General features: G+C 46.9%; 107 protein-coding genes, 3 tRNA genes, 6 rRNA genes, 2 pseudogenes, 1 riboswitch and 1 other annotated feature (2 of these 120 running past the window's edge). Of the genes and pseudogenes, 115 read left to right on the top strand and 3 right to left on the bottom strand.

Annotation, left to right across the window (positions count from 1 at the left end; all coding sequences use genetic code 11):
- The 3 genes from QMA13_RS34565 to QMA13_RS34555 all read left to right on the top strand — a co-directional run.
- Positions 1 to 2,156: ribosomal RNA gene (locus QMA13_RS34565) — 23S ribosomal RNA — on the top strand (it extends 767 nt beyond the left edge of the window).
- A 141-nt stretch (positions 2,157 to 2,297) separates the two neighbouring features.
- Positions 2,298 to 2,414 (top strand): 5S ribosomal RNA (gene rrf / locus QMA13_RS34560).
- A gap of 158 nt (positions 2,415 to 2,572) precedes the next feature.
- The gene (locus tag QMA13_RS34555) at positions 2,573 to 3,052 is read left to right on the top strand and encodes a hypothetical protein (RefSeq protein WP_282938220.1); all 480 of its coding nucleotides are present in this window, start codon (positions 2,573 to 2,575) and stop codon (positions 3,050 to 3,052) included.
- A 12-nt stretch (positions 3,053 to 3,064) separates the two neighbouring features.
- Here the strand turns inward: QMA13_RS34555 and QMA13_RS34550 are convergent, their stop codons facing one another.
- Entirely contained in the window at positions 3,065 to 3,583 is a 519-nt protein-coding gene (locus QMA13_RS34550) for a hypothetical protein (RefSeq protein WP_282938219.1), read from the bottom strand.
- A 178-nt stretch (positions 3,584 to 3,761) separates the two neighbouring features.
- Here QMA13_RS34550 and QMA13_RS34545 point away from each other — a divergent pair, with 178 nt between their 5' ends.
- From QMA13_RS34545 to rsmI, 10 genes are all read left to right on the top strand, one after another.
- Complete coding sequence (locus tag QMA13_RS34545; RefSeq protein ID WP_282938218.1) at positions 3,762 to 3,962, top strand: sigma factor G inhibitor Gin; 201 nt, start codon at positions 3,762 to 3,764, stop codon at positions 3,960 to 3,962.
- Between the two features lie 117 nt (positions 3,963 to 4,079).
- Entirely contained in the window at positions 4,080 to 5,540 is a 1,461-nt protein-coding gene (locus tag QMA13_RS34540; protein ID WP_282938217.1) for an aminotransferase class I/II-fold pyridoxal phosphate-dependent enzyme, read from the top strand.
- Between the two features lie 203 nt (positions 5,541 to 5,743).
- Entirely contained in the window at positions 5,744 to 6,382 is a 639-nt protein-coding gene (gene tmk / locus QMA13_RS34535) for a dTMP kinase (RefSeq protein WP_282938216.1), read from the top strand.
- A gap of 283 nt (positions 6,383 to 6,665) precedes the next feature.
- Complete coding sequence (locus QMA13_RS34530; RefSeq protein ID WP_282938215.1) at positions 6,666 to 6,995, top strand: cyclic-di-AMP receptor; 330 nt, start codon at positions 6,666 to 6,668, stop codon at positions 6,993 to 6,995.
- A 21-nt stretch (positions 6,996 to 7,016) separates the two neighbouring features.
- A complete protein-coding gene (locus QMA13_RS34525) occupies positions 7,017 to 7,463 on the top strand; it encodes a YaaR family protein (protein ID WP_282938214.1) in 447 nt (148 codons plus the stop codon).
- Positions 7,464 to 7,531: 68 nt separating this feature from the next.
- A complete protein-coding gene (gene holB / locus QMA13_RS34520; RefSeq protein WP_282938213.1) occupies positions 7,532 to 8,509 on the top strand; it encodes a DNA polymerase III subunit delta' in 978 nt (325 codons plus the stop codon).
- A gap of 2 nt (positions 8,510 to 8,511) precedes the next feature.
- Positions 8,512 to 9,318 (top strand): PSP1 domain-containing protein, encoded by an 807-nt coding sequence (locus tag QMA13_RS34515; protein WP_028551889.1) that lies wholly within the window; start codon positions 8,512 to 8,514, stop codon positions 9,316 to 9,318.
- Between the two features lie 28 nt (positions 9,319 to 9,346).
- A complete protein-coding gene (gene yabA / locus QMA13_RS34510; protein ID WP_282938212.1) occupies positions 9,347 to 9,697 on the top strand; it encodes a DNA replication initiation control protein YabA in 351 nt (116 codons plus the stop codon).
- 64 nt (positions 9,698 to 9,761) lie between these two features.
- Entirely contained in the window at positions 9,762 to 10,517 is a 756-nt protein-coding gene (locus QMA13_RS34505) for a tRNA1(Val) (adenine(37)-N6)-methyltransferase (protein WP_282938211.1), read from the top strand.
- A gap of 29 nt (positions 10,518 to 10,546) precedes the next feature.
- Complete coding sequence (gene rsmI / locus QMA13_RS34500) at positions 10,547 to 11,422, top strand: 16S rRNA (cytidine(1402)-2'-O)-methyltransferase (RefSeq protein ID WP_282938210.1); 876 nt, start codon at positions 10,547 to 10,549, stop codon at positions 11,420 to 11,422.
- A gap of 317 nt (positions 11,423 to 11,739) precedes the next feature.
- Here the strand turns inward: rsmI and QMA13_RS34495 are convergent, their stop codons facing one another.
- Complete coding sequence (locus tag QMA13_RS34495; RefSeq protein ID WP_010501678.1) at positions 11,740 to 11,994, bottom strand: AbrB/MazE/SpoVT family DNA-binding domain-containing protein; 255 nt, start codon at positions 11,992 to 11,994, stop codon at positions 11,740 to 11,742.
- 359 nt (positions 11,995 to 12,353) lie between these two features.
- On the opposite strand from QMA13_RS34495, the gene QMA13_RS34490 reads away from it, so the two are divergent.
- The 68 genes and pseudogenes from QMA13_RS34490 to gltX all read left to right on the top strand — a co-directional run bounded on the left by QMA13_RS34490 (position 12,354) and on the right by gltX (position 81,419).
- Positions 12,354 to 13,640, top strand: coding sequence for an HD domain-containing protein (locus QMA13_RS34490; protein ID WP_282938205.1), 1,287 nt, complete (start codon positions 12,354 to 12,356; stop codon positions 13,638 to 13,640).
- Between the two features lie 65 nt (positions 13,641 to 13,705).
- Entirely contained in the window at positions 13,706 to 14,473 is a 768-nt protein-coding gene (locus tag QMA13_RS34485; protein WP_282938203.1) for a TatD family hydrolase, read from the top strand.
- 224 nt (positions 14,474 to 14,697) lie between these two features.
- A riboswitch (cyclic di-AMP (ydaO/yuaA leader) is annotated at positions 14,698 to 14,895 on the top strand.
- Between the two features lie 411 nt (positions 14,896 to 15,306).
- Positions 15,307 to 16,446 carry a resuscitation-promoting factor gene (locus QMA13_RS34480; RefSeq protein ID WP_282938201.1) on the top strand — a complete coding sequence of 380 codons (1,140 nt, stop codon included), beginning with the start codon at positions 15,307 to 15,309 and terminating at the stop codon, positions 16,444 to 16,446.
- Positions 16,447 to 16,603: 157 nt separating this feature from the next.
- Complete coding sequence (gene rnmV, locus QMA13_RS34475; RefSeq protein WP_282943684.1) at positions 16,604 to 17,149, top strand: ribonuclease M5; 546 nt, start codon at positions 16,604 to 16,606, stop codon at positions 17,147 to 17,149.
- Between the two features lie 2 nt (positions 17,150 to 17,151).
- A complete protein-coding gene (rsmA, locus tag QMA13_RS34470) occupies positions 17,152 to 18,054 on the top strand; it encodes a 16S rRNA (adenine(1518)-N(6)/adenine(1519)-N(6))-dimethyltransferase RsmA (protein ID WP_282938199.1) in 903 nt (300 codons plus the stop codon).
- Positions 18,055 to 18,144: 90 nt separating this feature from the next.
- Complete coding sequence (gene yabG / locus QMA13_RS34465; RefSeq protein ID WP_282938198.1) at positions 18,145 to 19,020, top strand: sporulation peptidase YabG; 876 nt, start codon at positions 18,145 to 18,147, stop codon at positions 19,018 to 19,020.
- Between the two features lie 186 nt (positions 19,021 to 19,206).
- On the top strand, positions 19,207 to 19,479 hold the full coding sequence (gene veg / locus QMA13_RS34460; RefSeq protein ID WP_028551901.1) for a biofilm formation stimulator Veg: 273 nt from the start codon (positions 19,207 to 19,209) through the stop codon (positions 19,477 to 19,479).
- 146 nt (positions 19,480 to 19,625) lie between these two features.
- Positions 19,626 to 19,814, top strand: a complete 189-nt coding sequence (locus QMA13_RS34455) for a small, acid-soluble spore protein, alpha/beta type (protein WP_028551902.1) — start codon at positions 19,626 to 19,628, stop codon at positions 19,812 to 19,814.
- A gap of 109 nt (positions 19,815 to 19,923) precedes the next feature.
- Positions 19,924 to 20,778 (top strand): 4-(cytidine 5'-diphospho)-2-C-methyl-D-erythritol kinase, encoded by an 855-nt coding sequence (ispE, locus tag QMA13_RS34450; protein ID WP_282938194.1) that lies wholly within the window; start codon positions 19,924 to 19,926, stop codon positions 20,776 to 20,778.
- A 252-nt stretch (positions 20,779 to 21,030) separates the two neighbouring features.
- On the top strand, positions 21,031 to 21,858 hold the full coding sequence (purR, locus tag QMA13_RS34445) for a pur operon repressor (protein ID WP_282938193.1): 828 nt from the start codon (positions 21,031 to 21,033) through the stop codon (positions 21,856 to 21,858).
- Between the two features lie 6 nt (positions 21,859 to 21,864).
- Positions 21,865 to 22,254: a RidA family protein gene (locus tag QMA13_RS34440; RefSeq protein ID WP_282938192.1), complete on the top strand. Its 390-nt coding sequence runs from the start codon at positions 21,865 to 21,867 to the stop codon at positions 22,252 to 22,254.
- 118 nt (positions 22,255 to 22,372) lie between these two features.
- The gene (gene spoVG, locus QMA13_RS34435; protein ID WP_028551906.1) at positions 22,373 to 22,657 is read left to right on the top strand and encodes a septation regulator SpoVG; all 285 of its coding nucleotides are present in this window, start codon (positions 22,373 to 22,375) and stop codon (positions 22,655 to 22,657) included.
- Between the two features lie 257 nt (positions 22,658 to 22,914).
- Positions 22,915 to 24,318, top strand: a complete 1,404-nt coding sequence (glmU, locus tag QMA13_RS34430; RefSeq protein WP_282938191.1) for a bifunctional UDP-N-acetylglucosamine diphosphorylase/glucosamine-1-phosphate N-acetyltransferase GlmU — start codon at positions 22,915 to 22,917, stop codon at positions 24,316 to 24,318.
- An 80-nt stretch (positions 24,319 to 24,398) separates the two neighbouring features.
- Positions 24,399 to 25,040: a 50S ribosomal protein L25/general stress protein Ctc gene (locus QMA13_RS34425; protein ID WP_282938190.1), complete on the top strand. Its 642-nt coding sequence runs from the start codon at positions 24,399 to 24,401 to the stop codon at positions 25,038 to 25,040.
- Between the two features lie 150 nt (positions 25,041 to 25,190).
- The gene (pth, locus tag QMA13_RS34420; RefSeq protein ID WP_282938189.1) at positions 25,191 to 25,751 is read left to right on the top strand and encodes an aminoacyl-tRNA hydrolase; all 561 of its coding nucleotides are present in this window, start codon (positions 25,191 to 25,193) and stop codon (positions 25,749 to 25,751) included.
- Positions 25,752 to 25,861: 110 nt separating this feature from the next.
- Complete coding sequence (fin, locus tag QMA13_RS34415; protein ID WP_282938188.1) at positions 25,862 to 26,092, top strand: anti-sigma-F factor Fin; 231 nt, start codon at positions 25,862 to 25,864, stop codon at positions 26,090 to 26,092.
- Positions 26,093 to 26,499: 407 nt separating this feature from the next.
- Positions 26,500 to 30,021 carry a transcription-repair coupling factor gene (gene mfd / locus QMA13_RS34410; RefSeq protein ID WP_282938186.1) on the top strand — a complete coding sequence of 1,174 codons (3,522 nt, stop codon included), beginning with the start codon at positions 26,500 to 26,502 and terminating at the stop codon, positions 30,019 to 30,021.
- Entirely contained in the window at positions 30,008 to 31,072 is a 1,065-nt protein-coding gene (locus tag QMA13_RS34405) for a peptidylprolyl isomerase (protein ID WP_282938185.1), read from the top strand. Before mfd ends, QMA13_RS34405 begins: the two co-directional genes overlap by 14 nt.
- A 238-nt stretch (positions 31,073 to 31,310) precedes the next feature.
- Positions 31,311 to 31,853, top strand: coding sequence for a stage V sporulation protein T (gene spoVT, locus QMA13_RS34400; protein ID WP_282938184.1), 543 nt, complete (start codon positions 31,311 to 31,313; stop codon positions 31,851 to 31,853).
- Positions 31,854 to 32,079: 226 nt separating this feature from the next.
- The gene (locus QMA13_RS34395) at positions 32,080 to 33,756 is read left to right on the top strand and encodes a putative polysaccharide biosynthesis protein (RefSeq protein WP_282938183.1); all 1,677 of its coding nucleotides are present in this window, start codon (positions 32,080 to 32,082) and stop codon (positions 33,754 to 33,756) included.
- A 97-nt stretch (positions 33,757 to 33,853) separates the two neighbouring features.
- Positions 33,854 to 35,335, top strand: a complete 1,482-nt coding sequence (gene yabN, locus QMA13_RS34390; protein ID WP_282943683.1) for a bifunctional methyltransferase/pyrophosphohydrolase YabN — start codon at positions 33,854 to 33,856, stop codon at positions 35,333 to 35,335.
- A 79-nt stretch (positions 35,336 to 35,414) separates the two neighbouring features.
- Positions 35,415 to 35,687 (top strand): HU family DNA-binding protein, encoded by a 273-nt coding sequence (locus tag QMA13_RS34385; protein WP_028551916.1) that lies wholly within the window; start codon positions 35,415 to 35,417, stop codon positions 35,685 to 35,687.
- Positions 35,687 to 35,962 carry an RNA-binding S4 domain-containing protein gene (locus QMA13_RS34380; protein ID WP_282938182.1) on the top strand — a complete coding sequence of 92 codons (276 nt, stop codon included), beginning with the start codon at positions 35,687 to 35,689 and terminating at the stop codon, positions 35,960 to 35,962. The genes QMA13_RS34385 and QMA13_RS34380 overlap by 1 nt, the downstream gene beginning before the upstream one ends.
- A 297-nt stretch (positions 35,963 to 36,259) precedes the next feature.
- A complete protein-coding gene (yabP, locus tag QMA13_RS34375; RefSeq protein ID WP_079914925.1) occupies positions 36,260 to 36,544 on the top strand; it encodes a sporulation protein YabP in 285 nt (94 codons plus the stop codon).
- A complete protein-coding gene (yabQ, locus tag QMA13_RS34370; RefSeq protein WP_282938180.1) occupies positions 36,541 to 37,110 on the top strand; it encodes a spore cortex biosynthesis protein YabQ in 570 nt (189 codons plus the stop codon). The genes yabP and yabQ overlap by 4 nt, the downstream gene beginning before the upstream one ends.
- Before the next feature lie 25 nt (positions 37,111 to 37,135).
- Positions 37,136 to 37,471, top strand: a complete 336-nt coding sequence (locus QMA13_RS34365) for an FtsB family cell division protein (RefSeq protein ID WP_282938178.1) — start codon at positions 37,136 to 37,138, stop codon at positions 37,469 to 37,471.
- A gap of 214 nt (positions 37,472 to 37,685) precedes the next feature.
- Complete coding sequence (locus QMA13_RS34360) at positions 37,686 to 38,225, top strand: S1 domain-containing RNA-binding protein (protein WP_282938177.1); 540 nt, start codon at positions 37,686 to 37,688, stop codon at positions 38,223 to 38,225.
- 114 nt (positions 38,226 to 38,339) lie between these two features.
- Positions 38,340 to 38,413 (top strand) — tRNA-Met (locus tag QMA13_RS34355).
- A 653-nt stretch (positions 38,414 to 39,066) separates the two neighbouring features.
- Complete coding sequence (spoIIE, locus tag QMA13_RS34350; protein ID WP_282943682.1) at positions 39,067 to 41,511, top strand: stage II sporulation protein E; 2,445 nt, start codon at positions 39,067 to 39,069, stop codon at positions 41,509 to 41,511.
- Between the two features lie 142 nt (positions 41,512 to 41,653).
- Positions 41,654 to 42,430: a vWA domain-containing protein gene (locus QMA13_RS34345; RefSeq protein ID WP_282938176.1), complete on the top strand. Its 777-nt coding sequence runs from the start codon at positions 41,654 to 41,656 to the stop codon at positions 42,428 to 42,430.
- Entirely contained in the window at positions 42,414 to 43,325 is a 912-nt protein-coding gene (locus QMA13_RS34340) for a serine/threonine protein kinase (RefSeq protein WP_282938175.1), read from the top strand. Before QMA13_RS34345 ends, QMA13_RS34340 begins: the two co-directional genes overlap by 17 nt.
- Positions 43,326 to 43,361: 36 nt before the next feature.
- Positions 43,362 to 44,801: a tRNA lysidine(34) synthetase TilS gene (tilS, locus tag QMA13_RS34335; RefSeq protein WP_282938174.1), complete on the top strand. Its 1,440-nt coding sequence runs from the start codon at positions 43,362 to 43,364 to the stop codon at positions 44,799 to 44,801.
- Positions 44,802 to 44,840: 39 nt separating this feature from the next.
- Positions 44,841 to 45,380, top strand: a complete 540-nt coding sequence (gene hpt / locus QMA13_RS34330; protein ID WP_028551926.1) for a hypoxanthine phosphoribosyltransferase — start codon at positions 44,841 to 44,843, stop codon at positions 45,378 to 45,380.
- Between the two features lie 70 nt (positions 45,381 to 45,450).
- The gene (gene ftsH / locus QMA13_RS34325; protein ID WP_282938173.1) at positions 45,451 to 47,400 is read left to right on the top strand and encodes an ATP-dependent zinc metalloprotease FtsH; all 1,950 of its coding nucleotides are present in this window, start codon (positions 45,451 to 45,453) and stop codon (positions 47,398 to 47,400) included.
- 281 nt (positions 47,401 to 47,681) lie between these two features.
- Positions 47,682 to 48,620 carry a quinolinate synthase NadA gene (gene nadA / locus QMA13_RS34320; RefSeq protein ID WP_282938172.1) on the top strand — a complete coding sequence of 313 codons (939 nt, stop codon included), beginning with the start codon at positions 47,682 to 47,684 and terminating at the stop codon, positions 48,618 to 48,620.
- Positions 48,621 to 48,720: 100 nt separating this feature from the next.
- Entirely contained in the window at positions 48,721 to 50,334 is a 1,614-nt protein-coding gene (gene nadB / locus QMA13_RS34315; protein WP_282938171.1) for an L-aspartate oxidase, read from the top strand.
- Positions 50,327 to 51,196, top strand: coding sequence for a carboxylating nicotinate-nucleotide diphosphorylase (nadC, locus tag QMA13_RS34310; RefSeq protein WP_282943681.1), 870 nt, complete (start codon positions 50,327 to 50,329; stop codon positions 51,194 to 51,196). The genes nadB and nadC overlap by 8 nt, the downstream gene beginning before the upstream one ends.
- Complete coding sequence (locus QMA13_RS34305; protein WP_282938170.1) at positions 51,193 to 51,957, top strand: type III pantothenate kinase; 765 nt, start codon at positions 51,193 to 51,195, stop codon at positions 51,955 to 51,957. Before nadC ends, QMA13_RS34305 begins: the two co-directional genes overlap by 4 nt.
- A gap of 50 nt (positions 51,958 to 52,007) precedes the next feature.
- On the top strand, positions 52,008 to 52,877 hold the full coding sequence (hslO, locus tag QMA13_RS34300; RefSeq protein ID WP_282938169.1) for an Hsp33 family molecular chaperone HslO: 870 nt from the start codon (positions 52,008 to 52,010) through the stop codon (positions 52,875 to 52,877).
- Between the two features lie 74 nt (positions 52,878 to 52,951).
- Positions 52,952 to 53,884, top strand: a complete 933-nt coding sequence (locus QMA13_RS34295) for a peptidyl-prolyl cis-trans isomerase (RefSeq protein ID WP_282938168.1) — start codon at positions 52,952 to 52,954, stop codon at positions 53,882 to 53,884.
- A 138-nt stretch (positions 53,885 to 54,022) separates the two neighbouring features.
- Complete coding sequence (gene cysK / locus QMA13_RS34290; RefSeq protein ID WP_282938166.1) at positions 54,023 to 54,961, top strand: cysteine synthase A; 939 nt, start codon at positions 54,023 to 54,025, stop codon at positions 54,959 to 54,961.
- A gap of 113 nt (positions 54,962 to 55,074) precedes the next feature.
- Positions 55,075 to 56,613: an anthranilate synthase component I family protein gene (locus tag QMA13_RS34285; RefSeq protein ID WP_282938165.1), complete on the top strand. Its 1,539-nt coding sequence runs from the start codon at positions 55,075 to 55,077 to the stop codon at positions 56,611 to 56,613.
- A gap of 12 nt (positions 56,614 to 56,625) precedes the next feature.
- Positions 56,626 to 57,204, top strand: a complete 579-nt coding sequence (pabA, locus tag QMA13_RS34280) for an aminodeoxychorismate/anthranilate synthase component II (protein WP_282938163.1) — start codon at positions 56,626 to 56,628, stop codon at positions 57,202 to 57,204.
- The gene (pabC, locus tag QMA13_RS34275) at positions 57,204 to 58,082 is read left to right on the top strand and encodes an aminodeoxychorismate lyase (protein ID WP_282938161.1); all 879 of its coding nucleotides are present in this window, start codon (positions 57,204 to 57,206) and stop codon (positions 58,080 to 58,082) included. Before pabA ends, pabC begins: the two co-directional genes overlap by 1 nt.
- A 93-nt stretch (positions 58,083 to 58,175) precedes the next feature.
- Positions 58,176 to 58,959, top strand: a pseudogene (gene folP / locus QMA13_RS34270) (dihydropteroate synthase).
- A gap of 19 nt (positions 58,960 to 58,978) precedes the next feature.
- Positions 58,979 to 59,341, top strand: coding sequence for a dihydroneopterin aldolase (folB, locus tag QMA13_RS34265; protein WP_282938159.1), 363 nt, complete (start codon positions 58,979 to 58,981; stop codon positions 59,339 to 59,341).
- 4 nt (positions 59,342 to 59,345) lie between these two features.
- On the top strand, positions 59,346 to 59,852 hold the full coding sequence (gene folK / locus QMA13_RS34260; RefSeq protein WP_282943680.1) for a 2-amino-4-hydroxy-6-hydroxymethyldihydropteridine diphosphokinase: 507 nt from the start codon (positions 59,346 to 59,348) through the stop codon (positions 59,850 to 59,852).
- Positions 59,834 to 60,043 carry a helix-turn-helix domain-containing protein gene (locus QMA13_RS34255; RefSeq protein ID WP_028551941.1) on the top strand — a complete coding sequence of 70 codons (210 nt, stop codon included), beginning with the start codon at positions 59,834 to 59,836 and terminating at the stop codon, positions 60,041 to 60,043. The genes folK and QMA13_RS34255 overlap by 19 nt, the downstream gene beginning before the upstream one ends.
- Positions 60,044 to 60,072: 29 nt before the next feature.
- Complete coding sequence (gene dusB, locus QMA13_RS34250) at positions 60,073 to 61,092, top strand: tRNA dihydrouridine synthase DusB (protein WP_282938157.1); 1,020 nt, start codon at positions 60,073 to 60,075, stop codon at positions 61,090 to 61,092.
- Positions 61,093 to 61,282: 190 nt separating this feature from the next.
- Positions 61,283 to 61,759, top strand: coding sequence for a transcription elongation factor GreA (gene greA / locus QMA13_RS34245; RefSeq protein WP_282938156.1), 477 nt, complete (start codon positions 61,283 to 61,285; stop codon positions 61,757 to 61,759).
- A gap of 100 nt (positions 61,760 to 61,859) precedes the next feature.
- Positions 61,860 to 63,356 (top strand): lysine--tRNA ligase, encoded by a 1,497-nt coding sequence (gene lysS, locus QMA13_RS34240; protein WP_282938155.1) that lies wholly within the window; start codon positions 61,860 to 61,862, stop codon positions 63,354 to 63,356.
- A 394-nt stretch (positions 63,357 to 63,750) separates the two neighbouring features.
- Positions 63,751 to 65,285, top strand: a 16S ribosomal RNA gene (locus QMA13_RS34235).
- 109 nt (positions 65,286 to 65,394) lie between these two features.
- Positions 65,395 to 65,511 (top strand): 5S ribosomal RNA (gene rrf / locus QMA13_RS34230).
- A gap of 31 nt (positions 65,512 to 65,542) precedes the next feature.
- Positions 65,543 to 65,619 (top strand) — tRNA-Ile (locus tag QMA13_RS34225).
- A gap of 21 nt (positions 65,620 to 65,640) precedes the next feature.
- Positions 65,641 to 65,716, top strand: a tRNA-Ala gene (locus tag QMA13_RS34220).
- A gap of 134 nt (positions 65,717 to 65,850) precedes the next feature.
- A 23S ribosomal RNA gene (locus QMA13_RS34215) occupies positions 65,851 to 68,773 on the top strand.
- Positions 68,774 to 68,915: 142 nt separating this feature from the next.
- Positions 68,916 to 69,032 (top strand): 5S ribosomal RNA (gene rrf, locus QMA13_RS34210).
- Together the 16S, 23S and 5S rRNA genes with 2 tRNA genes alongside form the textbook arrangement of a ribosomal RNA operon.
- Before the next feature lie 221 nt (positions 69,033 to 69,253).
- A complete protein-coding gene (locus QMA13_RS34205) occupies positions 69,254 to 69,715 on the top strand; it encodes a CtsR family transcriptional regulator (RefSeq protein WP_282938153.1) in 462 nt (153 codons plus the stop codon).
- Positions 69,716 to 69,727: 12 nt separating this feature from the next.
- Positions 69,728 to 70,246 carry a protein-arginine kinase activator protein McsA gene (gene mcsA, locus QMA13_RS34200; protein ID WP_282938151.1) on the top strand — a complete coding sequence of 173 codons (519 nt, stop codon included), beginning with the start codon at positions 69,728 to 69,730 and terminating at the stop codon, positions 70,244 to 70,246.
- A gap of 28 nt (positions 70,247 to 70,274) precedes the next feature.
- Positions 70,275 to 71,348 (top strand): protein-arginine kinase McsB, encoded by a 1,074-nt coding sequence (mcsB, locus tag QMA13_RS34195; protein WP_282938149.1) that lies wholly within the window; start codon positions 70,275 to 70,277, stop codon positions 71,346 to 71,348.
- Positions 71,349 to 71,404: 56 nt separating this feature from the next.
- A complete protein-coding gene (gene clpC / locus QMA13_RS34190) occupies positions 71,405 to 73,846 on the top strand; it encodes an ATP-dependent protease ATP-binding subunit ClpC (protein WP_282938147.1) in 2,442 nt (813 codons plus the stop codon).
- Between the two features lie 153 nt (positions 73,847 to 73,999).
- Positions 74,000 to 75,367, top strand: coding sequence for a DNA repair protein RadA (gene radA, locus QMA13_RS34185; RefSeq protein WP_282938145.1), 1,368 nt, complete (start codon positions 74,000 to 74,002; stop codon positions 75,365 to 75,367).
- Positions 75,368 to 75,545: 178 nt separating this feature from the next.
- Positions 75,546 to 76,625 (top strand): DNA integrity scanning diadenylate cyclase DisA, encoded by a 1,080-nt coding sequence (gene disA / locus QMA13_RS34180; protein WP_282938143.1) that lies wholly within the window; start codon positions 75,546 to 75,548, stop codon positions 76,623 to 76,625.
- 74 nt (positions 76,626 to 76,699) lie between these two features.
- Positions 76,700 to 77,434: a CDP-diacylglycerol--serine O-phosphatidyltransferase gene (gene pssA, locus QMA13_RS34175; protein ID WP_282938142.1), complete on the top strand. Its 735-nt coding sequence runs from the start codon at positions 76,700 to 76,702 to the stop codon at positions 77,432 to 77,434.
- 148 nt (positions 77,435 to 77,582) lie between these two features.
- Positions 77,583 to 78,680 (top strand): PIN/TRAM domain-containing protein, encoded by a 1,098-nt coding sequence (locus QMA13_RS34170; protein WP_282938141.1) that lies wholly within the window; start codon positions 77,583 to 77,585, stop codon positions 78,678 to 78,680.
- Positions 78,681 to 78,733: 53 nt separating this feature from the next.
- Complete coding sequence (gene ispD / locus QMA13_RS34165) at positions 78,734 to 79,438, top strand: 2-C-methyl-D-erythritol 4-phosphate cytidylyltransferase (RefSeq protein WP_282938139.1); 705 nt, start codon at positions 78,734 to 78,736, stop codon at positions 79,436 to 79,438.
- A complete protein-coding gene (ispF, locus tag QMA13_RS34160; RefSeq protein WP_282938137.1) occupies positions 79,435 to 79,920 on the top strand; it encodes a 2-C-methyl-D-erythritol 2,4-cyclodiphosphate synthase in 486 nt (161 codons plus the stop codon). Before ispD ends, ispF begins: the two co-directional genes overlap by 4 nt.
- Before the next feature lie 47 nt (positions 79,921 to 79,967).
- Entirely contained in the window at positions 79,968 to 81,419 is a 1,452-nt protein-coding gene (gene gltX / locus QMA13_RS34155; protein ID WP_282938136.1) for a glutamate--tRNA ligase, read from the top strand.
- 205 nt (positions 81,420 to 81,624) lie between these two features.
- Here gltX and QMA13_RS34150 read toward each other — a convergent pair whose 3' ends face one another.
- A complete protein-coding gene (locus QMA13_RS34150) occupies positions 81,625 to 81,750 on the bottom strand; it encodes a hypothetical protein (protein ID WP_282938135.1) in 126 nt (41 codons plus the stop codon).
- 47 nt (positions 81,751 to 81,797) lie between these two features.
- On the opposite strand from QMA13_RS34150, the gene cysE reads away from it, so the two are divergent.
- From cysE to rplX, 34 genes and pseudogenes are all read left to right on the top strand, one after another.
- Positions 81,798 to 82,469: a serine O-acetyltransferase gene (gene cysE / locus QMA13_RS34145; RefSeq protein WP_282938134.1), complete on the top strand. Its 672-nt coding sequence runs from the start codon at positions 81,798 to 81,800 to the stop codon at positions 82,467 to 82,469.
- A complete protein-coding gene (cysS, locus tag QMA13_RS34140; RefSeq protein ID WP_282938133.1) occupies positions 82,450 to 83,847 on the top strand; it encodes a cysteine--tRNA ligase in 1,398 nt (465 codons plus the stop codon). The genes cysE and cysS overlap by 20 nt, the downstream gene beginning before the upstream one ends.
- A complete protein-coding gene (locus QMA13_RS34135; protein ID WP_282938131.1) occupies positions 83,844 to 84,284 on the top strand; it encodes a Mini-ribonuclease 3 in 441 nt (146 codons plus the stop codon). Before cysS ends, QMA13_RS34135 begins: the two co-directional genes overlap by 4 nt.
- 37 nt (positions 84,285 to 84,321) lie before the next feature.
- Positions 84,322 to 85,062 carry a 23S rRNA (guanosine(2251)-2'-O)-methyltransferase RlmB gene (gene rlmB, locus QMA13_RS34130; RefSeq protein WP_282938129.1) on the top strand — a complete coding sequence of 247 codons (741 nt, stop codon included), beginning with the start codon at positions 84,322 to 84,324 and terminating at the stop codon, positions 85,060 to 85,062.
- A gap of 13 nt (positions 85,063 to 85,075) precedes the next feature.
- The gene (locus QMA13_RS34125) at positions 85,076 to 85,591 is read left to right on the top strand and encodes an NYN domain-containing protein (protein WP_282938127.1); all 516 of its coding nucleotides are present in this window, start codon (positions 85,076 to 85,078) and stop codon (positions 85,589 to 85,591) included.
- Positions 85,592 to 85,720: 129 nt separating this feature from the next.
- Positions 85,721 to 86,365, top strand: coding sequence for an RNA polymerase sporulation sigma factor SigH (gene sigH / locus QMA13_RS34120; RefSeq protein WP_028552032.1), 645 nt, complete (start codon positions 85,721 to 85,723; stop codon positions 86,363 to 86,365).
- A 273-nt stretch (positions 86,366 to 86,638) separates the two neighbouring features.
- Positions 86,639 to 86,788 (top strand): 50S ribosomal protein L33, encoded by a 150-nt coding sequence (gene rpmG, locus QMA13_RS34115; protein ID WP_028552031.1) that lies wholly within the window; start codon positions 86,639 to 86,641, stop codon positions 86,786 to 86,788.
- A gap of 18 nt (positions 86,789 to 86,806) precedes the next feature.
- Positions 86,807 to 87,030 (top strand): annotated as a pseudogene (gene secE, locus QMA13_RS34110) (preprotein translocase subunit SecE).
- Positions 87,031 to 87,045: 15 nt separating this feature from the next.
- Positions 87,046 to 87,579 carry a transcription termination/antitermination protein NusG gene (gene nusG / locus QMA13_RS34105; RefSeq protein ID WP_282938123.1) on the top strand — a complete coding sequence of 178 codons (534 nt, stop codon included), beginning with the start codon at positions 87,046 to 87,048 and terminating at the stop codon, positions 87,577 to 87,579.
- A 43-nt stretch (positions 87,580 to 87,622) separates the two neighbouring features.
- Positions 87,623 to 88,048 (top strand): 50S ribosomal protein L11, encoded by a 426-nt coding sequence (gene rplK / locus QMA13_RS34100; RefSeq protein WP_028552028.1) that lies wholly within the window; start codon positions 87,623 to 87,625, stop codon positions 88,046 to 88,048.
- A 205-nt stretch (positions 88,049 to 88,253) separates the two neighbouring features.
- A complete protein-coding gene (rplA, locus tag QMA13_RS34095; protein WP_282938122.1) occupies positions 88,254 to 88,946 on the top strand; it encodes a 50S ribosomal protein L1 in 693 nt (230 codons plus the stop codon).
- A gap of 54 nt (positions 88,947 to 89,000) precedes the next feature.
- Positions 89,001 to 89,158 (top strand) — a sequence feature (ribosomal protein L10 leader region).
- A gap of 166 nt (positions 89,159 to 89,324) precedes the next feature.
- Positions 89,325 to 89,834, top strand: coding sequence for a 50S ribosomal protein L10 (rplJ, locus tag QMA13_RS34090; protein ID WP_282938121.1), 510 nt, complete (start codon positions 89,325 to 89,327; stop codon positions 89,832 to 89,834).
- Between the two features lie 55 nt (positions 89,835 to 89,889).
- On the top strand, positions 89,890 to 90,252 hold the full coding sequence (gene rplL, locus QMA13_RS34085; RefSeq protein WP_282938119.1) for a 50S ribosomal protein L7/L12: 363 nt from the start codon (positions 89,890 to 89,892) through the stop codon (positions 90,250 to 90,252).
- Positions 90,253 to 90,368: 116 nt separating this feature from the next.
- Complete coding sequence (locus QMA13_RS34080) at positions 90,369 to 90,965, top strand: class I SAM-dependent methyltransferase (protein WP_282943679.1); 597 nt, start codon at positions 90,369 to 90,371, stop codon at positions 90,963 to 90,965.
- Positions 90,966 to 91,275: 310 nt separating this feature from the next.
- The gene (rpoB, locus tag QMA13_RS34075; RefSeq protein ID WP_282938118.1) at positions 91,276 to 94,830 is read left to right on the top strand and encodes a DNA-directed RNA polymerase subunit beta; all 3,555 of its coding nucleotides are present in this window, start codon (positions 91,276 to 91,278) and stop codon (positions 94,828 to 94,830) included.
- Positions 94,831 to 94,938: 108 nt separating this feature from the next.
- A complete protein-coding gene (gene rpoC, locus QMA13_RS34070) occupies positions 94,939 to 98,562 on the top strand; it encodes a DNA-directed RNA polymerase subunit beta' (RefSeq protein WP_282938116.1) in 3,624 nt (1,207 codons plus the stop codon).
- Between the two features lie 196 nt (positions 98,563 to 98,758).
- Positions 98,759 to 99,010, top strand: coding sequence for a ribosomal L7Ae/L30e/S12e/Gadd45 family protein (locus QMA13_RS34065; RefSeq protein WP_282938114.1), 252 nt, complete (start codon positions 98,759 to 98,761; stop codon positions 99,008 to 99,010).
- A 126-nt stretch (positions 99,011 to 99,136) separates the two neighbouring features.
- Complete coding sequence (rpsL, locus tag QMA13_RS34060) at positions 99,137 to 99,556, top strand: 30S ribosomal protein S12 (RefSeq protein WP_028552020.1); 420 nt, start codon at positions 99,137 to 99,139, stop codon at positions 99,554 to 99,556.
- Between the two features lie 45 nt (positions 99,557 to 99,601).
- Entirely contained in the window at positions 99,602 to 100,072 is a 471-nt protein-coding gene (rpsG, locus tag QMA13_RS34055) for a 30S ribosomal protein S7 (protein WP_028552019.1), read from the top strand.
- A gap of 35 nt (positions 100,073 to 100,107) precedes the next feature.
- On the top strand, positions 100,108 to 102,183 hold the full coding sequence (fusA, locus tag QMA13_RS34050; RefSeq protein WP_282938112.1) for an elongation factor G: 2,076 nt from the start codon (positions 100,108 to 100,110) through the stop codon (positions 102,181 to 102,183).
- A 33-nt stretch (positions 102,184 to 102,216) separates the two neighbouring features.
- Positions 102,217 to 103,407: an elongation factor Tu gene (tuf, locus tag QMA13_RS34045; RefSeq protein ID WP_282938110.1), complete on the top strand. Its 1,191-nt coding sequence runs from the start codon at positions 102,217 to 102,219 to the stop codon at positions 103,405 to 103,407.
- Positions 103,408 to 103,649: 242 nt separating this feature from the next.
- Positions 103,650 to 103,958, top strand: coding sequence for a 30S ribosomal protein S10 (rpsJ, locus tag QMA13_RS34040; RefSeq protein ID WP_005544556.1), 309 nt, complete (start codon positions 103,650 to 103,652; stop codon positions 103,956 to 103,958).
- 51 nt (positions 103,959 to 104,009) lie between these two features.
- Positions 104,010 to 104,627: a 50S ribosomal protein L3 gene (gene rplC / locus QMA13_RS34035; protein ID WP_282938090.1), complete on the top strand. Its 618-nt coding sequence runs from the start codon at positions 104,010 to 104,012 to the stop codon at positions 104,625 to 104,627.
- 26 nt (positions 104,628 to 104,653) lie between these two features.
- Complete coding sequence (gene rplD / locus QMA13_RS34030; RefSeq protein ID WP_282938088.1) at positions 104,654 to 105,277, top strand: 50S ribosomal protein L4; 624 nt, start codon at positions 104,654 to 104,656, stop codon at positions 105,275 to 105,277.
- Positions 105,277 to 105,567 (top strand): 50S ribosomal protein L23, encoded by a 291-nt coding sequence (gene rplW / locus QMA13_RS34025; protein ID WP_028552014.1) that lies wholly within the window; start codon positions 105,277 to 105,279, stop codon positions 105,565 to 105,567. Before rplD ends, rplW begins: the two co-directional genes overlap by 1 nt.
- Before the next feature lie 31 nt (positions 105,568 to 105,598).
- Positions 105,599 to 106,429: a 50S ribosomal protein L2 gene (gene rplB / locus QMA13_RS34020; protein ID WP_282938086.1), complete on the top strand. Its 831-nt coding sequence runs from the start codon at positions 105,599 to 105,601 to the stop codon at positions 106,427 to 106,429.
- Between the two features lie 39 nt (positions 106,430 to 106,468).
- Positions 106,469 to 106,747 carry a 30S ribosomal protein S19 gene (gene rpsS, locus QMA13_RS34015; RefSeq protein ID WP_028552012.1) on the top strand — a complete coding sequence of 93 codons (279 nt, stop codon included), beginning with the start codon at positions 106,469 to 106,471 and terminating at the stop codon, positions 106,745 to 106,747.
- 46 nt (positions 106,748 to 106,793) lie between these two features.
- Positions 106,794 to 107,129, top strand: a complete 336-nt coding sequence (gene rplV, locus QMA13_RS34010; protein WP_282938084.1) for a 50S ribosomal protein L22 — start codon at positions 106,794 to 106,796, stop codon at positions 107,127 to 107,129.
- A 13-nt stretch (positions 107,130 to 107,142) separates the two neighbouring features.
- The gene (gene rpsC / locus QMA13_RS34005; protein ID WP_282938083.1) at positions 107,143 to 107,808 is read left to right on the top strand and encodes a 30S ribosomal protein S3; all 666 of its coding nucleotides are present in this window, start codon (positions 107,143 to 107,145) and stop codon (positions 107,806 to 107,808) included.
- Positions 107,809 to 107,810: 2 nt separating this feature from the next.
- Positions 107,811 to 108,245, top strand: a complete 435-nt coding sequence (gene rplP, locus QMA13_RS34000) for a 50S ribosomal protein L16 (RefSeq protein WP_282938081.1) — start codon at positions 107,811 to 107,813, stop codon at positions 108,243 to 108,245.
- The gene (gene rpmC / locus QMA13_RS33995) at positions 108,235 to 108,435 is read left to right on the top strand and encodes a 50S ribosomal protein L29 (RefSeq protein WP_282938079.1); all 201 of its coding nucleotides are present in this window, start codon (positions 108,235 to 108,237) and stop codon (positions 108,433 to 108,435) included. The genes rplP and rpmC overlap by 11 nt, the downstream gene beginning before the upstream one ends.
- A 24-nt stretch (positions 108,436 to 108,459) precedes the next feature.
- The gene (gene rpsQ, locus QMA13_RS33990; RefSeq protein WP_028552007.1) at positions 108,460 to 108,723 is read left to right on the top strand and encodes a 30S ribosomal protein S17; all 264 of its coding nucleotides are present in this window, start codon (positions 108,460 to 108,462) and stop codon (positions 108,721 to 108,723) included.
- A 41-nt stretch (positions 108,724 to 108,764) separates the two neighbouring features.
- A complete protein-coding gene (rplN, locus tag QMA13_RS33985; RefSeq protein ID WP_076237453.1) occupies positions 108,765 to 109,133 on the top strand; it encodes a 50S ribosomal protein L14 in 369 nt (122 codons plus the stop codon).
- Positions 109,134 to 109,252: 119 nt separating this feature from the next.
- Positions 109,253 to 109,314: the start of a 50S ribosomal protein L24 gene (gene rplX / locus QMA13_RS33980; protein WP_081824385.1), read on the top strand. It continues 292 nt past the right edge of the window; only the first 62 of its 354 coding nucleotides appear in the window; it begins with the start codon at positions 109,253 to 109,255; its stop codon lies off the right edge, out of view.

Below are 109,314 nucleotides of genomic sequence, written 5' to 3'. Positions count from 1 at the left end.
GGCCCGAACCCACGAATGTTGAAAAATTCGGGGATGAGGTGGGGGTAGCGGAGAAATTCCAATCGAACTTGGAGATAGCTGGTTCTCCCCGAAATAGCTTTAGGGCTAGCCTCGGGAGATGAGTAGTGGAGGTAAAGCACTGATTGGGTGCGGGGCCCGCCAAGGGTTACCAAGTCCAGTCAAACTCTGAATGCCACATACTTTCATCCCGGGAGTCAGACAGTGAGTGCTAAGATCCATTGTCAAGAGGGAAACAGCCCAGACCATCAGCTAAGGTCCCCCAGTGTGTGTTAAGTGGGAAAGGATGTGGAGTTGCACAGACAACCAGGATGTTGGCTTAGAAGCAGCCACCATTGAAAGAGTGCGTAATAGCTCACTGGTCGAGTGACTCTGCGCCGAAAATGTAACGGGGCTAAACACGCCACCGAAGCTATGGCTAGGACAGTAATGTTCTTGGGTAGGGGAGCGTTGTGTATAGGTTGAAGGTGTACCGTAAGGAGCGCTGGACAGTACACAAGTGAGAATGCCGGTATGAGTAACGAAAAGACAAGTGAGAATCTTGTCCGCCGAAAGCCTAAGGGTTCCTGAGGAAGGCTCGTCCACTCAGGGTAAGTCGGGACCTAAGGCGAGGCCGAAAGGCGTAGTCGAAGGACAACAGGTTGAAATTCCTGTACCACCGTGAACCGTTATGAGCAATGGGGTGACGCAGAAGGATAGTGACGCGGGCTGATGGATGCCCGTCCAAGCAGAGAGGCTGATGTGTAGGCAAATCCGCACATCGTTAAGGCTGGTCTGTGATGGGGAGCGAAAATTGCAGTAGCGAAGGTCATGAGTTCAGGCTGCCAAGAAAAGCCTCTAGCCAGGGAGAAGGTGCCCGTACCGCAAACCGACACAGGTAGGCGAGCAGAGCATGCTAAGGCGCGCGGAAGAACTCTCGTTAAGGAACTCGGCAAAATGACCCCGTAACTTCGGGAGAAGGGGTGCCTCGGTAGGGTGAATAGCCCGAGGGGGCCGCAGTGAAAAGGCCCAAGCGACTGTTTAGCAAAAACACAGGTCTGTGCGAAGCCGCAAGGCGAAGTATACGGGCTGACGCCTGCCCGGTGCTGGAAGGTTAAGGGGAGTGGTTAGGGAGCAATCCCGAAGCTATGAACCGAAGCCCCAGTAAACGGCGGCCGTAACTATAACGGTCCTAAGGTAGCGAAATTCCTTGTCAGGTAAATTCTGACCCGCACGAATGGCGTAACGACTTGGGCGCTGTCTCAACGAGAGATCCGGTGAAATTTTAATACCTGTGAAGATGCAGGTTACCCGCGACAAGACGGAAAGACCCCATGGAGCTTTACTGCAGCTTGATATTGGACTTTGGTACGATCTGTACAGGATAGGTGGGAGCCTGAGAAGCATGAGCGCCAGCTTGTGTGGAGGCGACGTTGGGATACCACCCTGATCGTATCGGAGTTCTAACCCGCGGCCATGAACTGGTCGGGGAACAGTGTCAGGTGGGCAGTTTGACTGGGGCGGTCGCCTCCTAAAAAGTAACGGAGGCGCCCCAAGGTTCCCTCAGAATGGTTGGAAATCATTCGAAGAGTGCAAAGGCATAAGGGAGCTTGACTGCGAGACATACAGGTCGAGCAGGGACGAAAGTCGGGCTTAGTGATCCGGTGGTACCGAATGGAAGGGCCATCGCTCAACGGATAAAAGCTACCCTGGGGATAACAGGCTTATCTCCCCCAAGAGTCCACATCGACGGGGAGGTTTGGCACCTCGATGTCGGCTCATCGCATCCTGGGGCTGAAGTAGGTCCCAAGGGTTGGGCTGTTCGCCCATTAAAGCGGTACGCGAGCTGGGTTCAGAACGTCGTGAGACAGTTCGGTCCCTATCTGTCGTGGGCGTAGGAAATTTGAGAGGAGCTGTCCTTAGTACGAGAGGACCGGGATGGACGTACCGCTGGTGTACCAGTTGTTCCGCCAGGAGCACGGCTGGATAGCTACGTACGGACGGGATAAGCGCTGAAAGCATCTAAGCGTGAAGCCCCCCTCAAGATGAGATTTCCCAGTATGTAAGACCCCTTGAAGACGACGAGGTTGATAGGTTCGGGGTGGAAGCACGGCAACGTGTGGAGCTGACGAATACTAATCGGTCGAGGGCTTATCCATGATTCTGTGATGTGTACAACATGCAGAAGTATAGCTCAACCAACGCGCATTTATTTCGTATCTAGTTTTCAGGGAATAAGCCTTGAATGCTTCGAGAAGCTTTGATGCTTACGAAGTAAGCTTTCAAAAGAAAGCTCTTAGTTTGGTGATGATGGCGGAAGGGAACCACGCGTACCCATACCGAACACGAACGTTAAGCCTTCCAGCGTCGATGGTACTTGGACCGCAGGGTCCTGGGAGAGTAGAACGTCGCCAAGCAAAATGTAAAAAGTCTTTCCGGATATTCCGGGAAGGCTTTTTTTGTTTTACAACGAAACAGTTGGAGGCTTATGGCTCGAATAGAAATAGCATAAGCGAATGATAATAATTTGTGAAGATGACGGTGATTTTTATTAGCATGGAGCGGAGGAATAGATATGAAACGATATGCAGCTGTCTTGATTACTTGCCTGCTCTTCATGATGATGTATCTGCCGATATCGGCTGAAGAGACGGGAGAAGTTCAACCTCTAACGCTCAGGGAAGATTTGAGGGAGGCTCCTTCAACAGAAGGAGAGATAACTCCACAAGCCTATCGTTCAGGGCGAGGATCCTATTCGGGTGTGAGGAATCCCGGCGGAGGCACTACAACTAGCCCGAACCGAAATCCGTCGAACGTTACCAACAACCCTCGAACAACTCCGAGTACGGGGACTGCCACCCGCGGTGGATGGGGAGGGGTTTTTGGCGGCTTTGCAGCAGGAGCATTGATCGGCAGCTTGTTTAATCCTTTTGGATTTATGGGATTCGGCCCTGGGGCTGGAACGCCGTTTTCATTTATTGGTCTGATTTTTTGGGCCGTAATCATTTACTTGGTGTACCGCTTTTTCACAAGATCGAGAAGAAATCAATCCTGATTACTTCATCCATTACTGTTCGTAGCATGATGTGTCCGTATCATTGATTTTCAGGTAGCCGTCCTCCATGTAATGACGGAATTGAAATAGAAGAACGAATCTCGGTAACAGGATCCACAGATGAATGAACAGGGCATGGAGGATTAAATCCAAGGACACCCAGGGAAAGAAACAGCCACAAATCACTGCAGTTACCCACAAAAGATGAAGATTCAGGTTGCGCATTCGGTAAAGGGCAAAATAATTGATAGGAATAAAACCTACCCAAGGAAAGCGATATTGAAGCACCCAATGATTCAAAGGTCGTTTTTCCTTAAGGGTAAAATACAGATAAATGATGCTGGTATGTAAAAGTGGAATCAGTACTACACTAATGAGCATAGGCAGCGGGTGCCAGCGAATTAAGTCCCAAACATAAGCGATACATGGCAAAATCCAAAAGGCGATAATGAATGCCTGTTTGTAACGAATCCTTTGCAGCAGCCGGTAATGATAAACAGAAGCTTCTTTTGATATTTGTTTTTCCTTCACTTGATCTCACTCGTCCGTTTTCATAGATTTCTTTTTGCAATATTATATCGGCAATTTAGGCTTGAAAAATAAGTGTTTTGGAACCATGTACTAGCTAATTTCATAAAAATAGATCATCAGCGTTTACTTTAAGAGAAAGAGGACATACTGATAGAAAAGAAGAATAGAGGTGAGTTGTGTGGGAGACGCTATACATGAATCTACGGTGGCCCATAACTGCATCATCTGCGGACAAATGAAGGAAAATGGCATTATGATTATATCAGAATTCATCTGTGAAGATTGCGAACATGAAATGATCTCAACTGACGTTATGGATGCCAAATATCCTTTCTTTATCCATCAAATGAGGCAAATCTTTTATAGAAAAAATGCATAGATTGTCTATCAAAATAGTGGTGCTCTTATTGACGGAATATTCCCCGTTGGTGAGAGCCTTTTTGTTTGTTACAATAAGAGAGATATTATTTTTAAAGCAAATAGGGAGATCCACAACATGGACAAACAGAGCGCTCCTTTATATGAGCGATTGGTACAGCATTCTGAAGGGAAGCACGTGAGCTTGCACGTTCCTGGCCATAAATCAGGGCAAGGCTTGGATGAAGATGCTAGAGCTTATTACGAGTCTATCATGCGTCTGGATGTAACGGAAATAACCGGTTTGGATGATCTTCATCATCCGGAAGAGGCGATACAACAAGCGCAGCAGCTTGCCGCTGATTGTTTTGGCGCGGAGGAAACCTTTTTTCTGGTGAACGGAAGTACGGTTGGTAATTTAACGATGATCTTAAGTGTTTGTCGAAGAGGAGATCTCCTGCTCGTACAGCGGGATGCTCATAAATCCGTTATACATGGCCTTATGCTTGCGGGGGCGAAGGCAGTATTTCTCAATCCGGAGATTGATCCGGCAACCGGTCTAACGCTTGGTATTCGACCGGAAGATGTGAGGGTGGCTCTGCAAAAGTATCCGGATGCCAAAGGTCTTTTAATAACGAGGCCGAGCTATTACGGAACCGCTATCCCGCTAGAGGGGATTGTACAAATGCTGCATCAATATGATAAGCCGCTTCTTGTAGATGAGGCGCATGGAGCACATTTTGGCTTCCATCCGGCACTTCCGAAGTCAGCCCTGTCCTGTGGTGCCGATGTGGTCGTGCAGTCTACGCATAAGCTGCTTACAGCAATGACTATGGGGGCCATGCTTCACGTTCAAGGGGATCGGGTAGACCGTAAGGAATTGAAGCGGTATTTGACCATGCTGCAGAGCTCGAGTCCATCCTACCCGCTAATGGGAAGCTTGGATCTCAGCCGAAGACAAATGCATATGCAGGGTATGGAGCTGTTGGAGCAGGGAATCCGTATTGTCGATCGGCTAATGGAGCAGATGAAGGATAATCATCGGTTTGAGTTATTGATGCCAGAACAAAATAACGAGATTGGCCGGGACCCCTTTAAAATTATTGTAAAAGAAGCCACGGGCGCCTTGACCGGATTTGAACTGAAGGATGCGCTGGAAGAACGAGGCTGCTTTGTCGAATTGGCAGATCCCCAGGCAGTGCTTCTAGTTCTGAGCCTCGCCTCCACAGAAGAGGATGCTAGGAGATTGTCAAATGCTTTAAAGGAAATCGGAGAAATACACCCTTCTGTCAACCGCTCGGAGGGGATCGCACCTACTTTATCCTCTTATTCCGCGATGACAGGTCTATCTGAGCCTGTATCCTTCGATGAATCGGTCTATCGGCAAAAAGGGACTGCCCAGGTACCGCTGAAGGATGCTGTAGGTTTAAAATCTGCAGAAATGATTGTTCCTTACCCACCTGGTATTCCTGTATTGTGCCCGGGGGAACAGATTTCCTCCGATGTGGTTCGCTATTTGAAGCAGTTGGTTCAAATGGGTGCACGCATCCATGGATTAATCGAAGGGGATGAGCCCTTGCTATCCGTATTGATATCTTAATAGAGAGCACGTATGCCCGGAATCAAGACTATAAATTGTTTTGATTTCGGGCTTTTTTTGTCCTTCAAGTCTTTTATTTTTTAAAGTAAGAGAAACGAGCTAGGTATTGCAAGACAAACAGTATATAATCATAATATCCTTAAGGGTATGCTGAAACGATAAACGGGTAATAGCTACCTATAACATGATTGGAGAAATTGATAATGCGTAAAGGGTATTTCTTAACGGTGGAAGGCTGTGAAGGAGCAGGCAAAACCTCCGTTATCGAACGTATGACCGAATATTTGTCCTCTCTGGGGCATGATACCATTTCATCAAGGGAGCCAGGCGGAATTGATATAGCCGAACAAATAAGGGCAACCATATTAGATAAAAGAAATACGAAGATGGAAGGCAGAACAGAAGCACTCCTGTATGCTGCTTCCAGAAGACAGCATTTAGTCGAAAAAATACTGCCTTCTTTAGCGGAAGGAAAAGTGTTCATCTGCGACAGATTTATTGATAGCAGCCTAGCTTATCAAGGCTATGCCAGAGGCTTAGGAATAGATGAAGTGCTTACCATTAATCAATTTGCTATAGATAATGTATTTCCCGATTTGACGATCTATTTGGATGTTGCGCCTGAAGAAGGACTAAGACGTATTCATGCCCGCAGTGACCGGGAAATCAACAGACTGGACCTGGAGTCGTTGGCTTTCCATCAAAAGGTTCGGGAAGGATACTTGATATTAGCGGAGCGGTTCGAAGACCGTATTGTGAGTGTAGATGCTAACGGCAACATGGACGAAGTATTTGAAAGTGTAAAGGAACATCTAGACCGATGTATCAAGCCGAAGAACTGACAGACCAATCTTCCATGGCGCGATATTGCAGTCATCTTCGCACCCAGCAAGTCATGGCAACATATACTATTGGTATGACGGACAGAAAGGCTGCTTTGGGAATGGCGATGCACGTTGATTACGGTTCCCAAAACAGCTTTCCTAAAGACCAAAGCAGGAATTGAATGGACCGATGTCAAATTATTAGAGTATGAAATAATGTATTATTCGACATCATTCTAAGTCATCCATTGCTGCAAGGGTCAACCGAGTCATTTGTAAAAATGTAAAGGAGGGCAATGCCATGAAATTAGTTGTTGCCGTTGTACAGGATAAAGATAGCAATCGTCTCTCGAATGCTTTAATAAAAGAAGGCTTCCGCGCTACCAAGCTCGCTAGTACGGGTGGCTTTTTACGGGCTGGCAATACGACCTTTATGATCGGTATCGAAGATGACCGTGTACATGAAGTGATGCAGGTTATTAAGGCCAACTGCAAAATTCGTGAACAAATCGTCACCCCTGTATCTCCTATGGGAGGAACGACTGATTCCTACATTCCGTTTCCTGTTGAAGTTCAGGTTGGCGGAGCGGCGGTGTTCGTGCTTCCGGTTGAACGGTTCGAGCATTTTTAAATGTGAGGGGCAGGTTGCATCTTGAAGATAAATCCGGGCTGGCGCCCTTTCGGTAAAGAAATTCAACGCAGCGAAGCCTCAACCCCCCAGCAGCTGCAGCATAAATCATTCTCGGATATGATGCAGCAGCAGGACGGAAGGGCATCGCAGGAGCAGCTTCAGCGCATTTTACAGCAAATCCATCTGCAAGGGGACCGTTTATCGAAATCGATGACCGTACGGGAACTGCGTCAATATAAGCTGCTTGTGAAGCAGTATTTGGAGGAGACGGCACGCCGGGGGGTGCAGCTGCGCGATACGCGCGGCTGGGACCGCAGGGGTCGCTCCAAAAGGTATAAGCTGCTTGAGGAAATTGATGAGAAGCTGCTTACGATGGCGGACGATATGCTGGAAAGTGAGCAGGGACGCATTGATCTGCTGTATAAAGTAGGAGAGATTCGCGGTATGCTGATCAATCTTACATTTTAATTGCATCATGACGAAACAAAGTGCAAAAATAATGTATATATAATAGGAAAGGATTTTACAGGACGACAATGTCTTTTCAATCCATACCGGGACAAGAACGTGTGAAACGTATATTGCAGAACAGTTTGAGAATGGATAAAGTTTCTCATGCCTATATTTTTACCGGTCCTTCTGGAACGGGACGCAAGCAGATGGCGCTTGCCTTTGCGCAGGCATTATACTGTCAAGTGCTGCTTGACGATGCTTGCGGAGAATGCCTGGATTGCCGTAAGGTAGAGCATGGCAACCATCCGGATCTTCACTGGGTACGCCCTGATGGCGCTTCCATCAAGATTGAGCAGATTCGGGAGCTTCAGAAGCAATTCTCTTACCGTGCCTCCGCTTCTGGGCTGAAGATGTATATTCTGGAAGATGCTGATCGAATGACGGTTCAGGCAGCGAATAGCTTGCTAAAGTTCCTTGAAGAGCCTACATCCAGAGTCGTTGCGATCCTGATTACGGACAATGGACAAGCCCTGCTGCCGACAATTCGATCGAGAGCCCAGTGGGTCCCATTTGCACCTATGAGTCGAGATCGTATGGTCGCCGTCCTTCAAGAGGAGGGACATGCCTCCGTTCTGATTCAGGCTGCGGTCCGTCTAGCAGCAGGGCCTGATGCCGCCAGAGAGCTTATTCAAGGAAATGGGTTTGCAGAAATCAGAAATCTAGTGATACAATTGACTAAGGAAAGTATGTCCCGACTGCCCACGGCGCTGCTGACGGCTCAGCAAAAGCTGGCCAAGTCGGAGCTGACGGAGCAGCTTCCCTTATTTATGGATCTAATGATTTTATGGCTTAAAGATATGGTGCAGTTAAACCTCGGCAATCGGTCTGAGCTGGTGTATGCGGATCAAACGGATTGGATGGCGGGACTGGCCTTATCTTACGATATGAAGCATTGGGTGCGGTGTTTGGAGCAAGCAGTCGAACAGCAGAAAAGACTCCGCTTTCACGCTAACCCGCAGCTGGTGCTAGAAAAATTGTTAATGCAGCTGAAGGGGGTGTAAATTTGTACTCGGTTGTTGGTGTCCGCTTCAAGAAAGCGGGAAAAATATATTATTTCGACCCGATCGATTTACCGGTCGATAAAGAGAGCGCTGTAATAGTCGAGACTGCTCGTGGTATTGAGTATGGAAAAGTGGTGATCGGCAAGCGGATTGTTCAGGAATCCGACGTCGTTCTTCCATTAAAGAAAGTCATTCGGATTGCGGATCATACCGACGCACAGCTTGTGGAGGACAATAAATCCGCAGCGAAAAATGCGTTCGCGCTTTGCCAAGACAAGATTAAAGATCATCAGCTTAAAATGAAGCTGGTTGACGTTGAATATACATTTGATCGAAACAAAATCATTTTTTATTTTACCGCTGAGGGAAGAGTCGATTTTCGTGAGCTGGTTAAAGATTTGGCCGGGGTATTCCGTACTCGTATCGAGCTAAGGCAAATAGGTGTTCGAGACGAAGCCAAAATGTTGGGCGGTATCGGTCCTTGCGGAAGAATTCTGTGCTGTTCCTCTTTCTTAGGGGATTTTGAACCGGTATCCATCAAGATGGCAAAAGACCAAAATTTATCGTTAAATCCAACGAAAATATCCGGGCTATGCGGCCGGTTAATGTGTTGTTTGAAATATGAGCACGATAATTATGAAAGTGTGAAAGAGGACGTGCCGCGCGTAGGAAGCGAAGTTATTTCTTCTCTAGGAACTGGGCGCGTTGTATCGCTAAATATTAACGAGCGTACCGTAAAAGTGCAGATTTATGAGCTCGGTAAAGTCATGGAGCTATCCTTTGACGATGTAGTGGAGCAGCAGCATTAACGGTTGTTAGCTTTCTTGAGGTGAATGTGTGGATAAAAGAGACGTTTTTGTTCAAATTGAGCAAATGGAGGAACAAATGGGAGCTATTTATTCCGAGTTGGGGCAGATGAAAAAGCAAATAATCGAGCTCCTGGAGGAAAACAAACGGCTAAGCATCGAAAATCAGCAGCTTCGCAAGCTGCTTAAGAAGGATGCGGAGCCGCCTGTTGAAGTACCCCATATTCATGTTACCGCCGCACTGGCCAAGGAGCTTACAGGGGAAGGCTATGACAATTTGGCCCGCCTGTACCACGAAGGCTTCCACATCTGTAATGTCTACTACGGTCATTTGCGAACGGAAGGCGATTGTTTGTTTTGCTTATCGTTTTTAAATAAATAAAGAAACCACCGTAGGGAGCAAGCTTCTCTACGGTTTTTTTCAAGAAAGAGGAAGGCGTGCATGAATGGAAAAGGTATCTTTGCAACCGAGTGAAAGAATTGACGATCTGTTAACGAATGATTTGAAAATTATTCAGAGCGACGAGGTGTTCAGCTTCTCCATGGACGCCGTCCTGTTAGGCAGATTCAGTTATGTCCCTCCAAGAGGGCGGATGGTAGATCTATGTACAGGCAATGGAGTGATCCCTCTGCTGTTATCGACACGTACGAAGGCTTCCATTGTTGGAGTAGAGATCCAAGAGCGGTTAGCCGATATGGCTGATCGTAACGTCAAAATTAATGAATTGGACAATCAGATCCAAATTGTTCATGGGGATTTGCGAACTATTCATAATCAGCTCGGCAGCGGTAATTTTGACGTTGTAACGGTTAATCCGCCTTATTTGCCTGTACCGAACGGGGAACAAAACATAAATGAGCATGTAGCGGCAGCTCGACATGAAGTTTTCTGTACGTTGGAGGATGTTGTTAAAACATGCAGCAGACTGGTGAGAAGCGGAGGCCGTGTAGCGATGGTGCACAGACCAAGCCGTCTGGTTGAAATCTTTTGCACGATGCGTCAGTATAAGCTGGAGCCAAAACGAATCCGCTATGTGCATCCGCGTGCTGGTGAAGAAGCGAATATGGTGCTGGTTGAAGCACTGAGAGACGGGAAACCGGAGCTGAGGACGCTTCCGCCTCTGATTGTTTACAAAAATAAAACAGAATACTGTGATGAGCTGATGGAGATCTATTATGGCAAGCGCGATGCGCTCATCTAACCTACCATAACATAACGAGGGAATCTAACGTGAACATTCAAAAAAGCTATCAGCAGGACAATGGAATGGGGAAGCTGTACTTGGTGGGGACACCTATCGGCAATCTGGAGGATATGACCTTCCGGGCTGTGCGTACATTAAATGAAGTAAAGTGGATCGCTGCAGAGGATACGAGGCAGACGCGCAAGCTGCTGACCCATTTCGATATTTCGACCCGTCTGGTCAGTTACCATGAGCATAATAAAAATGCGAGCGGGCCTGAGTTGGTCCGTCTCTTGCAATCCGGTGACGACATTGCACTGGTTAGCGATGCGGGGCTGCCGGCCATTTGCGACCCGGGAGCTGATCTCGTTCGTCAGGCAATCGATGCCGGCATTGCCGTTATTCCCATCCCTGGGGCCAATGCTGCGCTATCGGCCTTGATTGTATCGGGAATATCCACAGAACGGTTCACCTTTCTTGGTTTTCTGCCGAGGGATAAGAAGCCGCTTCATCAAGAGCTTGAAGCACTCAAACCAATGAAAGAGACGCTGCTGTTCTATGAATCTCCTCATCGCGTTGTAAAGACGCTTGAAGCGATGATGGAGGTGTGGGATCCCGAGCGGCAGATGTGCCTGATGCGGGAGTTGACCAAGAAGTACGAGGAAGCTGCTCGAGGGACGATAAGCGAATGCTATAAGCTGCTGCAAGAGCAGCCGCCGCAAGGGGAGTACTGCATTGTCGTTCAAGGCAGCACCGATTCGGAGAATGAAGCTTCGGCCATCTGGTGGGAAGCATTCAGCCTTGAAGAGCATGTGGAGCATTATGCTGAGCAGGGGCTTGACCGCAAGGAAGCGATCAAACGTGCTGCGGCGGACCGTCAGATACCGAAGAGAGAGCTTTACAATTACTTGCATCAGAAATAAGCAATGAACACATGTGAAGCATCATTGGCTTATCTTCTACAAACCAATCAGCCGATCGGCTGATTTTTTGCTTCCTGATAAACTAAGCGCAGCAATGTCTATGGATAATCAGGGGCATCCGAAAGTTATCGGAAGAAGCTTCAGACAAATCACTTCACTTGTTGGGTGGATGGTTCTTTCTACTATATTAGATGGGTGTTAATAATAAAAAAAATCCCCAATCTCATGAAAATTCACGGATTGGGGAATAGAGGAGATATGAAAAAGGTTAGAATTACCTTAGTAAGAAGTGCTATCCTTATTATAACCTATTTTTCTTATTTTGTCACAGGTATTGGCATTTCAGATAAACATTCGTGACAAACAATTTTTCCTTTGAAATAAGAAACGTTTTCTGCATTACCGCAGAAAATACATGCTGGCTCATATTTCTTCAGCATGATACGTTCACCGTCTACATAAATTTCCAGAGCGTCTTTTTCACCGATACCTAATGTTCTGCGGAGTTCGATAGGAATAACAACGCGTCCCAATTCGTCAACCTTTCTTACAATACCAGTAGATTTCATCATATATAAAAGTCCCCTCTCGAAATAGATAAATCGTCATTATTCGACAATATTCTTAAGATTTATGATACCAACCATTCCCAAAATAGTCAACTAGAAAATTGCAATTTTCTACGTTAAAATATGGTAGATTACCCTTCTATTTCAATGAATTTTAGAGGCAATGCTGAAAAGCCTTGTGAATAAGCAGCTTTTCTGCGGACGTTAAACATAGTATTATGAATATATTCCTTACTAAAGAAAAATTTGCAAGACATATTCTGTTCACATTTGGAAGTTTCATACGACAAAGTTCGACAAAAGATCGTTTTTAATGCTCAATTCATGTCGAAAATACGAGAAAACTTAGGGAGGTACGCACCATGTCCAATCCTTTACAGGAAGAGAAGGTATTTAAAGATCCCGTACATAAATATATCTACGTGCAGGATCAAACGATTTGGGATTTGATTAACACCAAGGAATTTCAACGCCTCCGTCGTATACGACAGCTGGGCACATGTTTTTTGACGTTTCATGGCGCAGAGCACAGCCGTTTCTCACATTCGTTAGGCGTATATGAAATCACTCGCAAAATCATTTCACAATTCGAGCGTAACGGCTATGAGGATTGGCCTCGGGAAGAGCGGTTGCTCTCCTTATGCGCGGCCCTTTTGCACGATGTCGGGCATGGTCCTTTTTCCCACTCGATTGAGAAAACGTTCGGTACTCACCATGAGGAGTGGTCCTGCCGTATCGTCCTTGGAGATACCGAGATCAATCGGGTCCTTAAGGAAGTATCTCCTACGTTCCCTCAGAAAGTGGCCGGCGTTATCGCTAAAACCTATAACCAAGAGATTGTCGTCAGCCTCGTCTCGAGCCAGCTGGATGCAGATCGAATGGACTATTTACTTCGCGACGCGTATTTCACAGGCGTAAATTACGGGACGTTCGACCTGGAACGGATTTTACGGGTTATGAGACCTTTTCAAGGCCACATCGTTGTCAAAGAAAGCGGCATGCATGCCGTCGAAGACTACTTGATGTCCCGCTACCAAATGTACTGGCAGGTCTATTTCCACCCTGTGACCCGAAGCGCAGAGGTGTTATTGCATAAAATTTTTCAAAGAGCCAAACAGTTATATGAAGAAAACTATTCATTTTCATTCATGCTGCCGCCGCTGCTGAGCTTATTCCGGCAAACACTTACAATTCAAGAATTTCATTTGCTGGATGAAGCTTTTATGCAGACGGTGCTGATGCAATGGTCCAATGAAGATGATGCGATCCTGGTCGATCTGTGCTTGCGCTTCCTTAATCGTCGACTATTCAAGTATGTTTTGTTGGAGAGGATCGATGCTCTGCAAATAGAGCGTTTACGTGACACCATGCGTGCCTTGAATTTGGATCCTTCCTATTACCTTGAAATTGATTTCCCGTCCGATCTTTCGTATGATGTGTATCGACCGGGAGTTCATGACGAAAAACTGCCGATTTTGCTGCTTGATCAAAAAGATGCGTTAACGGAAATATCCCGCAAGTCGGAAATTGTCCGATCCATTAGCGGTATACATATGGGGAAATACCACTTATATTTCCCGGAGGAGCTGTTGAACGCCGATCCGAGCTCCATCCATCCGGAGCATCGCAAGCTGCTTGGCATGGAATAAACGGCCGCCCATCAAGCCACAACGACGAAACTGAACTATACCATATGAAGGAGATGGTTGCTGTCATGCTGACAGATACGCATACACACTTAAACGCTCCTCAATTCGATGAAGATCGACATGAGGTCATCCAACGAGCATTAGAGAGCGGAATCAGTCGAATCATCAATGTCGGATTTAATCGTGAGACGATTCCTAGCTCGATTGCACTTGCAGAGCAATACGATTTCATCTACTCCACAGTCGGATGGCATCCTCAGGATGCCAAAGACATGACACCTGAAGATCTGGAATGGATCGAGCAGCTGTGCAAGCACGAGAAGGTGGTTGCCATAGGTGAGATCGGTTTGGATTATTACTGGGATACTTCACCTAAGGATGTACAGGATCGCGTATTTCGCGAGCAAATTCGTTTGGCTCGTAAACTGGGCATGCCGATAGTTATTCATAACCGCGATGCGCACCATGATATAATCCAAGTTCTCCGCGAAGAGAAAGCGGCTGAAGTCGGGGGCGTCATGCACTGCTATTCCGGCAGCTGGGAAACGGCCAAAATGTGTCTGGATATGAACTTCTACATCTCCTTCGGCGGGCCTGTCACATTTAAAAATGCAAAGCAGCCCAAAGAGGTGCTGGAGAAAGTTCCGTTGGACCGTCTGTTGGTTGAAACGGACGCACCTTATTTGACTCCGCACCCTTTCCGAGGCAAAAGAAATGAAACTGCATATGTGAAATTAGTCGCAGAAACCGCTGCACAAATCAAGGGGTTAACCCTGGAGGAGCTGGCTCACGCGACTACGAAAAATGCAGTTACATTATTCGGTTTGCGATGAAAGAAAAGGGGGGGTGAGACAGCCCTATTTTCGTCGAAAACGTGAAAACGGAAGAAAAATGACCAAAATAATAAGACAAGACAAGAAAAACAAGGGTTTCGTTCGAGAAATCGGATAAAAATTTCCGAATTGAACGAAAATGGACCTTTTTTGCCGAGTTTGTATACTTTACAACTTTGTATCCGACAGCGTAAACTCAATATTAACTTAATACGATTACCAATTTTCCATTATCGCTGAGTTTCCGTAAGGGAAACGGGGGAACCGCAATATGACCTGTCTTTATTTGAAAATAAGGCTAAGGTCACAATTTCTGGGGTGAGTCTTGGAAGGATACATAAGCTTTTATATCCGACTCCAAGTAGGGCGACTCTCAAGTCCGAATCCGTCAGCTAACCTCGTAAGCGTAAGAGAGAGGTAACGATTGTCGTGTGCTTTATTTCATTCTGATGAAATAACCTAAAGTCACGGGAAGAGTCCTCTTTCCGATGACTTTTTTTGTTCTCCCGTCATTGTGACAACTATCCGACAACATAATCTTACCTAGAACAATGAGGAGGTGCTGGCCGCACGCAGGACAAACGATATGGAATCTATTGCAGCCCTTAGTTGACCGTACAGGAGAAGCTTTTCTAAGCATGAACGATGCTGTAGAAATCTTCATTGCTTCCGGAACGTGAATCACTCATCGATCATGGAGGTTGTTCCTATGTGAAGGAGCGTCGTTAGACGTTATTCTTTATTAACCAACAGATTGCAAAACTTAACCATAGTCGCGTCAGATCAATCATGCGTAACACTCGACGGCGGGGCTTTGAAGGAGGACCGAACTAGTGGGAGCTATTCAACATGAGCAAACCCATGTAAGACGATCATCCAGCATGTCCTTCGCATTGCGATGGAGGCATGAAAACTTGCGTTTGATATCGATCATAGCCATTATTTCATTCGCTTTGACTTTCATGTTTTTAATGATGTTATACGGTACGGCTACCAAGAAGGTGACCGTAGTTGTGAACGGACAAGAAACCGTTGTTTATACTAAACAATGGGATTTGAAACGTTTACTGGATGAGCAGGGGGTTTCTGTAGGAGAGCATGATCGTCTCTCTGCAGCGCTGGATTCGAAAGTAAAGTCGGGGGACAAAATTACGATCGAACATGCGAAGCCGATTCAGCTGACGGCTGACGGTGAAACCAAGACGATGTACACTGTGCAAAAAACAGTGGGCAGCGCATTGAACGATTTAAATGTGCAGGTAGGAGAACTTGATAAGGTGACTCCTGTCATTGAGGCCGATCTGCCTGATAATGGCGAGGTTCAAATTGTACGTGTAACCAAAGAGCTTGAAGAAGTTCAAGAGAAGATAGCCTATGACGTAGTGAAGAAGAATGACCCGCAATTGGTAAAAGGCAAGGAACAAGTGGTACAAGAAGGCCAGGAAGGTCTGCTTGTGAAGAAAAAGGAAAAACGGTTTGAAGACGGAAAACTTGTAGCAGAAGAAGTCGTGGATCAGAAGGTTCAATCGGAGAGCGTCAATAAAATTGTCGCTATAGGTACGAAAAATCCAGTTGTTGTGTTATCGGCATCATCGCCGAATCTTCAGGAAGTCACTAAAAGCGGAGTGTCTTTTGGCGTCAAGCAGGTCATTAATAATGTGACTTTGACCGCTTATTCAGCGGGGGCTGCTTCGACAGGAAAAGGCAGCGAACATCCACAATATGGAGTTACGTCTACAGGTACGAGAGTAACGGAAGGTCGCACAATTGCAGTGGATCCAAAAGTGGTTCCGCTGGGCTGGTGGGTTTATATCGACGGGCTAGGTTTCCGCAGAGCGGAGGATACCGGAAGTGCAGTCAAAGGAAACATTATCGATGTGTTTTATGACAGCAACGATTATGCGAACCGATTTGGCATGAAGCGCGGGTACACCGTTTATGTGATTGGGCCTAAGAAACCAACCGCGGACTAAGGACTTGCAATTGGGGAAGACTCATTATATATACGATTGAACGAAGAGAAGAGGGAAGCCTCTTCTCTTTTCTGTGACTTGAAACTCAGTGGAAGTCAGGCTAGTATTAAGAAAGCTATATGGATTATCCTGGTATTGGATGAAGGAAGGTAGTAAGATGATTAAGGAAATCATCGTCGTTGAAGGCAAGGACGATACAACAGCCATTAAAAGGGCGGTAGAAGCCGAGACTATAGAGACAGGTGGCTCCGCCATTAATAAAGACGTAATCAAACGCATCAAGCTGGCTCAGCAGCGCCGTGGCGTCATTATATTAACGGATCCTGACCATGCGGGGGAACGCATTCGTAAAATCATTACAGCCCAAGTGAAAGGCTGCAAGCACGCATTTATTACGCAGGAAGAGGCAACGGCAAAAGGCGACATTGGTGTTGAGAATGCCTCGGTTGAGGTCATACGCAAGGCGCTAGCCAACGTACATACCGATTACGAGGTCGTAGAGTCAGATATCACCTGGGAGGACTTGATCAACGCTGGTCTGATCGTACATCAGCATGCCGCTGCTCGACGCATGGAAATGGGCAAGTATCTGGGTATCGGTTATTGTAACGGGAAGCAATTCTATAATCGCTGCCGGATGTTCCGAATATCCCGTGAAGAATTCGCAGAGGCATGGAAGCAACTTGAGAAAAAAGAGGGTTAACGATGAATAATATCAATTTCAGCATGCAGGAGGATATTGCCTCCCCGAAAAAAACGAAAGAGCTGCTTCAAAGACATGGATTTACTCTGAAGAAAAGCTTGGGTCAGAATTTTTTGATAGATCCCAATATATTGAATAAAATTGTAACTGCCGCAGGACTGGATTCTTCCAAGGGAGCACTTGAAATCGGTCCGGGCATCGGTGCCTTGACGCAGCAGTTGGCCAAAATGGCAGGTCGTGTCGTTGCCGTCGAAATTGATCAGCGTTTGCTGCCGCTGCTGGAAGAGACGCTCTCCCCGTATCCCCAAGCTAGCGTAGTTCACGGTGACGTATTGAAGGTAGACTTGAAGGAATTGTTCCACCAGCATTTTGCTGAATTCTCTCAAGTCAGTGTAGTGGCTAATTTGCCGTACTATATCACGACACCTATTATTATGAAGCTGCTGGAGGAGAAACTGCCTTTAGAGAACATTGTGGTCATGATCCAGAAAGAAGTGGCTGAGCGAATGTGGGCTAAGCCAGGTGGCAAGGAATATGGCAGCTTAAGCATCGCTGTGCAATATTACTGTGAGCCTGAGATCGTCACCATCGTTCCCCGTACGGTGTTCATTCCTCAGCCGAATGTTGACTCGGCCGTCATCAAGCTGAAGGTTCGGAGTAACCCGCCTGTAGAATTAAAGGATGAAGCCTTTTTCTTCGATGTCGTACATGCCTCCTTCGTACAGCGGCGAAAAACGATTTATAATAACTTGGCTTCACGATTCTTCACTAAGGAGACGAAAGGGCAGCTAGAACCGATTTTGCAGGAAGCGGGTATTGAACCCTCCCGTAGAGGGGAAACGCTGTCGATCGAGGAGTATGCCCGTCTGAGCCACTGTCTGCTTCGAGCACTGGGGCGTGAGTAGAAAGCAAGGGGTGGCCTTTGCTAAATGATAGGCATCATAATCACCAAATGCCTATTGACGCCATAGGATACACGAGGAGGCGATTTGGCCATGAAACAGGGAGACCTCGTCATACGTAGATCCTATGGTGGTGATATCATATTTAAAATTCAGGATATTTTGCAACAGCAGGCGATACTGCGTGGTGTTGATTACCGGCTGCTGGCCGATGCGCCGCTCTTTGACTTGGTCAAGGCGCCGCTGGATCCGTATCAATATACAATAAGAACGACACGGCCGTCCTGGATGGAATCGATGCGACGAGCAAGAGAGAATCAAACGGATGTATCTCAAGCCTATGGAGATATAGGTACAACGGATAAGCCGGTTCCGGCTTATTTTGAAATGCCAGGTAAAGTATTGCATTTGGACGGAGATCCTATCTACTTGCGTAAATGCATGAGTTTGTACGGAGAATTAAGGGTACCGGCGGAGGGATATTATGTCCCGGAGTCTCAGATGGCGGACGCGATGTATCGTCTGCTCCCTCAAGTCAAGCCGGATATTGTAGTTGTAACGGGTCACGACGGCATTCTAAAAACTCGGAGAAGCGGCGATATTGCTCATCTGGGCAACTACAAGAATTCGTACCATTTTGTCAATGCGGTTAAGGTAGCAAGACAATATGAGAAAAATAAAGATACGTTGACGGTCGTCGCCGGAGCGTGTCAGTCTCATTTTGAAGCGATTATGCAGGCTGGCGCCAACTATGCAAGCTCACCCGCGCGTGTACTGATTCATGCTCTGGACCCGTTATGCGTGGCGGTCAAGGTGGCCTATACACCTATACGGGATACAGTTAACATTGTGGATGTAATTGGACTGACGCACAGCGGACTGGAAGGTCTGGGTGGCGTTGAATCTAGGGGCAGCTACCGTAGAGGTGTGCCCATTGTTCAGAAAATCATGCCTAAAGAAGCACCTTAGGGTGCTTTTTTGCTTTAAATTTGACAATTTGGTGAACGAAAAAGGTAGGGGGTTGAACGGGAAGTGTTTAAAATAAGGAAAAATGCCGTTGACAACCGCTTTATGTGACTGATATAATATTTGTTCCAATTTGACATACTACCTCTATTGGGTTATAATTTACAAGGAAAGAGGTGGTAGTGGTCAATGGCAAAAAATGCGCTGTTGGAGATCAAACGCAGTTTGGAACCTCATGTCGGACAGAAAATCATGTTAAGAGCAAACGGCGGTCGCCGTAAAACGATCGAACGCTCCGGTGTATTGGAGGAAACCTACCCTTCCGTTTTCATTGTGAAGCTGGATCAGGAGCAAAACGCTTTTAAGCGTGTTTCATACAGCTACGCAGATATACTGACTGAGTCAGTTGAGGTAATGGTTTGTAATGATGATGGACAAGTACGTATCACTATACAGCAATAAATGGGTTACATAAGCGGCATGCTCCTGATTTTATGGAGTGTGCCGTTTTGGGGTGAAGATAGCGGTGATGGTAATCCGGTTTACCTGCATGAAACGGAAGGTGTCGGGCATACTACGTTTATCTTACCTTAAAGGAGTGTTCGCGTATGGCACGCAGAAGAAATGGAGTCATGTCGGAACAATTCAAATATGAGCTTGCCAAAGACCTTGGATTCCACGAAACGGTACAACGGGAAGGCTGGGGAGGTATACGTACCAAAGATGCGGGCAATATGGTAAAGAGAGCGATTCAAATTGCCGAGCAATCGATTCAGAAGCAGCCGCCGAGGTATTAAATAACGGTTCTAACGGAGCTGAAGCACGCGAAGCGCTGCTTTAGCTTTTTTTTGTTTCTTTTTTGTTATAGTATTAGGGAATAGACTAGAGCTGCAAAGAAGGTGTCCTATGAAAGTATTTGAAAAAGCGCCGGCCAAAATCAATTTATCGTTGGACGTCCTGCGAAAGCGGGAGGACGGTTACCATGAGGTTGAGATGGTTATGACGATGGTAGACCTTGCAGACCGGATTGAGATGCAGGAGCTCCCCCGTGATACCATCATCATCTCCAGTCAAGCGGGGTATATCCCTTTGGATGAAAAGAACTTGGCCTTCCAGGCGGCCAAGCTCATCAAGGACCGCTATGATGTGAAGCAAGGTGTTTACATACATTTGGATAAAAAAATACCGGTAGCGGCAGGTCTTGCAGGAGGTAGCAGTGACGCAGCTGCGACACTTCGAGGACTGAACCGTCTTTGGAGGCTTAATATTCCTGCCGATGAGCTGCAGCGCTTAGGAGCGGAGCTGGGCTCGGACGTACCGTTCTGTGTGACAGGCGGAACTGCAATTGCGCGCGGTCGCGGTGAGAAGCTGGAGCCGATTGAATCTCCTCCGCAGTGTTGGGTCATATTGGCCAAGCCTCCTATCAATGTGTCCACCTCAGAGATTTATGGTAAATTAAGAGCCAATGCGATTCAATCGCATCCTTCCACAGATAGGATAGTCCAATCCATTCGGGATAAACGGTTTGATCTGCTGTGCGATAATCTCGGCAATGTGCTCGAGGAAGTAACGCTCGATCTTTATCCGGAGGTTCGTCAGCTGAAAGATTGTATGATACGTCTCGGTGCAGACGGAGTGCTGATGTCAGGAAGTGGACCGACAGTTTTTGGATTAGTATCCAAAGAAGCTAAAGTGCCTAGAATTTACAACGGTTTACGCGGTTTTTGCAAAGATGTTTATGCTGTCCGGATTTTGACATGATCGGTTTGTGTTAGCTACATGTTAGAATAATTTTCATGGATCTCTTGAAAAAATACGGATAAAAATGATATATTCACTATATATTATTCGGATTTTTGTGTATTTTTAAAGAATGGTTCAGTCTGTGCGTATTCTTGATAAAGAATTAGAACCAAGAACCGCATGCTGAAGGCGAAACATTTACCTCTATACGTGGTCCCTCATTTTTTTGGGGTGGCCTCGACGGAGGTCTATCTCAAAGGGGGCAATCAGATGAAAAAGTTAAAAAGAAGCGCAAGGTTGGTCGAGATGACCCAATACTTGCTTTTTCGCCCCCATACCCTAATTCCTTTAACGACATTCGCGGACAGATATAATTCAGCTAAGTCTTCGATAAGCGAAGATTTGGCTATCATTAAAGAAGTGTTTGAGGAAGAGGGGCTTGGCGAGCTGTTGACGCTGGCTGGTGCAGCCGGAGGCGTCAAGTTTATCCCGAAGGTGAGCAAAGCGGCGTCCTTGCAGTTTATTCAAGGCATTTGCCGCCAGCTAGAGCTGCCAGAACGGATATTACCGGGCGGTTATATGTACATGTCCGATATTATGGGGCAACCCATGATATTGAACGAAGTAGGCAAAATGTTTGCGACCGCTTTTGCCGGAAAAGATATTGATGTAGTGATGACAGTAGAGACCAAAGGGATTCCCCTTGCTTATGCTACGGCTTCATTTTTGAATTTGCCGGTTGTCATTGTACGTCGCGATAACAAAGTGACCGAAGGCTCTGCCGTTAGCATCAATTACGTTTCTGGCTCCAATAAGCGGATTCAGACGATGTCGCTTTCCCGTAGAGCTTTAAAGGAAGAGTCCAAGGTATTAATCATTGACGACTTCATGCGAGTGGGCGGGACCGTTCACGGGATGATGGATTTGTTAAAGGAATTCAATGCTACGGTCAAAGGTGTAGGCGTTTTCGTGGAATCCGGAGAAGTTGAGGAGCATTTGGTGGAGGACTACATATCCCTGGCCAAGCTTTCTGCTGTTGATTCAAAGACGAAGCAGATTACTGTGGAGCCGGGAAACTATTTTACTGACGGAGAGTGAATGAGCATGACATTGAAAACAATCGCAACGACTGAAGCGCCAGCGGCTATCGGACCTTATTCCCAAGCTATTCAATTCGGGAATTTATTGTTTACATCGGGTCAGATTCCTTTAGGCTTGGACGGTCAAGTAGTAAGTCAGGAAATCGAAGAGCAAACGCATCAAGTGTTCCGAAATTTGGAGGCGGTCTTATCTGCAGCCGGATCTTCCTTTAGCCAGGTTATCAAAGCGACGGTGTTTATTAAGGATATGAATCAGTTTGCAAAGGTCAATGAGATCTACGCATCGTATTTTGGAGATCATAAACCGGCCCGTTCTACAGTGGAAGTAGCGCGTTTGCCAAAGGATGTCCTTGTCGAAATTGAACTGATAGCGGCGACAGGTGTCGAAATATAATAAATTAATCAAATATTTATAAAATTATACATTTTTGATTAAAAAAAGAAGGATTTTGCCCTAAAATGTGGAATTTTATATCCCAAGTCTCCCAGATGGAAAAAGGTGGTGAACACTAATGCAGATTACAGACGTTAGACTCCGTCGGGTTAATTCCGAGGGAAGAATGAAAGCCATTGCTTCCATTACCATCGACAACGAATTTGTGGTTCACGACATTCGTGTGATTGACGGTAACAACGGCATGTTCGTCGCGATGCCAAGTAAGCGCACACCAGACGGAGAGTTCAGGGATATTGCACATCCGATCTCTTCCACAACTCGTGAGAAAATTCAAGCTGCTGTTTTGGCTGAATACGATCGAGCAGCAACGGAGGAAGAAGTAATCGTTGAAGGGGCATAATTCAGCTGAGAGAGAGCCAAGAGCGGCTCTCTTTTCTTTTTGCATGAATTCAGATATATTGAGTTGAGGGAATATGTAATAGATACGTTTTGTTGAGATGAGTCCCAAGTCGTAAGGATCTTTCGAAGGTTTTTCTTGTAGAGAAATCGCAGCCTACACTTGCAGGAGCTTCTCTTTGACTTGTTTTCGGAGAGATTGTTGGTTAGCATGGTATCAGGAGACTTAATAGACATAATAGTCAAAAGGAGTGGACTGGATTGAACGTGATGGGGATTGTCCTGGCGGCAGGACAAGGAAAACGTATGAAATCGAAGCTGTACAAGGTGCTTCACCCGGTATGCGGCAAGCCGATGGTTGGCCATGTAGTTACAGTGCTTGAACAAATAGAGACTGCAAGAACCGTCGTCGTGGTTGGCCATGGAGCAGAAACCGTGAAGGCTTATCTCGGAGATCGGGCTGAATATGCGCTGCAGGAGCAGCAATTGGGTACGGGACATGCCGTACTGCAAGCCAAAGATTTGTTAGGGAATGAAGACGGATTAACCGTCGTATTATATGGCGATACGCCACTTGTAACCGCTGAGTCTGTACAGGAAATGATTCGCGTGCATCAGGAAAAGGGCGCATCAGCAACGGTGATGACAGCGTTATTTGATAATCCGTTCGGTCTTGGGCGTATCATCCGCGATTCTCAGGGCCGTGTGTCCCGTATTGTAGAGCAGAAGGATTGCGATGCAGAGGAGCGCGAAATCAAAGAGATTAACTCTGGGATGTACTGCTTCACGAACCGCAAGCTTTTCGAGGCGCTTAGCAAGGTAACGAACCAAAATGCACAGCAGGAATACTATTTAACGGATGTTATTGGGATTTTGGTTAATGAAGGCGATATCGTGGAGGCGTACTGTACGCCTGATGCGATGGAAACCCTTGGCGTAAACGATCGTGTGGCACTGTCGGAAGCAGAGCAACTGATGCGAGCCCGCATTAATCGGAACCATATGCTCAATGGCGTTACGCTTATTGACGCTGCCAGCACTTATATTGAGGCCGATGTTCAAATCGGTTCGGACACGGTGGTTCTGCCTGGAAGTGTATTGAAGGGGAGTACGGTAATTGGTGAAGACTGTGTAATCGGGCCACAAGCTGATATTACGGATAGTACACTCGGCAAGCAAATTCAAGTGAAGTACTCCGTTATTTCCGAAGCTGAGGTTGGCGACGGTACGGCGATCGGGCCATTTGCTTACTTGCGTCCAGGATCAAAGCTGGGCTCTAATGTAAAAATCGGCGATTTTGTAGAAATCAAAAATGCGAAGCTCGCGGATGAGGTTAAAGTCTCGCATCTTAGCTATATTGGCGATGCCGTTATCGGCAAAAACGTCAATTTTGGCTGTGGAGCTATTACTGTAAACTACGATGGGTTCAATAAGCAGCTGACTGAAGTGGAAGAGGATGCTTTCATCGGCAGTAACGTTAACTTGATAGCCCCGGTCAAAATCGGGAAAGGTGCTTATGTAGTAGCCGGATCGACGATCACTCATAATGTTGAAGCCAATGATCTGGCTATTGCCAGAGAGCGTCAGGTGAACAAATCGGGATATGCCGAGAAGATTCGCAATAAGTTCCGCGCGAAGAAACAGCAGTCCACGACAAACAAATGATTGGTTTCTCCCTCATTTGGGTAAAGTAAGAATAAGTAAGCTTTCTATTCTTGGGCCTATAATGAAGGAGGATTCATCTAATGGAAGCAACATTGAAAGCGGAAGCGCGCAATAATAACACTAAGTCGGAACGTAAAGGGCTGCGGGCAAAAGGAAAAATTCCGGCCGTTGTTTACGGGAGTAAAGTGAACAATACGCCTATCGCTGTAGATGAAAAAGAGCTGCTGGGGGTGCTGCGTTCCAACCCGAATGCCATCATCCAGATGGAGCTGCCGGGTTCGGGCAAGCAGCCTGTGATGATCAACGAGGTTCAGCGTGACGCTATTTTACGAAATGTGCTTCACGTTGATTTTCACCAAATAAATATGGACGAACCGGTAACAACAACGGTACGGCTCGATTATGTCGGCGAAGCCGTTGGTGTGAAAATGGGGGGTATCCTGCAGGTTCAGCATCATGAAATTGAGATTCGCTGCTTGCCGAAGCAAATTCCAGCTTCTATCGAAGTCGATATTAGCGGTCTTGAGGTTGGCAGCAGCATGCTCATATCGGATCTGACGGTGGACCAATCGATTGAGATCAAATCGATTGCCAACGACGTGTTGGTTACTGTTCTGGCTCCGCAGAAGGAAGAGCTTCCTGCGGATACTGAGGAGGAATCGGAGCAGAAGGCAGAGGCTAAGGCCGAAGCGGCAGCGAACCATCCTCAGGAAACGGTTTAAAACTATTTGGTGGGATTTCTCCTTTGTTGTGGAGCGTGTCGAACGCGGGTTCGATGCGCTCCTTTGTCACGTCCAGCATTCTTCCTGCTCATCCAGGTATGCTTCTGCATTAGATTTACAAGAGCTCGGAGTAGGAAGGGGAGCAGTATCATGAAATGGTTTGTAGGCCTGGGCAACCCAGGTAAGCAGTACGAAACGACACGCCACAATATCGGGTTTATGGCCTTGGATCGATTCGCAGATAAGCATGGCATCAAAATGACGCAAAACAAGTGCAAAGGCTTGCTAGGAGAAGGCAATGTTAACGGCACGAAGGTATATTTGCTGAAGCCGATGACCTATATGAATTTATCGGGAGAATCGATAAGAGGATTCCTTGATTTCTATAAAGCTTCAGTAGACGATCTGGTCATTATTTATGACGACCTGGATACCAGCTACGGGCAGATCCGCCTCCGCTACCAAGGAAGCGCTGGAGGGCACAACGGCATTAAGTCGGCGATACAGCATCTCGGTACTCAAACGTTCAATCGAATTCGGATGGGCATTAACCGCCCTGTGCCGGGATACAATATTGCGGACTATGTGCTGTCGTCTTTTTCCAAGGAGGAGTTCAAGACCATGCCGCAAGTGTTGGACACGACATGCGAAGCGATGGAATACGCGTTAGAGCATTCGTTTGAAAAAACGATGGCTAAATTCAACGGCTAGAATAGGCATAGACGGACGTTTCTGAGGTACGGTCAATCAGGCGAGATAGCTATTCGGCTAAAACCCCTCTTTTTGGGCCATAATGTATACAAAAAGGAGGGATTTGCGTCATGGCTATCCAATACGTTTGTCGGCACTGCCGTACACTGATTGGTGAACTGGAGCAGCGGTATGTCAGCGAAGAGCTGCTGGGCTTCCATTTCTTGACCCCCGAAGAGCGTCAGAGTATAATATCGTATAACCCAAACGGCGACACGATCGTTAATGTGGTTTGCGATTATTGCAAGGAGGCGCTGGACAACAATCCGGAGCTTTCCCTGTTAGCAAGTCCGCTTCAATAAAGGGATGCGGTTTAATCATCCGAGTATACGTGCCTAGGCTAGTTAAGTCTGGGTTCTTTTTCGAGTACTTGGTTAAGGGCTTCTTAAGTATCGATGACCACCATATGATTAGAGGAGGAACCTTTGCCGAGTCATTCGTCGAATGAGCCTTGAGCGGATTACGCAAGGGTGCAGTATTCAAGCTGTTTGATCGGCCTATATTGAAGCTTTATCGCACAGTTAAGAGTATGTAAACATGGATAAGAATAAATAAAAGGAGCGTCACCTTCGCGAGAGGTGTTGCTCCTAGTACCCGTTGGCGGGAAACATAACTGCCACTCGGCCATAGGCGAGGCAGCTTAGGCTGACTTCAAAGAGGGCAAATAGGCGAAAGAGGTTTTGTTGATGGGTGAGAGGGGGTACGTTTTTTGCAAGCTTTAATCCAGGCGTTCTCTGCGGACCCGGATTTGCAGAGCATTATTTCGGGTGTACAATCAGGGATGAGAGAACAATTAATTTCCGGGTTGTCCGGTTCTTCCAGACAGGTCATGCTGACGGCTTTATACGAAGAGCTTCAACAGCCGTTATTTATAGTGACTCACAACATGTTTTCCGCACAAAAAATATTCGAAGACTTGGTGGAGTGTCTGCCAAGCGATAAGGTGCTTTTATTTCCGGCGCAGGAACTGCTTGCTGCTGAAATGGCGGTAGCCAGTCCTGAGATGCTCGCTCAGCGAATCGATGCACTCACGAGGCTATCCGCAGGCTTTCGCGGCGTGGTCGTCGTGCCATATGCAGGCATGAGGCGCGTTCTTCCTCACAAGGAGACGTTCGCCGAAGCGAAGATTCCAATTCAAGTGGGTCAAAACCTGGAACTGGATTCCTTTATTGCAGAAATGGTACATCTCGGCTACGACCGTGTAGAGCGAGTGGAAAACAAGGGCGAGATGAGCGTTCGGGGCGGGATCATTGACTTTTATCCTTTATCTGCCGTCCATCCGTTTCGTGTTGAGCTGTTCGATGTCGAAGTGGACTCAATCCGTACGTTCGATATTGCCGATCAACGTTCTATCGATAAATTAAATGAGTTAGTCATTACGCCCTGTCGCGAAATTATCGCCGAAGGAAAACGGTTACAAATCGCGGCTCAACAAGCGTATGAACTTCTTCAAGCGCAATTGGAGAAAATGGCCGACCGAAACGCCAAGGACCGCCTTCTTGAAGGCGTTGGGCATGATATCGAACAGATGCGGGAAGGACAGTATTTTCCGGGTCTATTTAAATATATCTCATTGCTGTTTCCGGAACGACAAACGCTGCTTGACTACATGCCGATGGACTCGGTGCTCTTAATCGATGAGCCTGCTAGACTTCTGGAGACTGCGAAACAGCTGGAGCGGGACGAGGCTGAGTGGATGACGATGGCTCTGCAGGACGGCAAAAGCATTCCTGCGCTTATTTTATCCAAACCATATGAGACACTGCTTCACCGTAAACCGTACCCGATGCTGTATATGTCTTTGTTTTTACGTCAGGTTCCGCAAACGCAGCCGCAAAATATCGTGAACTTCATGTGCCGAGTTATGCAAAATTTCCATGGGCAAATGAATGTGCTCAAGTCGGAAATGGACCGTTGGAAAAAATCCGGCGTAAAGGTGCTTATTCTGGCTAACGGCGAGGAGCGGGTAGAACGGGTACGTCGTGTGCTGGCGGATTATCACATCGATGAGCCTATCATTTTGAATGGCAACCTGCAGACGGGATTTGAACTGCCGAATATTCACTTGGTTGTCATAACCGAAGGTGAAATGTTCACGCAAAAGCAGCGCAAAGCCAGAAAAGTTGAAAAGAAAATGGCGAATGCCGAGCGGATCAAAAGCTATCAGGAGCTTAAGGTTGGCGATTATGTCGTTCATGTCAACCATGGGATCGGGAAGTTTGTAGGTATTGGTACGCTTGAAGTCGGCGGAATTCATAAGGATTATTTGCATATTTTGTATGCCGGGGGAGACAAACTGTCTGTCCCTATCGATCAGATCGATCATATTCAGAAATATGTGGGGTCTGAGGAGAAGGAGCCTAAGGTTTACAAGCTAGGCGGTGCCGATTGGAACCGTGTGAAAAGCAAGGCGCGCTCCTCTGTTCAGGACATTGCAGATGATTTGATCAAGCTGTATGCGGAACGTCAATCCACGACGGGATATGGATTCAATCCGGACACGACGTACCAGCAGGAATTTGAAGGAATGTTTCCTTACGAGGAAACAAGCGATCAACTGCGGGCAATCGGCGAGATCAAAGAGGACATGGAGAAGTCTCGTCCGATGGATCGGCTGTTGTGCGGCGATGTGGGCTATGGCAAAACAGAGGTCGCGATCCGGGCTGCGTTCAAAGCGGCTATTGACGGTAAGCAGGTAGCTGTCTTGGTGCCGACGACGATTTTGGCTCAGCAGCATTACGAAACATTCCGCGAGAGATTCTCGGGCTATCCGTTCAACATTCAAGTACTGAGCCGCTTCCGTTCGAAGAAGGAGCAATCGGACACGATGAAGGGCGTTAAAGCCGGTACGGTCGATGTCGTCATTGGGACTCACCGGTTATTGTCCGCGGATGTGAAGTTCAAAGACTTGGGTCTTCTTATCGTTGATGAAGAACAGCGGTTTGGCGTGTCTCACAAAGAAAAGCTGAAAAGACTGAAATCGAACGTGGACGTGCTGACTTTGACAGCAACGCCGATTCCGCGTACGCTGCACATGTCCATGCTGGGTGTGCGGGATTTGTCTGTCATTGAGACACCACCCGAAAATCGTTTCCCAGTGCAGACCTATGTTGTGGAGCACAGCAATGCGCTCATAAGGGAAGCGGTGGAACGGGAGTTGGCTCGTGAAGGCCAGGTATACTACTTGTATAATCGGGTTCAAGGCATTAACCAAATGGCGGAGCAAATTTCGATGCTAGTTCCGGACGCGAGAGTAACGGTGGCGCACGGACAAATGTCGGAGCAAGAGCTGGAGAAAACGATTCTTGATTTCTTGGACGGGGAGTACGATGTGCTGGTCAGTACAAGTATAATTGAAACCGGCGTAGACATTCCTAATGTAAATACATTAATTGTTCATGATGCTGATAAAATGGGTTTGTCCCAGCTGTATCAGCTCCGCGGTAGGGTGGGGCGCTCGAATAGGATTGCGTATGCTTATTTCACCTACCAGAGGGACAAAGTGCTGACAGAAGTAGCAGAGAAAAGGCTTCAGGCGATAAAAGAGTTTACAGAACTTGGATCAGGGTTTAAAATTGCGATGAGGGATTTGGCCATTCGCGGAGCAGGTAATTTATTAGGTGCCGAGCAGCATGGATTCATTGCTTCGGTCGGTTTTGACCTGTATTCGCAGATGCTTGCCGAAGAAATTGCCAAGAGAAAGCACGAGATTACGGGGGAAGAGCCGGAAGTTCAAAAGCCTTGGACAACCCAGCTTGATATTCAACTCGACGCTTATATTCCCGGAGATTATATTTACGACAGCGTTCAAAAAATCGAAATCTATAAAAAAGTGGCTGCCGTAAAAACGTTGGAGGAAGCTGCCGAGCTGCACGACGAACTTGTAGACCGTTTTGGCGACCTCCCTGAGGCGGTTCTCAATCTGCTGGCTGTTGCGAGATTGAAGGTGTATGGTTCGATGTATGCGATCGAAACGATTTCGCAAAAGGGAGTGGATTACGACATCAAAATTCATGCCGATCAAACCGGCGATTTGGATGGACAAAAGCTGCTAGCGGTGACAAGTGAGTTTGAAGGTCGGGTCAAGCCTATCTCCGGTCCGCAGATTCATTTCCAACTGAAGGGCAAAGGATTAAAGCCAGAAGAAACCATCGATTTGCTGGAAAGGTTTCTGGTACAATATAAGCGTGCGCTGAAATCGAAGGGAGAACTACAGGATGTTGCAAAATAAATGGAAGACCGCCAAGAAAGGGCTTATCGCTCTATTGGCCGTTATGACAGTCGTTACCGCCGCTGGATGCGGTAAAAAGACAGATACAGGAACTGAAGCAGCTGCAGGTACGAAAGATGCTAAAGAGGTAATCGTGACGTACAAGGACGGCGGAAAAATTACCCGCGGCGAGTTTGACACATTCCTTAATACGAACCTGATGTTTTATAAAGAATACGCTCAATATAAAGAGGATCCTGCGTTCCAACAGGACATGATGAAGCAATTGGTTACGTTCAAGGTGTTGTCCGACCGTGCAGACGATAAAGCTAAGGCTGAAGCGGCTACTAAGTCCAAACAACAATTAGATCAAATCAAAACATTCATGGGCATGCAAGAAGGTGGCATGGAAAAACAGCTGAAGGACGGCAACATTACAGAGAAAGATCTGGAGTTGTTCGTTACACGGAGCATGCAGGCTATCGCGACTATGGAAGGCAAGGTGCCTGACGACCAAGTCAAAGCCGAATACGACAAACGGATTGCCGCAGACAAAAACATTTATGATGTCGCAACAGTAAGACACATTCTAGTCGGCATTTCCGACCCAGCCACAGGCAAAGAAACCCGTTCTAAAGAAGATGCGCTGAAACGCGCAAAAGAAGTACAGGACAAGCTGAAAAATGGCGGCGACTTCGACGCATTGGCCAAAGAGTACTCGGATGATCCGGGCTCCAAGGACAACGGAGGCAAGTATGAAGATGCTCCGATTTCCCAATGGGTTCCTGAGTTTAAAAAAGCAGCTGCCGAGCTTCCGCTTAACCAAATTAGCGATCCGGTAGAAACTAGCTACGGTTATCACGTGATGAAGGTGGAATCCCGTAAATCCAAAACGTTCGATGAAGTGAAGGGCGACCTGCGCTCCGAGCTTGCCGAAACGCATATTTATGACTTTGTTGAGAAAGAGCTGCCTACATTAATCGAAACGAATAAGCTGCCTACTCCAACACCTCCACCAACTGCAGCACCGCAGCCTTCGACTGCTCCTACAACCGAAACGCCAGCTAAGTAATATATTACCAGGGTACCCTACAGGGTGCCCTGTTTTTATTTCTCAAATATGGACATAATGAAGACAACGGCGTCACGGATACTTGGGTTGACTCAGGCGGACGCTTAACTTAGCAACAGATGTATAAGCTACTGGGAATCGAAGAATACTATGGTTACTAATTGAATTCCCTCCATTTGTATACACCGTGCTATCCAGTCGAATCTAACTCTTCAAGGAAAGCGAGGCATCTAGAAATATGAAAGCAACTGGAATCGTTCGTCGCATTGACGATTTAGGAAGAGTGGTTATCCCCAAAGAAATTCGTCGCACGTTGAGGATTCGTGAGGGAGACCCGTTGGAGATTTTTGTGGATCGCGATGGAGAAGTTATTCTGAAAAAATATTCTCCTATCGGGGAGTTGGGCGATTTTGCCAAGGAATATGCGGAGTCTTTGTTTGAAAGCACGAATCATATTACGATGATATCCGACAGGGATACTATTATCGCGGTTGCCGGGGGATCTAAGAAAGATTACTTGGAGAAGCAAATCGGACCGGTAGTTGAAGCGTGTATGGAGAACCGTAAGTCGTCGATGGAGAGCGGAGCCGGCCAGTATGAACTATGCAAGGACATTACGGAAACGTACACCTCTTACGTCATCGCCCCCATTGTGGCAGGCGGCGATCCTATCGGCTCAGTCATCCTTGTTAGCAAGGATGAGAATGTAAAGATGGGGCAAATGGAAACGAAAATGGCGGAGACTGCCGCTGGTTTTCTGGCAAAACAGATGGAGCAATAGGTGGATCACCCATGCATAACAATGAAGCTTCCTGACAAGCGGATCCCAAGCGGAGACGAAGGTTGGGAAGCTTCTCTTTGTTAGGAGCGAGCTTTGCTTTGCTGGGCACTTCCCTTGCCTAGAAGCGCTGCACCCTTTCTTAACAACGAACGATAATATATAATGAGGAGATCACAAGAAAGAAGCAATATATGGAATAAAATTGATGAAAGCTGACGGATGAGGAATGAAACAAGATGCAAATAACACCGGCGGTATGAAGAAAAGTGCAGGCTCGTCTTTGCTTAGAGGGGCAGCCGTACTTGGGATCGCTGCTGTCTTATCCAAGCTGATCGGGACGATGCAAAAAATTCCGCTGCAAAATATAGCGGGTGATGGCGTATTCGGCATCTACAATGCGGTGTATCCGCTCTATATTTTAATATTGTTTTTGGCTACGGCGGGATTCCCGTTGGTTGTCTCCAAATTTGTTTCTGAGCAGGCTGTTGCTGGACGCCATCAAGAGGCGCGCCGTGTGCTGAAAGTGGCATCGATGGTGCTGATGATTTCAGGCTTGCTGTTCTTTGCTTTATTGTATTGGGGAGCGGACTGGATAGCAGGTCTTATGGGGGCAGCACAGACCGGTCCTGCCATTCGCAGTGTTTCGTTTGCGCTCTTGTTTGTGCCGGTGATGTCGGCTTTGCGCGGATATTATCAAGGCTATCAAAATATGATTCCGACGGCGGTTTCCCAAGTGGCAGAACAGACTGTCAGGGTAGCGACGATGTTTCTGCTGCTTCTAATGTTCGTCCATTGGCAGTATGGACCGGCTCTTATTGCCGCCGGTGCTACCTTCGGATCGGTAGCGGGTGCAGTAGCAGGACTTCTCGTGATGCTTTGGTTTTGGTGGAAAAAACCTCCTTCGGCTGAAGGAGGGAAGCAGGAAGTATTGGGTCCTTCTCCACATGGCTATATTGCAGAGAGCAGCCTAGGTCTGATTCGGCGTTTGTTGGCCTATGCGATTCCGATTTGTCTCGGCACTATCGCGATGCCGATTTTGACGCTGGTTGATTCATTTACGGTTCCAAGGCTGCTTAAGCTAAGCGGCATGAATGAATCTGAAGCTTTGCTAGGGTTCGGTCTGTACAATCACGGGCTTCCGCTTGTGCAGCTTGTTGCTATGATCGCTTCGTCGATGTCGGCCGCACTTGTACCTTCCATTGCTGAAGCCAGATGGCGAGGCGACAAGGAGGCTCTTAAAAGCCGGACACGGACGTCACTCCGATTGACATGGCTGATCGGGATGGCGTCATCGGTCGGGTTGGCCGTGCTGGCTGAGCCCATCAACGTCATGCTGTTCAAAAGTTCCGAAGGCTCATGGACGATGTCCATCCTCGCCTTCACAGCCTTGTTCAGCACGCTCAACATCGTAGCGTCCAGCGTGCTGCAGGGCTTCGGCGCCGTCGCCGCTCCGGCGCTGTACCTGCTCGCTGCGGCGGTGGTCAAGATCGCGGGCAATATCGCCCTCGTGCCCCTCTGGGGCATCGATGGCGCTGCCGCCGCGGCTGTGGCCGCCTACGCGCTCGCAGGTCTGCTCGCGCTCGCGCACGCGCTGCGCGCCACTGGCGTCAAGCCGGCCCTCGGCCGCGCTGTTATCAAGCTGGTGCTGTGCACCAGCTTGATGATTGCGGCCGTGCTGGCCGTGACGCACGGCTTGCCCGCGCTGCTCGGCGCGCTCCGCCTCAGCCTGCCCCAGCGGGGCATGGCTACGGCTGTGGCGCTCGCAGGCGTCGCGGCAGGAGCGCTCGCCTATGCGCTCGCGCTCGTTCGTCTCGGCGTCATCACCGCAGCCGAGCTGGAATCGATTCCGAAGCTCGGCGGCAAGCCGCTTAAGCTTCTGCGCAAATTCAAGCTGCTGCAGTAGCTGTACACCGCAGCAGACACATATCCCTAAAGTATAATTACCACCCTCGGGACATGCCCGTGAAATACAAGATAAATATTAAGGAGGCGAATGCTTGATGCAACCGCATATCGTAGTGGTCGGACTGGGCTCCGGCGACGAAGATCAATTGACGCTAGGCGTCTGGAAAAAGCTGAAGCAGGCGGAGCGGATTTATCTCCGCACCGATCAGCACCCGATGGTGAAGATGCTGCGTGAGAACGATATCGCTTTTGAGTCGTTTGATACGCTATATGAGAGCCGTGATACGTTCGAGCAAGTATATGAAGCCATTGCGGACGAGCTGCTGCGCAAAGCAAAAGCAGTCCAAGGAGATCTGCTATACGCCGTTCCGGGACATCCGATGGTGGCAGAGATGACCGTCCAGCTGCTGAAGGCACGCTGCCCTGAAGCTGGAGTGGAGCTTACGCTGCTTGGCGGGGAGAGCTTTCTCGATCAAGCCTTTATTCGACTCGGATTTGATCCTATCGATGGCTTTCAGCTTCTTAACGGAACCGAGCTGTCGGTTCACGCGCTAAACCCTCAGCTGCATACAATTATTGGACAAGTATACGATACTTACTCTGCATCCGACGTGAAGCTGACCTTAATGGAGCTGTACCCGGATGATTGGGAGGTTGTCGTAGGCCATGCACTGGGTGTTCCTGGAGAAGAGACCGTCCACCGGATTCCGCTTTATGAGCTGGACCATTTGCAGGATTACGGTAATTTGTCGTTGGTTTGGATTCCTCGCTCGAATGAGGACAGGCTGCGCAATCGTACCTTTGCACGTTTGCATGAGATTGTCGAAATACTGAGAAGTCCGGAAGGCTGTCCTTGGGATCGGGAGCAGACGCATCAGTCACTGCGCAAAAACTTAATGGAAGAAGCGTATGAAGTGCTCGAAACGTTCGACGAAGACGATCCGGATCATATGGCGGAGGAGCTTGGCGATCTAATGCTGCAAATTATGCTGCATTCTCAAATTGAAGCGGAGGAAGGCGGTTTTACCGTATGGGATGTTATTGCGGGGCTGAATGAGAAGCTGATTCGCCGTCACCCGCACGTATTTGGTGAGATGAAGGCCGACGACGCTGACGAGGCGCTCAGTAACTGGCAGCAAATCAAGCAGGAGGAGAAGCGAAGCAAGGGCATCGATCCGGATGAGCTTCCTTTGCTGTCCGGTGTGCCGCGTGAGCTGCCTGGGTTGATGAAAGCATATAAGCTGCAAAAGAAAGCGGCTGCCGTCGGCTTCGACTGGTCGCAGCTGGAAGAAGTGTTGAATGTTGTCGAATCCGAGCTGGTAGAATTGAAGGAAGCGATAGCGTCTTTGTCGAAAAAAGAGCAGCAGGAAGAGCTCGGAGATTTGCTGTTTTCTGTCGTCAATTTGGCCCGTTTTTTGAAGATAGAACCCGAAGAAGCCATGTCTGAAGCCAATCGCAAATTTTTTGATCGTTTTGGTTATATTGAACAGCAGCTGCGTTTAAAGGGCAAATCTTTTGACCAAACTGATTTACAAGAGATGGAGTCTTTGTGGCAGGAAGCAAAAAAAGTTTTATAAATCGACAATGGCTAGCAGGAATTTCCTGATAAACAAAGAATACATAGCATTAGTGTTATTTTGAGGAGGAAATGTATCCATGAACAAAACAGACTTGATTAACAACATCGCTGAAAAAAGCGGTATGACCAAGAAGGACGTTGAAACCGTTCTGAACAACTTCCTGGGCGAAGTAACTGAAGCTCTTTCCACTGGCGACAAAGTACAGCTTATCGGCTTTGGTACTTTCGAAACTCGCAAACGTTCCGGACGCACGGGCCGCAACCCGCAAACCGGTAAAGAAATCAACATTCCTGAGTCCGTAGTTCCGGCTTTCAAAGCAGGCAACAAGCTTAAAGAAGCGGTAAAATAATGCGCCTTGATAAGTTTCTCAAGGTTTCCAGGCTGATCAAGCGTCGTACTGTCGCCAAGGACGTGTCCGATCAAGGACGCGTTTGGATCAATGGAAAGGACGCAAAGCCGAGCAGCGCGGTTAAAGTCGGAGACGAATTGAAAATTCAATTCGGTCAGAAGATCGTAACCGTTCGCGTGGAACAGCTATCCGAGTCGACCCGCAAGGAAGACGCGGCTAGTATGTACACGCTGCTTAGCGAGGAAGCTCGTAAAACTGAATTATGGCAAGGCTAAAGAGACTGAGGCTTCAGTCTCTTTTTTGGTTCTATTTCTGGACATCCCTCCATATTTTTAAGTAAACAAGCTTTGCTCGTGAAAGTTTATGTTTTCATGTTTCAGAAGGGCGAAGGGCAGTGTAACGAACCGGAGAGTTTACGTGTCACCTTTGAAAACGGGTTCTATCAGAATACCTTATAATTAAAGGAACCCGTTTTCAACAGTGACCGGAGGTCGTTACACTGGCCCGCAGCCCGCCCGAAACATGCAATCCTTGTCTATTTCACGAGCAAAGCTGCCAGGAGGGATCGTATCATGGCAATCGAGCCGGGAAAAGTAAAACGCCAAGAAATCAAGATGCTGAACCGCAAGCTGCTTGAAGTGTCCGGCGTCATGAATGTAGAGAGCTTTGACAGTGAGGAATTTTTGCTGGAAACCGAGTTTGGCTATCTCATGATTAAGGGGCAAAACCTGCATATTAAAAACTTGAGCCTGGAGCAGGGATTGGTTGCGATTGAAGGTTTGGTGAACGAGCTGGCCTATCTGGATACAAACTCCCAGGGGAAGCCCAAGGGATTTTTCGGTAAGCTGTTCAAGTGACCTTGCACGTTCAATTCGTCACGATGGGCATGATGCTTCTTGGGGGACTTTCGCTAGGCGGACTGTTCGATCTGTATCGGGTGCTGGCCGGCCAGCTTCGTGCGCCCCGGTATGCCTACTACCTCCTTGACATCTTTTTTTGGTGCATCGGGACGCTCCTAATTTTCAAATTGCTCTATATGAGTAATTTGGGACAAGTTCGTATGTTTATTTTTATCGGCTTACTGGTTGGGGTGGGGGTTTACTTCTTACTGTTTAGCCGGACCGTAGTTCGGGTAATACTTTGGATGATCCGTGTGGTTAAAGCAACCATTCGCTTGGGGATTCGGGTATTCCAGGTACTAGTTATTACTCCGATCATCTGGTTATATAGGGCTACTGTCGTGTTTTTAGGATTTTTACTGGCTTTAGCTATTTTCCTGTATAAAGTTATGCTACAATTACTCTATCCTATGTGGAAACTGCTGCTATGGCTTGTAAGGCCGCTTGGCAAATGGTTCCGTATACCTACATGGGTAAACCAAACCGGTCGTAGTATTGCGGCATTCTTACGTCGCTTTTTTTGACCAGAGTAGGAGGATTTCACAGTTTATGCGAGCAGTTCCGGCAGTAAGCAAAGATGCTAAACCGAAACCGAATAATAAAGGCTCCTATCGGAGACGCCGGTTAGTCATGATAATTCTTGCATGCTTTATGAGCTGGGCTGGTGTAACTCTGTGGAATCAGATCGATAAGTTAAAAGATCGCGGTGAAAAAGTGATCGCTCTGGAGCAGAAGAAGAAGGAAGCCGAGCAGATGAATCAGGATAACAAGCGGGAGATCGCCAGATTGAACGATCCTGAATATTTGGAACAAAAAATTAGAAAAGAGCTGCACTATGTAAAGCAAGGGGAAACGCTGTTTTATGTTCCCAAGGAACAAAAGTAAACAAGTGTCATAATCCTTTTGTTGACCGTATCGCAGCCAGTACGTTATAATCTGCATTGTCAGGGTTTTTGTTACCATCGTAAGAATGGTCTCGGTATACTTTTACGGGCTGTATCTTATTGGCAATAAGGCCTACCTCTAAGCGCGGTCGCTCATCTTCGAAAGGCCTCGATAGAGGTTTTCTCAATTATTTAAGGGAGGAACATTTTACTTTATGGCAATTGAAGTGGGCAGCAAGCTGGAAGGAAAAGTAACGGGCATTACTCACTTTGGGGCGTTTGTAGAGCTGCCCGAGGGCGGTACCGGCCTTGTGCACATCTCGGAGATAGCAGACAACTATGTTAAGGATGTTAATGATCATCTGAAGTTGAATGACATGGTTACCGTCAAAGTGATTAATGTGGACAAAGACGGCAAAATCGGTTTATCGATTAAGCAAGCCGTAGATAAACCTGTGGAAACAGCGAGGCCCGCTCGTTTTGAAAGACCAAGTGGCGGTTCCGGCGGTGGCGGCGGCAATTTCGGCGGCGGCGATCGTGGAGATCGTGGACCACGAGGCGGTAGCGGCGGCGGCGGCGGCGGTTTTGGAGGCCGTGGAGGCGACCGTGGTGGCCGTGGGGGTAAACCTCCTGCTGGCAAGTTAACATTCGAAGACAAAGTGTCACGCTTTTTGAAGGATAGCGAAGAGCGCATTTCGTCCCTTAAGAAGAACACAGAAGGTAAACGTGGAGGCCGAGGAGCACGACGCGATTAATGATACAAAGTAAGCCGTACTGGCACGCAAGTGCTTGTACGGTTTTTTTGCCTTAGTTCAAACGGGGTGGTCTTGACAAACCGTTCAACAGTATTATATACTCTTGATTGTTGTGGCGGTGTAGCTCAGCTGGCTAGAGCGTACGGTTCATACCCGTGAGGTCGGGGGTTCGATCCCCTTCGCCGCTATTAAGAGTAACACGAAGAAAACACCCTTTTTCGAAGGGTGTTTTTTTGTTTGCTATATAGGAGCGTTGAAGGTTCATTGAAGCATTGCCGTAGTGAAGAACTTTCCTATTGGTGTTAAAACCAACGATAGAACGGGTCACCGAAAAACCTCAATAGAGGTTTTCTCATTTCCTGCTGCTTCACGATTCGAGTTCCTTCCGTTTATTACGGGATAATTAATTGCATGCCGACGATGATACGAGCTTAATCGCAGAGTAGTACGAATTTATGGAATAATATCCCATTCTCTGTCGGCGGTTTTATTGTATTTCAGTAGTTTTGTCGTATTGTTAACAGGAACCAAGCAAATCGACACCATGTAACGGCAATAGTGCAGGCTTGTCCGATGCATTTGCCGAACATCTGTTTCATGCTAGAAAGAAAGCAATGACACCAAGCAGCCTTCCGCTGCTGTTATCACAAGGGCTGGTGCCTATTTGGCCGGGCCTCTTTTTTTTGTCGGAAAAAACTTTTACCCTACCAACTCATTCTGACAAACTTTATACTAGACTGCCTCTATACTAAGAACCACTAAACTAGTATATGGGTGGTGTTCAGGAAATATGCAAAGAAAATTAAATGCCGGTCAAGTTGGAATCGTTTGGAGCCGTTGGATGCAATCGGGTAAGAGTCGTATGGCAAGCGCTGTAGTGGAAAATCACTTGGTTCAGTCCGTCGTTGCAAAAAAATGGTCAATATTGCTTCTATTCATGGCATTTTTATTGGGAAGGGCCATGATCCTGGATCAGTTGGCGCCCTTTGCCGTTGCATTCTTTGCTGTTATGTATTTCTTGCGCAGGGATCTGTTGTTCTGGGGCGGAACCTTTCTTCTGGCGGGAAGTGTCTTCTCGGCGGTTCCCCAGCATGCTGGATATATTGCGGCCGAGATGCTCATCTTCATTCTCATACAAAAAGGTGTGGAACGATTCGAGAGGTCGGATATCTCGTATGCACCGATTATCGTATTCTTCTCTACGTTCTTCGTGCAGTTGTTTACCAACCTAGTCAATACGGAGATAACCGGCTATATATTCATGCTGATCGGGGTGGAGTCGCTGCTCAGCTTGATTTTGACCCATATCTTTTTGCAGGCAATTCCGGTCTTTACGTTAACCCGCAAAAATTACAGTTTAAAGAACGAAGAGGTCATATGTCTTATTATACTACTGGCATCCGTGATGACAGGGACCGTGGGCTGGTTGGTGGGGCCGGTAACCGTGGAACATGTGCTGTCACGTTATTTAATCTTATTGTTTGCCCTTGTAGGAGGAGCTCCTTTGGGCGCATCCGTCGGGGTCATCACAGGATTGATTTTAAGCCTGGCTAATAGCAGCGCTATATACCAAATGAGCCTTCTTGCTTTTGCAGGTATGCTGGCAGGCTTGTTGAAGGAGGGAAATAAAATCGCCGTATCGCTCGGCATGCTGCTGGGCTCCTCGATTCTAACTATTTATATAGGCAATCAAGCGGAGGTGTTGAATTCTACTTGGGAGTCGCTTGCAGCGGTGGTCCTATTCGCTTTGACGCCAAAAGCGATGATCCAAATGCTCGCCAAATACGTGCCGGGAACACAGGAAAACTTGAAATCCCAGCATGATTACGCGAAGCGAGTCAGGGATGTCACGGCGGGTCGCGTGGAGCAATTTAGTGAGGTGTTCCGTCAGCTGTCACGCAGCTTCAAGCAAATAACGGCTGATGCACAGCCAATACAGAAGGAGGAGGAAGTAGGGCATTTTATGAATTCGGTAGCCGAGCAATCCTGCAAGGGCTGCTGGAAAAGAAACCAGTGCTGGGATGATAAATTTTATCAAACCTACAAGTTTATGACTGATATGATGACGGAGGTGGAAGTAAGGGGGCCATTATCTCGCAAGCATATATTGCCTCAGTGGAAGAAGCATTGTATTAAGCCGGATCATGTGCTTGAGGTGATGAAGCATCAGTACAGCTTGTACAAGAATGATCAGCATTGGAAGAAGCAGATTATGGAAAGCCGCCAGCTGGTTGCAGAACAGTTATCGGGTGTCTCGCAAGTGATGGAGGATTTGGCTAAAGAAATCAAACGAGAAGGCCAGGAGCTGTTCATGCAGGAGGAGCAGATTCGCAGCGCACTGGAGGAGCTGGGCTTATCCATTCACAGTATTGATATTATTAGTCTAGATGAAGGGAATGTGGAGATTGAAATTATCCATCAATATACGAAAGGATTTGATGAATGCCGTAAAATCATTGCCCCGCTGCTATCGGAAATATTGGGAGAGCATGTTGCTGTCAAAAACGAGCAGGCGCTCGAACGAAAGGAAGGGTACAGTACCGTTGTGTTTGGCTCGGCCAAGGAATATGAGGTGGAAACCGGTATAGCCGGTGCGGCGAAAAACGGCGATTTGCTGTCGGGAGACAGCTTTAGCGCAATGGAGCTTGGCAACGGGAAGTTTGCTGTCGCACTAAGTGACGGCATGGGGAATGGCGAACGCGCTCGGGCAGAGAGCAGTGCGGCACTAAGTATTTTGCAGCAGCTGCTGCAGTCGGGAATGGAGGAAAAGCTTGCTATCAAGTCTGTTAATTCGGTCCTGATGCTACGTTCTTCGGATGAGATGTATGCAACCGTCGACGTTGCACTGATCGATTTGTATAATGCGAATACGACCTTTTTAAAAATTGGCTCGACGCCGAGCTTTATTAAACGAGGGTCTGAAGTATTTCCTATTTCGGCTAACAATTTGCCGGTTGGTATCGTAAATGATATTGATGTGGACTTGGTGAGCTTGCCGCTGCAGCCGGGCGACATTTTGATTATGATGACCGACGGAATTTATGATGCCCCTGGACATGCTGTTAACAAGGAGCTATGGATGAAGCGGGTGCTATCGGAAATCCACACGGATATTCCACAGGACTTTGCTGACATTTTATTGGAACGGGTTGTCCGTTACCATCACGGCAATATTTATGACGATATGACCGTTGTCGTTGCCCGTGTGGAAAAGTATCAGCCGGAGTGGGCAACCTTCCGCTGGCCTGGGCTTCAACGAATCGAACGTCCGAAGACGGTAAGCTGACCGTTTGCTAGGTGCTTTCTCCTCTTGGCGAGGCTGGAAGTGCCTTTTTGGCGCGGATTGTACCGTTTTCTCCCTAAGTTTAGGAATCTCTCAAAATGGAAAAACTAGAGATTATACTATCGTTTAGGGAGGAACAGGCATTATGAAACAAATTATCTTAATAACAGACGGTTGCTCCAATGTAGGCGTAAGTCCTGTCATTGCAGCTGCTCATGCCAAAGCGGAAGGGATAGTCGTTAATGTAATCGGCTTGATTGATTCTAGCGAAATCGGAGAACACGGAATTGAAGAGATCAATGAGACGGCCAGCGCTGGGGGAGGACTTAGCCGTATCGTGAATGCGTCGCAATTGTCTCAAACGGTTCAGATGATGACGCGCAAAACGGTGGTACAGACGATTCAACAGGTGGTTGGCAAGGAGCTTCAGCATATTTTAGGAGATTCCAAAATTGAAAGCCTGCCTCCAGACAAGAGATCCCAGGTTGTACAGGTGATGGATGACCTCTCTGAAACGTCCTCATTGCAGGTAGCGCTGCTCATTGACACTAGTGCGAGCATGAAGCCCAAGCTGCAGGCGGTGAAAGAAGCGATCTATGATTTGCAGCTGAGTATTCAAGCTCGGACTGGCGACAGCGAAATGGCTGTGTTTCATTTCCCGGCTTCTATTTCAGGCGAGGATGAGGTGGAAATGGACCTTGGCTGGACACGAGACCTTGCAAATCTGAACCGTTTGTTTTATAAATTAAACATGAAGGGTACGACTCCAACTGGACCGGCGCTTCTTAAAGTCATTCAGTTCATGACAGGGGCTGCGGATGAACTACATAATAATCACCATGGAATCGGGCGGAATGAGCCGTCCAGATCAGAGCGCAAGCATAAAGGCGAGGATGGGATTCTGAGTGACTACGTCGTTTGAGCCGTTTGGGGCTTCCGGAGCGGTTGTCAATGGCAAGTGGAATAAGCGACAGTACAGGATAGAACGTCTGCTGGGCGCAGGAGCCAACGGCAGGGTGTATCTGGTCAAACGGGGCAAGCTGCATTATGCCATGAAGACGGGCTTTGACGCTGTGGACCATCAGTCCGAGATCAATGCGCTGAAAGCATTGTCACGGTCCAATACATCGTTTCGTCAGTATCTGCTCGACGTGGATGATCTCCATAGCGACGGTCAGGATATTCCGTTTTATGTCATGCCTTATTTTAAGGGGTCATCCATCAGCGATTTTATGAAACAAAACGGCCGTGATTGGATCTATTTAATAGGTCTCAACCTGCTGCGTAAACTGGTTGAGCTGCATAAGGAAGGCTATATATTCGGAGATATCAAAATGGAGAATATCATCGTATCGGGGTACGGTGATGTCGAATTGATCGATTTTGGCGGAGTGACCGTCAAAGGGAATTCGGTGAAGCAGTTTACCGAGGTGTACGATCGCGGATATTGGGGAGGCGGAAGCCGAACCGCGGATGAAGCATATGATTTGTTTGCACTCGCGGTGCTCCTGATCAGCAGCACGGATAGCGAACGGCGGCTGCAAGGAATCAAGCAGGTGCTGCCGCAAAACCGCAACGTGGAGATGCTGCTCGATATGCTGCAGTCGAACAAAGCCTTGAGTCAAGCAGCCCCTGTGCTGCGCAAGGTACTGCTCGGCAAGTACACCAGCTCCAGGCAGGCTTTGGCTGATTGGCGCAGACAGAGCTACCCGAGGCCGGCTAGAACGCCCCGCTCAATGGGCGGAACTTGGCTTAAGGTATGCTTCGCAGCATCGTTGCTTGTTTTTGGGTTCACGGTTTATATGTATTGGCCGTAGTCACATGGTGGGGGCCGATGAAAGGATTTTATAGCGATGGATCTGGTATCAAGGGTAGAAAGACTAGTAAAAGACGAGCAGCTGCTTCACAAAGGGGACAGTATCGTTGTTGCGGTTTCGGGAGGGCCTGATTCCATAGCCATGCTGCATGTCCTTTTTTTGCTGTCCGAACGATGGGACTGGCAGCTGACTGTAGCGCATGTCAATCATCAGTTCCGGATAGAGGAGTCCGAGCAGGAGGCTTCGTTTGTAGAACAATATGCCAGGTTGCTAGGGGTTCCTTGCGAAATTGCCCGCATTGATGTTCCACGATATATCCACGAGACAGGGAAAAATTCGCAAGCGGCAGCACGCGAGCTGCGCTATCGGTTCTTGCATGAGACTGCCGCCAAGCACGGCGCCCGGCGAATTGTATTGGCTCATCATGCTGATGATCAGGCGGAAACGATGCTAATGAGACTGCTTCGTGGAACGGGACCATCCGGCCTAACTGGAATCCCCATGCGCAGGGCGGAACATAATGTGGAACTTGTGCGCCCATTGCTCCGTATATATAAATCAGAGCTTCTGGATTACTGTCATCATCAACAGCTTACTTACTTCATTGATAGCAGCAACAATAACACCAAATACTTTCGCAACGAAATTCGTTTGGAGCTGCTTCCGCTGCTGCAGCAGAAGTACAATGAACAGCTTCCCGAGGCGCTGAACCGGTTGTCGGTCATGATGGCAGCCGAGGACGATTTCTTGGATAAGCAAGCGGCGGCTGTTTTTGAACAAAATGTGGCTCTGGAAAGCGATTTCGCACAATGGTCAAGAAATTGGTTTACCGGGGTACATGTTGCTTTACAAAGGCGATTGATTAAACTAATATTAAATTATCTTTCTTTTGAGGCCGATTCCCTTGATTTTATGAAGCTGGAGCAGATGAGGGAGCTTATCAACAAGGAGGAGCCGTCCAATCAACGTATGGACATAGGTCATAGCCTGGCTTTAACGAGGGAATATGATCAGATCAAGTTACATACTTATGTTGTACCGCCAATACCCTACTTGTACACGTTACAGCCCCATCAAGGAAGCTTAACAATTGCAGAGACGGGTGCGGTTATCGAATGCTCTTTATTTGAAGAAGATGTTAGGATGAGGGGCGGCAAAGCGGAAGAGGCAGTCTCCGTATGGTTCGATGCAGATTTACTGACGTTTCCGCTGACGGTGCGCAGCCGCGCTGATGGAGACAGAATGAACCTATTCGGACTAAACGGGTCGAAAAAGGTAAAAGATATTTTCATTGACGCCAAGATACCTCCGAGCCTTAGAACCCGAATCCCTATCATCACGGATGCGGAGCATCGCATTATTTGGCTGCCGGGGATTAGAAGGTCCTCATGGGCTCCGGTTACGGGGAACACGAAAGCATGGCTTCATTTGAAACTTTGCATAGAGGAAGGTTTATTGTCCACTATGTTAAGATAGCTTCACAAGATCATTTTATTCCAAGTAGGAGGTTCTCTCTTGCAAAACGACATTCAAGAAACACTTTACAGCGAGCAGCAGATTCAGGACAAAGTAAAGGAGATGGGCCAGCTAATAAGCCGCGATTTCGAGGGACGCAATCCACTAGTCATTTGTGTACTGAAGGGTGCGTTTATTTTTATGGCGGATTTGGTTAAACAAATAACAGTGCCTTTGGAAATTGACTTCATGGCGGTTTCGAGCTACGGTCAATCGACCAAATCATCCGGCGTCGTCAAAATCATTAAAGATTTGGATGTTCCGGTGGAAGGACGGCATATTATTATTGTCGAAGACATTATTGATAGCGGATTGACCTTAAGCTATTTGATCGACGTATTGGAACGCCGCAACGCGCTCTCCATTACCGTGGCTGCGCTTTTCGATAAGCCTGGGCGGAGAACGGTCGAATTGGACGCAGACTATAAAGGGTTTGTTATCCCGGATGCGTTTGTTGTCGGTTACGGTTTGGACTATGCAGAAAAGTACCGCAATTTGCCGTATGTCGGCATCTTGAAGCCGGAGGTTTACTCCCATTAGCATTTCTTGTGATGCCAAGACTTGCTGTGGTACAATATACAAAGTTGCCGTTTTTGAGAGGAGGTAGGGGATGAATCGAATTATTCGCAATACAGGCTTTTATTTGCTCATTTTTTTGGTCACTGTCGGTATCGTTCACTTTATCAGCACACAGAATGACCAGAAAGACGTGATTAGCTACGATAAGCTCCGACAGGCCTTAATCAGCAAAAATGTGGACTCGGTCAGTTTGAGATATGACGGACAAACATACTTGGTTCGTGGTAAATACAAAACTCCAGAGACGCCGGATAAGAAGAGCTTCGAAACCCGAGCGCCTTACGACCAAGAAACTGTCACTTTGATCGAGAAGAGCGACGTGCCTAACATCGTCATCGAAAAAATGGAAGGGGACAATGTTTGGATCAGTTTCCTTACCTCCATTATTCCGTTTGTCATTATTTTCATCCTGTTTTTCTTCCTGTTGAATCAGGCGCAGGGTGGCGGCGGTAAGGTGATGAATTTCGGAAAAAGCCGCGCGAGACTTTATAATGAAGAGAAGAAGCGCGTGACCTTTGAAGATGTAGCGGGGGCAGATGAGGAAAAGCAAGAGCTTGTTGAAGTCGTCGAATTTTTGAAGGATCCTCGTAAGTTTGCTGCCGTAGGAGCCAGAATTCCTAAGGGGGTTCTGTTGAATGGTCCTCCGGGAACGGGTAAAACTTTGCTTGCACGGGCGGTTGCCGGTGAAGCGGGAGTTCCGTTCTTCAGTATAAGCGGTTCCGACTTCGTGGAAATGTTCGTTGGTGTCGGTGCATCCCGTGTCCGCGACTTGTTCGAAAACGCTAAGAAAAATGCACCTTGTATTATTTTTATAGACGAGATTGATGCTGTGGGTCGTCAGCGCGGTGCCGGTTTGGGCGGCGGTCATGACGAGCGTGAGCAAACGCTCAACCAACTCCTTGTGGAGATGGACGGTTTTGGAGCGAATGAAGGGATTATTATCGTTGCGGCTACTAACCGGCCGGACATTCTAGACCCTGCGCTTCTTCGTCCGGGACGCTTTGACCGTCAAATTACGGTGGATCGTCCGGATGTAAAAGGTCGCGAAGCGGTATTGAAAGTACACGCACGCAATAAGCCTTTGAATAAAGATGTTAAATTGGATGTACTGGCGAGATATACGACAGGATTTACAGGTGCAGACCTAGAAAACCTGCTCAATGAAGCTGCTCTAATTGCAGCCCGCCGCAACCGTAAAGATATTTCGATGGAAGAGCTGGATGAAGCGTTCGACCGTGTCATTGTCGGTACGCAGAAGAAAGGCCGTGTTATCAGCGAACGTGAGAAGCGCATGGTTGCTTTCCATGAAGCGGGACACACAATCATCGGCTACCATTTGGAAAATGCTGATATGGTTCATAAGGTTACGATCATTCCTAGGGGCCGTGCTGGCGGATACGTCATGATGCTTCCGAAGGAAGGCGAAGACCGGATGATGAATACCAAGAACGAGCTTCTTGATAAAGTGACCGGTTTGCTAGGTGGACGCGTTTCCGAAGAAATGTTTATTGGTGAAATCGGAACGGGTGCCTACAGCGACTTCCAGCGTGCAACGGGCATTGTCCGTAAGATGATTATGGAATATGGAATGAGCGATAAGCTCGGTCCTATGCAGTTCGGTAATGTTCAGGGACAGGTGTTCCTTGGCCGTGATTTCGGACATGAGCAAAACTACAGTGATGCGATTGCCTACGAAATAGACCAAGAGATGCAAACGATCATTCGCAGCTGCTATGCAAAAGCGAAGGAGACACTTGACAAGTATTCTGATCAGGTTCGCCTGATTGCTGAAACCTTGCTCGAGAAAGAAACACTCGAGAAAGAGCAAATCAAGCAGCTCATCGAGAATGGCAAGCTGGATGATTCCAGCTCCGAGGTGAAAGTGAATATTGTCGGACAACAGCAGTCGGCGGAAGCCAACAAGCTCGACTTCGATAAGCACTCACCTGCTGATGAGGATAATAAAGAAAATAAAGAATAAGCAGCAGCTTATAGGAAACCGAAGGGCACATTAATGGCCTTTCGGTTTCTTTTTGTTCGGGGATGAAATTAAGCAATGGGCGAGAAACTAGACACAAGAGATCAAGGTAGGCTATTAGGCGTGTATCCAATGAATGAAATCGGTTATTTTGTAGTTATTTGAGCATTGACACCACCGGGGATGTTGTGTAAATTAGTTGTAAATCTTCAAACAATATGTGAACATTTTCACAGTTGGTTAAAATAAAAGGGGCATGGGGACGGAAAGGAAGGAAAGCGACGATGGAAGCATTAGCTCTGGAGCGCAAGGAAGAACAGAAACGGGAGCTTAAGGAACGAATCGCTCAATTAAAGAAGGAACGCAATGCCATTATTCTTGCTCATTATTATCAACGGGATGAAATTCAAGAGATTGCTGATTTTCGCGGTGATTCTTTTCTTTTAGCTCAAAAAGCAGCAACAACCGATGCGGAGGTCATTGTGTTCTGCGGCGTTCATTTCATGGGTGAAAGCGCAAAAATTTTGGCTCCAAACAAAACCGTTCTTATACCGGATGAAAGAGCAGGCTGTCCGATGGCCGATATGGTCAATGTAGACGGACTTCGTGCATTGAAGAAACAGCATCCGAATGCCAAAGTGGTAGCCTACATTAACACATCGGCCGATGTGAAATCCGAGACTGATATTTGCTGTACCTCAGCTAATGCTATCAAAGTTATTAACTCCGTTGACTCGGATGAGATTATTTGGGTGCCTGATAAGAACCTGGGTGATTACGTTTCCAAATTTACAGACAAAAAGGTCATTATTTGGGAAGGATATTGCAACACTCATGACATGTTAACCGTCAAAGATGTAGAGGAAATGAGAGCTCTTCATCCGAACGCCCAATTCGTGGTCCATCCGGAATGCCGTCCTGAAGTTGTAAAGCTGGGCGATTTCGTAGGAAGCACCACAGCAATCATCAAGTATTGTAAAGAATCCGATTGCCAAGAGTTTATCGTTGGTACGGAAGATGGCACAGGATATCAGCTGCGCTTGGATAGTCCGAATAAGCAGTTCCATTTTGCTACTAAATATTTGGTTTGTCCAAACATGAAAGTCAATAATTTAAAGAAAGTTGCCCGGTGTCTTGAAACCATGCAGCCGCAAATCTATGTACCGCCACATATTGCAGAACAAGCCAAAGCGTCCCTGGAGCGCATGCTACAAGTGAAGTAGCATGCGCTACTCTCTTGTTTGTGAAAGTATGCAAGGGCTCTACCCCCATTTTTAAAGCTATTATTCACTTTTGGGCATGGAGAAGAAGGAGAGCGTACTCATGATTCCACGTTATTTAGTTGACTTTAATTTGGACGAGCTGCCGCAAGTACATACCGATGTCATAGTGATCGGCGCCGGAATTGCCGGACTGTTCACTGCTATTAAAGCTAGCAAAGACTTTAAAGTACTGATGGTGACAAAGAAGTCGTTGTTGGATAGCAATACGCGTTACGCGCAAGGCGGAATCGCTGCTGTTATTTCCGACGAGGACTCACCGGAATATCATCATCAGGATACGTTGAATGCAGGTGCGGGTCTTTGCTCTTCTGCCGCGGTTAACGTACTGGTACATGAAGGCCCTGATGGGGTTAAAGATTTGATACAAATGGGTACCCAGTTCGATTTGGAGGACGGGGAATTTGCTTTAACCAAAGAAGGAGCTCATAGTCAGCGTCGAATTTTGCATGCGCATGGGGATGCTACAGGAGCGGAAATCGTGCGCGCCTTGTCTGAGAAAACAAAGCAGAACCCTAACATTGAATTGTGGGACGACCATTTTATTATTGATCTGGTTACACAAGATGGCGAGTGCTTCGGTGTTTTGGTACAAAAGCCGGATGGCCAGAAAGTATTCGTACGAGCTAACGCCACCATCTTATGTACTGGCGGAGCAGGGCAATTGTTCCGTTATACGACGAACCCTGATATAGCTACGGCAGATGGCATTGCCATTGCTTATCGCGCGGGGGCGTTAATTCAGGACATGGAATTCATTCAATTCCATCCTACTGCGTTATGTTATCCGGGAGCGCCGAGATTCCTTGTATCGGAAGCGGTCCGAGGTGAAGGCGCTATTTTAAGGAATATTAAAGGCGAGCGGTTTATGGAAAAGTACGATCCTCAGCTGGAGCTAGCACCAAGGGATATTGTAGCTCGGGCGATTGTTAATGAGATGGAGGAAACGAAATCTACCTTCGTTTATATTGATTTTACGCATGAGTCGGAAGAAACGGTGAAGCACCGGTTCCCAACGATTTATGAGTTTTGCTTAAATTATGGTCTGGATCTGTCTTCGGACTGGATTCCGGTAGCCCCTGCCGCTCATTATATGATGGGGGGCGTCAAGACCGATTTGTATGGCGAGACAGAGGTTGCACGATTGTTCGCATGTGGGGAAGTATCTTCAACAGGAGTTCATGGGGCTAACCGACTCGCTAGCAATTCATTATCGGAAGCCATTGTATTTGGCCGCAGAATTATAGAGCGGATTCATGAGCTCTCTCCTTTGGAGGAGCTGCCTTTCATTGCGGAAGAGTCTCAACGTCTGGAGCATGCCAAACAGCCTATTGTAGAAAGAAAGCTCAAACTGCAAAAGGTGATGCTTCGTTATGTTGGTCTGAAAAGAACAGCCGTTGGGCTGGAAAAAGGGCATGAGGAGCTAAGACGGCAGCTTTCTATCTTCGATACATGCTTGTCGAAACGAGAAGATTTCGAATTCGCCAATTTGCTAACTTGTGCATTATTGACGACACAGGCCGCCTTGATTAGAGAGGAAAGCCGGGGGGGACACTATCGGGAGGATTTCCCGGAAAAGAATGACCTTCTATGGAGAAAGCATACTGTGTTCAATCGTGAGCACGGCATTACGGAGGGACGTATCGACGATGTATGAGCTGCAAATGGATCTAGTGAGAAAAAACCTGAAGCTGTGGTTGGAAGAGGATATCGGTATGGGGGATGTAACCACCATGTCGACCATCCCTGCGGACCGTCAATCCAAAGGCATTATTCATCTTAAAGATAACGGAATCATTGCGGGATTGCAGATAGCGGAAGCCGTATTCAACATTGTTGATGATCAGCTTCGCTTCGAACCCAAGGTTCAGGAAGGGCAAGCTGTAAGCTACGGTACGGTATTGGCAGAAGTATCCGGCAGCACCCGAAGCATTCTCTTGGGAGAGCGGCTGGCCTTGAACTTGATGCAGCGCATGTCCGGTATTGCGACTCGCACGAGACAGTTCGTGGACGCTCTGCAAGGACTGCCTGTTCGGCTTGTAGATACGAGAAAAACAACGCCTGGTCATCGGTTGCTTGAAAAATACGCGGTACGTATTGGTGGAGGCTATAACCACAGATTTGGTTTATATGATGCCGTGATGATCAAAGATAACCATATTAAAGGAGCCGGCGGAATAGCTGAAGCGATTGCTGCGGCGCGTTCTCAAATTCCCCACACGATGAAGATCGAAGTGGAGGTTGAGAACAAGGAGCAACTGGAAGAGGCTTTAAATGCGAATCCGGACATCATTATGCTGGATAATATGACTCCCGAGCAGATGCGTGAAGCGGTTGTACGCATGAAATCCCAAGCTCCGCATATTCTTGTAGAGGCATCAGGCTCCGTGACCTTAGAATCGATATATGCCATTGCAGCAACAGGTGTAGACGTCATTTCTGTCGGTCGATTGACTTACTCGGTGCAAGCCTTGGATATCAGCCTTGATTTGAATGAACGGAAAGGGGGGACGTCATGATTCTGGCGGTTGATGTAGGTAATACGAACATCGTACTTGGCCTTTATGAAGGTAAACAACTGCTGCATCATTGGCGATTAAGCACCAACCGTTCCAGCACGACCGATGAGTACGGGATGATGATCTACAATTTGTTTCAGCACTCGGAGCTTGAGCTGGAACAGGTCGAAGGTATTATAATTTCTTCCGTCGTTCCTCCGCTTATGTTTGTTCTTGAACAGTTATGTTCAAAATATTTAAAGAAAACCCCGCTTATTGTGGGGCCCGGAATTAAGACAGGCTTGAATGTTCGCTATGAAAATCCCCGTGAAGTGGGTGCGGACCGTATTGCTAATGCGGTTGCGGCTATTGAGCTTTACGGCACTCCTTGCATTGTTGTTGATTTCGGTACGGCAACTACCTTCGATTATATTGACGAATCCGGCCAATATATCGGGGGGGCTGTAGCACCCGGAATCGGAATCTCTACAGAAGCACTGTACCAACGTGCTGCCAAATTACCTCGGATTGAGCTGGTAAAGCCTAAATCCGTTGTAGGACGTAACACGGTAGCTTCCATGCAGGCGGGAATTATTTACGGATTTGCCGGTCAAGTGGATGGCATTGTAGGCCGTATTCGCGAAGAGCACCATGCTCATGCAAAAGTCGTGGCAACTGGGGAGATGGCGGAACTTATAGCAAGCGAGTCTCGTACTATTGAAAAGGTGAATCCACTGCTGACGCTCCAAGGCCTGCAAATGATTTATGAACGTAATCAGTAGGACTTTTACATAACAAGTCCTAATAACATCATCATAGAAAGGGTAACTCCATGCGTGATTACTTAATTAGAGCGACGGCAATGGAAGGCAAAGTAAGAGCATTTGCCGTTCGTTCCACCGGGATTGTAGATGAAATTAGCAAAAGACATCAAATGACTCCAACGACAACAGCAGCATTAGGCAGAACGATATCTGCCGGAATTATGATGGGAGCTATGCTAAAGGGTGAGGAGAAGCTCACCATTATGATTAAAGGCGGAGGCCCCATTGGGCAAATTGTGGTGGATGCCAACGCATTGGGGGAAGTTCGTGGATATGTAACCGACCCGTTAGTTGATCTGCCTCTCAATGAGATCGGGAAGCTCGACGTAGCTGGTGCGGTAGGAACAGAGGGCTTTTTGAATGTAGTTAAAGACTTGGGACTTAAAAAGCCATATAGCGGCAGTGTTCCGTTGATATCCGGAGAACTGGGCGAGGATTTCACGTATTATTTTGCAAGATCTGAGCAAACGCCTTCCGCTGTTGGATTAGGTGTGTTAGTAGGTGTGGATCACGTGGTATCTTCCGCAGGGGGCTTCATTATTCAGCTTCTTCCTGGCTTGAAGGATGACGAAATTACGCTTATCGAATCGCTCCTGTCCAGAATTGAACCTGTAACCACTCTACTGGAAAAAGGATTGGATCTCGAACAAATTCTTCAGCAAATCGTTCCCAACGTTGAGGTATTGGAAGAAATGGATGTTCATTTCCGCTGCAAATGCTCGAGGGAGCGAGTTGAGCAAACGTTAATTTCATTAGGCCGTGAAGAGCTTGAGCTGATGGCGGAAGAAGATGGGAAAGCGGAGATTGTATGCCACTTCTGCAACGAGCAGTATCTTTTTGAAGAAGAAGATCTAAAAAACATCATCAATCAGCTATAATCAGACGATAAAAAAGTTGAGACGACCTTTTTGAAGGATCAAAAAGCAATAGTGACCATACGAGGGGATTAGGAATGAGAAACATAAAAATACTGTGGGGAGTCATTGCGGTTTTGTTTATTGCCGTTGTCATCCTTTCCTCCGTATTGTCTGCCGATTTTTTCAACCAACGACATGTCGACATGAGCCCGGATCAGACAAAGCAGAACCCGTCAGTTAAAGTCATCGCAACCATCGGAGATAGGACCATCACCAGCAAAGAATTGGAACAGCAGCTGCTGCAAAAGCATGGCCGGGAATTGTTAAATCAAATGGTGGATCATGAAGTCATTCGCTTGGAAGGTAAGGCATTGGGCTTGTTTGTGGAGGAAAGTGAAATTCAGAAGGAACTGAAACGGATGCAGCAAGGCTATGACAATGAAGGTCAATTCTACGAATCGATGAAAGTTCAGCTTGGGCTGTCACCGGAAGCATTAAAAGCCGATATTTACGACAAGCTTCTTCAGGAAAAAATTATTACCAAAGATATTATTGTTTCTGACGAACAGGTGAATGCTTACATCCAGTCCCATCCCGATGAGTTTAAAACCGAGGTTCAGCTCAGATTGCAACAGATTGTTGTAAGCAGCAAAGATCAGGCGTCCAAAGTAGCTGCAGATGTAAACAAGGGAATTGATTTCGCACAAATTGCCAGAGATCGAAGCTTGGATGATGCAACCCGTGACAACGGCGGCGACTTGGGATGGATCGATGAAGATGATCCGTTCATTGCTCCTTCTATTTTGAAAGCAGCTAAGCAGATGAAGCCAGGAGAGGTAAGCAAACCGATCGACTTGAACGGACAGCTTTTTATCTTAAAGCTTAAGGATCGTAAAGAGCAGCCTAAGATGAGTAAAGAGGCTCTTGTGGACACTGTTAGAAAAGAAATTGCTTTGCGGGCCGCACCGCCTTTGAAAGATGCGCTTAAGCAGCTTCGAGAAAAATACAAGGTGAATGTAACGTTGTAGGGTTGGATGAGTCTTTTTGGTAAACACATCCATAAATTGATATTGACAACCTAGTCTCCGGTTGATAAGATATTATTATAATACCTACCAATTTACTCGGATATTATTCATCATATCTATTTTAGGAGGAACGTCAGGATGGCAAAAATAGTTCAGAACATAACACAATTAATCGGTGGAACCCCTCTAGTCAAGCTGAATCGCGTTGTGCCAGAAGGCAGCGCAGAAGTGTATGTTAAGCTGGAATACCAAAACCCTGGTGCAAGCGTAAAAGATCGTATTGCCATCAGTATGGTTGAAGTAGCTGAACAAGAAGGCAAGCTGAAACCAGGCGACACTATCATTGAGCCGACAAGCGGTAACACGGGAATCGGTCTGGCTATGGTAGCGGCAGCTAAGGGCTATAAAGCCATTCTCGTTATGCCTGAAACAATGAGTATGGAGCGCCGCAACCTGCTTCGCGCATACGGTGCTCAATTGGTACTAACTCCTGGAGCGGAAGGCATGAAGGGCGCCATCAAGCGTGCGGAAGATCTGCAAGCAGAGAACCCTTCCTATTTTATGCCACAGCAATTTAAGAACCAAGCGAACGTAAAAGTTCACCGCGAAACAACCGGCCCTGAAATTGTAGAAGCTATTCAGTCCCATGACGGTAAGCTGGATGCATTCATTGCGGGTATCGGTACTGGTGGTACGATTACAGGTGCGGGCAGCGTATTGAAAGAAAACTTCCCTAACATCAAGGTTTACGCTGTAGAGCCTAGTGCTTCCCCAGTATTGTCCGGCGGTAAGCCAGGCCCTCACAAAATTCAAGGCATCGGCGCAGGCTTCGTTCCTGATATTTTGAACACTTCAGTCTATGATGCAGTTATTCCTGTTGAAAATGACGATGCGTTTGAAACATCCCGCCGTGTAGCTAAAGAAGAAGGTATTCTTGGCGGTATTTCTTCCGGTGCAGCTATTTTTGCGGCTTTGAAAGTGGCTAAAGAGCTGGGCGCAGGCAAGAGAGTTGTAGCTATCATTCCAAGTAACGGTGAAAGATACCTCAGCACGCCTTTGTATCAATTCGAAGATTAATAACGATTGCAGAAGGCCCTTCAATTCGTTGAGGGGCTTTTTTTCATTAGCAATATCAAGTATACTAAGTCCAAAACTTATGAATAGTGGAGCAAGGAGGGGTGTCCGTTACGATGATAACCTACGAACAATGGCAGCAGTGGGCCGGCCATTACACGATGCTTCCCTACGTGCGGCGTTACCCCTTGGAAGAAGATCGGTTTATTTCTTGGGAAACAGCCTGGGAGCAAGCCTCACCCGGTTCCTTTGTACTGGAGAGCGGAAAGGGAGGAAGGTACACCTTCCTAGGCCTTCGCCCGGTATCAACGATCCGTGGAAAGGGAAAACAAACCGTCATTCAATATGAAGATGGTAAAACGGTTGAAGGCGAAGGTGCTCCGCTGGAAGCGGTAAAGCAATGGATGGATGTTTACCGTTCACCTGCTATTCGCAATCAAGGATTACCTAAGTTTCTTGGAGGCTGCGTTGGATTTTGGGGCTACGATGTAGTACGGTCTATTGAAAAGCTTCCTGTCCAAGCTTCTGACGATTTGCCTGTACCTGACTATGCTTTCGCAAGGTTCGATCGGATATGGATCATCGACCATGAGGAGCAAGCACTGTACTGTGCAGTACACAAAAGGATTTCTGGAGCAGACGAGTCTTTAGAGGAGCGACATCGAGAGGCGAAAGCCGATGTCGAGCAGATGAAACGCCAATGGGACCTGGTTGCTGCCGTGAATCATACGGAGCGCTATAAGCATATCCGTGAATCGATGCTGGCAGAGGTAAGTAAGGACGGGCTCCAAATTGACGTGGACTCCATCGAGGGGATTCAGGCAGATTTTCCGAGAGCCGATTATATCCAAGCAGTTCAGCAGATTCAACGGTACATCGGTGCCGGCGACGTATTTCAGGTCAATTTGTCGGTAAGGCAGCATAAACAGCTTCATACGACACCTGAGGCCATCTATGAATGGCTGCGGGTCGTAAATCCTTCACCCTACATGGGGCTGCTGCGGTTTGAGGATTTTCAGATCGTATCAGGCTCACCGGAGCTGCTTGTGCAGTTGGAAGAGGACGACGTACGCACACGTCCGATTGCGGGTACCCGACCTAGAGGTAAAGACGCAGAAGAAGATCGGCGACTTGCAGATGAATTAATCCACCATGAGAAAGAGCGCGCGGAGCACATCATGCTGGTCGATCTGGAGCGTAACGATCTTGGGAAAATATCAACCTATGGTACGGTAAAAGTAAAGGATTTCATGGTTATTGAGTATTACTCCCATGTCATGCATATCGTTTCGCAGGTGGACGGTAGATTGGCACCGGGAAAACAAGCCTATGACGTCATAGCGGCTACATTTCCTGGGGGTACGATTACAGGAGCCCCGAAGGTTCGCACGATGGAAATCATCGAAGAGCTTGAACCTGTGCGCAGAAGCGTTTATACAGGCTCTATCGGATGGATTGACTATAATGGGGATATGGAATTTAATATTATTATCCGAACGCTGGTTGTGGCCGACGGGATCGGTTACGTACAGGCCGGAGCTGGCATTGTGATTGATTCTGTACCGGAGAAGGAATATACCGAATCGATCAATAAGGCTAAAGCCATGTGGAAAGCAATTCAATATAGCGAATGGAACGACAAAATTGAAGCTTAGGGGGTATATGCTATGATTCTTGTCATTGATAACTACGATTCCTTTACGTATAATTTGGTTCAATATTTAGGTGAGCTTGGTCAGCAGGTAGAAGTCCGCCGTAATGATGAGATTGACTTGGCTGGTATTGAGGCGCTGAATCCGGACCATATTCTGATTTCGCCAGGACCGTGTACTCCGAATGAAGCTGGCATTAGTCTTGCGCTTATCGAGCATTTTAAAGGGAAGATTCCGATTCTCGGCGTATGTCTCGGACATCAATCCATCGGTCAAGTGTTTGGAGGAGAAGTGATTCGCGCCGAGCGCTTGATGCATGGTAAAACCTCGCCGATTTTGCATGACGGTAAAACATTGTTTAAAGATTTGCCATCTCCTTTCACGGCAACAAGGTACCACTCCTTAATTGTCAAAAGAGAGACACTGCCAGATTGCCTGGAGATTAGCGCTGAAACGGCTGAAGGTGAAATTATGGGTCTTCGCCACAAGGAATATCCTATTGAGGGCGTACAATTTCATCCGGAATCCATCATTACAGATCATGGGCTTCGTCTTCTAAGCAACTTCTTGAATGAAACGGCAGTGAAGCAGTAGTGAACATCTATGTCAACGGAAGCATAATAGCGGAAGAAAAGGCCGTGGTCTCGGTATACGATCACGGTTTTCTTTACGGTATAGGGTTGTTCGAGACATTCCGCACCTACGGGGGACAGCCTTTCTTGCTCAAGGAGCACCAGAAAAGAATGGCATACGGATGCGAACAGCTAGGGATGGATTATCGGGCGAAGGACGGGGAATGGGAAGCCATTGTTGCTTCCTTGTTAGAAGCTAACGGGCTTACCGATGCCTACTTTCGTTTTACTGTTACGGCTGGAGAAGATATTCTCGGTCTTCCGGCGGGAGATTATAGCCAGCCGCAGTTGATAGTCTATGTTAAGGGGCTGTCTGCTCGAGATGAGGAGCTATACTCCAAGGGGAAGCCGCTTCAGCTGCTCTCCATCCCTCGAAACACGCCGGAGGGGGATGTGAGATTCAAATCGCTCCATTATATGAATAATATACTGGCAAAGCGGGAGCTCAAACAATATCCTTGGGCAATGAGAGCTGAAGGGCTGCAGACGGATGGGAAGGGCTATCTGGCGGAGGGGATTGTAAGCAATCTTTTCTTTGTTAAGAACCATCGCCTGCATACCCCTTCGCTAGAAACTGGGATATTGCCGGGAATAACTAGAGCCTTTGTTATGAAGTTGGCAAAGCAGCACGGTATTGTATTGGAAGAAGGCTTATATCGGTGGGAAGATTTACAGAAGGCTGATGAAGTATTCATAACCAACTCCATTCAAGAAATAGTTCCGATTACGACACTCTATGATCTTTCTGGCAGCGTCTGTGGAGTGAGTGGAGGAGCAGCAGGTCGAGTAACAAGGAAGCTCAGCGAGCTGTACGGAAATCACACAATAACTCGGAAGTGACGGTGGATGCTCATGTCGAATTCAGTCAATGAGCAGCAGCCTTTTATAGACTGCCGCGGTATCTTATTGGACGTATATAATGAAACGGTCATTATGGGGATTTTGAACGTAACCCCAGACTCCTTTTCCGACGGGGGACAGCATAACGATCCCTCCTCTGCGGTAGAACGTGCCAAGCAAATGATTGCTGAAGGAGCGGGAATTATTGATATCGGAGGGGGAATCGACCCGGCCTGGAGCCGAGGTGGTAACCTTGGAGCAAGAGCTGGAGCGGGTTATTCCGGCTATCCGCGCACTGAAAGAGGCAGGTATTCAGGCTCCTATTTCTGTCGACACGTATAAGGCGGAGGTAGCAAGGCAAGCCTTGGAGGCAGGGGCACACATATTGAATGATATCTGGGGATTGAAAAGAGACCTGGATATGGCTAAGCTTGCCGCTGAGTATGGCTGCCCTATCGTTATTATGCATAATCGCGAGGTGGCTGTGTATGATAGCTTCATTTATGATACAATCCAGGATTTGCTGGAAAGCATTCGAATAGCGCATGATGCAGGCGTCAAAGACCATCAAATTATTTTGGACCCGGGAATAGGGTTTGCCAAGTCTTATGAGCAGAATCTGCAGCTGATGAATGAGCTTCATCAAATTGCTGCTTTAGGATACCCGGTACTGCTCGGAACCTCCCGGAAAACCATGATCCGTACCGCTTTGCAGCTTCCTGCGAATGACGTAATAGAAGGAACGGCTGCAACTGTAGCCATGGGAATAGCAGAAGGCTGTCGAATTATGCGCGTCCATGATGTCAAACAAATGAAACGAGTTGCGGTCATGGCGGATACCATCATCAAACATCGGCTGCCAGCAGAGAACGTGTAAAGAAGGGAATGGAAGCAGAATGGATAAAATTGTAATGAACGGCATGCAATTTTACGGCTATCATGGCGTTTTTCCCGAAGAAAATAAACTGGGCCAACGCTATGAGGCAGACATAGAAATGCATCTTCCTCTGGACAAACCGGGAAATTCGGATCACCTAGAAGATACCATCAATTATGCGGAAGCATATGAGATCGTAAAGAATATTATGGAAAAGCAGACCTTCAAGCTGATCGAGGCTTTAGCGGAGCAGGTTGCATCTAAGCTCCTGCAAACTTATACTAGTATAAATGAAATTACTGTACGCGTACGGAAGCCGCATCCGCCGGTTGCGATCTTTTTTGACGGTGTAGCAGTTGAAATTCACAGAAAGCGGGCATAAGTTCATGGGCTCACAGCCTTCACATCGCGCATATATTGCGTTAGGCTCCAATATGGGGGACAGGGAACGTTTACTGCTTGAAGCAATCGGGCTTCTTGCAGAGTACGAAACTATAGAGGTTATTAGCTGTTCCGGTATTTATGAAACCGAGCCTGTGGGTTATGTGGACCAGGCGGCTTTTCTTAACATGGTGATTGAGGTAGAGACATCGCTTGAGCCAAAGGAGCTGCTTGGCGTTATGCAGCGAATTGAGCTGAGCCTCGGACGAACGCGCGAGCTGCGTTGGGGACCAAGAACGATCGATTTGGATATGCTGCTCTACGATAATGTGAAGCAGGACGATCCGATGCTCATCCTCCCTCATCCAAGAATGCTGGAACGAGCCTTTGTCCTTGTACCGTTAGTTGAGGTCGCACAGGCAAGCCGTGTGCAGCAGTCTGCCGAATGGGCAGCGCATCTAGAGAAGCTGGAGGGAAAGGAAGGCGTTACCTTATGGAAAAAAATGCAATAGCACAGCGCATCCGCGCTTTTCGTAAGTTAAAGGGCTTCACCCAGAACGAATTGGCTGATCAATTGGATGTATCCATTGCCATACTTGGTGCTATCGAACGCGGGACACGCAAGCCCGATCCCAAAATTATCCGTAAAATTTCCGAGGTGCTCGGGATTGATCCGGAAGAACTGCTGCCAACAGCAAAATAACACAGAAAGTACGAGAGGAGGGAATTAACATGTTGAAAATAGGAAATGTAGAGGCGCCGAACCAGGTGGTATTGGCTCCAATGGCTGGAGTATGCAACCCGGCGTTTCGTTTGATAGCCAAAGAATTTGGGTGCGGACTTGTCTGTGCGGAAATGGTCAGCGATAAAGCGATTCTGCATGGTAATCATCGTACGATGGAAATGCTGTTCGTGGATGATCGTGAGAAACCGCTCAGCTTGCAAATTTTCGGAGGAGATACGGAATCGTTGGTCGAAGCGGCCAAATACGTGGACCAACATACGAATGCGGATATTATAGATATCAACATGGGGTGTCCCGTTCCAAAAATCACGAAGTGCGATGCAGGGGCTCGTTGGCTTCTGGATCCACCCAAAATTGAACAAATGATCTCTACCGTAGTGAAATCAGTCAGCAAGCCAGTAACCGTGAAGATGCGGATGGGTTGGGACGATGAGCACATATATGCCGTGCAAAATGCAAAAGCAGTAGAGAATGGCGGAGGCTCCGCTGTATCTGTTCATGGCCGCACACGCGTCCAAATGTATACGGGACATGCCAACTGGGACATTATTAAGGAAGTTAAGGAATCCGTGTCGATTCCTGTCATTGGCAATGGTGATGTCTGTACACCTGAAGATGCCAAGCGGATGCTCGATCAGACTGGAGTCGATGGAGTCATGATCGGCCGGGCTGCATTGGGCAATCCATGGATGCTTTACCGGACGATTCAATTTCTGACGAACGGCGAACTGCTTCCAGAACCGTCAGGACAAGAGAAGATGCGTATAGCACTTCTCCATATGGACCGCTTGGTTGCCCTTAAGGGAGAGCATGTGGCTGTTAAGGAAATGCGGAAGCACTTGGCATGGTATTTGAAAGGACTGCCTGGCGCTGCCCGAGTCAAGGATGTCATCATGGAGCAAACGAAGCGGGATGAAATGGCTCGTGTACTTGAGGAGTTTGTGTCCTCCATGGAGCAAGATTCGTCTTCTTATGCAGCAATGGAAACGTCCTCGGCGGTTCAATAAATCGGGCTTTCTGAGGTATTTGGTTCAGATTGACATTTGAATAGGGTTGCAATATAATCAGTCAATAGTCGTCAACAAGCGGATCAGGCATCAGGATCTCGATCGTTAATATATTATTTATAAGTGAATTCATAATCGATGGAATCAGCTCGAAATATGAAAATCTTTCACATGACAGGAGATCGTTGCAATGAGTGAAAAAGAAGTCATCCTGACTCAGGAAGGTTTAAAAAAGCTTGAGGAAGAGTTAGAGCATCTTAAATCCGTAAAGCGCCGTGAGGTTGCAGAACGGATCAAAGTAGCGATCGGCTACGGGGATATTAGCGAAAACTCCGAATATGAAGATGCAAAGAACGAACAAGCGTTTATCGAAGGCAGAATTCTTACATTAGAGAAAATGCTTCGTAATGCTCGGATCATTAATAATGAGGATGTCAACACGGATACGGTTAGTGTAGGCTCCATCGTAACCTTGAAGGATTTGGAATTCGGTGATATCGTCGAGTACAATATTGTAGGTACAGCGGAGTCGGATCCGTTTCAAAATAAAATTTCCAACGAAAGCCCTGTAGGAAAAGCCATTCTTGGTAAAGTTAAAGGCGCCTCGGTTGACGTTAACGTACCTGCGGGCGTGATCCAGTACGAAATCATCGATATTAAGAAATAAGATGGTTTCAAGTGGCACTTATTGTAAAGGCCGTCGATAGAAAGCTTCCTCTGGAAGCTTTTTTAACGTATTGAAAGCAAATCATAAGGAGCTGGAAAGCATGACTGTAGAACAAGAAATAAATGAATTGCTTCAGATTAGAAGAAACAAATTGGACGAGCTTCGCGGGCTGGGCATTGACCCGTTCGGACAAAAATTTGATCTGACCCACCATGCGGCGGAGTTACTTAAAGCTTATGATGATTTCACTAAAGAAGATTTGGATGCAAAAGAAATCGAAGTGAGCATTGCTGGCCGTATTATGCAAAAACGCGCGATGGGTAAAGCCAGCTTTACGCATATTCAAGATATCACCGGTAAAATTCAAGTTTATGTGCGTGAGGATGCCGTTGGAACGACGAAATACCAAGCCTTTGACCTGTTGGATATCGGAGATATTATTGGTGTCAAAGGGGTTATGTTCAAAACTAAAACAGGTGAGCTTTCCGTAAAAGCGAAAGAAGTAGAGGTTCTCTCCAAATCGCTGCTGCCGCTCCCTGAAAAATATCATGGTTTAAAAGATGTCGAGCTGCGTTACCGTCAGCGGTATGTCGACCTCATCATGAATCAAGATGTACAGCAAACGTTTATTTTGCGTTCCAAAATTATTCAATCGATGCGCCGCTATCTGGATTCCCGCGGTTACTTAGAGGTGGAAACACCTACACTTCATGCCATTGCTGGCGGAGCTTCCGCCCGTCCTTTCATTACGCATCATAATGCGTTGGACATGCAGCTGTATATGCGTATCGCCATCGAGCTTCATCTGAAGCGCCTCATTGTCGGGGGGATGGAAAAAGTATACGAGATCGGTCGTGTATATCGTAACGAGGGGATTTCCACGCGACATAACCCTGAGTTTACGATGATCGAGCTGTACGAAGCTTATGCAGACTATCAAGACATCATGAGACTCACGGAAAATATGATCGCCCACATCGCTCAAGAAGTATTGGGCACAACGAAGCTGCAATATCAAGGACATGAAGTAGACCTGACCCCGCAATGGAGACGCGTTTCCATGGTTGATGCGATTAAAGAAGTCGTGGGCGTCGATTTCAGCAAACAGATGACCGATGAAGAAGCGCATCAGTTAGCCAAAGAGCATAAAGTGCCTGTTGAGCCTATGATGACTTTTGGACATATCGTCAATCAGTTCTTCGAAACCTTCGTAGAAGAAACGTTGATACAACCTACATTTGTATACGGGCATCCTGTTGCAATCTCCCCGTTGGCGAAAAAGAACGAACAGGATCCACGCTTTACAGACCGGTTCGAATTGTTTATCGTAGCACGCGAGCATGCTAATGCGTTTACTGAGCTTAATGATCCTATTGACCAACGTGAGCGTTTTGAAGCTCAATTGGTGGAGCGTGAGCAGGGGAACGATGAAGCACATGAGATGGATGATGACTTTATTCGTGCATTGGAATATGGTATGCCGCCTACAGGTGGACTCGGCATTGGTGTAGACCGTCTAGTTATGCTTTTGACGAACTCTCCTTCCATTCGCGATGTGCTGCTGTTCCCGCTAATGCGCGAACGCCAAGGCGAATAAATATTGAGCTTGTGGTACAATATAAAACGTATCTTTCAGTGTGTCTGGAAGATACGTTTTTTTAATTTGAAACCAGTGTAAAAATAAAATCAAAAAAAGGTTGCATTTCGTTTTGGGTTTTGGTATATTACTTTTTGTCGCTTTTGAGACCTCATCTGCAGGACAGCTTACATTATCATCTGATGATGAAAATGATGAAAAAAGTACTTGCAATTGAGTAGGCGAATGTGATATATTAATCAAGTCGCCGCTAAACAGGGTGACGAAAAATAAGCGAAATTGTCCTTTGAAAACTGAACAACGAGTGAATGTTTTAAAGAGAATGAAAATTCTCGCTAGCATTGAATTTTGAGCTTAAGACAAGCTCTGTTATACGATCGCTTCGGTGATCACTTTAATGGAGAGTTTGATCCTGGCTCAGGACGAACGCTGGCGGCGTGCCTAATACATGCAAGTCGAGCGGTCCCTTCGGGGATAGCGGCGGACGGGTGAGTAACACGTAGGCAACCTGCCTGTAAGATTGGGATAACTATCGGAAACGATAGCTAAGACCAGATAACTGGTTCTCTCGCATGAGAGGATCATGAAACACGGGGTAACCTGTGGCTTACAGATGGGCCTGCGGCGCATTAGCTAGTTGGTAGGGTAACGGCCTACCAAGGCGACGATGCGTAGCCGACCTGAGAGGGTGATCGGCCACACTGGGACTGAGACACGGCCCAGACTCCTACGGGAGGCAGCAGTAGGGAATCTTCCGCAATGGACGCAAGTCTGACGGAGCAACGCCGCGTGAGTGATGAAGGTTTTCGGATCGTAAAGCTCTGTTGCCAGGGAAGAACGCCTAGGAGAGTAACTGCTCTTAGGGTGACGGTACCTGAGAAGAAAGCCCCGGCTAACTACGTGCCAGCAGCCGCGGTAATACGTAGGGGGCAAGCGTTGTCCGGAATTATTGGGCGTAAAGCGCGCGCAGGCGGTCATTTAAGTTTGGTGTTTAAGCCCGGGGCTCAACCCCGGATCGCACTGAAAACTGGGTGACTTGAGTGCGGGAGAGGAAAGTGGAATTCCACGTGTAGCGGTGAAATGCGTAGAGATGTGGAGGAACACCAGTGGCGAAGGCGACTTTCTGGACCGTAACTGACGCTGAGGCGCGAAAGCGTGGGGAGCAAACAGGATTAGATACCCTGGTAGTCCACGCCGTAAACGATGAGTGCTAGGTGTTAGGGGTTTCGATACCCTTGGTGCCGAAGTAAACACAGTAAGCACTCCGCCTGGGGAGTACGCTCGCAAGAGTGAAACTCAAAGGAATTGACGGGGACCCGCACAAGCAGTGGAGTATGTGGTTTAATTCGAAGCAACGCGAAGAACCTTACCAGGTCTTGACATCCCGATGCAAACCCTAGAGATAGGGTCCTTCTTCGGAACATCGGAGACAGGTGGTGCATGGTTGTCGTCAGCTCGTGTCGTGAGATGTTGGGTTAAGTCCCGCAACGAGCGCAACCCTTGACTTTAGTTGCCAGCATTGAGTTGGGCACTCTAGAGTGACTGCCGGTGACAAACCGGAGGAAGGCGGGGATGACGTCAAATCATCATGCCCCTTATGACCTGGGCTACACACGTACTACAATGGCCGGTACAACGGGAAGCGAAGCCGCGAGGTGGAGCGAATCTTTAGAAGCCGGTCTCAGTTCGGATTGCAGGCTGCAACTCGCCTGCATGAAGTCGGAATTGCTAGTAATCGCGGATCAGCATGCCGCGGTGAATACGTTCCCGGGTCTTGTACACACCGCCCGTCACACCACGAGAGTTTACAACACCCGAAGTCGGTGGGGTAACCCGCAATGGAGCCAGCCGCCGAAGGTGGGGTAGATGATTGGGGTGAAGTCGTAACAAGGTAGCCGTATCGGAAGGTGCGGCTGGATCACCTCCTTTCTATGGAGTCCATGATGACTGTAGGTCATCGGACATAAGCAGTATATTATACTGCAAACAGCATTCACTCGTTGGTCAGTTTTGAGAGGATAACACTTCTCAATATTCGTTTGGTGATGATGGCGGAAGGGAACCACGCGTACCCATACCGAACACGAACGTTAAGCCTTCCAGCGTCGATGGTACTTGGACCGCAGGGTCCTGGGAGAGTAGAACGTCGCCAAGCGAACCCTTTATAGGGTTAAAGTAAATAATGAGGGCCCTTAGCTCAGCTGGTTAGAGCGCACCCCTGATAAGGGTGAGGTCGGTGGTTCGAGTCCACTAGGGCCCACCATAAAGCTTAATATCATAGTATGGGGCCATAGCTCAGCTGGGAGAGCGCCTGCCTTGCAAGCAGGAGGTCAGCGGTTCGATCCCGCTTGGCTCCACCAATTAGACTATTGGCAATTGACATCATGAATTTGATGCACAGTTGCAGACAGATTGTTCCTTGAAAACTAGATATCGAAATAAATGCGTAGAGCAATACACGTAGTGACGATTCTTCGGAATCGAATCATTAGCTGGTTAAGCTAATAAGAGCACACGGAGGATGCCTAGGCGCTAGGAGCCGAAGAAGGACGTGGCGAACGACGAAATGGCCTCGGGGAGCCGTAAGCAGGCTTTGATCCGGGGATGTCCGAATGGGGGAACCCAGCTGAGGTAATACTCAGTTACCATGTAGTGAATACATAGCTGCATTGGAGGCATACGAGGAGAACTGAAACATCTAAGTACCCTCAGGAGAAGAAAACAAAAGTGATTCCGTCAGTAGCGGCGAGCGAAAGCGGAATAGCCCAAACCAGGGGGCTTGCCCTCTGGGGTTGTGGGACGTCAATGTGCGAAAAGTTGGTTAGGCGAAGCGGTCTGGAAAGGCCGACCAGAGAGGGTAAAAGTCCTGTAGCCAAAAACGAACGTATCGCTAGACGGATCCCGAGTACCGCGAGACACGTGAAACCTCGTGGGAAGCAGGCAGGACCATCTGCCAAGGCTAAATACTCCCTAGCGACCGATAGTGAAGCAGTACCGTGAGGGAAAGGTGAAAAGAACCGCGGGAGCGGAGTGAAATAGAACCTGAAACCGTGTGCTTACAAGAAGTCAGAGCCCGTTCATGGGTGATGGCGTGCCTTTTGTAGAATGAACCGGCGAGTTACGTTCCCGTGCAAGGTTAAGGTGAAGAGCCGAAGCCGCAGCGAAAGCGAGTCTGAATAGGGCGATTTAGTACGTGGGCGTAGACCCGAAACCATGTGATCTACCCCTGTCCAGGGTGAAGGTGCGGTAACACGCACTGGAGGCCCGAACCCACGAATGTTGAAAAATTCGGGGATGAGGTGGGGGTAGCGGAGAAATTCCAATCGAACTTGGAGATAGCTGGTTCTCCCCGAAATAGCTTTAGGGCTAGCCTCGGGAGATGAGTAGTGGAGGTAAAGCACTGATTGGGTGCGGGGCCCGCCAAGGGTTACCAAGTCCAGTCAAACTCTGAATGCCACATACTTTCATCCCGGGAGTCAGACAGTGAGTGCTAAGATCCATTGTCAAGAGGGAAACAGCCCAGACCATCAGCTAAGGTCCCCCAGTGTGTGTTAAGTGGGAAAGGATGTGGAGTTGCACAGACAACCAGGATGTTGGCTTAGAAGCAGCCACCATTGAAAGAGTGCGTAATAGCTCACTGGTCGAGTGACTCTGCGCCGAAAATGTAACGGGGCTAAACACGCCACCGAAGCTATGGCTAGGACAGTAATGTTCTTGGGTAGGGGAGCGTTGTATGTAGGTTGAAGGTGTACCGTAAGGAGCGCTGGACAGCATACAAGTGAGAATGCCGGTATGAGTAACGAAAAGACAAGTGAGAATCTTGTCCGCCGAAAGCCTAAGGGTTCCTGAGGAAGGCTCGTCCACTCAGGGTAAGTCGGGACCTAAGGCGAGGCCGAAAGGCGTAGTCGAAGGACAACAGGTTGAAATTCCTGTACCACCGTGAACCGTTATGAGCAATGGGGTGACGCAGAAGGATAGTGACGCGGGCTGATGGATGCCCGTCCAAGCAGAGAGGCTGATGTGTAGGCAAATCCGCACATCGTTAAGGCTGGTCTGTGATGGGGAGCGAAAATTGCAGTAGCGAAGGTCATGAGTTCAGGCTGCCAAGAAAAGCCTCTAGCCAGGGAGAAGGTGCCCGTACCGCAAACCGACACAGGTAGGCGAGCAGAGCATGCTAAGGCGCGCGGAAGAACTCTCGTTAAGGAACTCGGCAAAATGACCCCGTAACTTCGGGAGAAGGGGTGCCTCGGTAGGGTGAATAGCCCGAGGGGGCCGCAGTGAAAAGGCCCAAGCGACTGTTTAGCAAAAACACAGGTCTGTGCGAAGCCGCAAGGCGAAGTATACGGGCTGACGCCTGCCCGGTGCTGGAAGGTTAAGGGGAGTGGTTAGGGAGCAATCCCGAAGCTATGAACCGAAGCCCCAGTAAACGGCGGCCGTAACTATAACGGTCCTAAGGTAGCGAAATTCCTTGTCAGGTAAATTCTGACCCGCACGAATGGCGTAACGACTTGGGCGCTGTCTCAACGAGAGATCCGGTGAAATTTTAATACCTGTGAAGATGCAGGTTACCCGCGACAAGACGGAAAGACCCCATGGAGCTTTACTGCAGCTTGATATTGGACTTTGGTACGATCTGTACAGGATAGGTGGGAGCCTGAGAAGCATGAGCGCCAGCTTGTGTGGAGGCGACGTTGGGATACCACCCTGATCGTATCGGAGTTCTAACCCGCGGCCGTGAACCGGTCGGGGAACAGTGTCAGGTGGGCAGTTTGACTGGGGCGGTCGCCTCCTAAAAAGTAACGGAGGCGCCCCAAGGTTCCCTCAGAATGGTTGGAAATCATTCGAAGAGTGCAAAGGCATAAGGGAGCTTGACTGCGAGACATACAGGTCGAGCAGGGACGAAAGTCGGGCTTAGTGATCCGGTGGTACCGAATGGAAGGGCCATCGCTCAACGGATAAAAGCTACCCTGGGGATAACAGGCTTATCTCCCCCAAGAGTCCACATCGACGGGGAGGTTTGGCACCTCGATGTCGGCTCATCGCATCCTGGGGCTGAAGTAGGTCCCAAGGGTTGGGCTGTTCGCCCATTAAAGCGGTACGCGAGCTGGGTTCAGAACGTCGTGAGACAGTTCGGTCCCTATCTGTCGTGGGCGTAGGAAATTTGAGAGGAGCTGTCCTTAGTACGAGAGGACCGGGATGGACGTACCGCTGGTGTACCAGTTGTTCCGCCAGGAGCACGGCTGGATAGCTACGTACGGACGGGATAAGCGCTGAAAGCATCTAAGCGTGAAGCCCCCCTCAAGATGAGATTTCCCAGTATGTAAGACCCCTTGAAGACGACGAGGTTGATAGGTTCGGGGTGGAAGCACGGCAACGTGTGGAGCTGACGAATACTAATCGGTCGAGGGCTTATCCAAGATTCTGTGATGTGTACAACATGCAGAAGTATTAGCTCAACCAACGCGCATTTATTTCGTATCTAGTTTTCAAGGAATAAGCCTTGAATGCTTCGAGAAGCTTTGATGCTTACGAAGTAAGCTTTCAAAAGAAAGCTCTTAGTTTGGTGATGATGGCGGAAGGGAACCACGCGTACCCATACCGAACACGAACGTTAAGCCTTCCAGCGTCGATGGTACTTGGACCGCAGGGTCCTGGGAGAGTAGAACGTCGCCAAGCAAAAGTAAAAAGTCTTTCCGGACTTTCCGGGAAGGCTTTTTTTGCATTCTGAAGCACTATTCGCAACAAACAATTGCTTATTCCAAAGCATAAAAAAAAATGAAGAGTCAACAATAAAATGAGCGTTGTTCCATAGTTGCAAATTATCAGAAAACTGCTATAATGATATTAAAGTCAAAGAAAGTCAAAGTCAATTTACTTCTGGGAAGGAGGATGAATTGATGCGTAATGTCTCCGAAGTCATTGAACAATATTTAAAGCACATCATACAACAAAGTACTGATGGTATTGTGGAAATTCAGCGCAATGAGCTGGCGGATCAATTCGAATGTGTCCCTTCCCAAATCAACTACGTTATCAGCACACGGTTTACTTTGGAAAAAGGATATATTGTAGAGAGTAAACGTGGTGGCGGCGGCTATATCCGCATCCAGAGAGTTGAGCTTAAAGCTCATGGGTCGGTACACGATCATATTTTCAGAACCATTAGCACCCATATGGATCAAACGGCATCCGAAGGATTGCTGTATCAACTTGAGGAGAGCGGTTATATTACTCCAAGAGAAGCAGCGATCATGAGGGCTGCGATAGCGAGGGAAGTGCTCGTTTTGAAATTGCCGCTGCGTGACGAGATCAGGGCTAAAATTATGAAGGCTATGCTGATATCCTTGTTGAGTAAATAAGGAGGGACTTGTATGCTTTGTCAGGAATGTGGAAAAAAACAAGCTACATTGCATTTTACCAAAATACTGAATGGCGAAAAGACCGAGTTCCATATTTGTGAATCATGCGCTCGTGAAAAAGGAGAGCTGATTCCAGGTACTCCAAACGGCTTTTCGATTCATAATTTGTTATCAGGGCTGCTCGATTTCGAACCGCCCTCTCATAATCCGATGGCTCCCAAATCTCCGCCAAGCCGGTGTGAGCATTGCGGACTGACTTACACACAGTTCAGTAAGCTGGGGCGTTTTGGGTGCAGCTCATGCTATAAGCATTTCGGCGAGAAGCTGGATCCATTGTTCAAAAGAGTACACGGAAATATTCAGCACACAGGAAAGGTTCCAAAACGTTCCGGTGGGTTAATTAAACATAAGAGGGAAATCGAAACCTTAAAAAAAGAGCTGCTGGTGAAAATTGAGAAAGAGGAATTTGAAGATGCAGCTCATCTTCGTGACGTCATACGTGATCTGGAAAAAAAGGTAGCCGAAGGCTAAGTTCCTTTTTGGGTAGGGAGGTGTGCTTATGACAGCAAAGCGTTTTACAGAGCAGGCTTTGAGCGATTGGATGAAAGGTGAGGGGCCGGATTCGGACATCGTCATTAGCAGTAGAATCCGTATTGCGAGGAATTTGCGGTCTTATCCTTTTCCAATGCTTGCTACAAATCAGCAATCCAAAGAAGTGCTGGAGCAAGTGTCGAACGTATTGAGCAATGAAGACCTTCACACGATCAGTCATTTTTCTTTAGTGCTTCTGGATGACTTGAATGAGCTGGAAAAGCGGGTACTGGTGGAGAAGCATCTCATTAGTCCGGCTTTGGCCGACGAATCACGCAATGGCGCGGTCATCCTTAGCGATAACGAATCCATCAGCATTATGGTGAATGAAGAAGACCATTTGCGAATACAATGCTTGTGCCCGGGTTTTCAGATTAAAGAGGCTTGGGATATGGCGAATCAGATTGATGATCTTTTCGAAGTACAGCTGGATTACGCTTTTGATGAAAAAAGAGGCTTTTTAACGAGCTGCCCTACTAATGTGGGAACGGGCATTCGTGCTTCCGTGATGATTCATTTGCCTGCTTTGGTGCTGACCCAGCAAATTAACCGTATTTTATCGGCAATCACTCAAGTGGGGTTGGCCGTTCGCGGATTGTATGGGGAAGGCAGTGAGGCATTAGGTAATTTGTTTCAAATTTCGAATCAAATTACACTAGGTCAATCCGAGCAGGAGATTATAGACAACCTGTACGGCGTTGTAAGGCAGCTTATAGAGCACGAACGGGCTGCAAGGGAGAAGCTACAGTATGAGACCAAAGCGAAGCTGTTGGACCGAATTAGCCGCTCCTACGGCATTATGTCCTATGCTGCTATTATGGACTCCAAAGAAGCCGCTCAGCGTCTCTCTGATGTTCGCTTAGGGATTGATCTGGGAATTATCAAAAATGTTCCCACTCAAGTGATGAATGAGCTTTTGGTAATGACCCAGCCGGGTTTTTTACAGCAGTATGCAGGAGAAAAGCTCACGCCTGAAGAAAGAGACATAAGAAGGGCGCAGCTCATTCGCGAGAAGTTCTCGCAAGAAAGTGCTACATGCTAGAACGCACCCTTTGAAGCGTGCTTTCGATATTTTATTCTTTTATGGAGGTGTTACACATGATGTTTGGGAGATTTACAGAACGTGCGCAGAAAGTGTTGTCTTTGGCACAAGAAGAGGCCGTTCGTTTAGGTCATAATAATATTGGCACCGAGCATATTTTGCTGGGGCTGATTCGTGAAGGCGATGGTATTGCAGCCAAGGCTCTTATTGCTTTGGGATTAGGGCTTGAAAAAATTCAAGACGAGGTTGAGGCATTAATCGGCAGAGGGCAAGAACAGCCTACTAATATTGCTTATACGCCACGTGCGAAAAAAGTGATTGAGCTGTCGATGGATGAAGCCCGCAAGCTGGGCCACACCTATGTGGGTACCGAACATATCTTGTTGGGACTAATCCGTGAAGGGGAAGGCGTCGCTGCCCGTGTGCTTAACAATCTCGGAGTTAGCCTGAATAAGGCGCGCCAGCAAGTGCTTCAGCTATTAGGCAGCAGCGAAGTGGTGTCTACGAACCATGGTAACACCGCTAATGCAAATACGCCTACGTTGGATGGATTGGCCAGAGATTTGACGGCGTACGCCAAAGACGGCAATCTGGACCCAGTTATTGGGCGCAGTAAAGAAATTGAACGTGTCATTCAAGTGCTGAGTCGCAGAACCAAGAACAATCCGGTTCTAATCGGGGAGCCAGGGGTAGGTAAAACGGCTATCGCTGAAGGACTTGCACAAAAAATTATTAATAATGAAATTCCTGAAACTTTAAGAGATAAACGGGTTATGACGTTGGATATGGGTTCTGTCGTTGCGGGTACGAAGTACCGCGGCGAATTCGAGGACCGTTTGAAAAAAATTATGGATGAGATTCGCCAAGCAGGCAACATCATCCTCTTCATTGATGAGCTGCATACGTTGATCGGAGCAGGTGGGGCCGAAGGCGCTATTGATGCTTCCAACATCCTAAAGCCCGCATTGGCAAGGGGCGAACTGCAATGTATCGGTGCTACGACATTAGACGAGTACCGCAAATACATCGAGAAAGATGCCGCTTTGGAAAGACGTTTCCAACCGATTACGGTGGATCAGCCGTCTCCAGACGAAGCCATTCAAATTTTGCATGGTCTGCGTGATCGATATGAAGCGCATCACCGTGTGAAAATTACGGACGAAGCGATTGAGCAAGCCGTGAAATTGTCCGACCGTTATATTACAGATCGTTTCCTGCCAGATAAGGCGATCGACTTGATTGACGAGGCAAGCTCCAAAGTAAGGCTTCGCTCCTATACGGTACCGCCAGATCTGAAAAAACTGGAAAGCAAGCTCGAAGATATTCGTAAGGAAAAGGATGCGGCTGTTCAAAGCCAAGAGTTCGAAAAGGCAGCATCTCTGCGAGACACGGAGCAAAAGCTTCGTGAAGAGCTGGATTCCACCAAGAACGAATGGAAAGAAAAACAGGGACGTACCGATTCCGAAGTCACTCCCGAAGATATCGCACAGGTTGTGGCAAGCTGGACCGGCATTCCAGTTGTGAAGCTGGCGGAAGAAGAAACCGAGCGTCTGCTGAAAATGGAATCGATCTTGCATGATCGTGTTATAGGTCAAGAAGAGGCTGTTAAAGCCGTAAGCCGCGCTATCCGCCGTGCTAGAGCAGGCTTGAAAGATCCTAAGCGTCCGATGGGTTCCTTCATTTTCTTGGGCCCTACAGGCGTTGGTAAAACGGAGCTGGCTCGTGCTTTAGCCGAATCTTTGTTCGGTGACGAGAACGCCGTTATTAGAATCGACATGTCCGAGTACATGGAGAAGCATTCGACTTCACGTCTTGTTGGAGCGCCTCCGGGGTATGTAGGATACGAAGAAGGCGGCCAGTTAACGGAAAAAGTTCGCCGTAAACCGTACTCCGTAGTCTTATTGGATGAGATTGAAAAAGCGCATCCGGAAGTGTTCAACATCCTGCTGCAAGTGCTGGAAGATGGTCGTTTGACCGATTCTAAAGGCCGTACGGTAGACTTCCGCAATACGCTGATCATTATGACCTCCAATGTAGGTGCGGACACAATTAAGAAAAATTCTTCGCTTGGTTTCACAGCTATGCATGATGCCGGCAAAGATTACAACAACATGAAAGATAAAGTGATGGGCGAGCTTAAAAAGAGCTTCCGTCCGGAGTTCTTGAACCGGATTGATGAAATCATCGTGTTCCACTCTCTGGATGAAAATCACATCGCTGAAATCGTAACCTTAATGGCCGAAGATCTTCGCAAGCGTCTGAAGGAACAGGAAGTGGACTTTGTCTTAACCGATAAAGCTAAAGCATTCCTGGCTAAAGAAGGCTTCGATCCGACCTATGGAGCGAGACCGCTTCGTAGAGCGATACAGAAGCATATCGAAGATCGGTTGTCTGAAGAATTGCTTCGCGGACATATCTCCAAGGGCGATACGTTAACGATAGACGAAAAAGATGGAGAATTAACCGTAGAACGCAATCAAGGTGTTGCAACATCTTAATAAGTAAATGCGTTATACATCCTGTACCCTGATTAGGGTGCGGGATGTTTTTGTGTTTTATGGGCCAGAAGGGTTTTCTTTACCCCCACAAAATGGTAAACTTTGATAAGATGGGATAGGCAACGGATGGAATAACACCAGGGAGAATAATAAATGGCAAAGCAAAAAACGAAGTTCTGCTGCCAAGAGTGCGGCTATGAATCGCCGAAATGGGTGGGGAAGTGCCCCGGCTGTCAGGCATGGAATACATTTGTTGAAGAAGTGGAAACCGTCACGAAGACACAAGGTATGTCCTCTTCCATACTGAAGTCGAAAGAAAAGCCAGTTTCGATCATAAATATAAAAAGCAGCGAAGAGCAGCGCATCGTTACAAGGAACAAAGAATTGAATCGGGTTCTGGGCGGCGGAGTGGTACCGGGATCCCTACTGCTTGTTGGCGGAGATCCGGGTATAGGTAAATCTACGCTGCTGCTGCAAACCTCACATGATTTGACCCTAAGCAATCAGAAGGTGCTGTACGTTTCAGGTGAGGAATCAGTAAGGCAGACAAAACTGCGTGCAGATCGGTTGAATGCGACATCGGAACAATTGTTCGTACTGTGTGAAACGAATCTGGAATTAATTGAAGCGGCTATTGAAGAAGTGCAGCCTGACTTTGTCGTCATCGATTCGATACAGACGGTATACCATCCCGCAATCGGCTCGGCACCTGGCAGTGTATCTCAGGTAAGAGAATGCACAGGACATTTTATGAGAATCGCAAAGATCAAAGGGATCGCAACGGTTCTTGTAGGTCATGTTACTAAAGAGGGTGCCATTGCAGGCCCAAGAATGCTTGAGCATATGGTGGATTGCGTGCTTTATTTTGAAGGGGAGCGCCACCACTCCTACCGGCTGCTGCGAGCCGTGAAGAACCGGTTCGGTTCCACGAATGAAATTGGAATCTTTGAAATGCAGGAAAGCGGATTGGTAGAGGTTAACAATCCTTCGGAGCTATTTTTGTCGGAGCGGCCTCTAGGGGTATCAGGTTCTACTGTAGTAGCGAGTATGGAAGGAACGCGGCCCGTTCTAGTTGAGCTTCAGGCTCTGGTCTCATCGACCAATTTCCCTTCTCCGCGAAGAATGGCAACGGGGATTGATCACAATCGTCTTGCTTTAATCATAGCGGTGCTTGAGAAGCGGATGGGGATGTTTTTACAAAACCAGGATGCTTACGTTAATGTAGCCGGTGGGGTAAAGCTCGATGAACCGGCAGTTGACCTTGCCATTGCTGTAAGTATAGCCTCCAGCTTAAGGGAGCAGCCTACGCAGCCTTTTGATGTGGTATTTGGCGAAGTAGGCCTAACCGGTGAGGTGAGAGGGGTATCACGAGTGGATCAAAGAGTCAAGGAAGCTGAGAAGCTTGGATTTCGCCGCGTTATCGTACCGGAAAAAAGCTTGAAGGGTTGGACGCCTCCTTCGGGTATAGAAGTAATAGGAGTGAATACAGTAGCCGAAGCGTTAAAGGTTGCCTTAGGATAAAAACGCGAGGGCTTTTAAAAAGGATAATAATGTTAACAATAGAATGCGTAATGCCAGAAGCAGGCTTTCCTTCGGGAAGTCCTAACTTTAGGCTTACGAAGTAGGTTTTCCTACGGAAAACCCAGAGATATTGTTTACGAAGTAGACTTTCCTTCGGAAAGTCCTTAGGAGGGACAACATGAGCAAGGAAGAAACCAAAAGAGATGTCATGAGCCAGCTTCTGCAGATGGTAGCACCGGGGACAGCATTTCGAGACGGACTCGAGAACGTGCTGCGGGCGAAGACAGGTGCATTGATCGTCGTGGGATATAGTCCGGAAGTAATGGAAATTGTGGACGGAGGCTTTTCCATTAACTGTGACTTCTCACCGAACTATTTGTACGAGCTGGCCAAGATGGACGGTGCAATCATACTGAGCGAAGACTTGAAGCGTATACTTTACGCCAATACGCAGCTAATACCGAACTCATCCATTTCATCTTCTGAAACGGGGATCCGACACCGAACCGCCGAGCGAGTCGCTAAACAAACTTCCAAGCTCGTGGTGTCCATCTCCCAAAGACGAAACGTCATTACGTTGTATCAGGGGAATTTGCGGTACGCCCTGAAAGATATGGGAGTTATTTTGACCAAGGCGAACCAGGCGATTCAGACATTGGAGAAATACAAGTCAGTGTTGGACCAAGCTATGACTAATCTGGGTGCTTCCGAATTTGAAGAGCTGGTTACCTTGCATGACGTGACGAATGTGGTACTGCGAATCGAGATGGTACTTCGTATTAAGGCTGAAATCAAACGGTACATCAATGAGCTTGGAACCGAAGGTCGTCTTATTAGTATGCAGTTGGAAGAGCTTGTTGGTGCTACAGAGCACGAGGCTCTACTACTGGTCAAAGACTATGTAAGAGAATTCACTGAAGAAAAAATTAAAGATGTTAATCACAGTCTGCGACGTCTCGCAACGGATGAGATGCTAGATCACTCCCACATCGCTCGAATTTTAGGATATCCTCATGCTAGTATTAGCGCAGAAGACACGGTATCCCCAAGAGGGTATCGGGTGCTTAATAAAATTCCACGTCTCCCGTCGATCATTATTCATAATTTGGTGGAAAAATTCGGTCAGCTTCCGCACTTGATGATGGCAACCATCGATGAATTGGATGAAGTTGACGGTATTGGGGAAGTCAGAGCACGCGCGATTAAAGAGGGTTTAAAACGAATTCAAGATCAAGTACTCATTGACAGACATATTTAACTTGCATACAATCAGAAAGTAGCCTAATATAATGAGTTATATTAGGGTACAGTATAACCAGAGGTGGACAAATAATGCTAACTAAATCTATTCCCAATCTTTTCACATTAGGGAACTTGTTTTTAGGATTTATATCGATCATTCTTGCCTTTAATAGGGAAGCGGAATGGGCAGCGATTATGGTCATTGTCGCGATGCTGTGCGACGGCTTGGACGGACGCGTAGCACGAGCGCTGAATGTCCAAAGTGAATTCGGTAAAGAGCTTGACTCTTTGTCTGATGTTATTTCGTTCGGCGTTGCTCCAGCCTTCATTATGTACGTCGTTGCCTTTACTGACATGCCCGCAGCAGCGGCTTGGATTGTAACAGCTATTTTCCCGATTTGCGGTGCGCTTCGTTTGGCTCGCTTCAATGTGGTTGCAGGCGTTCCAGGATACTTTATCGGATTGCCGATTCCAGCAGCAGGCGGTGTACTCTGTACGCTCGCGCTGTTCCATACCGAACTAAATACGATTATTTTGGTTTTGAGCACATTGTTGTTATCGTACTTAATGGTTAGTACGGTGAAATATCCTAACTTCAAAAAAGTCGGGATTCCGAAAAAAGCTATCTGGATTACTCCTGTAGTTGTAGCTATTGCTGTAACGGTAGCTTATTATTTCCCAGGCACATTATCCAAAATGATTTTCGTACCGTTGCTTCTGTATGCGCTGTACGGCTTAAAAAAAAACGTTGAACGTCTCTTCCCGAAACGGAGAAGAAAGAATAAATCCATCGACGAGGCAAAGTCCGAGACTGGATCCATGTAAGAAAAGCGGAAATGAAAAGCATTTATTTTCCTTAACGGGAAAGTAAGTGCTTTTTTTATTTTTTCTTGAGCTGGAACGATTAGGCAGGAAACTTTTGGTTCATAATTGTAACGAGGCATTTTTTAATAAAAAGTTTGGAGGTGATTCTATGACGAAAAGATGGTTCCAATGTTTATTTGCAGTTATCGGGGGCGTGTTAGGGTATGAATGGAGTGATACCGTCGGACAACCATTTTTTAAAATCATAGAAAAGGTGTTCGGTGTGGAGCAAGTGAATGGCGAGGCTTACTGGATGATGTTTGCCGGTGTCGTGCTTTTTTACTTGATCAGTTCTTGGGCAGTCAATTATATTTTACATGTGATGCAGCTCAGCGAGGAAAAAGTAACGGCTATGCCTATTGCAGATCTCATTGCAGGAACGATAGGGATGGTCATCGGACTGTTGATGGCTACCATGCTGTTAACCCCTTTTGAGCAGGCAGGATTGTTTTCTCCACTGCTTCAAGTGATTTTTACGATGATGTTCGGCTTTGTGGGATTTCGGCTGGGTTATGCTAAGAGGGAAGAACTTATTGTGCTGCTTTCCAAAAGCCGCTCAGGCAAAGATCGTAATGGATCCAATGAAGGTAAAGGTTTTGAGGAACACAAAATTTTGGATACCAGCGTCATTATTGATGGACGTATTGCAGATATTTGCAAAACAGGATTTATTGAGGGGACACTAGTCATTCCTGAATTCGTGCTAGAAGAGCTCCAACATATTGCCGATTCCTCAGATTTACTGAAAAGAAACAGAGGGCGCCGCGGGCTTGATATTTTGAATAAAATTCAAAAAGAGCTTGAAGTCAGAGTATTGATCTACGAAGGCGACTTTGAGGAAATATCTGAGGTGGACAGCAAGCTGGTCAAGCTCGCCAAAGTGCTTCAGGGCAAAGTGATTACGAATGATTTCAATTTGAATAAAGTATGCGAATTGCAAGGGGTTTCCGTTCTAAATATTAATGATTTGGCCAATGCGGTTAAGCCGGTTGTGTTGCCAGGCGAGGAAATATTGGTTCAGGTTATTAAAGACGGTAAGGAACATGGCCAGGGAGTCGCTTATCTGGATGACGGAACGATGATAGTGGTAGAGGGCGGCCGTGATTTCATCGGAACGACTCTTGATGTGCTTGTCACTAGCGTATTGCAAACCTCAGCGGGTAGAATGATTTTTGCTAAACCGAAACTATTGGAAAAAGCACTCTAAAACGTATATGATAGGAAGAGTGCATCGTAAAGGATAACTAGTAGGTGAAAGCGATGAATCAGTTAGGGGTCGTAATCGTAGCAGCAGGCAAAGGCTCGCGTATGCGGACCGAGGAAAGCAAGCAGTATTTAGAACTGAACGGTAAACCGATTCTAGTACATACATTGGCGTTATTTCAACGAATAGCTCAGATCGATACGATAGTATTGGTCACCGGAGCAAACGATGTGGAACGATGTAGAGGCTATGTGGAGCAGTTCGGTCTTACGAAGGTGCGTCATATTATCACCGGTGGCAAGGAGCGGCAGGATTCGGTATATCGAGGATTGCAGGCTCTTGAAGGAAGTGTGGAATGGGTCATGGTCCATGATGGTGTCCGTCCTTTTGCTGCAGAAGAGCATATTATGGCTTGCTGGCACAAAGCGATGGAGACCGAGGCTGCCGTGCTGGCGGTCCCTGTTAAAGATACAATAAAAGTTGTCGATCCGGCGGGAACGATCCAGTCCACCCCGGACCGGCACAGCTTGTGGGCGATTCAGACCCCACAAGCTTTTCGTTTTTCATTGTTGCTACAGGCGTACGAACAGGCGGACAAGGACCAATTTATAGGTACGGATGATGCCATGCTCGTAGAGAGAATTGGCACCTCGGTACAGGTAGTGGAAGCGGACTATTATAATATTAAAATAACGACACCCGAGGATTTACCATGGGCTACATGGATAATACAAAATGTCAGGGGAGAGAACAAATCATGATTCGTGTTGGACAAGGATTTGACGTGCATCAATTAGTGGAAGGGCGCAAATGCATTATCGGCGGTGTAGACATCCCTTATGAAAAAGGACTACTTGGACATTCCGACGCGGATGTACTGCTGCATGCAATTAGCGATGCCATTCTCGGTGCGCTTGGACAAGGCGATATCGGAAAGCATTTTCCTGATACGGCCGCGGAATACAAAGATGCGGACAGCTACCAGCTGCTGTTAGATGTGTGGAAGCTGGCCAAGGAAGCGGGATACAAGCTCGGAAATATCGACTCAACGATCATTGCTCAGAAGCCGAAGATGGCCCCCTACATCGCTGCTATGGTACAAAGAATCGCGGAAGCACTGGAAGCGGAGCCTTCTCAAGTGAATGTGAAAGCAACGACGACGGAGCAGTTAGGCTTTACCGGTAGAGGCGAAGGAATCGCTGCGCAATCGGTTGTTTGTTTGATTCAAGGTGTGCTATCATAACTACTAATTTGGTTAACGGTTTTGCAGATAGGAGAGGAGCAGCAGTAATGTCAGATCAATTTCGCGTAAGATATGCACCAAGCCCAACAGGCCATCTTCATATCGGTGGTGCACGTACGGCTTTATTCAACTATTTGATCGCTCGTAAGCAAAACGGGCAGTTTATTATTCGATTCGAGGATACGGATCAAACCCGCCATATGGAGTCCGGAATCGGAAGCCAGTTGAATGGCTTGAAATGGCTTGGTCTGGATTGGGACGAGAGTGTCGATGTGGGCGGACCACATGGTCCTTACCGTCAAACCGAGCGTTTGGATTTGTATCGTCCGTACGTGGAGAACATGCTTCAAAGCGGTCACGCGTACCACTGCTATTGTTCGGAAGCAGATCTTGAGCAGGAGCGGGCGGAGCAGGAAGCTAAAGGTGAAATGCCGCGCTACTCCGGCAGATGCCGTCACTTGACACCGGAGCAGGTTGAACAATATAAAGGCCGCAAGCCTTCTATCCGCTTCCGTGTACCTGAAGATAAAATCATTGCTTTCGAGGATCTCATCCGCGATCATGTAGAGTTCGAATCAAACGGAATCGGTGATTTTATCATCGTACGCCCGGATGGTATCCCAACTTACAATTTTGCAGTTATTTTGGACGACCACTTGATGAATATCACGCTCGTTATCCGCGGTGAGGAGCACCTCTCTAATACACCGAGACAAATTATGATGTATGAAGCTTTGGGGCTTCCTGTGCCTGAATTTGCCCATTTGGCGCTAATTTTAAATCAAGACCGCAAAAAAATGAGCAAACGCGACGAGTCTATCATTCAATTCATCGAGCAATATAAGGAGCTTGGCTACTTGCCAGAAGCCGTATTAAACTTCATTACGCTGCTTGGCTGGTCACCGAAAGGTGAAGAGGAGATTTTCACCAAAGAAGAACTGATTGCTCAGTTCGATTTGGAACGTCTCTCTAAGAGTCCGGCTGTCTTTGATATGGATAAGCTGAACTGGATGAACAATCATTACTTGAAAAAAGCCGAGCCATCCCATGTAGTGGAGCTGGCGCTTCCGCACTTGCAAAAAGCAGGCCGTGTTCCTCAGGAGCTTACGGCAGAGCAGCAGGAATGGGTAAGTCGTCTTATCGGGCTTAATCAAGACAGAATGCAGTACGCTGCAGAAATTGTCTCGCTCTCGGATCTCTTTTTCCAAGAGGATGTATCGATTGAAGACGAGGAAGCGAAGGCGGTCCTTGCCGAGGAGTATGTTCCTGTTGTATTGGGAAGCTTCCTGCAGCAGGTAGAGCAGGCGGAGTCGTTCGCTGTGGAGAACATCCCGGTTCTGCTGAAAGCCGTGCAAAAAGAGACAGGGTACAAAGGCAAGGCATTGTTCATGACGATTCGCGTTGCTTTAACTGGACAAGTGCATGGACCTGATCTGAACATGAGCTTGTATTTGCTTGGAAAAGACAAGGTCGTTGCCCGCCTGAAGAAGTTATTGTAAACCTTACGATTTTTCGTTATACTAAATAACATTGATAAAGCCGAGGCGTTGAACAGGAGAGTACGATTGAGCAGGGATTTACAGAGAGGGCGACCGAGCTGCCGCTAACGCGATGCTTGAGCTGTAAGTTGTCCATTCCCGTTAATCAGAAATGCACCTGGGAGCCGCACTGATGAGCTTCTTCCTATGCGGGAAGTAAGGGTAGTCATGCCGTCACGTTCACGTTACGAACGCCAAGATGGACGAGAAATAGGTCCAAAGCAGAGTGGAACCGCGCACTTTTCACGCCTCTGCAGCCGTAAATGGCTGTAGGGGCGTTTTTTAATATCATTGTATGGGTTGCCTGCAGCTAGCTGGATGAGGAGATGGTGAGTCATCATGTTCAAGTCGATGAAGGAAGATATCGAAACGATTTTTGAGAACGACCCTGCTGCCCGCAGCTGGTTTGAAGTGGCTTTTACTTATTCCGGTCTGCATGCGCTCTGGGCGCACCGCGTGGCTCATTTCTTTTACAAAAGAAAATGGTTCACGACAGCAAGAGTCATCTCCCAATTCAGCCGCTTTATGACGGGAATTGAGATACATCCGGGAGCCGTTATCGGACGTCGGTTTTTCATAGATCATGGCATGGGTGTTATTATAGGGGAAACCTGTGAAATCGGCGATGATGTCGTATTGTACCAAGGCGTTACCCTCGGGGGAACAGGGAAAGAGAAGGGAAAACGCCACCCGACGATCGGCAACAATGTCGTCATCGGATCCGGAGCCAAGGTGCTTGGTTCTTTCACCGTAGGAGACAACTCGAATGTCGGCTCCAATGCCGTCGTGCTGCGTGAAGTCCCACCTAACTGTACCGTTGTAGGCAATCCGGGCCGGATTGTGAAGCGGGATGGTGTACGAGTCGGACGATTGGACCATAATAACCTGCCGGACCCTGTTATCGATATGTTCCGGCAAATGCAGGACCAAATAGATGAGCTTAAGCAGCAAGTCAACGAATTACAGACTCAGAATGGAGGCGTTCAAAGTTATGGCGCTAAAAATTTATAATACGCTCACCCGCGCGAAAGAAACGTTCCAGCCTCTGGAGCCGGGAAAAGTGAAGATGTATGTTTGCGGACCCACGGTATATGATTACATTCATATCGGCAATGCCCGTCCGGTCATTTTCTTTGATGTGGTGAGACGGTATCTAGAATTTATCGGTTACGATGTAAACTATATTGTCAATTTCACCGATGTGGATGACAAACTGATCAAAAAGGCTGCTCAAATGGAGCTGACGGTTCCCGAAGTAGCCGATATGTTCATTCAGAAGTTTTATGAGGATACCGAAGGTCTGGGAGTCCGCAAGGCGACTTTAAATCCTCGTGTAACGGAAAATATCGACGAGATCATTGCTTTTATCGAAAGCTTGGCTGCAAAAGGCTACGCCTATGAAAACGGTGGGGACGTCTATTTTCGGACAACTAAATTTGCTGAATACGGCAAGTTGTCCCATCAAAACCTAGAGGAGCTGCAGTTCGGTATTCGGGTAGAGGTCGATGAGCGTAAAGAGAATCCGCAAGATTTCGTCTTATGGAAAGCAGCGAAGCCAGGGGAGATTTCATGGTCGAGTCCTTGGGGCGAAGGCAGACCTGGCTGGCATATTGAATGCTCCGCGATGGTTAACAAATATTTGGGTCATACCATCGATATTCATGGTGGAGGCCAGGATCTTCAATTTCCGCATCATGAATGTGAGATTGCCCAGTCCGAATGCTTTACCGGCCATGCGATGGCCAATTACTGGATGCACAACGGCTACATCAACATAAACAATGAGAAAATGTCCAAATCGCTGGGTAACGGAGTGAACGTCAATCAGCTTCTGAAAACGATCAGTCCACAAGTTATTCGTTACTTCATGCTGTCTGCGCATTACCGCAATCCGCTTAACTTTAGTGATGAAACGATCGAGCAGGCTAAGAACGGCTTGGCACGTATCGAGAATTGCATTGCCAACATTAAGCACCGTATTGCCAGTGCACCGGAAGGTCACGCTGATGATGAGCTGGTGGCTGCAGCAGCGGATACAATCCATCAATTTGAAGCTAAAATGAACGACGATTTTAATACGCCGGACGCGATTACATCCGTCTTTGAGCTGGTTAACATTGCTAACCCGTATGTTCAGCAAGAAAATGTAACAAGCGGCGCACTGAACCTGCTGCTTGAGCATTTTGAAAAGATGGATAGTATCTTGGGTATACTATCCAAAGCGGAAGAAGAGCTGCTGGATGATGAGATTGAGCAGCTGATCGTGGAGCGTACCGAAGCTCGGAAGTCCAAAAACTGGGCGCGTGCTGATGAGATTCGGGATTTGCTTATAGAGCGCGGCATTGTTCTTGAGGATACAGCACAGGGTATCCGTTGGCGGCGGAAATGATGAAGGAGCCATTCTCCATCGATTTCAATCTGTTCTGTTTTCCGCCGGCCAAAGACCCGCAGCAGTTAAATCCCATCGTGTTGGCTTATATAGGCGATGCGATCTATGAAGTATTCGTTCGGCAATATGTGATCTCTAAAGCGAATCACCGGCCGAACCATTTGCACAAGCTTTCTACTCAGTACGTATCGGCAAGAGCGCAGGCCAAAGCTTTGCAAGTATGGATGCCATTGCTGACGGAGGAAGAAACGGATATTGTGAAGCGGGGGCGCAATGCCAAATCAGGAACATCCGCTAAAAATGCAGATATATTGGAATATCGTCACAGTACGGCGTTCGAATGCTTGATTGGTTATTTGTATTACATGAAACGATTAGAAAGACTTCAGTATTTGCTCATGCTGTCCTTGGAACGTGATGAGGGCAAAGTGCAGTAAAGCTAGAGCAAATCGCCTTAAGAAGGAGAGACAACCTATGGAGGAATTTATCGCTGGCAAGCATTCCGTGCTTGAGGCACTTCGTTCGGGAAGAACTATCAACAAAATATGGATTGCTGAAAATGCGCAAAAACAGCTGACGCAGCCCATTATTGCCGAAGCGAAGCAGAATGGGGTTATTGTTCAGACTGCGGATAAACGCAAGCTGGATCAAATGGTGGAAGATGTGCAGCATCAGGGTGTTGTGGCCCAGGTTGCAGCTTATGATTACGTAGAAGTGGAAGACATACTGGCACTTGCCCAAAGTCGCAATGAGGAACCATTCATTCTTATCTTAGATGAGATTGAAGATCCGCATAACTTGGGCTCGATTCTTCGTACAGCAGACTGTACAGGGGTGCATGGCGTGATCATACCGAAGCGTAGATCGGTAGGGTTGACTGCTACGGTATCCAAAACCTCGGCTGGTGCAGTCGAGTACGTGCGGGTGGCAAGAGTAACGAATTTAGCCCAAACGATAGAGCAGCTGAAGGAGCAGGGCATATGGGTGGCAGGCACCGACGTTGCCGCGCAGCAGCCGTTGTATAAGACCAATCTGAACATGCCACTCGCTCTGGTCATCGGCAATGAAAATAAAGGTATGGGTAGACTGATCAAAGAAAAATGTGACTTTCTGCTGAAGCTTCCGATGTTCGGGCACATCAATTCGTTGAATGCGTCGGTGGCGGCGTCCGTCTTTATGTACGAGGTTGTACGCCAACGTTTAACCGCGAAATAGACGGTTACGTGAAATGATCCAGGAAATCCTCATTGTAGATGGATACAACATTATCGGTGCCTGGCCGGAACTGCAAAAATTAAAGGATATCAGCCTGGAGGAAGCGCGCGACCGATTAATTGAGCAATTGGCGGAATATCAGTCTTTTTCAGGAACCAAAGTGATGCTTGTTTTTGATGCTTACTTCGTACCTGGCCTCGGTGGCAAGTACGTCCAGAGTAAGCTGCGTATTTTTTACACCAAGGAAAAAGAGACGGCGGATGAGCTCATCGAGCGGCTTGTAACAGAAAACATCGGTCGCCGCAAACAAATTTATGTAGCTACCTCCGACATGACAGAGCAGCACGTTATCTTTGGTAAAGGGGCATTTCGTGTACCGGCCGGTGAGCTTCTGATCAAGATTCGGCAGTCGAAGCGGGATATTCAACACAAAATACAGGACGAGCCTACAGGGAAAAGGAATACATTCGACAGCAATTTGAAGGGCGACGTGAAGGACCTGTTCGAAAAGTGGCGGAGAGGCCAGTAATATTCGGCCATTTCCCGGCTTTTGCTAGAATGGAATTTGGTTGACGATATTAGATTACATAATGTATACTTATCCTATCTTTCATGGGTATTAAGGAATCGTAGTCTTGCCAGGCCGGAGGGATTGTCCGTGAGTGTCGACCTCAAAGAACTGAGAATGTACGAATATGACCTCAAGGCAGATGAAGACATTGTCGATGCGGTCCGCGACGGAGACAGCGACGCATTGGAGTACTTGATTAACAAGTACAAGAACTTCGTTCGAGCCAAAGCGCGCTCTTATTTTTTGATAGGCGCAGACAGGGAAGATATCGTACAAGAAGGTATGATAGGTTTATATAAATCGATTCGGGACTTTCGAGGAGATAAGCTCGCCTCCTTTAAGGCTTTTGCAGAGTTATGTATCACCCGTCAGATCATTACAGCCATTAAAACCGCTACCCGTCAGAAGCATATACCTCTGAATTCATACGTTTCGTTGGACAAGCCCATTTATGATGAAGACTCTGATCGCACCTTGCTTGATGTCATCTGTGGTACCCGCGTGACGGACCCGGAAGAGCTGATTATCAATCAAGAAGAGTTCAGCGGGTTGGAAGATAAAATGGGAGAAATCCTGAGCGATCTTGAACGAAGAGTGCTAATGCTTTATTTGGACGGTCGTTCCTATCAGGAGATAGCGGTAGATTTGGACCGTCATGTGAAGTCGATTGATAATGCCTTGCAGCGCGTTAAGCGAAAGCTGGAACGATATTTGGAAGTTAGAGACGCATAGGAAAGCACCCGACGTAAGAAGAGGGTGCTTTATTTTTTTTAATAAGACGGAATTGTTAGCTTTCGTTTTTGCAGAGGTTTACAGAAGTCAAGTTTCGACCATACTATTACTTATAGGCGAAGGCGGATGAGCGGTAATGGTAGTAATAGGTTTCCCTTGACACCTAAATGGTGCTGTGCTAAAGTACATAGGTAGCCTTAAAACTGTAAGGCGTTTTTTTGCTGAACCTTTAAGGTTTAAAAATTCGAGGCTGGTCCGTAGGAGGTGTACATCATGCGGGTTATAATCACGTTAGCGTGCACGAACTGCAAGCAAAGAAACTATACGTCCAATAAAAATAAGCGCAACAATCCAGACCGCATGGAGTTGAAGAAGTTTTGCAAGTTTTGCAATGAACATACCGCTCATCGCGAAACTAGGTAGTTTCTTGGAGGTGTAGTTGTGTCCTTTTTGGCTAGAATGAAGCAAGGATTCGGCAACACGTTTTCTTTTTTACGGACAGCTGGTCCGAATTGAAAAAGGTGAAGTGGCCAAGTCGTAAGGAATTGACCAGCTACACGCTCGTCGTTCTGTTTACAGTTGTCTTTGCAACCATTTACTTCTACGTACTTGATTTAGGCATTTCTGAGCTGCTTCGTCTTGTTTTTAATAAAACGGGAGCATAGGTGGCCAATATGGAAATGGATAAAAGATGGTACGTCGTACATACCTATTCCGGGTATGAGAATAAGGTCAAAGCAAACTTGGAAAAACGCGTTGAATCGATGGATATGAAGGATAAAATCTTTCGTGTTCTGGTTCCGATGGAAGAAGAGCTTGTGAATAAAGACGGCAAGAAGAAAACGGTTATGCGCAAAGTATATCCGGGTTATGTTTTGGTCGAAATGATCCAAACCGATGACTCCTGGTATGTTGTGCGTAATACACCGGGTGTAACGGGTTTTGTCGGTTCGACAGGATCCGGTTCGAAGCCAACGGCGCTGCTTCCTGAAGAAGTGGAGGCTATTCTCAAGCATATGGGCATGGATGAACCGAAACCGAAGATTGACTTCGATCTGAAAGAAACCGTACGTGTAAAAGTGGGACCATTCGCGAACTTTGTCGGATCTGTAGAAGAAATTCTTATCGACAAAGCTAAGCTTAAGGTACATGTGAACATGTTCGGGCGGGAAACGCCTCTGGAGCTCGATTACCACCAAGTAGAAAAGCTCTAGATCGTGTTGGGCCGCCACACTACGTGCAAGGGGGTGTCACACAATGGCAAAAAAGGTTATCAAGATTGTTAAACTTCAAGTTCCTGCTGGTAAAGCGAATCCGGCTCCTCCAATTGGTCCGGCTTTGGGTCAAGCAGGTGTTAACATCATGGCTTTTTGTAAAGAGTTTAACGCTCGTACTGCAGACCAAGCAGGTTTGATTATTCCTGTTGAGATCACAGTATTCGAGGATCGTTCCTTTACGTTTATTTGCAAAACTCCACCGGCTGCTGTATTGCTCCGTGTAGCTGCAAAAATCGAAAAAGGATCCGGCGAACCTAACAAAAAGAAAGTTGCTACTGTTAAACGTGCAACTGTCCGTGAAATCGCTGAACAAAAAATGCCCGATCTTAACGCTGCTTCCGTTGAAGCTGCAATGCGTATGATCGAAGGTACTGCTCGCAGTATGGGTGTTGTAATCGAAGACTAATTCCTGTTGTAACAGGATGCATATTGAGTGACAACCAACATCGCTTTATGTGATGTAACGGTTGCACTATCGGTGATAACTGGCATCGCTTCGCGTGATGTAATAGTTACACTATCGGTGACAATCGACATGATATTTTATCATGTAAAGATTGCACTATCAGTGGGAGGATATTCCGCTAATACCACAGAGGAGGACAAACAAAGTGCCTAAACACGGTAAAAAGTATTTGGAAGCTGCTAAGCTTGTAGATGCTGAAGCGGTTTACGAACCGTTGGAAGCTATCGAGCTTGTGAAAAAAGCGGCACCTGCTAAATTCGACGAAACCGTTGAAGTAGCAGTTCGCTTGGGTGTAGACCCTCGTAAACAAGACCAAGCTGTTCGTGGCGTAGTTGTATTGCCACACGGTACTGGTAAAACTAAACGTGTTCTTGTATTCGCAAAAGGCGAAAAAGCAAAAGAAGCAGAAGCTGCTGGCGCTGATTTCGTTGGCGATCAAGACATGATTAACAAGATCCAACAAGGTTGGTTCGACTTTGATGTGTGCGTAGCTACCCCTGACATGATGAGTGAAGTGGGTAAGCTGGGACGTATCTTGGGTGGTAAAGGTTTGATGCCTAACCCTAAAGCTGGTACAGTTACGTTTGACGTAACTAAAGCAGTTCAGGAGATCAAGGCTGGTAAAATCGAATACCGCTTGGATAAAGCTGGTCAAATCCATGCTCCTATCGGCAAAGTATCCTTTGATGCTGAGAAGTTGGCTGACAACTTCCGTGCATTGGTTGATGCTTTGAACAGAGCGAAGCCTGCGGCTGCTAAAGGTGTATACCTGAAAAACATCGCTGTTTCCTCGACTATGGGACCTAGCGCGCGTGTAAACGTACAAACCTTTAGATAAGGATAAGCTTGGCGGTTGACTTTTTAAGTCGCACATGCTAACCTATCTAAGTTGATAATTGAATATGACTTACCGTAGACAGCAGGTGCTGGTTTCAGCTTAATTTCCTGCCGAGGTGTTATGATATAGAATCGGGTTTCTTTGCATCAAATCAAAGATAACGTGAATCATCATGCCTTCGCAGTGTCTGCGGAGGCATTTTTTGCAATCATGCGGAAGCCTTCGCAGACATGACCGATAGAACGTATTGAACGGGACACTAACGGAATGTTTACGAGATAAGTTAATACGGTAACTGGCGAGTCCGTTTTCTTTATGAAAACTTACTTTATGATTACGGAGACCGTTTTCTCACGAAAACTTTTAGGAGGTGCAAAAATGGCAAACGCGAAAATTCTTGAGCAAAAATCTCAGCAAGTTGCAGAAGTAGCTGGCAAGCTGAAAGAAAGCTCTTGCACTATCGTTGCTGACTATCGTGGATTGAACGTGGCTCAAGTAACTGAGCTTCGTAAACAACTGCGTGAAGCAGGCATTGAGTTCCAAGTATTGAAAAACACTTTGGCTAGGCGTGCTACAGCGGATGCTGAATTGAGCGCATTGGATGAGTATTTGACAGGTCCAACTGCCATCGCTTTCAGTAAAGATGATGTCGTAGCTCCAGCGAAAATCTTGACGGCTTTCGCAAAGAAAAACGAGCATCTTAGCGTTAAAGCAGGTGTAGTAGAAGGTAAAGTTGTTGATTTTGATCAAATCAAAGCACTGGCCGAGCTTCCTTCCAGAGAAGGTTTGCTGTCCATGTTGCTCAGCGTGCTCCAAGCTCCTGTACGCAACTTCGCCCTTGCGGTTAAAGCTGTGGCAGAAAAAGACGGCGGCGCACAAGAAGCTTAATAAGCTTTGTAGTTAAACCCCAAAAAAACAAAAATTAACTGGAGGTATATATACCATGAGTAAAGAGCAAATCTTGGAAGCCATCAAAGGCATGACAGTTTTGGAATTGAACGATCTTGTTAAAGCAATCGAAGAAGAATTCGGCGTTACTGCAGCAGCTCCTGTAGCAGTAGTAGCTGGAGGCGCAGTTGCTGAAGCAGCTGAGCAAACAGAATTCGACGTAATCTTGACTAGCGCTGGTGCTTCCAAAATCAACGTTATCAAAGTAGTTCGCGAAATCACTGGTCTTGGTTTGAAAGAAGCTAAAGACTTGGTTGACGGCGCACCTAAACCAATCAAAGAAAAAGTGGGCAAAGAAGACGCTGATGCTATCAAAGCTAAGCTTGAAGAAGCAGGCGCAGCTGTAGAAGTAAAATAGTTTCTGTTTTCGAAAGACCCCTTGGAGCTTATTACTTCAGGGGGTCTTCTTTTCTTCTAAGGGCAATGCTTACGATGTCGGTTTTCTTAATAGAAAACCTTTAGGAGGTGAGAGCAATAAACGACCATTACTATTCGCAAAAACCGACTGCGGCACATGACGTACATACAGTTGAAGAAACGCTGAGAGGTCGTAAGTTTACCTTTGTTACCGATGCCGGAGTCTTTTCTAAAAAGGGGGTCGATTATGGGTCTAAGGTGTTGATCGCTGCGATGCAGCTGCCTGAAGACGCTCAGGTGCTCGACGTAGGCTGCGGTTATGGACCTATCGGGCTCGCCGCCGCGTATTGTGTACCTCGGGGGAAAGTCACTCTTGTAGATATTAATGAAAGAGCCTTAGAACTTGCTCGCTCCAATGCGCAGCGCAACCAGATCGTTAACGTGGATATTTTGCAAAGCGATAAGCTGGCTGAGGTGCTAGACCGCAAGTACGATGTTGTTCTGACCAATCCTCCGATTCGAGCCGGCAAAGAGACGGTTCATCAAATTTTTGAACAGGCTTATGAAGTTCTTGAGCCTAACGGTTCTCTATGGATTGTTATCCAGAAAAAACAAGGCGCACCGTCTGCCTTTGCTAAACTAGAGAGTTTGTTCTCGAAAGTGGTAGAAGTGGATAAGGATAAAGGCTATCGAATTATAAAAGCTGTGAAATAAGTGGACAGTAATACAATTATGTTGACTTGACATTTTGTATGTGGTATTATTATAAAATGTCAGCATTAATATTGGGTTATATGTCTTTAGTATGCTAAAATGTCAAGACATTTTTTTCGTACCTAGGTGAATAAAGTTTAAGCTTTCGACGTATAATGTTTAAATTTTAGGTAAAACCTAAAAGGTATGGAGAAAATTATGGTAACATGAAAGTTGATGCATTTAGAAGCTTCCAAAAGAAGTATCACTTCAACAGTATTTACTCGAGAAGGCTTCAGGAGAGGCTTTTATTTTGTTCTATTGAGTAGACATGAGGGGTGAATCAAAGTTGGCGGGTCATCTTGTTCAATTAGGTCGACGCAAACGCAGGTCATACGCTCGGATTCATGAAGTTCTGGACGTTCCGAACTTGATTGAGATCCAACAAAAATCATATGAGTGGTTTTTGGAAGAAGGATTGCGTGAAATGTTTCAGGATATTTCCCCGATTCAGGACTTTACGGGGAATTTGGTATTGGAGTTCATCGATTATAGCTTAGGTGAACCTAAGTATTCAGTGGATGAGTCCAAAGAACGCGACGTTACTTACGCAGCTCCGCTTCGTGTGAAAGTGCGCTTGATCAATAAGGAAACTGGTGAAGTCAAAGAGCAGGAAGTATTTATGGGAGATTTCCCTTTGATGACGGAAACAGGGACATTTATTATCAATGGTGCCGAACGGGTTATCGTCAGTCAGCTGGTTCGTTCTCCTAGCGTCTATTTTAGCACGAAAGTGGACAAAAACGGCAAGAAAACATATACGGCTACCGTTATTCCTAACCGCGGCGCATGGCTGGAGTTAGAGACGGATGCTAAGGATATCATTTATGTTCGGATTGACCGTACTAGGAAGATTCCGGTTACTGTTCTGCTGAGAGCTTTGGGCTTTGGCACAGACGCGGAAATCTTGGACCTGCTCGGTGACGATGAGTATATTCGCAACACCTTAGATAAGGATAACACTGACTCTACGGATAAAGCGCTGATTGAAATCTATGAGCGTCTTCGTCCAGGTGAGCCTCCTACGCTGGATAATGCGAGAAGCTTGCTAGTAGCTCGTTTCTTCGATCCGAAGCGTTATGATTTGGCTAACGTCGGTCGTTACAAAATCAACAAAAAACTGCACATCAAGAATCGATTGTTTAATCAGCGCTTGGCAGAAACTTTGGTCGATCCGGAAACAGGAGAGATTATTGCTGAAGCAGGCCAATTGCTAGATCGTCGTCTTCTTGATGAGGTTCTTCCACATTTGGAGAACAACGTAGGTTTCAATGAGTATACAGCAGTTAACGGTGTGACGGAAATGGAACGCATTCCATTCCAATGCATTAATGTATATTCGCCTATCGAAGACGGTAAGGTTGTCAAAGTGATTGCTAACGGTAAGATCGATAAGTCGGTTAAGAACATCACGCCTGCAGACATCATTTCGTCTATTAACTACTTCATCAATCTTCTGCATGGCATTGGTAGCACCGATGATATTGACCACCTGGGCAATAGACGTTTGCGTTCAGTGGGTGAGCTGCTTCAGAATCAGTTCCGTATCGGTTTATCCCGTATGGAACGCGTAGTTCGCGAACGGATGTCCATTCAGGATGCAAACGTGATTACACCACAGGCTCTGATCAATATTAGACCTGTTATTGCATCGATTAAAGAGTTTTTTGGTAGCTCCCAATTGTCTCAATTTATGGACCAAACGAATCCATTGGCTGAATTGACGCATAAACGTCGTTTGTCCGCATTGGGTCCTGGTGGTTTGACGAGAGAGCGCGCAGGCTTTGAAGTCCGTGACGTCCATCACTCTCACTATGGTCGTATGTGTCCTATCGAGACTCCAGAGGGTCCGAACATCGGTTTGATCAACTCCTTGTCTACTTTCGCGAGAATTAACGAGTATGGCTTTATTGAAGCTCCATATCGTTGGGTAGATCCGAAGACGGGAGTCGTAACCGAGCAAATCGCTTATTTGACAGCGGACGAGGAAGATAACTACGTTGTTGCACAAGCGAATGCGGAGCTTACGGAAGAAGGATTTTTTGCGAATGATTCTGTAATCGTTCGTTATAAAGATGATATTTTGACGCTGCCTAAAGCACGCGTTGACTATATGGACGTTTCACCGAAACAAGTAGTATCTGTTGCTACGGCGCTTATTCCTTTCTTGGAAAATGATGACTCCAACCGTGCCCTCATGGGTTCGAACATGCAGCGTCAAGCCGTGCCATTGCTAATTCCTAAAGCGCCTCTAGTAGGTACAGGGATGGAGCATAAAGCAGCGAAAGATTCTGGGGTATGTATTGTTTCCAAAGTAGACGGCGTGGTAGAACGCGTTTCTGCTAACGAGATTTGGGTTCGTCGTCAAGCAATGGTAGATGGCAAACTCGTTAACGGTGATTTGATCAAGCATAAGCTGCATAAGTTTATGCGTTCTAACCAAGGTACTTGTATCAACCAACGTCCAATTTGCCACAAAGGTGAGAAGGTTCGTGTCGGAGATATTTTGGCTGACGGACCATCTACCGAAATGGGAGAATTGGCATTGGGCCGCAACGTGGTCGTAGCGTTCATGACATGGGAAGGCTATAACTACGAGGATGCTATCTTGTTGAGCCAAAAGCTAGTTAAAGAGGATGTTTACACATCCATTCATATTGAGGAATATGAATCCGAAGCTAGGGATACGAAGCTTGGACCAGAAGAAATCACACGCGATATTCCGAACGTTGGTGAGGATGCGCTGAAGAATCTGGACGAGCGAGGCATTATTCGTGTCGGAGCCGAAATCGGTGCAGGCGATATTCTCGTTGGTAAAGTAACACCTAAAGGGGTTACGGAATTAACGGCGGAAGAACGTTTGCTGCATGCCATCTTTGGTGAAAAAGCTCGTGAAGTTCGTGACACCTCCCTTCGTGTACCTCATGGTACCGACGGTATCGTAGTGGACGTCAAAGTGTTTACCCGCGAGAACGGTGATGAATTGCCACCAGGCGTTAATCAACTGGTTCGCGTTTATATCGCTCAAAAACGGAAAATTTCCGAAGGCGATAAAATGGCTGGACGTCACGGTAACAAAGGGGTTATCGCGCGTATTCTGCCTGAAGAGGACATGCCGTTCATGCCGGACGGAACTCCTGTACAGGTCGTTCTGAACCCACTGGGTGTTCCTTCCCGGATGAACATCGGTCAAGCGTTTGAAGTTCACTTGGGTATGGCCGCCAACTTCCTTGGTATTCATACAGCAACACCGGTATTCGATGGTGCGCGTGAATATGACGTATTTGATACGATGGAAGAAGCAGGTATGAACCGCAGCGGTAAAACAAAACTGTATGATGGTCGTACGGGTGAAGAGTTCGAACGTGAAGTTACAGTTGGGATCATGTACATGATTAAACTGGCGCACATGGTTGACGACAAAATCCATGCCCGTTCTACTGGTCCTTACTCTCTTGTTACTCAGCAACCATTGGGCGGTAAAGCTCAATTCGGTGGACAGCGTTTCGGGGAGATGGAGGTTTGGGCGCTGGAAGCCTATGGTGCCGCTTATACACTGCAAGAAATTTTGACTGTGAAATCCGATGACGTTGTCGGCCGTGTTAAAACATATGAATCGATTGTTAAAGGTGAAAACGTTCCTGAGCCTGGTGTTCCGGAATCCTTTAAAGTATTGATCAAAGAGCTTCAGAGCTTGGGTATGGACGTTAAAATCCTCTCTGGAGATGAGCAAGAAATCGAAATGAAGGAAATGGACGACGAGGATGAGGTTACTAGCGACAAGCTGAACCTTAACCTCGAAGGCACGGAGTTAGGTGTAGAATAACGCAATGTTCGTGAGACCGTTAGGTTTGCTGATCATATAGTCCGCTTAAGGGCGGACTTATGCTTACAATGCAGGTTTGTTCCACAAAACTTTAAGGAGGGTTGCTCCTTGATGGACGTTAACAACTTCGAATTCATGAAAATTGGCTTGGCCTCTCCTGAAAAGATCCGTTCGTGGTCCCGCGGGGAAGTTAAAAAGCCGGAAACAATCAACTACAGAACGTTGAAACCTGAAAAGGAAGGCTTGTTCTGTGAAAAAATATTTGGACCTACGAAGGACTGGGAATGTCACTGTGGTAAATACAAACGTGTTCGCTATAAAGGCGTCGTTTGTGATCGTTGCGGTGTAGAAGTCACTCGCCAAAAAGTTCGTCGTGAACGGATGGGTCACATTGAGCTGGCAGCACCGGTATCCCACATCTGGTATTTCAAAGGGATTCCGAGCCGCATGGGCTTGGCGTTAGATATGTCTCCTCGTTCTCTCGAAGAGATTATCTATTTTGCATCCTATGTAGTAACCGATCCAGGAGATACACCGCTTGAGAAAAAGCAGCTGCTGTCTGAGAAGGAATACCGCAGCTACCGTGAGAAATACGGTTATGCTTTCCAAGCAGGTATGGGTGCGGAAGCGGTGAAAAAGCTTCTTCAGGATATCGACATCGATAAAGAGGTTGAACAACTGAAAGAAGAACTCAAGACCGCGCAAGGGCAGCGCCGTAATCGTGCTATTAAACGTCTTGAAGTTATGGAAGCATTCCGCAATTCGAAAAATATGCCGGAGTGGATGGTGCTGGACGTTCTTCCAGTTATCCCGCCGGAGCTTCGTCCAATGGTTCAATTAGACGGTGGCCGTTTTGCAACTTCCGACTTGAATGACTTGTACCGTCGCGTTATCAACCGGAACAACCGTTTGAAACGTTTGTTGGATCTCGGTGCACCGGATATTATCGTTCAGAACGAGAAGCGGATGCTGCAAGAAGCAGTTGATGCATTGATCGATAACGGTCGCCGTGGCCGTCCTGTAACCGGTCCTGGTAACCGTCCGTTGAAATCCTTGAGCCATATGCTCAAAGGTAAACAAGGACGTTTCCGTCAAAACTTGCTCGGTAAACGGGTTGACTATTCCGGTCGTTCGGTTATCGTAGTAGGACCAAGCTTGAAAATGTACCAATGCGGTCTTCCTAAGGAAATGGCTTTGGAGTTGTTCAAGCCGTTTGTTATGAAGGAGCTCGTTAATAAAGGTTTGGCCCATAACATCAAGAGTGCAAAACGTAAAGTTGAGCGCGTAAGCCCTGAAGTGTGGGATGTACTTGAAGAAGTAATCAAGGAGCATCCAGTTCTTCTGAACCGTGCCCCTACGCTGCATAGATTGGGTATCCAAGCGTTTGAACCGATCTTGGTAGAAGGACGCGCCATCAAGTTGCATCCGCTCGTATGTACGGCATATAATGCGGACTTTGATGGTGACCAAATGGCCGTTCACGTACCGTTGTCCTCTGAGGCACAAGCGGAAGCACGTGTGCTTATGCTTGCATCAGGTAACATCTTGAACCCTAAAGACGGCAAACCGGTTGTTACTCCTTCGCAGGATATGGTCTTGGGCAGCTTCTATCTGACTACAGATAATAAGTTTGCCAAAGGTGCTTTGACTATCGTTCGTTCCGTGCACGAAGCGGTTTCCTTGTACCAACGCGGAGCTGCGGCACTGCATGCACGTATTGCGATTCCAGCGAAAGTACTCAATAAAACTAGCTTTACACCTCAACAGCAAGAAGCCATGCTGATTACGACGATTGGTAAAGTTATCTTTAACGAAATTTATCCTGCTGATTTCCCATACATCAATGAGCCGACGAAGGCTAACTTGTTGAATGGTGCTTCGGATCAATATTTCGTATTTGATAAGGGCGCTAATATTCGTCAAATCATGGAAGATTTGCCTGAGTGTAAAGCGGTAGGTAAAGAATATTTAGGTTCTATCATTGCCGAATGCTTCCGCAAATATCATACGACTTTGACGTCTGTGATATTGGACCGCATCAAGGAGCTTGGCTTTACGTACTCGACTAAAGCGGGTATTACTATCGCCGTATCCGACGTTACGGTTCCACCTGAGAAGGATGCCCTTCTTAGAGAATCGGAAGATAAGGTTAACGTAGTAACGAATCAATACCGTCGTGGTCTGATTACAGACGATGAGCGGTACGACCGAGTTATTGCTATTTGGAGTAAAACAAAGGATGAAATCACAGAAATATTGATGAAATCCTTGGATAAATACAATTCCATCAACATGATGGTGGAATCCAAAGCACGGGGTAACAAATCCCAGATTACACAGCTTGGCGGTATGCGTGGTCTGATGGCGACTCCAACAGGACGTATCTATGAGTTGCCAATCAAATCGAACTTCCGCGAAGGCCTGACAGTCTTGGAATACTTTATCTCCACTCACGGTGCTCGTAAAGGTTTGGCCGATACGGCGCTTCGTACAGCGGACTCCGGTTACTTGACTCGTCGTCTTGTCGACGTAGCTCAAGACGTTATTGTTCGTGACGAGGATTGCGGTACGGATAAAGGCTTCACTGTTAGCCGGATTCAAGACGGTAAAGAGGTTATCGAGGATCTGTACGATCGTATCGAAGGCCGCTATGCCTTTGAAACCATTCGTGATCCGCAAACCGGTGAAACGATTGTTGGGCGCAATGAATTGATCGAAGCGAATATCGCCGACAAGATCATTGAAGCTGGCATCGAAAAACTCCAGATTCGTTCGGTTCTTAGCTGCCGTTCCAGACATGGCGTCTGCAAAAAATGCTACGGCCGTAACCTGGCGACAGGACAACATGTTGAGATCGGGGAAGCTGTCGGTATTATTGCGGCACAATCCATTGGTGAACCGGGAACTCAGTTGACCATGCGTACGTTCCATACCGGGGGCGTTGCAGGGGACGACATCACGCAAGGTTTGCCGCGTATCCAAGAGTTGTTCGAGGCTAGAAATCCGAAAGGTCAAGCGATCATTACGGAAATTGACGGTACCGTCAAAGATATCCGTGAAGCGAAGGACCGTCGTGAAATCGAAGTGCTTGGCGAAGCTGAGTCCAAAACCTATGCAGTACCTTACGGATCCCGTATTCGCGTGTCGGTTAACCAACATGTTGAAGCCGGTGACGAGTTGACAGAGGGTTCTATTGACCCTAAAGAAATGCTGCGCATTAAAGGTATTCGCGGCGTTCAGAACTACATTCTTCAAGAAGTTCAACGCGTTTACCGTAACCAGGGCGTTGAGATCAACGACAAGCATATTGAAGTTATGGTCCGTCAAATGCTTCGTAAAATACGTATCGTTGATGCTGGGGATACTACATTGCTCCCAGGCTCGTTCGTTGACATTCATGAATACGAGGAAGCTAACAAAGTTGCTCTATTCGCAGATTTAGAGCCAGCCGTTGCTAGACCGGTGCTGTTGGGTATTACCAAGGCATCCCTTGAAACGGATTCGTTCCTGTCTGCGGCATCCTTCCAAGAGACGACACGCGTATTGACTGACGCTGCAATTAAAGGTAAAGTCGATCAGCTGCTTGGCTTGAAGGAGAATGTTATCATCGGTAAACTCATTCCTGCGGGAACAGGTATGCCAAGATATCGTAATATCCGCATAACGAACCCGAATGAAGTGGAAACCGATGAGGATCTGTCTGTAGAGATGGAAACTGTAACGGTTGAATAGTTAAGCTATTAGGAAGCCTGATAGACACATCATGTCGAATTAGAGAAACTTATACATGCTTGTCTTCATGAAAGAAAAGTGAATTATTTTCTTTTTGTGAAGACAAGCAATTTTCTTGACAGGGTGTTCTCGGGATGCTAATATATCGAAGTGTGCCATTTTATCAATAGTCACCTGTACTTTGGAGGATGCTTTCATGTCTTATGAAAAAGTAAAGCAGGCAACGAACATAAGCATAGGCACGAAACAAGCAACGAGAATGGTGGAGCTAGGCAAAGCCACGGAAGTCTTTGTTGCCGAAGATGCAGATCCGCGAATAACGATAAAAATAGTTAACCTCTGCAAGAAAATGGGGGTTAAAGTAACATACGTTGATTCCATGAAGTTGTTAGGTAAGGCGTGTGGTATTGAAGTTGGAGCTGCAATGGCAGCTGTAGTAAATGAATGAAACTGATGTTTTTGTCTGAAGAACAGCGATGTGATGATGGCAAAAACTTTTCCTTTGTTCATTTACGATTCGCCTGGATCTGTGGGCTTAATACTATGGAACACAATTTTGGAAGGAGGTGGCGACATGCCAACAATTAACCAGCTCGTTCGTAAAGGACGTCAAGCAAAAGTGGATAAATCGAAATCCCCGGCTCTTCAAAAAGGTTTTAACGCTCTGAAAAGAGAAGCTACAGACCTGAGCGCTCCTCAAAAGCGCGGTGTATGTACTCGTGTAGGTACAATGACACCGAAGAAACCGAACTCCGCACTTCGTAAATACGCTCGTGTGCGTTTAACTAACCGTGTAGAGGTAACTGCCTATATCCCAGGTATCGGACATAACTTGCAAGAGCACAGTGTTGTTTTGATCCGTGGTGGACGGGTAAAAGACCTTCCAGGGGTACGTTATCACATCGTTCGTGGTGCTTTGGATACATCCGGCGTAAACAACCGTAAACAAGCTCGTTCCAAATACGGTACGAAACGTCCGAAAGTGAAAAAGTAATGCAATACCAAATCAGAATGAACTTTTTGAGAAAGGGGGATAACTATGCCTCGTAAAGGTCCAGTTACTCGCAGAGACGTATTGCCAGATCCTATTTATAATAGCAAGCTGGTTACACGTTTGATCAACCGCATTATGCTTGATGGCAAAAGAGGTGTCGCTCAGACAATCCTTTATAACGCCTTCAATATGATTCAAGAACGTACAGGTAAAGAGCCGATGGAAGTGTTTGAAGCAGCCATCAAAAACATCATGCCTGTTCTTGAAGTTAAAGCTCGCCGTGTTGGTGGTGCCAACTATCAAGTACCTATCGAAGTAAGACCAGATCGTCGTACGACTTTGGGACTTCGTTGGTTGGTAAACTACTCTCGCCTCCGTGGTGAGAAAACAATGGAAGAGAGATTGGCTCAAGAAATTATTGATGCTAGCAACAACACAGGTGCTTCCGTTAAGAAACGTGAAGATACACACAAAATGGCAGAAGCCAACAAAGCGTTCGCGCACTATCGTTGGTAAAATTCAATTCCTGATAATAGGAAGGAGACAACCTAATGGCTAGAGAGTTCTCCTTGAAAGATACGCGTAATATCGGGATTATGGCGCATATTGATGCGGGTAAAACGACTACAACTGAGCGTATCTTGTTCTACACAGGCCGTACTCATAAAATCGGTGAAGTGCACGAAGGTGCTGCAACGATGGACTGGATGGAACAAGAGCAAGAGCGCGGTATTACAATAACGTCTGCCGCTACGACTGCTGCTTGGAAAGGTCACCGCATCAATATCATCGATACCCCGGGACACGTTGACTTCACTGTTGAAGTTGAACGTTCCCTGCGCGTGTTAGATGGAGCAGTTGGTGTGTTCAGTGCGAAGGAAGGCGTTGAGCCTCAATCCGAGACAGTTTGGAGACAAGCTGACCGTTACGGAGTTCCTCGTATTGGATACGTTAATAAAATGGACATCATCGGTGCAGACTTCTTGGGTGTAATTCAGCAAATGCGTGAAAGACTAGGCGCAAATGCGGTTCCTATTCAACTGCCTATCGGTGCTGAAAGTGATTTCATCGGTATTATCGATTTGATCGAGCAAGTTGCCTACATCTTTAAAGATGATATGGGTAAAGAAGTAGATCAAGTTGAAATTCCTGAAGAATACAAAGCAAAAGTGGAAGAGCTTCGTCTGGACCTCGTAGAAAAAGTTGCTGAGCTTGATGAAGAGCTTACAATGAAATACCTCGAGGGTGAAGAACTGACTGTTGAAGAGATCAAAAGAGCTCTTCGCATTGGTACTTGCCAAGTAAAAATCTTCCCTGTTGTTTGTGGTTCTTCTTACCGTAACAAAGGCGTTCCTTTGATGATCGATGCTGTTGTAGATTACCTGCCAGCTCCGATCGACGTTCCTGACATTAAAGGAACTTTGGAAGATGGTACGGAAGTTATTCGTAAATCTGCTGACGATCAACCGTTTGCTGCTCTTGCTTTCAAGATCATGACGGATCCGTTTGTTGGTAAATTAACGTTCTTCCGCGTATATTCTGGTGTGTTAAGCTCCGGATCTTACGTAATCAACTCCACTAAAGGCAAACGTGAAAGAATCGGCCGTATCCTGCAAATGCATGCTAACAGCCGTCAAGAAATCAGCGAAGTTTACTCCGGTGATATCGCGGCTGCAGTTGGTTTGAAAGATACGACAACCGGTGACACCCTTTGTGATGAGAAAAATCCGGTAATCTTGGAGTCCATGAACTTCCCTGAACCGGTTATCCAACTTGCTGTTGAGCCTAAAACTAAGGCTGACCAAGATAAAATGGGTATCGCATTGCAAAAACTGTCTGAAGAGGATCCAACTTTCCGTGCTCACACGGACGAAGAAACAGGCCAAACGATTATCGCCGGTATGGGTGAGCTTCACCTGGAGATCTTGGTTGACCGTATGCTTCGTGAGTTCAAGGTAGAGACCAACGTGGGTAAACCACAGGTTGCTTACCGTGAAACATTCCGTCAAGCAGCTAAAGTTGAAGGCAAATTCGTTCGCCAATCCGGTGGCCGTGGTCAATACGGACATTGTTGGGTTGAGTTCGAACCTCTTGAAGCAGGCAGCGGATTCGTATTTGAAAGCAAAATCGTGGGTGGATCTATTCCTAGAGAATATGTTGCTCCGATTCAAGCTGGTATTGAAGAATCCATGAAGAACGGCGTATACGCTGGCTTCCCTCTTGTTGACATTAAAGCGACTGTCGTTGATGGTTCTTACCATGATGTTGACTCCAGTGAGATGGCGTTTAAAATTGCTGGTTCCATGGCTTTGAAAGCAGCTGCTGAAAAATGCCGTCCTGCATTGCTTGAGCCAATCATGAAAGTAGAAGTTACTGTACCTGAAGAGTACATGGGCGATGTAATGGGTGACCTGAACTCCCGCCGTGGACGTATCGAAGGTATGGACACTCGTCACGGTGCTCAAATCATTCGTGCGAAGGTACCTCTTTCTGAAATGTTTGGTTACTCCACTACTTTGCGTTCCAGAACACAAGGTCGCGGTGTATACTCTATGGAAATTTCCCACTATGAAGAAGTGCCTAAGTCCATTGCAGAAGAAATCGTTGCAAAGAACAAAGGCGCATAAAAATAAATGTCTATTTAAGGAGGCAATCTAACCATGGCAAAAGCTAAATTTGAACGTACTAAACCACACGTTAACATCGGTACCATCGGTCACGTTGACCACGGTAAAACAACTTTGACGGCTGCTATCACAACTGTATTGTCCAAAAGATACGGTGGTGCAGCTGTAGCATTTGACCAAATCGACAAAGCTCCAGAAGAGCGTGAGCGCGGTATCACTATCTCCACAGCACACGTTGAGTATGAAACTCCTAACCGTCACTACGCACACGTAGACTGCCCAGGCCATGCTGACTATGTTAAAAACATGATCACTGGTGCTGCACAAATGGACGGAGCGATCCTGGTTGTATCCGCAGCTGACGGCCCAATGCCGCAAACTCGTGAGCACATCCTGTTGTCCCGCCAAGTAGGCGTTCCTTACATCGTTGTATTCTTGAACAAATGCGACATGGTTGAAGATGCAGAACTTCTTGAATTGGTTGAAATGGAAGTTCGTGACCTTCTTAACGAATACGAATTCCCAGGTGATGATACTCCAATCATCCATGGTGCAGCTCGTGAAGCTCTTCAAAACCCAGATGGTGCTTGGGCTGACAAAATTATCGAATTGTTCGAACAAATCGATACTTACATCCCAACTCCTGAGCGTCAAACTGACAAGCCTTTCTTGATGCCTGTTGAGGATGTATTCTCCATTACAGGTCGTGGTACTGTTGCTACGGGTCGTGTTGAGCGTGGTACAGTTAAAGTTCAAGAAGAAGTTGAAATCGTTGGTTTGCAAGAAGAAACTCGCAAATGTATCGTTACTGGCGTTGAGATGTTCCGTAAATTGTTGGATTCCGCTCAAGCGGGCGACAACATCGGCGCATTGCTGCGTGGTGTAGATCGTAAAGATATCGAGCGTGGTCAAGTATTGGCAAAACCGGGTTCGGTTAAACCACACACTAACTTCTCTGCTCAAATCTACGTTTTGACTAAAGAAGAGGGTGGCCGTCACAAGCCTTTCTTCACTGGCTACCGTCCACAGTTCTACTTCCGTACAACTGATGTTACTGGTATCATCAACTTGCCAGAAGGTACTGAAATGGTTATGCCTGGTGATAACATCACCGTTACTGTTGAATTGATCTCCTCGATCGCTATCGAAGAAGGTACTCGTTTCGCGATTCGCGAAGGCGGACGTACTGTTGGTGCGGGCGCGGTTGCTACAATCAGCAAGTAATATTTGAATAAACGGATCCCTTCATCTATCATAAGATGAAGGGATTTATTTTTTTAGGCAAATGCATAAAGATTGACTTGCTTTTTCTTTTTGTATTCTATATAATAATGGAGTTGGTCTGTGACGTTGCGATGACGTGAGAGGTTGCTGACACACCCGGCCCCTTTGCCATAGGGGCGGCGTCAGGAGATTTTCACTGAGTATGTCCGATACTAAATTGGGCGATAGAAGGAGGGAATACTATGGCAAAGCAAAAAATTCGTATTCGTTTGAAGGCTTATGATCACAGAATTCTGGATCAATCCGCTGAGAAAATTGTTGAAACTGCGAAACGTTCTGGTGCAGGCGTATCAGGTCCGATTCCGCTGCCAACGGAGAAACAAATCATTACGATTCTTCGTGCGGTTCACAAATACAAAGACTCACGCGAACAATTCGAAATGCGCACACATAAGCGCTTGATCGATATTGTTAACCCAACGCCGCAAACAGTAGATGCTTTGATGCGTTTGGATCTGCCGTCCGGTGTGGACATTGAAATTAAATTGTAATTCACATGTGAATAAATAAATGAACGTATAAGAGGAAAAGAGGTGTCAACGATGAAAGGTATCTTAGGGAAAAAACTTGGAATGACTCAAGTGTTTACTCCAGAAGGTTTGGTAATTCCGGTAACTGTAATTCAAGCGGGTCCTTGTACTGTTCTTCAGAAGAAGGATGCAGAAAATGATGGTTACGAAGCAATCCAAATCGGCTTTGAAGATAAAAAAGAAAAAAATGCAATTAAACCTGAGTTGGGCCATGCGAAAAAAGCGGGCGCAACACCTAAGCGCTACGTAAAAGAAATTCGCGGCATGTCTGAATATGAAGTTGGCCAAGAAATTAAAGCTGACTTGTTCGCTGCTGGTGAATTCGTTGACGTAACGGGTACATCCAAAGGTAAAGGGTTCCAAGGTGTTATCAAAAGACATAATCAATCCACAGGTCCGATGGCTCACGGTTCCCGTTATCACCGCGGTCCAGGTTCCATGGGTTCGATCCAAGCTAACCGCGTTCCTAAAGGTAAGAAATTGCCAGGGCATATGGGTAGCGAAACGGTAACATTGCAAAACCTTGAAGTTATTAAAGTAGATACTGAGCGTAATGTAATTTTGGTTAAAGGCTCCATTCCGGGTCCTAAAAACAGCTACGTTAGCGTGAAGTCTACAGTTAAGAAATAAGTAAAGTAGGAAAGGAGGATTAACAGATGCCAAAAGTAGCATTATACAACGTTAGTGGTTCCCAAGTGGGAGAAGTTGAGTTGTCGGATTCCGTATTCGGTATCGAGCCTCACGTTCACGTGTTGAACGAAGCGGTTCTTATGCAACGTGCTTCCCTGCGTCTTGGTACACATAAAGTTAAAGGTCGTTCTGAAGTGCGCGGTGGTGGTCGTAAACCTTGGAAACAAAAAGGTACAGGCCGTGCCCGTCAAGGTAGTATTCGTGCCCCTCAATGGAAGGGTGGCGGCGTAGTGTTCGGGCCGACTCCACGGAGCTATGCTTACAAGCTTCCTAAAAAAGTTCGTCGTCTTGCGATTAAATCTGCATTATCTTCCAAGGTAATCGGAAATGAAATCATCGTGTTGGATCAATTGACATTGGCTCAACCAAAGACAAAAGATTTTGCAGCAATTCTTAGCAATTTGAAAGTGGACCGTAAAGCTTTGGTAGTAACAGCTGGTTACGAAGAAAACGTAGCATTGTCCGCGCGTAACATTCCAGGCATCAAATTTGTGGTGGCTGACGGAATTAACGTGCTTGATGTTATGGTTTATGACAAGCTGATCATTACTAAGGATGCGGTACAGAAGGTAGAGGAGGTGTTTGCGTAATGAAGAACCCTCGCGACATTATTAAGCGCCCTGTGATCACTGAGCGTACTAGTGATATGATGGCCGAGAAGAAATATGTCTTCGAAGTGGAACTCCGTGCGAACAAAACGGAAATTAAACAGGCCATTGAGTCTATTTTCAAAGTGAAAGTTACTAATGTTAACACACTGAGAATGCCTGCTAAGCCTAAGCGTTACGGTCGTCATTCCGGATATACATCCGAATGGAAAAAAGCGATTGTTTCCTTGAGCGCAGACAGCAAAGAACTCGAATTCTTCGAGAACGCGTAATCTAATCTTTTAAAGTAAGGAGGGAAACCTAGTGCCAATCAAAAAATATAAACCAACATCGCCTGCTCGTCGCGCTATGTCGGTTTCTACATTCGAAGAAATCACAACTTCAACACCAGAGAAATCGTTGTTGGCTCCTCTTAGCAAAAAAGCGGGTCGCAACAATCAAGGTAAAATTACGGTTCGTCACCAAGGTGGAGGACACAAACGTAAATACCGGATTATCGATTTCAAACGGACCAAAGACGGAATACCTGGACGCGTTGCTACAATCGAGTATGACCCGAACCGTTCGGCTAACATCGCTTTGATTCACTATGCTGATGGTGAAAAACGCTACATCATCGCTCCTAAAGGTTTGAAAGTGGGCGACCAAATTTTCTCCGGCGCTGACGCTGATATCAAAATCGGTAATGCATTGCCGCTTGAAAATATTCCAGTTGGTACGGTTATCCACAATATTGAGTTAAAACCTGGTAAAGGCGGACAATTGGTGCGCGCTGCAGGTACTGAAGCTCAATTGCTTGGTAAAGAAGAACAATATGTAACCATTCGTCTTTCTTCCGGCGAAGTAAGAAGAGTATTGAAAGTTTGCCGTGCTACAATCGGTTCCGTAGGTAACGAAGACTACGAATTGGTGAAAATCGGTAAAGCTGGACGTTCCCGCTGGTTGGGTCAAAGACCTGAAGTGCGTGGGGTAGTAATGAACCCTAACGATCACCCTCACGGTGGTGGTGAAGGCCGCGCTCCAATCGGACGTAAATCCCCGATGTCTCCATGGGGTAAACCGACTCTTGGTTATAAAACACGTAAAAAAGGCAAAGCTTCTGATAAATATATCGTTCGTCGTCGTACGAAGTAATATAATTCTCGTCACGATTAATGAAGGGAGGAACGAAACATGGGTCGCAGTTTGAAAAAGGGGCCTTTCGTGGATGACTATCTAATGAAGAAAGTCGAAGCGCAAGGTGATACTACGAAGAAACAAGTAATTAAAACTTGGTCTCGCCGTTCTACCATTTTCCCGCAATTCATCGGTTTCACTTTTGCGGTTTATGATGGCAGAAAGCACGTGCCGGTTTATGTAACGGAAGATATGGTTGGACACAAACTGGGTGAGTTTGCTCCAACTCGTACTTACAAAGGTCACGATGATGACAAAAAAACTAGCAAGCGCTAATCAGAGCGTTTTGTAATATGAGCTGTAAATGAGAGGAGGTACTTCCATGCAACAAGCAAAATCTATTGCAAGATTCGTTCGCATTGCTCCTCGTAAGGTGCAATTGGTGATCGACTTGATCCGCGGCAAGCAAGTTGGAGAAGCGATTGCTATTCTGCGTCATACGCCGAAAGCAGCATCCCCAATTGTGGAGAAAGTGTTGAACTCCGCTATTGCTAATGCTGAGCATAACTACTCTATGGACCCTAACAACCTGGTTATTTCCCAAACGTTTGTTAACCAAGGTCCAACAATGAAGAGATTCCGTCCTCGCGCTATGGGACGTGCGAGCCGTATCAATAAACGTACCAGCCACATTACTGTAGTGGTATCTGAAAAATAAGGAGGGATAACGTGTGGGTCAGAAAGTAAACCCGGTAGGACTTAGAATTGGTATTATTCGCGATTGGGAATCCAAGTGGTACGCTGGTAAAGATTTCGGCGATCTGTTACTTGAGGATGTTAAAATCCGTGAGTACTTGAAAGGAAAGCTGAAAGATTCGGCTGTTTCCCATTTTGATATTGAACGTGCTGCTAACCGTGTTAATGTGACTATTCATACGGCGAAGCCTGGTATGGTTATCGGTAAAGGTGGCTCGGAAGTTGAAGTTATTCGTAACTACATCTCCAAGCTGACTAACGGTAAAAAAATCCACATCAATATCTCTGAAATTAAAAACCCTGAGCTGGACGCAATCTTGGTTGCAGAAAGCATTGCTCAACAATTGGAGCGTCGTGTATCGTTCCGTCGTGCAATGAAACAAGCGATCCAAAGATCCATGAGATCCGGGGCAAAAGGGATTAAAACATCAGTAAGCGGTCGTTTGGGTGGAGCGGAAATCGCCAGAACGGAAGGATACAGCGAGGGTACAGTACCTCTTCATACATTGCGTGCGGATATCGACTATGGTACAGCAGAAGCTCACACCACTTATGGTCGTATCGGTGTTAAAGTATGGATCTATCGTGGCGAAGTTCTTCCAACGGCTAAGAAAAAGGCTGTAACGGAAGGAGGCAACTAATCATGTTAGTTCCTAAACGTGTAAAACACCGTAAAGAACATCGTGGTAACATGCGCGGTCGTGCTAAAGGCGGTACGGAAGTGCATTTTGGAGAGTTTGGTTTGCAAGCAATGGAACCAGCATGGGTAACCAACCGTCAAATCGAAGCTGCCCGTATTGCGATGACTCGTTACATTAAACGTGGCGGTAAAGTTTGGATTAAAATTTTCCCTGCTAAACCAATTACTCAGAAACCTCTTGAGGTTCGTATGGGTAGCGGTAAAGGTAACGTAGAAAAATGGGTTGCTGTTGTTAAGCCAGGTAAAATCATGTTCGAACTTGCCGGCGTAAGTGAAGAGATTGCTCGCGAAGCATTGCGTCTCGCTTCTCACAAGCTGCCGATCAAAACGAAGTTTGTTAAAAGAGAAGATGTAGGTGGTGAAGCAAATGAAAGCTAGTGAATTTCGCAACTTAACCACTGCTGAGATTGAACAAAAGGTTACCGGATTTAAGGAACAACTCTTTAACCTCCGTTTTCAACTGGCTACCGGTCAACTGGAGAACCCAGTTCAGATTCGAGAAGTCCGCAAAGAGATTGCTCGTGCAAAGACTGTTTTGCGTGAAAGAGAACTGGGTATCATTAGTTAATGAATGAGAGAGGAGGATCTCCCAATGAGTGAACGTAACGAACGTAAAACTCAGGTAGGTAAAGTCGTTAGTAACAAAATGGATAAAACCATCGTTGTTGCTGTTGAGACTTACAAAAAGCACGATCTTTACCACAAGAGAATTAAATATACGAAAAAATTTAAAGCTCATGACGAAAACAACGAGGCTCAAATCGGTGACGTTGTAAAAGTTATGGAAACTCGTCCGATCTCCAAAGACAAGCGTTGGAGACTGATCGAAGTCGTTGAAAAAGCGGTTATCGTTTAAGATAAACAATGTGCATCAATTCCGGAAGGAGGGTTTAGACAATGATTCAACCTCTATCTCGTTTAAAAGTAGCTGACAACTCTGGTGCGAAACAGCTTATGTGTATCCGCGTTTTGGGTGGTACTGGTCGTCGCGTTGGTCATATCGGTGATTTGATCATCTGCTCCGTGAAAGAAGCAACACCAGGTGGCGTTGTCAAAAAAGGTGATGTTGTTAAAGCAGTTATCGTTCGTACGAAGAGCGGTGCTCGTCGTAAAGACGGTTCTTATATCACTTTTGACGAAAATGCAGCTGTAATCGTAAAAGATGACAAGAGTCCTCGTGGAACTCGTATCTTTGGACCAGTTGCTCGTGAACTTCGCGACAGAGATTTCATGAAAATTGTTTCTCTTGCTCCAGAAGTTATCTAATTAATGATGCTGCGTTCTCGGAACGCATAAAGGTTTTACGAAGTTAGCGTACGCCGTACGCTAAGCAAATGCTTACGATGTGAGTTTTCTACCGAAAACTCTTAGGAGGTGGAAATTCGATGCCAAACAAAGGTAAGAAATTAGAGTCTCACAACAATAAATTGCACGTGAAAAAAGATGA

This window comes from Paenibacillus sp. RC67 (assembly GCF_030020805.1).
In the GTDB taxonomy this organism is placed as follows: domain Bacteria; phylum Bacillota; class Bacilli; order Paenibacillales; family NBRC-103111; genus Paenibacillus_S.
This window is presented reverse-complemented; position numbering and strand designations above follow the sequence as displayed.

Coding starts and splice junctions, on each gene's coding strand:
- greA (WP_282938156.1), top strand. CDS start 61,283: ATGAGTGAAAAAGAAGTCATCCTGACTCAGGAAGGTTTAAAAAAGCTT.
- spoIIE (WP_282943682.1), top strand. CDS start 39,067: ATGCAATCGGGTAAGAGTCGTATGGCAAGCGCTGTAGTGGAAAATCAC.
- hslO (WP_282938169.1), top strand. CDS start 52,008: ATGCGTGATTACTTAATTAGAGCGACGGCAATGGAAGGCAAAGTAAGA.
- QMA13_RS34425 (WP_282938190.1), top strand. CDS start 24,399: ATGGAAGCAACATTGAAAGCGGAAGCGCGCAATAATAACACTAAGTCG.
- yabN (WP_282943683.1), top strand. CDS start 33,854: ATGCAACCGCATATCGTAGTGGTCGGACTGGGCTCCGGCGACGAAGAT.
- veg (WP_028551901.1), top strand. CDS start 19,207: ATGGCAAAAAATGCGCTGTTGGAGATCAAACGCAGTTTGGAACCTCAT.
- nadB (WP_282938171.1), top strand. CDS start 48,721: ATGATTCCACGTTATTTAGTTGACTTTAATTTGGACGAGCTGCCGCAA.
- QMA13_RS34305 (WP_282938170.1), top strand. CDS start 51,193: ATGATTCTGGCGGTTGATGTAGGTAATACGAACATCGTACTTGGCCTT.
- QMA13_RS34205 (WP_282938153.1), top strand. CDS start 69,254: ATGCGTAATGTCTCCGAAGTCATTGAACAATATTTAAAGCACATCATA.
- cysS (WP_282938133.1), top strand. CDS start 82,450: ATGGCGCTAAAAATTTATAATACGCTCACCCGCGCGAAAGAAACGTTC.
- QMA13_RS34365 (WP_282938178.1), top strand. CDS start 37,136: ATGCGAGCAGTTCCGGCAGTAAGCAAAGATGCTAAACCGAAACCGAAT.
- yabP (WP_079914925.1), top strand. CDS start 36,260: ATGGCAATCGAGCCGGGAAAAGTAAAACGCCAAGAAATCAAGATGCTG.
- QMA13_RS34150 (WP_282938135.1), bottom strand. CDS start 81,750: ATGATATTAAAAAACGCCCCTACAGCCATTTACGGCTGCAGAGGCGTG.
- rpsL (WP_028552020.1), top strand. CDS start 99,137: ATGCCAACAATTAACCAGCTCGTTCGTAAAGGACGTCAAGCAAAAGTG.
- dusB (WP_282938157.1), top strand. CDS start 60,073: ATGTTGAAAATAGGAAATGTAGAGGCGCCGAACCAGGTGGTATTGGCT.
- fin (WP_282938188.1), top strand. CDS start 25,862: ATGGCTATCCAATACGTTTGTCGGCACTGCCGTACACTGATTGGTGAA.
- rplD (WP_282938088.1), top strand. CDS start 104,654: ATGCCAAAAGTAGCATTATACAACGTTAGTGGTTCCCAAGTGGGAGAA.
- QMA13_RS34380 (WP_282938182.1), top strand. CDS start 35,687: ATGCGCCTTGATAAGTTTCTCAAGGTTTCCAGGCTGATCAAGCGTCGT.
- rplN (WP_076237453.1), top strand. CDS start 108,765: ATGATTCAACCTCTATCTCGTTTAAAAGTAGCTGACAACTCTGGTGCG.
- rpmC (WP_282938079.1), top strand. CDS start 108,235: ATGAAAGCTAGTGAATTTCGCAACTTAACCACTGCTGAGATTGAACAA.
- rplK (WP_028552028.1), top strand. CDS start 87,623: ATGGCAAAAAAGGTTATCAAGATTGTTAAACTTCAAGTTCCTGCTGGT.
- rplV (WP_282938084.1), top strand. CDS start 106,794: ATGCAACAAGCAAAATCTATTGCAAGATTCGTTCGCATTGCTCCTCGT.
- pth (WP_282938189.1), top strand. CDS start 25,191: ATGAAATGGTTTGTAGGCCTGGGCAACCCAGGTAAGCAGTACGAAACG.
- rplJ (WP_282938121.1), top strand. CDS start 89,325: ATGGCAAACGCGAAAATTCTTGAGCAAAAATCTCAGCAAGTTGCAGAA.
- clpC (WP_282938147.1), top strand. CDS start 71,405: ATGATGTTTGGGAGATTTACAGAACGTGCGCAGAAAGTGTTGTCTTTG.
- cysK (WP_282938166.1), top strand. CDS start 54,023: ATGGCAAAAATAGTTCAGAACATAACACAATTAATCGGTGGAACCCCT.
- rpmG (WP_028552031.1), top strand. CDS start 86,639: ATGCGGGTTATAATCACGTTAGCGTGCACGAACTGCAAGCAAAGAAAC.
- rplP (WP_282938081.1), top strand. CDS start 107,811: ATGTTAGTTCCTAAACGTGTAAAACACCGTAAAGAACATCGTGGTAAC.
- rnmV (WP_282943684.1), top strand. CDS start 16,604: ATGATTAAGGAAATCATCGTCGTTGAAGGCAAGGACGATACAACAGCC.
- folB (WP_282938159.1), top strand. CDS start 58,979: ATGGATAAAATTGTAATGAACGGCATGCAATTTTACGGCTATCATGGC.
- tuf (WP_282938110.1), top strand. CDS start 102,217: ATGGCAAAAGCTAAATTTGAACGTACTAAACCACACGTTAACATCGGT.
- ispF (WP_282938137.1), top strand. CDS start 79,435: ATGATTCGTGTTGGACAAGGATTTGACGTGCATCAATTAGTGGAAGGG.
- rplC (WP_282938090.1), top strand. CDS start 104,010: ATGAAAGGTATCTTAGGGAAAAAACTTGGAATGACTCAAGTGTTTACT.
- QMA13_RS34170 (WP_282938141.1), top strand. CDS start 77,583: ATGACGAAAAGATGGTTCCAATGTTTATTTGCAGTTATCGGGGGCGTG.
- ftsH (WP_282938173.1), top strand. CDS start 45,451: ATGAATCGAATTATTCGCAATACAGGCTTTTATTTGCTCATTTTTTTG.
- rpoB (WP_282938118.1), top strand. CDS start 91,276: ATGAGGGGTGAATCAAAGTTGGCGGGTCATCTTGTTCAATTAGGTCGA.
- holB (WP_282938213.1), top strand. CDS start 7,532: ATGTCTTTTCAATCCATACCGGGACAAGAACGTGTGAAACGTATATTG.
- QMA13_RS34555 (WP_282938220.1), top strand. CDS start 2,573: ATGAAACGATATGCAGCTGTCTTGATTACTTGCCTGCTCTTCATGATG.
- rlmB (WP_282938129.1), top strand. CDS start 84,322: ATGGAGGAATTTATCGCTGGCAAGCATTCCGTGCTTGAGGCACTTCGT.
- QMA13_RS34530 (WP_282938215.1), top strand. CDS start 6,666: ATGAAATTAGTTGTTGCCGTTGTACAGGATAAAGATAGCAATCGTCTC.
- QMA13_RS34065 (WP_282938114.1), top strand. CDS start 98,759: ATGTCTTATGAAAAAGTAAAGCAGGCAACGAACATAAGCATAGGCACG.
- QMA13_RS34440 (WP_282938192.1), top strand. CDS start 21,865: ATGACATTGAAAACAATCGCAACGACTGAAGCGCCAGCGGCTATCGGA.
- rplW (WP_028552014.1), top strand. CDS start 105,277: ATGAAGAACCCTCGCGACATTATTAAGCGCCCTGTGATCACTGAGCGT.
- purR (WP_282938193.1), top strand. CDS start 21,031: ATGAAAAAGTTAAAAAGAAGCGCAAGGTTGGTCGAGATGACCCAATAC.
- rsmA (WP_282938199.1), top strand. CDS start 17,152: ATGAATAATATCAATTTCAGCATGCAGGAGGATATTGCCTCCCCGAAA.
- QMA13_RS34360 (WP_282938177.1), top strand. CDS start 37,686: ATGGCAATTGAAGTGGGCAGCAAGCTGGAAGGAAAAGTAACGGGCATT.
- rpsJ (WP_005544556.1), top strand. CDS start 103,650: ATGGCAAAGCAAAAAATTCGTATTCGTTTGAAGGCTTATGATCACAGA.
- QMA13_RS34505 (WP_282938211.1), top strand. CDS start 9,762: ATGGAAAAGGTATCTTTGCAACCGAGTGAAAGAATTGACGATCTGTTA.
- rplL (WP_282938119.1), top strand. CDS start 89,890: ATGAGTAAAGAGCAAATCTTGGAAGCCATCAAAGGCATGACAGTTTTG.
- QMA13_RS34255 (WP_028551941.1), top strand. CDS start 59,834: ATGGAAAAAAATGCAATAGCACAGCGCATCCGCGCTTTTCGTAAGTTA.
- spoVT (WP_282938184.1), top strand. CDS start 31,311: ATGAAAGCAACTGGAATCGTTCGTCGCATTGACGATTTAGGAAGAGTG.
- fusA (WP_282938112.1), top strand. CDS start 100,108: ATGGCTAGAGAGTTCTCCTTGAAAGATACGCGTAATATCGGGATTATG.
- mcsB (WP_282938149.1), top strand. CDS start 70,275: ATGACAGCAAAGCGTTTTACAGAGCAGGCTTTGAGCGATTGGATGAAA.
- QMA13_RS34125 (WP_282938127.1), top strand. CDS start 85,076: ATGATCCAGGAAATCCTCATTGTAGATGGATACAACATTATCGGTGCC.
- disA (WP_282938143.1), top strand. CDS start 75,546: ATGAGCAAGGAAGAAACCAAAAGAGATGTCATGAGCCAGCTTCTGCAG.
- rpsQ (WP_028552007.1), top strand. CDS start 108,460: ATGAGTGAACGTAACGAACGTAAAACTCAGGTAGGTAAAGTCGTTAGT.
- ispD (WP_282938139.1), top strand. CDS start 78,734: ATGAATCAGTTAGGGGTCGTAATCGTAGCAGCAGGCAAAGGCTCGCGT.
- QMA13_RS34135 (WP_282938131.1), top strand. CDS start 83,844: ATGATGAAGGAGCCATTCTCCATCGATTTCAATCTGTTCTGTTTTCCG.
- tmk (WP_282938216.1), top strand. CDS start 5,744: ATGCGTAAAGGGTATTTCTTAACGGTGGAAGGCTGTGAAGGAGCAGGC.
- mcsA (WP_282938151.1), top strand. CDS start 69,728: ATGCTTTGTCAGGAATGTGGAAAAAAACAAGCTACATTGCATTTTACC.
- nadA (WP_282938172.1), top strand. CDS start 47,682: ATGGAAGCATTAGCTCTGGAGCGCAAGGAAGAACAGAAACGGGAGCTT.
- QMA13_RS34395 (WP_282938183.1), top strand. CDS start 32,080: ATGAAACAAGATGCAAATAACACCGGCGGTATGAAGAAAAGTGCAGGC.
- QMA13_RS34345 (WP_282938176.1), top strand. CDS start 41,654: ATGAAACAAATTATCTTAATAACAGACGGTTGCTCCAATGTAGGCGTA.
- nusG (WP_282938123.1), top strand. CDS start 87,046: ATGGATAAAAGATGGTACGTCGTACATACCTATTCCGGGTATGAGAAT.
- gltX (WP_282938136.1), top strand. CDS start 79,968: ATGTCAGATCAATTTCGCGTAAGATATGCACCAAGCCCAACAGGCCAT.
- QMA13_RS34405 (WP_282938185.1), top strand. CDS start 30,008: ATGTTGCAAAATAAATGGAAGACCGCCAAGAAAGGGCTTATCGCTCTA.
- QMA13_RS34285 (WP_282938165.1), top strand. CDS start 55,075: ATGATAACCTACGAACAATGGCAGCAGTGGGCCGGCCATTACACGATG.
- QMA13_RS34490 (WP_282938205.1), top strand. CDS start 12,354: ATGTCCAATCCTTTACAGGAAGAGAAGGTATTTAAAGATCCCGTACAT.
- rpsG (WP_028552019.1), top strand. CDS start 99,602: ATGCCTCGTAAAGGTCCAGTTACTCGCAGAGACGTATTGCCAGATCCT.
- QMA13_RS34455 (WP_028551902.1), top strand. CDS start 19,626: ATGGCACGCAGAAGAAATGGAGTCATGTCGGAACAATTCAAATATGAG.
- QMA13_RS34540 (WP_282938217.1), top strand. CDS start 4,080: ATGGACAAACAGAGCGCTCCTTTATATGAGCGATTGGTACAGCATTCT.
- rpsS (WP_028552012.1), top strand. CDS start 106,469: ATGGGTCGCAGTTTGAAAAAGGGGCCTTTCGTGGATGACTATCTAATG.
- tilS (WP_282938174.1), top strand. CDS start 43,362: ATGGATCTGGTATCAAGGGTAGAAAGACTAGTAAAAGACGAGCAGCTG.
- QMA13_RS34295 (WP_282938168.1), top strand. CDS start 52,952: ATGAGAAACATAAAAATACTGTGGGGAGTCATTGCGGTTTTGTTTATT.
- QMA13_RS34495 (WP_010501678.1), bottom strand. CDS start 11,994: ATGATGAAATCTACTGGTATTGTAAGAAAGGTTGACGAATTGGGACGC.
- nadC (WP_282943681.1), top strand. CDS start 50,327: ATGTATGAGCTGCAAATGGATCTAGTGAGAAAAAACCTGAAGCTGTGG.
- folK (WP_282943680.1), top strand. CDS start 59,346: ATGGGCTCACAGCCTTCACATCGCGCATATATTGCGTTAGGCTCCAAT.
- cysE (WP_282938134.1), top strand. CDS start 81,798: ATGTTCAAGTCGATGAAGGAAGATATCGAAACGATTTTTGAGAACGAC.
- radA (WP_282938145.1), top strand. CDS start 74,000: ATGGCAAAGCAAAAAACGAAGTTCTGCTGCCAAGAGTGCGGCTATGAA.
- spoVG (WP_028551906.1), top strand. CDS start 22,373: ATGCAGATTACAGACGTTAGACTCCGTCGGGTTAATTCCGAGGGAAGA.
- yabG (WP_282938198.1), top strand. CDS start 18,145: ATGAAACAGGGAGACCTCGTCATACGTAGATCCTATGGTGGTGATATC.
- QMA13_RS34485 (WP_282938203.1), top strand. CDS start 13,706: ATGCTGACAGATACGCATACACACTTAAACGCTCCTCAATTCGATGAA.
- lysS (WP_282938155.1), top strand. CDS start 61,860: ATGACTGTAGAACAAGAAATAAATGAATTGCTTCAGATTAGAAGAAAC.
- pabA (WP_282938163.1), top strand. CDS start 56,626: ATGATTCTTGTCATTGATAACTACGATTCCTTTACGTATAATTTGGTT.
- ispE (WP_282938194.1), top strand. CDS start 19,924: ATGAAAGTATTTGAAAAAGCGCCGGCCAAAATCAATTTATCGTTGGAC.
- QMA13_RS34385 (WP_028551916.1), top strand. CDS start 35,415: ATGAACAAAACAGACTTGATTAACAACATCGCTGAAAAAAGCGGTATG.
- pssA (WP_282938142.1), top strand. CDS start 76,700: ATGCTAACTAAATCTATTCCCAATCTTTTCACATTAGGGAACTTGTTT.